The sequence below is a fragment of the Gardnerella sp. DNF00109 genome (genome assembly GCF_049262845.1).
GTDB lineage: Bacteria > Actinomycetota > Actinomycetes > Actinomycetales > Bifidobacteriaceae > Bifidobacterium > Bifidobacterium vaginale.
Map to the genome: position 1 here is coordinate 288,358 of NZ_CP058406.1, position 115,343 is coordinate 403,700.

General features: G+C 41.5%; 85 protein-coding genes, 3 tRNA genes and 1 pseudogene (2 of these 89 only partly in view). 62 read left to right on the forward strand and 27 right to left on the reverse strand.

Annotated elements, in window-relative coordinates; all coding sequences use genetic code 11:
* The 5 genes from HXT20_RS01065 to rplA all read left to right on the forward strand — a co-directional run.
* Window positions 1-805: the 3' portion of an NCS2 family permease gene (locus HXT20_RS01065; RefSeq protein ID WP_004118365.1), read on the forward strand. The gene continues 590 nt to the left of window position 1, outside the view; the window shows 805 of its 1,395 coding nt (coding positions 591-1,395); its start codon lies beyond the left edge, outside the window; it ends in the stop codon at window positions 803-805.
* 451 nt (window positions 806-1,256) lie between these two features.
* Window positions 1,257-1,778: a 50S ribosomal protein L10 gene (gene rplJ, locus HXT20_RS01070; protein ID WP_004112001.1), complete on the forward strand. Its 522-nt coding sequence runs from the start codon at window positions 1,257-1,259 to the stop codon at window positions 1,776-1,778.
* 95 nt (window positions 1,779-1,873) lie between these two features.
* Window positions 1,874-2,257, forward strand: a complete 384-nt coding sequence (gene rplL, locus HXT20_RS01075) for a 50S ribosomal protein L7/L12 (protein WP_004112006.1) — start codon at window positions 1,874-1,876, stop codon at window positions 2,255-2,257.
* A gap of 495 nt (window positions 2,258-2,752) precedes the next feature.
* Complete coding sequence (gene rplK, locus HXT20_RS01080) at window positions 2,753-3,184, forward strand: 50S ribosomal protein L11 (protein WP_004112010.1); 432 nt, start codon at window positions 2,753-2,755, stop codon at window positions 3,182-3,184.
* Between the two features lie 15 nt (window positions 3,185-3,199).
* A complete protein-coding gene (gene rplA / locus HXT20_RS01085; RefSeq protein WP_004118314.1) occupies window positions 3,200-3,895 on the forward strand; it encodes a 50S ribosomal protein L1 in 696 nt (231 codons plus the stop codon).
* A gap of 87 nt (window positions 3,896-3,982) precedes the next feature.
* On the opposite strand, the gene HXT20_RS01090 is transcribed toward rplA, so the two are convergent.
* Both HXT20_RS01090 and HXT20_RS01095 read right to left on the reverse strand, forming a co-directional pair.
* Complete coding sequence (locus HXT20_RS01090; protein WP_009993943.1) at window positions 3,983-5,272, reverse strand: helix-turn-helix domain-containing protein; 1,290 nt, start codon at window positions 5,270-5,272, stop codon at window positions 3,983-3,985.
* The gene (locus tag HXT20_RS01095; RefSeq protein ID WP_422114393.1) at window positions 5,269-7,416 is read right to left on the reverse strand and encodes a DUF6020 family protein; all 2,148 of its coding nucleotides are present in this window, start codon (window positions 7,414-7,416) and stop codon (window positions 5,269-5,271) included. Before HXT20_RS01095 ends, HXT20_RS01090 begins: the two co-directional genes overlap by 4 nt.
* A 109-nt stretch (window positions 7,417-7,525) precedes the next feature.
* Between HXT20_RS01095 and HXT20_RS01100 the strand changes: the two genes are divergently transcribed.
* Window positions 7,526-8,530, forward strand: coding sequence for a biotin--[acetyl-CoA-carboxylase] ligase (locus HXT20_RS01100; protein ID WP_004115891.1), 1,005 nt, complete (start codon window positions 7,526-7,528; stop codon window positions 8,528-8,530).
* 668 nt (window positions 8,531-9,198) lie between these two features.
* The gene (locus HXT20_RS01105; RefSeq protein ID WP_422114394.1) at window positions 9,199-10,431 is read left to right on the forward strand and encodes a hypothetical protein; all 1,233 of its coding nucleotides are present in this window, start codon (window positions 9,199-9,201) and stop codon (window positions 10,429-10,431) included.
* Between the two features lie 343 nt (window positions 10,432-10,774).
* Here HXT20_RS01105 and HXT20_RS01110 read toward each other — a convergent pair whose 3' ends face one another.
* A complete protein-coding gene (locus HXT20_RS01110; RefSeq protein WP_004574962.1) occupies window positions 10,775-11,614 on the reverse strand; it encodes an ATP-binding cassette domain-containing protein in 840 nt (279 codons plus the stop codon).
* 55 nt (window positions 11,615-11,669) lie between these two features.
* On the reverse strand, window positions 11,670-12,818 hold the full coding sequence (locus tag HXT20_RS01115; RefSeq protein WP_422114395.1) for an ROK family protein: 1,149 nt from the start codon (window positions 12,816-12,818) through the stop codon (window positions 11,670-11,672).
* Between the two features lie 301 nt (window positions 12,819-13,119).
* Between HXT20_RS01115 and HXT20_RS01120 the strand changes: the two genes are divergently transcribed.
* From HXT20_RS01120 to HXT20_RS01155, 8 genes and pseudogenes are all read left to right on the forward strand, one after another.
* Window positions 13,120-14,274 carry a sugar-binding protein gene (locus HXT20_RS01120; protein ID WP_004574989.1) on the forward strand — a complete coding sequence of 385 codons (1,155 nt, stop codon included), beginning with the start codon at window positions 13,120-13,122 and terminating at the stop codon, window positions 14,272-14,274.
* 99 nt (window positions 14,275-14,373) lie between these two features.
* A pseudogene (locus HXT20_RS01125) lies at window positions 14,374-15,917 on the forward strand (ATP-binding cassette domain-containing protein).
* A gap of 7 nt (window positions 15,918-15,924) precedes the next feature.
* Window positions 15,925-17,145 carry a multiple monosaccharide ABC transporter permease gene (gene mmsB / locus HXT20_RS01130; protein ID WP_004112039.1) on the forward strand — a complete coding sequence of 407 codons (1,221 nt, stop codon included), beginning with the start codon at window positions 15,925-15,927 and terminating at the stop codon, window positions 17,143-17,145.
* Between the two features lie 136 nt (window positions 17,146-17,281).
* Window positions 17,282-17,512: a CDP-diacylglycerol--glycerol-3-phosphate 3-phosphatidyltransferase gene (locus tag HXT20_RS01135; RefSeq protein WP_004115879.1), complete on the forward strand. Its 231-nt coding sequence runs from the start codon at window positions 17,282-17,284 to the stop codon at window positions 17,510-17,512.
* A 73-nt stretch (window positions 17,513-17,585) separates the two neighbouring features.
* Window positions 17,586-19,199 (forward strand): xylulokinase, encoded by a 1,614-nt coding sequence (locus HXT20_RS01140; RefSeq protein WP_422114396.1) that lies wholly within the window; start codon window positions 17,586-17,588, stop codon window positions 19,197-19,199.
* A gap of 90 nt (window positions 19,200-19,289) precedes the next feature.
* Complete coding sequence (locus tag HXT20_RS01145) at window positions 19,290-19,982, forward strand: L-ribulose-5-phosphate 4-epimerase (RefSeq protein ID WP_422114397.1); 693 nt, start codon at window positions 19,290-19,292, stop codon at window positions 19,980-19,982.
* A gap of 51 nt (window positions 19,983-20,033) precedes the next feature.
* Window positions 20,034-21,548 carry an L-arabinose isomerase gene (gene araA, locus HXT20_RS01150; protein WP_004117004.1) on the forward strand — a complete coding sequence of 505 codons (1,515 nt, stop codon included), beginning with the start codon at window positions 20,034-20,036 and terminating at the stop codon, window positions 21,546-21,548.
* Window positions 21,549-21,641: 93 nt separating this feature from the next.
* Window positions 21,642-22,502, forward strand: coding sequence for an aldo/keto reductase (locus HXT20_RS01155; RefSeq protein WP_422114398.1), 861 nt, complete (start codon window positions 21,642-21,644; stop codon window positions 22,500-22,502).
* Window positions 22,503-22,776: 274 nt separating this feature from the next.
* Here the strand turns inward: HXT20_RS01155 and HXT20_RS01160 are convergent, their stop codons facing one another.
* The 3 genes from HXT20_RS01160 to HXT20_RS01170 all read right to left on the reverse strand — a co-directional run bounded on the left by HXT20_RS01160 (window position 22,777) and on the right by HXT20_RS01170 (window position 25,517).
* Complete coding sequence (locus tag HXT20_RS01160) at window positions 22,777-23,601, reverse strand: amino acid ABC transporter ATP-binding protein (protein WP_415685894.1); 825 nt, start codon at window positions 23,599-23,601, stop codon at window positions 22,777-22,779.
* Window positions 23,601-24,494 (reverse strand): amino acid ABC transporter permease, encoded by an 894-nt coding sequence (locus HXT20_RS01165; protein WP_004112052.1) that lies wholly within the window; start codon window positions 24,492-24,494, stop codon window positions 23,601-23,603. The genes HXT20_RS01160 and HXT20_RS01165 overlap by 1 nt, the downstream gene beginning before the upstream one ends.
* A gap of 153 nt (window positions 24,495-24,647) precedes the next feature.
* On the reverse strand, window positions 24,648-25,517 hold the full coding sequence (locus HXT20_RS01170; RefSeq protein ID WP_004116998.1) for an ABC transporter substrate-binding protein: 870 nt from the start codon (window positions 25,515-25,517) through the stop codon (window positions 24,648-24,650).
* A gap of 266 nt (window positions 25,518-25,783) precedes the next feature.
* Here HXT20_RS01170 and HXT20_RS01175 point away from each other — a divergent pair, with 266 nt between their 5' ends.
* Window positions 25,784-26,674, forward strand: a complete 891-nt coding sequence (locus tag HXT20_RS01175) for a 5'-methylthioadenosine/S-adenosylhomocysteine nucleosidase (protein WP_004112055.1) — start codon at window positions 25,784-25,786, stop codon at window positions 26,672-26,674.
* 12 nt (window positions 26,675-26,686) lie between these two features.
* On the opposite strand, the gene HXT20_RS01180 is transcribed toward HXT20_RS01175, so the two are convergent.
* The 4 genes from HXT20_RS01180 to radA all read right to left on the reverse strand — a co-directional run bounded on the left by HXT20_RS01180 (window position 26,687) and on the right by radA (window position 31,820).
* The gene (locus HXT20_RS01180; protein ID WP_422114399.1) at window positions 26,687-27,235 is read right to left on the reverse strand and encodes a cupin domain-containing protein; all 549 of its coding nucleotides are present in this window, start codon (window positions 27,233-27,235) and stop codon (window positions 26,687-26,689) included.
* 77 nt (window positions 27,236-27,312) lie between these two features.
* Window positions 27,313-28,734: an amidohydrolase family protein gene (locus HXT20_RS01185; RefSeq protein WP_422114400.1), complete on the reverse strand. Its 1,422-nt coding sequence runs from the start codon at window positions 28,732-28,734 to the stop codon at window positions 27,313-27,315.
* Between the two features lie 91 nt (window positions 28,735-28,825).
* Entirely contained in the window at window positions 28,826-30,340 is a 1,515-nt protein-coding gene (locus HXT20_RS01190; RefSeq protein ID WP_422114401.1) for an adenosylhomocysteinase, read from the reverse strand.
* Between the two features lie 34 nt (window positions 30,341-30,374).
* On the reverse strand, window positions 30,375-31,820 hold the full coding sequence (gene radA / locus HXT20_RS01195; RefSeq protein ID WP_422114402.1) for a DNA repair protein RadA: 1,446 nt from the start codon (window positions 31,818-31,820) through the stop codon (window positions 30,375-30,377).
* A 93-nt stretch (window positions 31,821-31,913) separates the two neighbouring features.
* Here radA and HXT20_RS01200 point away from each other — a divergent pair, with 93 nt between their 5' ends.
* Both HXT20_RS01200 and HXT20_RS01205 read left to right on the forward strand, forming a co-directional pair.
* A complete protein-coding gene (locus HXT20_RS01200) occupies window positions 31,914-32,543 on the forward strand; it encodes a hypothetical protein (protein WP_004112066.1) in 630 nt (209 codons plus the stop codon).
* Between the two features lie 126 nt (window positions 32,544-32,669).
* Window positions 32,670-32,759 carry a 30S ribosomal protein bS22 gene (locus tag HXT20_RS01205; RefSeq protein WP_004268639.1) on the forward strand — a complete coding sequence of 30 codons (90 nt, stop codon included), beginning with the start codon at window positions 32,670-32,672 and terminating at the stop codon, window positions 32,757-32,759.
* Window positions 32,760-32,953: 194 nt separating this feature from the next.
* Here the strand turns inward: HXT20_RS01205 and rpiA are convergent, their stop codons facing one another.
* The 4 genes from rpiA to HXT20_RS01225 form a co-directional block, all read right to left on the reverse strand.
* On the reverse strand, window positions 32,954-33,652 hold the full coding sequence (gene rpiA, locus HXT20_RS01210) for a ribose-5-phosphate isomerase RpiA (protein WP_004112071.1): 699 nt from the start codon (window positions 33,650-33,652) through the stop codon (window positions 32,954-32,956).
* A gap of 116 nt (window positions 33,653-33,768) precedes the next feature.
* Window positions 33,769-34,830, reverse strand: coding sequence for a ribonuclease H family protein (locus HXT20_RS01215; protein ID WP_004112073.1), 1,062 nt, complete (start codon window positions 34,828-34,830; stop codon window positions 33,769-33,771).
* A gap of 34 nt (window positions 34,831-34,864) precedes the next feature.
* Window positions 34,865-36,538 (reverse strand): phosphoglucomutase (alpha-D-glucose-1,6-bisphosphate-dependent), encoded by a 1,674-nt coding sequence (pgm, locus tag HXT20_RS01220; RefSeq protein WP_004112076.1) that lies wholly within the window; start codon window positions 36,536-36,538, stop codon window positions 34,865-34,867.
* 30 nt (window positions 36,539-36,568) lie between these two features.
* Window positions 36,569-37,702 (reverse strand): diacylglycerol/lipid kinase family protein, encoded by a 1,134-nt coding sequence (locus tag HXT20_RS01225; protein ID WP_004112079.1) that lies wholly within the window; start codon window positions 37,700-37,702, stop codon window positions 36,569-36,571.
* Window positions 37,703-37,959: 257 nt separating this feature from the next.
* On the opposite strand from HXT20_RS01225, the gene HXT20_RS01230 reads away from it, so the two are divergent.
* From HXT20_RS01230 to HXT20_RS01250, 5 genes are all read left to right on the forward strand, one after another.
* Window positions 37,960-39,549 (forward strand): L,D-transpeptidase, encoded by a 1,590-nt coding sequence (locus HXT20_RS01230; protein WP_410309983.1) that lies wholly within the window; start codon window positions 37,960-37,962, stop codon window positions 39,547-39,549.
* A gap of 64 nt (window positions 39,550-39,613) precedes the next feature.
* A complete protein-coding gene (locus HXT20_RS01235) occupies window positions 39,614-40,933 on the forward strand; it encodes an App1 family protein (RefSeq protein ID WP_004115839.1) in 1,320 nt (439 codons plus the stop codon).
* A gap of 68 nt (window positions 40,934-41,001) precedes the next feature.
* A complete protein-coding gene (locus HXT20_RS01240; protein WP_422114403.1) occupies window positions 41,002-43,503 on the forward strand; it encodes a S9 family peptidase in 2,502 nt (833 codons plus the stop codon).
* 30 nt (window positions 43,504-43,533) lie between these two features.
* A complete protein-coding gene (locus tag HXT20_RS01245; protein WP_004112109.1) occupies window positions 43,534-44,253 on the forward strand; it encodes a Crp/Fnr family transcriptional regulator in 720 nt (239 codons plus the stop codon).
* A 52-nt stretch (window positions 44,254-44,305) separates the two neighbouring features.
* On the forward strand, window positions 44,306-46,696 hold the full coding sequence (locus tag HXT20_RS01250; RefSeq protein ID WP_422114404.1) for a transglycosylase domain-containing protein: 2,391 nt from the start codon (window positions 44,306-44,308) through the stop codon (window positions 46,694-46,696).
* 120 nt (window positions 46,697-46,816) lie between these two features.
* Here the strand turns inward: HXT20_RS01250 and HXT20_RS01255 are convergent, their stop codons facing one another.
* The gene (locus HXT20_RS01255) at window positions 46,817-47,971 is read right to left on the reverse strand and encodes a quinone-dependent dihydroorotate dehydrogenase (RefSeq protein WP_004112115.1); all 1,155 of its coding nucleotides are present in this window, start codon (window positions 47,969-47,971) and stop codon (window positions 46,817-46,819) included.
* 209 nt (window positions 47,972-48,180) lie between these two features.
* Between HXT20_RS01255 and HXT20_RS01260 the strand changes: the two genes are divergently transcribed.
* From HXT20_RS01260 to HXT20_RS01270, 3 genes are all read left to right on the forward strand, one after another.
* Window positions 48,181-50,214: an ABC-F family ATP-binding cassette domain-containing protein gene (locus HXT20_RS01260; RefSeq protein ID WP_065189693.1), complete on the forward strand. Its 2,034-nt coding sequence runs from the start codon at window positions 48,181-48,183 to the stop codon at window positions 50,212-50,214.
* A gap of 86 nt (window positions 50,215-50,300) precedes the next feature.
* A complete protein-coding gene (gene rph, locus HXT20_RS01265) occupies window positions 50,301-51,065 on the forward strand; it encodes a ribonuclease PH (RefSeq protein WP_065189694.1) in 765 nt (254 codons plus the stop codon).
* 54 nt (window positions 51,066-51,119) lie between these two features.
* Complete coding sequence (locus HXT20_RS01270) at window positions 51,120-51,812, forward strand: non-canonical purine NTP pyrophosphatase (RefSeq protein WP_065189489.1); 693 nt, start codon at window positions 51,120-51,122, stop codon at window positions 51,810-51,812.
* 57 nt (window positions 51,813-51,869) lie between these two features.
* On the opposite strand, the gene rfbA is transcribed toward HXT20_RS01270, so the two are convergent.
* From rfbA to HXT20_RS01295, 5 genes are all read right to left on the reverse strand, one after another.
* The gene (gene rfbA / locus HXT20_RS01275) at window positions 51,870-52,769 is read right to left on the reverse strand and encodes a glucose-1-phosphate thymidylyltransferase RfbA (protein WP_004112125.1); all 900 of its coding nucleotides are present in this window, start codon (window positions 52,767-52,769) and stop codon (window positions 51,870-51,872) included.
* A 14-nt stretch (window positions 52,770-52,783) separates the two neighbouring features.
* Window positions 52,784-54,226, reverse strand: coding sequence for a sugar nucleotide-binding protein (locus tag HXT20_RS01280; RefSeq protein WP_065189490.1), 1,443 nt, complete (start codon window positions 54,224-54,226; stop codon window positions 52,784-52,786).
* A gap of 98 nt (window positions 54,227-54,324) precedes the next feature.
* The gene (gene rfbB, locus HXT20_RS01285) at window positions 54,325-55,359 is read right to left on the reverse strand and encodes a dTDP-glucose 4,6-dehydratase (RefSeq protein WP_004112128.1); all 1,035 of its coding nucleotides are present in this window, start codon (window positions 55,357-55,359) and stop codon (window positions 54,325-54,327) included.
* 57 nt (window positions 55,360-55,416) lie between these two features.
* Window positions 55,417-56,088 carry an ABC transporter ATP-binding protein gene (locus HXT20_RS01290; protein ID WP_373271522.1) on the reverse strand — a complete coding sequence of 224 codons (672 nt, stop codon included), beginning with the start codon at window positions 56,086-56,088 and terminating at the stop codon, window positions 55,417-55,419.
* A 152-nt stretch (window positions 56,089-56,240) separates the two neighbouring features.
* The gene (locus HXT20_RS01295; protein ID WP_004112141.1) at window positions 56,241-57,104 is read right to left on the reverse strand and encodes an ABC transporter permease; all 864 of its coding nucleotides are present in this window, start codon (window positions 57,102-57,104) and stop codon (window positions 56,241-56,243) included.
* A 326-nt stretch (window positions 57,105-57,430) separates the two neighbouring features.
* On the opposite strand from HXT20_RS01295, the gene HXT20_RS01300 reads away from it, so the two are divergent.
* Both HXT20_RS01300 and HXT20_RS01305 read left to right on the forward strand, forming a co-directional pair.
* Complete coding sequence (locus HXT20_RS01300; RefSeq protein WP_004112142.1) at window positions 57,431-58,273, forward strand: NAD-dependent epimerase/dehydratase family protein; 843 nt, start codon at window positions 57,431-57,433, stop codon at window positions 58,271-58,273.
* A gap of 65 nt (window positions 58,274-58,338) precedes the next feature.
* Window positions 58,339-59,310 carry a glycosyltransferase family 2 protein gene (locus tag HXT20_RS01305; RefSeq protein WP_004112145.1) on the forward strand — a complete coding sequence of 324 codons (972 nt, stop codon included), beginning with the start codon at window positions 58,339-58,341 and terminating at the stop codon, window positions 59,308-59,310.
* A gap of 39 nt (window positions 59,311-59,349) precedes the next feature.
* Here the strand turns inward: HXT20_RS01305 and HXT20_RS01310 are convergent, their stop codons facing one another.
* Window positions 59,350-61,044, reverse strand: coding sequence for a glucosyltransferase domain-containing protein (locus tag HXT20_RS01310; protein WP_422114405.1), 1,695 nt, complete (start codon window positions 61,042-61,044; stop codon window positions 59,350-59,352).
* A 163-nt stretch (window positions 61,045-61,207) separates the two neighbouring features.
* Here HXT20_RS01310 and HXT20_RS01315 point away from each other — a divergent pair, with 163 nt between their 5' ends.
* The 6 genes from HXT20_RS01315 (at window position 61,208) to glf (ending at window position 68,890) form a co-directional block, all read left to right on the forward strand.
* Window positions 61,208-62,494, forward strand: a complete 1,287-nt coding sequence (locus HXT20_RS01315) for a glycosyltransferase family 2 protein (protein WP_116773081.1) — start codon at window positions 61,208-61,210, stop codon at window positions 62,492-62,494.
* 88 nt (window positions 62,495-62,582) lie between these two features.
* Window positions 62,583-64,496, forward strand: coding sequence for a rhamnan synthesis F family protein (locus tag HXT20_RS01320; RefSeq protein ID WP_004575058.1), 1,914 nt, complete (start codon window positions 62,583-62,585; stop codon window positions 64,494-64,496).
* The gene (locus HXT20_RS01325; protein ID WP_004575007.1) at window positions 64,489-65,586 is read left to right on the forward strand and encodes an acyltransferase family protein; all 1,098 of its coding nucleotides are present in this window, start codon (window positions 64,489-64,491) and stop codon (window positions 65,584-65,586) included. Before HXT20_RS01320 ends, HXT20_RS01325 begins: the two co-directional genes overlap by 8 nt.
* Window position 65,587: 1 nt before the next feature.
* Window positions 65,588-66,469, forward strand: coding sequence for a glycosyltransferase (locus HXT20_RS01330; protein WP_004116962.1), 882 nt, complete (start codon window positions 65,588-65,590; stop codon window positions 66,467-66,469).
* Window positions 66,470-66,479: 10 nt separating this feature from the next.
* Window positions 66,480-67,607: a glycosyltransferase family 2 protein gene (locus HXT20_RS01335; protein WP_004575069.1), complete on the forward strand. Its 1,128-nt coding sequence runs from the start codon at window positions 66,480-66,482 to the stop codon at window positions 67,605-67,607.
* A 56-nt stretch (window positions 67,608-67,663) separates the two neighbouring features.
* On the forward strand, window positions 67,664-68,890 hold the full coding sequence (gene glf, locus HXT20_RS01340; protein WP_004574973.1) for a UDP-galactopyranose mutase: 1,227 nt from the start codon (window positions 67,664-67,666) through the stop codon (window positions 68,888-68,890).
* Window positions 68,891-69,105: 215 nt separating this feature from the next.
* Here glf and serS read toward each other — a convergent pair whose 3' ends face one another.
* Entirely contained in the window at window positions 69,106-70,392 is a 1,287-nt protein-coding gene (serS, locus tag HXT20_RS01345; RefSeq protein WP_065189515.1) for a serine--tRNA ligase, read from the reverse strand.
* A 78-nt stretch (window positions 70,393-70,470) separates the two neighbouring features.
* Here serS and trxA point away from each other — a divergent pair, with 78 nt between their 5' ends.
* The 5 genes from trxA to HXT20_RS01370 all read left to right on the forward strand — a co-directional run bounded on the left by trxA (window position 70,471) and on the right by HXT20_RS01370 (window position 77,529).
* Window positions 70,471-70,857: a thioredoxin gene (gene trxA, locus HXT20_RS01350; protein ID WP_004112182.1), complete on the forward strand. Its 387-nt coding sequence runs from the start codon at window positions 70,471-70,473 to the stop codon at window positions 70,855-70,857.
* 133 nt (window positions 70,858-70,990) lie between these two features.
* Window positions 70,991-71,995 (forward strand): G5 domain-containing protein, encoded by a 1,005-nt coding sequence (locus HXT20_RS01355; RefSeq protein WP_004137936.1) that lies wholly within the window; start codon window positions 70,991-70,993, stop codon window positions 71,993-71,995.
* 201 nt (window positions 71,996-72,196) lie between these two features.
* Window positions 72,197-73,855 carry an MDR family MFS transporter gene (locus HXT20_RS01360; RefSeq protein WP_004116956.1) on the forward strand — a complete coding sequence of 553 codons (1,659 nt, stop codon included), beginning with the start codon at window positions 72,197-72,199 and terminating at the stop codon, window positions 73,853-73,855.
* Window positions 73,856-74,650: 795 nt separating this feature from the next.
* Window positions 74,651-75,451, forward strand: coding sequence for a DeoR/GlpR family DNA-binding transcription regulator (locus HXT20_RS01365; protein ID WP_004112186.1), 801 nt, complete (start codon window positions 74,651-74,653; stop codon window positions 75,449-75,451).
* 269 nt (window positions 75,452-75,720) lie between these two features.
* Window positions 75,721-77,529: a DEAD/DEAH box helicase gene (locus HXT20_RS01370; protein WP_421786152.1), complete on the forward strand. Its 1,809-nt coding sequence runs from the start codon at window positions 75,721-75,723 to the stop codon at window positions 77,527-77,529.
* 580 nt (window positions 77,530-78,109) lie between these two features.
* Here HXT20_RS01370 and HXT20_RS01375 read toward each other — a convergent pair.
* Complete coding sequence (locus HXT20_RS01375; RefSeq protein ID WP_004112197.1) at window positions 78,110-78,532, reverse strand: DUF3052 domain-containing protein; 423 nt, start codon at window positions 78,530-78,532, stop codon at window positions 78,110-78,112.
* 283 nt (window positions 78,533-78,815) lie between these two features.
* Here HXT20_RS01375 and nrdD point away from each other — a divergent pair, with 283 nt between their 5' ends.
* From nrdD to HXT20_RS01425, 10 genes are all read left to right on the forward strand, one after another.
* Complete coding sequence (gene nrdD / locus HXT20_RS01380; RefSeq protein ID WP_004112200.1) at window positions 78,816-81,269, forward strand: anaerobic ribonucleoside-triphosphate reductase; 2,454 nt, start codon at window positions 78,816-78,818, stop codon at window positions 81,267-81,269.
* A gap of 216 nt (window positions 81,270-81,485) precedes the next feature.
* On the forward strand, window positions 81,486-82,193 hold the full coding sequence (gene nrdG, locus HXT20_RS01385) for an anaerobic ribonucleoside-triphosphate reductase activating protein (protein WP_004574378.1): 708 nt from the start codon (window positions 81,486-81,488) through the stop codon (window positions 82,191-82,193).
* Window positions 82,194-83,043: 850 nt separating this feature from the next.
* Window positions 83,044-84,894 carry an ABC transporter ATP-binding protein gene (locus HXT20_RS01390; protein WP_422114406.1) on the forward strand — a complete coding sequence of 617 codons (1,851 nt, stop codon included), beginning with the start codon at window positions 83,044-83,046 and terminating at the stop codon, window positions 84,892-84,894.
* 2 nt (window positions 84,895-84,896) lie between these two features.
* The gene (locus HXT20_RS01395) at window positions 84,897-86,948 is read left to right on the forward strand and encodes an ABC transporter ATP-binding protein (RefSeq protein ID WP_004112211.1); all 2,052 of its coding nucleotides are present in this window, start codon (window positions 84,897-84,899) and stop codon (window positions 86,946-86,948) included.
* Between the two features lie 102 nt (window positions 86,949-87,050).
* Window positions 87,051-87,124, forward strand: a tRNA-Asp gene (locus HXT20_RS01400).
* A 43-nt stretch (window positions 87,125-87,167) separates the two neighbouring features.
* A tRNA-Phe gene (locus HXT20_RS01405) sits at window positions 87,168-87,240 on the forward strand.
* A gap of 166 nt (window positions 87,241-87,406) precedes the next feature.
* Entirely contained in the window at window positions 87,407-88,306 is a 900-nt protein-coding gene (trmB, locus tag HXT20_RS01410) for a tRNA (guanosine(46)-N7)-methyltransferase TrmB (protein WP_004112214.1), read from the forward strand.
* 74 nt (window positions 88,307-88,380) lie between these two features.
* Window positions 88,381-88,452, forward strand: a tRNA-Glu gene (locus HXT20_RS01415).
* A gap of 270 nt (window positions 88,453-88,722) precedes the next feature.
* The gene (gene glmM / locus HXT20_RS01420) at window positions 88,723-90,135 is read left to right on the forward strand and encodes a phosphoglucosamine mutase (protein WP_004112216.1); all 1,413 of its coding nucleotides are present in this window, start codon (window positions 88,723-88,725) and stop codon (window positions 90,133-90,135) included.
* A gap of 325 nt (window positions 90,136-90,460) precedes the next feature.
* Window positions 90,461-91,114, forward strand: coding sequence for a peptide deformylase (locus HXT20_RS01425; protein WP_004115770.1), 654 nt, complete (start codon window positions 90,461-90,463; stop codon window positions 91,112-91,114).
* 69 nt (window positions 91,115-91,183) lie between these two features.
* On the opposite strand, the gene glnA is transcribed toward HXT20_RS01425, so the two are convergent.
* Window positions 91,184-92,620, reverse strand: a complete 1,437-nt coding sequence (gene glnA / locus HXT20_RS01430; RefSeq protein WP_004112221.1) for a type I glutamate--ammonia ligase — start codon at window positions 92,618-92,620, stop codon at window positions 91,184-91,186.
* Between the two features lie 173 nt (window positions 92,621-92,793).
* On the opposite strand from glnA, the gene HXT20_RS01435 reads away from it, so the two are divergent.
* Together HXT20_RS01435 and HXT20_RS01440 are read left to right on the forward strand one after the other, a co-directional pair.
* A complete protein-coding gene (locus HXT20_RS01435; protein ID WP_422114407.1) occupies window positions 92,794-94,386 on the forward strand; it encodes an AI-2E family transporter in 1,593 nt (530 codons plus the stop codon).
* A complete protein-coding gene (locus HXT20_RS01440) occupies window positions 94,383-95,609 on the forward strand; it encodes a glycosyltransferase family 2 protein (protein ID WP_422114408.1) in 1,227 nt (408 codons plus the stop codon). Before HXT20_RS01435 ends, HXT20_RS01440 begins: the two co-directional genes overlap by 4 nt.
* Window positions 95,610-95,960: 351 nt before the next feature.
* On the opposite strand, the gene HXT20_RS01445 is transcribed toward HXT20_RS01440, so the two are convergent.
* Window positions 95,961-96,149, reverse strand: coding sequence for a hypothetical protein (locus HXT20_RS01445; protein ID WP_032837316.1), 189 nt, complete (start codon window positions 96,147-96,149; stop codon window positions 95,961-95,963).
* 97 nt (window positions 96,150-96,246) lie between these two features.
* Here HXT20_RS01445 and HXT20_RS01450 point away from each other — a divergent pair, with 97 nt between their 5' ends.
* The 3 genes from HXT20_RS01450 (at window position 96,247) to HXT20_RS01460 (ending at window position 100,724) form a co-directional block, all read left to right on the forward strand.
* Entirely contained in the window at window positions 96,247-97,125 is an 879-nt protein-coding gene (locus tag HXT20_RS01450; protein WP_004115766.1) for an ABC transporter ATP-binding protein, read from the forward strand.
* 15 nt (window positions 97,126-97,140) lie between these two features.
* Window positions 97,141-98,793 carry a hypothetical protein gene (locus tag HXT20_RS01455; RefSeq protein WP_004574925.1) on the forward strand — a complete coding sequence of 551 codons (1,653 nt, stop codon included), beginning with the start codon at window positions 97,141-97,143 and terminating at the stop codon, window positions 98,791-98,793.
* 146 nt (window positions 98,794-98,939) lie between these two features.
* Window positions 98,940-100,724 (forward strand): D-alanyl-D-alanine carboxypeptidase/D-alanyl-D-alanine-endopeptidase, encoded by a 1,785-nt coding sequence (locus HXT20_RS01460; protein WP_004112229.1) that lies wholly within the window; start codon window positions 98,940-98,942, stop codon window positions 100,722-100,724.
* 180 nt (window positions 100,725-100,904) lie between these two features.
* Here HXT20_RS01460 and tilS read toward each other — a convergent pair whose 3' ends face one another.
* On the reverse strand, window positions 100,905-101,996 hold the full coding sequence (gene tilS / locus HXT20_RS01465; RefSeq protein WP_004112231.1) for a tRNA lysidine(34) synthetase TilS: 1,092 nt from the start codon (window positions 101,994-101,996) through the stop codon (window positions 100,905-100,907).
* Window positions 101,997-102,065: 69 nt separating this feature from the next.
* Between tilS and hpt the strand changes: the two genes are divergently transcribed.
* From hpt to HXT20_RS01505, 8 genes are all read left to right on the forward strand, one after another.
* A complete protein-coding gene (gene hpt / locus HXT20_RS01470) occupies window positions 102,066-102,620 on the forward strand; it encodes a hypoxanthine phosphoribosyltransferase (RefSeq protein ID WP_004112234.1) in 555 nt (184 codons plus the stop codon).
* A gap of 193 nt (window positions 102,621-102,813) precedes the next feature.
* Window positions 102,814-105,069: an ATP-dependent zinc metalloprotease FtsH gene (ftsH, locus tag HXT20_RS01475; RefSeq protein ID WP_004575067.1), complete on the forward strand. Its 2,256-nt coding sequence runs from the start codon at window positions 102,814-102,816 to the stop codon at window positions 105,067-105,069.
* Window positions 105,070-105,166: 97 nt separating this feature from the next.
* Window positions 105,167-106,228 (forward strand): dihydroneopterin aldolase, encoded by a 1,062-nt coding sequence (locus HXT20_RS01480; protein ID WP_004137903.1) that lies wholly within the window; start codon window positions 105,167-105,169, stop codon window positions 106,226-106,228.
* Window positions 106,228-106,737: a DUF3180 domain-containing protein gene (locus HXT20_RS01485; RefSeq protein ID WP_004112239.1), complete on the forward strand. Its 510-nt coding sequence runs from the start codon at window positions 106,228-106,230 to the stop codon at window positions 106,735-106,737. Before HXT20_RS01480 ends, HXT20_RS01485 begins: the two co-directional genes overlap by 1 nt.
* Before the next feature lie 142 nt (window positions 106,738-106,879).
* On the forward strand, window positions 106,880-108,556 hold the full coding sequence (gene ettA / locus HXT20_RS01490) for an energy-dependent translational throttle protein EttA (protein ID WP_004122991.1): 1,677 nt from the start codon (window positions 106,880-106,882) through the stop codon (window positions 108,554-108,556).
* A gap of 70 nt (window positions 108,557-108,626) precedes the next feature.
* Window positions 108,627-109,625, forward strand: a complete 999-nt coding sequence (locus HXT20_RS01495) for a lipid II:glycine glycyltransferase FemX (RefSeq protein ID WP_004112243.1) — start codon at window positions 108,627-108,629, stop codon at window positions 109,623-109,625.
* A gap of 557 nt (window positions 109,626-110,182) precedes the next feature.
* Window positions 110,183-111,010, forward strand: a complete 828-nt coding sequence (locus HXT20_RS01500) for a hypothetical protein (RefSeq protein ID WP_422114409.1) — start codon at window positions 110,183-110,185, stop codon at window positions 111,008-111,010.
* A 3-nt stretch (window positions 111,011-111,013) separates the two neighbouring features.
* Window positions 111,014-115,343: the 5' portion of a sugar-binding protein gene (locus HXT20_RS01505; RefSeq protein ID WP_422114410.1), read on the forward strand. Its footprint extends 1,103 nt past the window's final position; the window shows 4,330 of its 5,433 coding nt (coding positions 1-4,330); its start codon is at window positions 111,014-111,016; the stop codon falls past the right edge of the window.

Consider the following 115,343-nt stretch of genomic DNA (forward strand, 5'->3'; position numbering starts at 1 on the left):
TGTTCTTAAGGTTCGCGCAAGCTTGCTTATTACGATTATTGCAACCTCTTTGATTGGTATTCCGCTTAGCTTGACTTCGTTAAATAACGCTGTTTCTGTTACAGATGCTTTTGCTCAGCTTCCAACCACCTTTGGTGCTATTTTTGGTCCGCAAGGTTTCCCTGCTCTCTTCTCTAATCCAGCACGCATTCCGCTTGTTTTGGTGACTATTTTCGCCTTCTCTATGTCGGATACTTTCGACACTCTTGGCACGTTTATTGGTACTGGCCGCAGAACTGGCATTTTCTCTGAGGCGGATGAGAAGGCTTTGGAAAACGGATCTGGCTTTAGCTCCAAGATGGATCGCGCGCTGTTTGCTGATTCGATTGCAACTTCGGTTGGCGCAATTTGCGGTACTTCTAACACCACTACTTACGTTGAGTCTGCTGCTGGTATTGGTGCTGGTGGTCGCACTGGTTTGACTTCTGTAGTTGTTTCTGTGTGCTTTGCACTTTCGATTGTGCTTGCGCCTTTGGCTAGCGCTGTTCCTGCTGCTGCTACGGCTGGCGTGCTTGTAGTTGTAGGTTGCATGATGGCAAGCTCGCTGAAGGAGATTGCTTGGGATGATATTTCTGAAGCTATTCCTGCGTTCTTCGCCGCTGTGTTTATGGCGTTCTCTTACTCGATTTCTTACGGCATTGCCGCTGGATTTATCATGTACTGCTTAGTTATGACTTGCAAGAAGCGTGCTAAAGACGTTCATCCAATGCTTTGGATTGTTTCGCTTTTGTTCATTCTTGATTTTGTTGCTAACGCAGTTTTGTAAATCTGTTAGTTTGTATTAGTTAAGTTAGATATTAGTTAGATATTAATTTAATTAATTATTTTAAGAGCGTATTTGGTGCGTACGGTTGCTTTCGACTTTTCCGCGTTAGTTTGGGATAAGTCGCCAGCAACCGCGCGTGTTGAGTACGCTCTTAAATAATCTTAAATAAATAATCTCAAATAAAAATAAACTATAAAGTTTGCGAAAAAATATTGACATTGTCGCAAGTAGGTATTAAACTTGCCCAACGTAAACCACAGACCGTTGGTGGAGTCGAAAGATTCCTGAAAATGATGTGTCATGCCAGCACAGGTTGAGCAGTGATTGTTGCGATTTATTTGCGATTTTTCACAAACTTTTTAACACTATGTGTTTTTTGGATGCTCTGCCGTGCGCAGGGCTTTTTTGATATGTTATTTCCATTCCGACGGCCAATTTAGGAAGGAACGCCATGAAGAGGCCCGAAAAGGAAGCGGTAGTTGCAGAGCTTACGGATTTGTTCCGTAACGCCGACGCTGTCTACCTTACCGAGTACCGCGGGCTTACAGTTCCGCAGATTTCTTCTCTGCGCGAAAAGCTAGGCCGCGATACTTCCTACTCTGTGGCTAAGAATACGCTTGCTCGCATTGCCGCTAAGGAAGCGGGCATTGAAGGTCTTGATGAGCTTCTTGCTGGCCCAACTGCAATCACCTTTGTAAAGGGCGATTTCATTGAGGCTGCTAAGACCTTGCGTGATTTTGCCAAAGAGAATAAGACCCTCGTCATCAAGGGCGGTTTCGCAGATGGAACCGTTTACGATGCCGAAGGCGCCAAGCAGCTGGCAGACCTCAAGTCTCGCCCAGAATTGCTTTCCGAGATGGCTGGCGCGCTCAAGGGCACCATGTCCAAGGCCGCCTACCTGTTCAACGCTTTGCCAACCAAGGCAGTGCGTACTATCGACGCTTTGCGCGAGAAGCAGGAAAAGGCCGCTTGATTCCCTTGCAGCTTGCTGCATGAGACCAAAAATAATAAAAATGTTATGGCTCTAAGGCACAAGGTGTGTCTGGCCAAGTAAGAAAGGAAGCCATTATGGCTAAGCTCACTAGCGAAGAGCTTCTTGAAGCTTTCGGTGAAATGACCCTCGTCGAGCTTTCTGAGTTCGTCAAGGCCTTTGAAGAGAAGTTCGATGTTGAGGCTGCTGCTCCTGTAGCTGCTGTTGCTGCTGCTCCAGCCGCTGCCGCTGGCGCTGCTGAGGAAGAGAAGGACGAGTTTGACGTTGTCCTCGCTTCTGCAGGTGCTCAGAAGGTTGCCGTCATCAAGGCTGTTAAGGCTTTGACTGGCCTCGGCTTGAAGGAAGCTAAGGACATTGTTGACAATGCTCCAAAGCCAGTCCTCGAGAAGGCTAAGAAGGAAGATGCCGACAAGGCTAAGGCTGCTCTCGAAGAAGCCGGCGCAACTGTTGAACTTAAGTAGTTCTAGGCTCTTTTGTTAACGCATTCGGCTGGTTGCTAGTGCATTAGTCGCGGATGCGTTTTGAATGCGGCAAGGTTTTCGTGGTTTTACGGATTCCTTGCCGCTTTTGCGTTCCGACCTGCCTGAGCGCTTAGAGCGTAGCGCGCGAACGACATGATCTGTTTTCCCGAAAATGTTGCTCAAAACGCTGTTTAGAGCTACAAAGTGCGTCAAGTTTTTCCGCACTTTGTAGTCGAATGCGATGATCAGAGCAACAAAGTGCGTAATCATGTAGTGCGTTTATATTGCAACACGCCGTAAATCAGGTACAATCGCACTGCATCTTGTGTCACAAAATCGTCGCGGCAAAGTGGCATAATAGGAAAGCTTGTGACTGGAGGAGTAATCCGCTAGCACAGCACAGCAATATAAGTTGCGGGAGGATCCTTAAAACTGCTTAATATCAACGTTTTAGGGCGCCGAATGAACCGCTTCAAAAGAAAGAAGAACCATATTATGGCTCCAAAAAAGAAAGTCTCTGCGCTTATTAAGCTCGAGATTCAGGCTGGTAAAGCAAATCCAGCCCCACCACTGGGTCCTGCTTTAGGCTCCCACGGCGTAAACATCATGGACTTCTGCAAGGCCTATAACGACCAGACGAAGGACAAGATGGGTCAGATTGTCCCAGTAGAGATTACTGTTTACGAAGATCGTTCCTTTACATTTATTCTTAAGACTCCACCAGCTGCTGCTTTGTTGCTTAAGGCTGCTGGCATTCCTAAGGGCACCGAGAACCCATTGACCCACAAGGTTGGCTCTGTGACTAAGGCTCAGGTGCGCGAAATCGCCGAAATCAAGATGCCAGATCTTTCTGCACGAGATGTTGAAGCTGGTATGAAGATTATCGCGGGCACTGCTCGCTCGATGGGTATTACCGTTACCGACTGAAAGTGAGTGGAAAAAATGGTGAAGCGTTCTAAGAAGTATCGTGAAGCGGCTGAGAAGATTGACCGCAACAACCTTTACACCCCAGCTGAAGCTATTGCTTTGCTTAAGAGCATGCCAAAGCACGCTTTCGACGAGTCTGCTGAGGCTGTTATGCGCCTTAATGTGGATCCTCGCAAGGCGGATCAGTTGGTTCGTGGCGTTGTAAACTTGCCTAATGGCACTGGTAAAACCGCTAAGGTTTTGGTGTTTGCTCGTGGTCCAAAGGCTACTGAGGCTCAAGAAGCTGGCGCAGACATTGTTGGTGATGACGAGCTTATCGAGAAGGTTGCCGGCGGCTTCCTTGACTTCGATGCCGTTGTTGCAACCCCAGACATGATGGGCAAGGTTGGTCGCCTTGGTCGTGTGCTTGGTCCTCGTAGCTTGATGCCAAATCCTAAGACTGGCACCGTTACAATGGATGTTGCAAAGGCTGTTGCCGATATTAAGGGTGGTAAGATTGAGTTCCGCGTTGATCGTCAGGGCAATCTTTCCTTCCTCTTTGGCAAGCTTTCCTTCGACGATAAGGCTCTTGAAGAGAACTTCAAGGCTGTTGCCGATGAGATTCGCCGCTTGAAGCCTACTACCATCAAGGGTCGTTACATCACTAAGGTAACGATTACCTCTACGATGGCTCCTGGTGTTCCAGTGGATATTGCAAGCATTGCTGCGTGATTTTAGCCAAGCATAGCTGAGTAATTTTATTAGCGCTGAAAATAGTGTGTTCTTTTATAGAATGCGTTGTTTTCGGCGCTTTTTGCTTTAGCGCGCAGAATCGCGGATGCGCCCAATCGTAATAGCAGTTTGTAAAACGTATGCTTCTCTAGGGTCGGTGGCGTCCCAGCCTGTTGTTTGTGCAACTTTGCGCAGTCGATATCGTATTGTGTTTGGGTGCACATTAAGGTTGTGTGAAGTTTGGTCTAGTGCGCCGCCAAATCGCAAGAAAGCATCTACAGTTTGCAAAGTCGGGTCGTCTGGGTTGTATGGTGCCAAGCTCTGATACACCTTAGTATATAAGGTTTCTACGGCAGTTTCGTCGCCTATAAGCGCGCGCTCTGGCAGCACGTCGTCGCAGCGTATTATTTGTGGCAAATGTGTTACAGATGGCGCAACAGCAAGCGCTGCTAGAGTTGCTGTGATTTCTTCGCATATTTCTTGTGCGCCGACTGCAATTTCGCTTATGCAAATTGGCTTACCTGATTTTGTAAATACTTCGCAAAGTTTGTTTAGCGCGTCTTGGCTTGGGTTTTCTTTTAAAGCTAGGATGATTATGTGTGACGGGGCAGGAAATTCATCGTTTTCTTTTGCTTGAGGTTTTGCGGCTATTTTCCATGTTTTTGTTCTAGATGTAATTGCGTCTTTTTGAACGCGGTCTACTATCGCATCGTATGCTCCACATGCGCCAAGTTGCGTCCATATGGTTCGTCGTAAAGTGTCTGTGTTGTTTTGCGGCGCGTGAGTTGTTGTTTTGCGTGTTGGACTGTCTTCGTTTATGTCGAGTGTTTCGTATGTACCAGCTATTGCCAGGAGCCGCGTATTTTCTTGCCATTGCAAGAGGTGCATTAGTGCGCTTACGCGGCTGTCTGCAATGCCATTCATCAGGCACGCTCCAATTATTGTATGTAGTCGCAAGCGTGTTGCTGAGTCGAAGATTTTTCCGTCTCGATTGTCAAATATTCCACTTGTGTCTTCGTTTTTTGGCGCGCATGGCAGTGGCGTAAATTGTGGTGTTGTGCTAGTAGCTTTTTCTGTAGTTTCGTTTGATTGTTTTCTGCGCCATAAAAGATGATGTTTTTTATGTGTTTCTGTTTGGTTTTGGTCTTGAGCTTCTTCGGCTTTTTCATCGCTGGTTGCTTGCGATTTTTCCTTAGCTTCGTTTGAGTTCCTATTATAAATATTGTTTCCGTTTGGCAATATTCCTGTAAGAATTGTTAGAAAATCAACATCTTCTGTGATGTTGCTAGTAGTACTATAGTCTACGTCATAAAGCTTGCTGGTTGTGTCAGCAGTAGAGTCGCCAGCAACCGCGCTATCGTAAAGTTCGTTGTTCATTTGTCACCTCCAATCGTTTCTATATTTAATTTTGGCAATTTTGGCAACTGTGAAGTATTTTCTATTTTTGTATTTGACGTTATATCTATAATATTATCTCTGCCAAGCAATTTAGACTCTCTTAAAAATGTTAGAGCCGTAAAGAAGAATACGAACGTAATAGGGAGCATATGTCGTTCAAAATTGTTTGCAGGAGCCAGCACCATTACTCCCATTAACAGCGCAAGAGGAATATGCAAAACGAGTGTTTTCCAACGTTTAAGAACGATTTCTGCAACTCCGATAAGCAGTGTGCCAACAACATACAGGTTTCCGTGAATCAGCCAACCTAAAATCGGCGTATTACTCCACGATTCAACAGTATTTGAAACACCTGCACGCCATTCTGGTAGCCAGTAGCGTATCCACTCTGAGTTTTTTATGTTGTCAGTATTTATGTAGTATTCTGGTCCGACATAAGGGATGTCTAGAATGTCAAAATAACCGTAGGATTTTGCTAAGAATGCGTCCGTTGCAACGATTGGACTGTGTTTAACCATAAGCCACCATGCGTGGTTAAACTTTTTCATGTCGTCTTTTGTAATGTAACGCCAACGGTAGCTCACTTTTTTAGACTGTAAGCCAGAAGATTTTACAGGATCTGCGTCTTGAGGTGTGTATGCTTCAGCGGTTTGGTTGAGATTAAAAATTGGCGCAATTTCTCGTGCTGCTTTATGCGGTATGCTTTTTGGATCTAGTTTTGCGATTCTGGCTATTTGCTGAAGTTGTACTCCGCGGCTTTCAATAGGATCTCCATTTATTATGGCTCCGCTAGATATGGCTATTATTATGGCTCCGTGTATAAGAATTGTTGGGAGCAGAATGCATAAAACCCATATTTTCCAACGTTTTATGCTGTAAAACATTAGAAGTACAAATTGGATAACAAGAATATACCACGCATATTTTGCTGCGATTAGCATAATGCATACGCTTATTATCAGTTCAAGAATCGTGTGTTTGCGTGAGATTTTTGCGTTTTGTATTGTGCAGTGTAGTTCGTAAGATATTCCAAACCACCATACGAATGCAAATGCGAATAATGGTGATTTTGTTAGTGCGATTGTTGAAAAAACTACAAGTGGGCTGAATAAAAATGTGATTATTACGGCTGCGCGGAAGAAGATTGGTGTTGGTAAGGCAGTTTGAGTTTCGCTTGTTTTAGATTTAACCCATGGTGTGTTTAGGAATCGGTTTGCTGTGGCGGCGCAACACCATGCTGCAAGAATGAATTGCATAATTGCAAGTAGTATGATTCCAGCATCGTTTGATTCGGTAAAATATCGCGATACTGCTGCTACGGCACCGTAAATTAATGTTAAAACAATGTTGTGTTGGTCGCTTAAATACGTAGGTTTTGCCGGCCAAAGATAGTGTGCTGTTGGGTAGATGTCTGCTGGAACAAAGCTGAAGAATCCAATGTATGGTTGTTTTATGCCAGTTATTTGGTTCCATGTCCAGCTGTATTCTCGGATTTGTGAGCAAATGTCTGCTCCGTAAGCTGCTAGAAGTGTTACTGGTGCCCACAGCCAGCCGATAATCAGTGTTAGGAAAATGTTTCGTTTTCTACAAGTTGAATGGTAAAAACACCATTTTAGAGTACGTTTTATTGAAAAAATTATCTTAGGCTTTTTAGCGGCGATGCTCTTAAATGGGTGAAAAAGTGGTTTTGTGATTTTATAAGTTGTGATTTTTAGTATTTTTAGTATTTTGTCGTTTTTGTCGTTTTTGTCGTTTTTTCCAAAATGAATAATGTATCTTAAAATTGCGTAATAAACGCAGAATACTGCTGCAAAAATAAGTGCATTAACCCAATTAAAATCGGTTAAAGATCCTTGATTACGGTAAATCACGCCTAAGCTCGTGCAAAAAGCAAGCCATATGCAAGTAAATAGTATTAGTGCTTGAGTCGCAATCTGACTTACGAGATTAAATACTGATGTTTTTGTCAAGCTTGTTTTTGATGTGCTTGTTTTTGGATCGATTTTCATTTCAGATTTTGTATCTGTTTTTATATCGTTTTTTGTATCTGGTTTTGCATTGCACGTATCAGTAGGTTCTGCGACTGTTTTTGCGCTCGCATAGTCATTTTTAATGAATTTCATAGTGACCCACTGATTTTTAATCCTATAAATAATGTGTGTAAAGTACTGTTGTAAATTATACCTGTTGCACAATCTTTTTAAATTATATTAAAATTTCTATAATTTCTGTATGAGTAATTTTTTTGAACGCACTAAAAATGTTGCAGACGGTTTTGTTTATTTTGACGTTATTGATTCAACGCAGAATTATGCGCGCAAAATTCTCGCTGATGGGTGCGCTGATGGGTGCGCTGATGATTGCAGCAATATCTGTTTTGTAAAAAGACAAGACGAATTGCCTTCGATTTATGTTGTTGCTGCTTGCCATCAGACAGCTGGCAAAGGAAGATTGTGTAGAAAATGGGTTAGTAAGCCATTTGAAAGTTTACTAGCTTCTTTTGCCACGATTTTGCCAAGTAGCATTGTTAAGAATCCAAGTTACAATGGCTGGCTGCCTATAATTGCTGGTCTTGCTGCGCGAGATTCGATTATTGGCGCGCTAAAAGAGTTTGGTGCTACGCAGATTGAAAATGGGGAATTGCCAGATTATAGCGAGATCAGTCTTAAATGGCCTAATGATATTTTTATTGGTGACTGTAAAGAAGGTGGAGTTTTAACGGAGATTGTTTTGACTCCAAAAACGGTTGCTGGAGATATTGCCGATCCTAATGTTGGAGTTATTTTCGGGATTGGTTTAAATCTTTTTATGGATAAGCAGTCGCTTCCAATCGAGGAAGCAACTTCGCTTAAAATGCATTACGATAATCTGCCAGATTTTGCTGAGCTTGGGGATAATATAGCTGCGCGATTGGTGGAAAATCTTAGGATTAGGTTGGGGAAGTTTGTAAAGAATACGAATGAATACTCTTTGGATCTGCTTAAAGAAGCGAGTGAAGCATGTTGGACGTTGGGGCGCAAGGTGATTGTTCGCGCGCCGAATGATGACGGTTTGGGGATTGATGCTGGAGTTGACGATTCTAATCACGCTGATGCTTATGATGTTGGTGCAAAAAGTTTTACTAGTGTAGAAGGAGTTGCTCAAAATCTTATGCGTGATGCTTCTATTCAAGTGCGTAAGGATTCTGGGCAGATAATAACTGTTCGCACTGGCGATGTTTGTGCTGTGCGAATCTAGGTGCATTCGCGCGCTTAGACTGCGCGAAGGACATTTGCGCTTTTTGTAGTTTGACACGCCGTGAATCAGCTACAAACTCGGGAAAACTTTCCGCATTTTGTTGTTGATTTTGTGGTTTTAAGCAACATTTTCGGGAAAATCTTCCCGACTTTGTAGTTCGACACGTCATTTTGAGCAACATTCTCGGGAAAATGATTTTGCGTTTGTTTTCAAAATTGCCAAATACGTAAACAATCTCGGGATAAGAGATAGGCAGAGTGAAGAGTGGTGTGGTGTCGGCGTGTTGCGTGTGTGGGTTGTGTGGAATGTTGATTTTTCAATGGTTTTATAGTGTTAGTGTTCTTGTCTGAGTAGTTTTCTGAGAAAAGTCTGGGAAAATTCTTTAAAAACCTTGAAATAATGTGTTTTTACGGTTTTATTAGTGTTAATCCGCAAATATTATGGTGAAAATAGTTTTTATTGTGGATTAGTTTGTGTGTAACATTATTTTTTTCTGTTTGTTTTGTGTGGTTGCCTCTTGACTTTTTTAAACGGGGGGGGGGTATGTTAATAACAGCTGCTAGCTAGATGCTCTAGATGGTGGTTATCCACAATGTTTTGAATGTTGTTGGATGTTTAAGATTTTTCTTCGTGTACCTGCACGGAGGAGAAGAAGAAAGGAAATTAAAATGATGAATAAGAAGGCTATCGCCGCTTTCGCTGCTGGCGCTACTTTGCTTGCCGGCTTCGCAATGGCAACCCCAGCAATGGCTGCTGATGGTGGTGCAAATACTCAGTCTCAGGAAGCTAAGAAGTCTAAGGCTGATTTGAAGAAAGAATTAGACGCCGCTCGTACTGCATATGAGGCTGCTGTTGCAGCTGAGAAGGCTGCTGATGAAGCTGCCACTAAGGCTGCTGCTGCTTTGAAGAAACTTGGTGGAGATACTGCACCAACTGATTCTAAGAATGTTGTATCTGTTGTTGATGATACTGAGCATCCTGGTCATAAGATGGTCAAGTATACAAAAGAAGCGGATGCTACCTACGATGCCAAGAAAGCTGCTACTGATTATGTAGCTGCTTACAACGCTGATGTTGATGCTAAGGCTGCTAAGACTGCTGCTGAGCAGGATAAGAATGTTAAGGCTGCTGCTTATCTTGCTGCCGAGCAGGCTTATTCTAAGGCTCCAGAACCAAAGGCTGCTCCATCTGATGATCAGAAGAAGGCTGAGGCTGTTGAGGCTGTGAAGACTGCTAAGTTGCATCTTGATGATGCTTTTGCTGCTTATACTAAGGATTATGCTGAGTATGAGAAGGCTAAGGCTACTTTGGCTGGTAAGGTAGCTGCTCAGGAAGCTGCTGAGAAGGCTTTGAAGGCTGCTCAGGATGCTTTGGAAGCTTACAATGTTTCTGCTAAGAATGATTCTGCTTTGGCTCAGCGTCTTGCTGATGCTGTAGATCGTGCTCAGGCTAAGGTTGTTTTTGCTGTTGCTGAGACTGCTAAGGCTAATAAGGATTATGCTGAGGCTAAGGCTAAGGCTGTTGCTTCTACTGATAAGTATAATAAGGCTTTGGCTAAGTATAAGGCTGCTTATAATGATGCAGTTCGTTTGGGTGTGAATCCTGCTGCTCTTCCTCCTGTTGTGACTTCTGATCCTTTGGCTCCTAATTTTGAGGATGTTCCAGGTGCTACTAAGGCTATGAAGGATGCTGCTAGTGGCAAGCTTGGTAAGGCTGCTCAGCAGGCTGCTGCTAAGAATGCTCCAGCTGCTGCTAAGGGTGAGCTTGCTGCTAAGGGTGCTAAGGGTCATGGTAAGTCTGGCGAGAAGCTTGGTAATGCTGGTGTTGGTGTTGCTTTGACTGCTTTGGCTGCTTCTATGCTTGCTGGTATGGGTGCTGCTGTTCGCAAGATGCGTCACTAAGCATTATTTACCACCTTATTTAAGGTTTGCGCTCAACGACTAGTGTGGTGTTTTGTAGGGAAGCATCACACTGGTTTATTCCCGATTCTCTTTGGTTTTATTGTTTTAACATTGGTTTGCTATTGTTTTTCTTTTCTTCCCAGTGTTGATTCGTTTAGCTTTTTGGGTTTTGGGTGTTGAGTGTTGTTGCTTTCGGTTTTGTTTGCTACTAGGGGCTTGCAAAACCGAAAGCATTTTTTTGTTTTTGTTTATTCTCGCTCGTGTTTGTGCGTGTTTTGTAGTCAGATTTGGTGTTTTGGTAAACAAACGCGGGAATAGGCTCTTATGTTTTGACCTTGATAGCTTATTTTGCACTTCTACTAATAAGCGCATTTCTTTTATGACTTAGTTTTTGATTCTCATTTATGTTGTCTATTATTGATGAAGATATTGTATCGTCTTCCTCATCCTCTATTCCAGTCATTTCTCTGATTATTTGGACATAATTTGTTTCACTAACATCATGATTTCCAACAATTTTTCCTTGTCTTAGTACAACTATCCTAGTTGCCACTGCAAATACGTCTGGAAGATTATGGCATACCAATATAATTGTGCGACCCTGTGATCGTAGGCGTTTCATATAAGATAGGGTTTCAGCTGTTTGTGTTAAAGATAATGAAGCTGTAGGTTCGTCTAATAGTATGAGTTTTGGATCCGATAGTAGCATTCGTGCCAATGCGACAGTTTGACGTTGTCCACTTGATAGTAATCGTATTGGAGTATGTATTCTTATGGCACATGTTAGTTCTTGTAATGCCTTTCGGGCTTCACACGCCATTGCATCTTTATTGAGTGTATGACATGATTTATTTCGCATCTCTTTGCCTAAGAATAGATTTGATGCAACGTCCAAATTATCGCAAAATTCTTGTCCTTGAAAAACTGTTGCTATTCCAAGATCATTTGCTTCTCGTATGGAGTGCAAATTCACTTCTTTATCTTCAAAGATCATTCTTCCTTTTGTTGGTTGGATCAAACCAGATATTGTTTTAATAAGAGTGGATTTTCCGACGCCATTGTCTCCAACAATTGCCACTATTTCTTTGCTATAAATATCGAGTGTTATTGATTTAAGCGCTTCGGTAAAGCCAAAGTTTACGCTAATATCTTTTAGCTGTAGGAGTGGATTTTGTCCGTACATTACGTCTCCTTGTTGATATTGCTAATCATATTGCAATCGATATTACAACCTATTTCTATAGGTGTTGAGATGTTTTGTGATGTATTTTTTCTGCAGCATCAATTCCTTCTAGTGCTGCTCCTAGTGCAGAACAATTAGTAAGATTTGATGCAACCACAACTTGTATAGGAGTTAAAACATCAGGGAATAGTAAGCGGTGCAATGACTCTCTAAAAGCATCGACGAAAACTGATCCACTTTGCACTAGGAGTCCTCCTATAACTACAATTTCAGGGTCTACTGATGTGCATAGTTCTGCTGCTACTGTTCCTATTCGTATTGCAGTATCAGCTATGATACGTCTGCATCCTGGGTCTCCTTCATTTGCTAAACGTACAAGATCTTCTACAGTTAGATCTCCATGGGTAACTCTTAATAACGATGTGATTCGTTCTTCATTTATAAAAGTATTAAGGCATCCACGGTTTCCGCATGCGCAAATGCTTCCGAGTGGATCAACTTGAATATGCCCTATTTCGCCTGCCATTCCAGTTACGCCGCGCCATATTTTCCCATCTGCCATTATGGAGGCACCAGCTCCGTCATCGGTATTTATGTATATGAAATCTGTGGTTTTTGTAACAGATCCTGCTCTTGATTCCCATACTGCGCAACAGTTTGCATCGTTATCTAAAGTAACTGGAATATTAAAAATTGATTGTAAATACGAAATAATGTCGAAATTGTTCCAATGTGGCATAATGCCAGGTATTGCTATTGTTTTTGTACGTTTATCTATTGGTGCTGTTATAGATACGCCTATTGCTATTAGTTCTTTTGCAGATGCGTTTATGTTGGATAAAGTTTCATTTATGAGTAATGTTGCTCGCTCGAGAGTTACATCTGGAATATGTTGTTTTGGTAATAGTAATGTTCGTTCCGCGATTATGTTAAGTTCGTAGTCAATAAAAATTAGATCTAGAGAGTGTCTACTAATTTTTAGTCCTGCGCTTATTCCTTTTCTACGAGCTAAAGCTACGAGTGTTGCTCTTCTTCCGTTATGTATTGTGTTTTCTGTGTACAACCGCCCTTCTTTTACAAGTTGTCTTACAAGAGTTGATACGGTTGCAGTTGATAATCCTGTCGCTTCAGCAAGCTCTATTTGCGTAATTGCACCAAATCTGCGTATGTAAGAAAGTAATGCAGATCGATTAGCTTCTCGCAATGAAGTTTGGGATCCGAATAAATGCTACATAATATAAGCATATCTGTATTTTAAAGAATTGTCATTCGTTGATTTGATACTTTTGTTCTTTATTGGTTAAATTAACTGAATTTATATTAAATAATTGGTACAAGTAGTTGATTCATGTACGTTAAGAATTGTGTTAAATTTATATATTAAACAAAAAAATAGAAAAATTTGATTTATGTGTTTGACAACTTAACACAATAGTTTATAATAAAAAACTAGATAGCGTTGTAGCTGTCTATATCAAATAACCTTTTGATGCAAAGGAGCGTCGATGAACATAGGTAAAAAAGCAATCGCTTTATTTGTAGGTATTGCTGTAGTTGCTGGTTTATCAGCCTGTTCAGGTTCAAGAGGTGGTGCATCCAAAAACGTAAGTCAAGGAATTGAAAAAGGTGCCACCATCGGTGTCTCTATGCCAACAAAGTCGGAGGAACGTTGGAATAAAGACGGTAATAACCTAAAGAAGAAGCTAGAAGATGCTGGATATAAAGTTATATTGAACTTTGCAGACGATAAACCAGCTCAGCAAAATGCAGATATTGAAAATATGATTAACAACGGCGCTAAGGTTGTTGTTGTTGCTGCAAAGGATGGTAGTGCTGTAGGACCTGCAGTAGAGAAGGCTCATGATGCTGGAGCTAAAGTAATTGCCTACGATCGATTGATTATGAATACAAAGGCTGTTGACTATTATGCAACATTCCAGCTTGAGCAGACTGGTATTCTTGAAGCAAATTATATTATTGATAAGTTGGGTCTTAAGGATGGTGCAAAGGGGCCATTCAATATTGAGCTTTTCACTGGTTCTCCAGATGATAACAATGCTAAGTACTTCTTTAAGGGTGCATGGGATTTGCTGCAACCATACTTTAAATCTGGTGCATTAGTTTCCCCATCTAATCATGGTGGTGGCGTTAATAAAGACTTTAAGGTTCAAGATTGGCAGAAGATTTCTGTTCAAGGGTGGAAAGCTGAACAGGCTCAAAAGGATATGGAATCAATTATTGATTCTGCATATGCTAAAGGTCAGCCACTACATGCAATATTAAGCCCTTATGATGGTATCTCGACTGGTGTTATTAACGCAATTGAATCTAAGCGTCCAGATTTAAAGCCAGGTACAGATAATTGGCCAATTATAACTGGACAGGATGCTATGGAGTCAGCTGTATCTTCAATTGCACGTGGAAAGCAGAGTCAGACAGTATTTAAGAATGTCAATAAGCTTGCTGAAGCCGTTTATCAGATGGTATTGGAAATTGCTAAAGGCAAGAAGGTGTCTGGTATTAACGGAAAGTTCAATAACAACAAGATAGACGTTCCTTCTAAATTGCTAAATCCACAAAATATTACTAAGGATAATCTTACTGACTTAGTGAAAGATGGCTATATAACACAAGAACGCTTTGATAAGTTAGTACATTAAAAATTAACTATCAATTTGAACTAATATGGGGGCACGATTAGTGCCATAGTTGTGCCCCCATTAGTTGAAACTGTGCGTTGTAATGATTGGAAGTAGATGATGTCGCATAAAGACACAATATTGAGTATGCAGCACATCACAAAAACGTTTGGTTCACTAAAAGCTCTTACTGATGTTAATCTTTCGGTTGATCGCGGTGAAATTCATGCAATTTGCGGCGAAAATGGTGCTGGTAAATCTACGTTAATGAATGTGCTATCAGGTGTTTATCCTTATGGATCTTACACGGGAAAGATTATATTTAACGGAAAAGAGTGTAAATATAGTAATATTAAAAATTCAGAACGTGATGGAATTGTTATTATTCATCAGGAGCTGACTTTAAATCCATTTCTTTCAATTTCCGAAAATATTTTCATGGGAAATGAATGCTCAAAAAATGGAGTAATTGATTGGAGCGAAACTCGCGCTAAAGCTGCAGAACTTCTTGAACGCGTTGGTTTGCCAGAAGATCCAGATACAAAGATTATGGATATTGGTGTTGGTAAACAGCAGCTTGTAGAGATTGCTAAGGCTTTGTCTAAAAATGTAAAGTTGCTGATTCTTGATGAACCAACTGCAGCATTAAATGATGAGGACTCTGCGCATTTACTACAGCTTGTTCGTCAATTAAGAGATGAACATGGCGTTACAAGCATTATAATTACGCACAAGCTTAATGAAGTTGCTGTAATAGCAGATAACGTTACTATCATTCGTGACGGATCGACAGTTGGTGAAATGTATATTACACCAGAAACGCCATTAGATTACGATGAATTAATTCGTAAAATGGTAGGTAGAGAATTAACCAATCTGTATCCTAAGCACGAAACAAATCAATCTGGTGAAGAATATCTTCGTATAACCAATTGGACAGTTCATCATCCAATGGATAATAGCCGAATAATAGTCGATAATGCTAATTTGTATGTTCGTTCTGGCGAAATTATTGGATTGGCTGGATTGATGGGTGCTGGAAGAACCGAATTGGCCATGAGTGTTTTTGGACGCTCATATGGCTCCAATATAACTGGTGATCTTTATATTAAAGGTAAAAAAGTCGAATTGCGCAATGTGCAAGAAGCAATTAATGCTGGTTTGGCTTATGCTACAGAAGATCGTAAAGGTTATGGTTTAAATCTTTTGCAGAATATTCGCGAAAATTCATCTATTGCTTCATTGTCAAAAATGAGCAAATTAGGTGTTGTTGATGGAAACATTGAGCGAAAAGAAGTTGATGCATATCGAGAGAACTTTAATATAAAATGTCAAACATTGATGTGCAAGTTTCTACGCTTTCTGGCGGAAATCAGCAAAAGGTTGTATTGGCAAAATGGGTTCTTTCTGATCCAGACATACTCATTCTCGATGAGCCAACTCGTGGTATAGATGTTGGTGCAAAGTATGAAATTTATGAAATCATCGATAAGCTTGCCGATCAAGGTAAAGCTGTTGTAGTTATTTCTTCTGAACTACCAGAATTAATTGGTATATGCGATCGTATTTATACCGTAAGTCAAGGCATTATTACTGATGATGTTAATAAGAATGGGTTTACCCAAGAATATCTGATGAAATGCATGACTAAGGAAAGGAATTAGCGTTATCATGAGCAAAAACAGATTAGCCCAAGATACGAAGGGTGAACAAAAATCAAGTATTCTTTCGACAATTACCGATAATGCAAGACAATATGGAATCGTTGGAGCTTTAATCGTTATTGTCGTTGTGTTCCAAATACTTACAAAAGGTGTTCTTTTAACTCCTAACAGTTTTGTTTCTTTAATTCAGCAGAATGCATATGTGATTATCTTGGCAATAGGCATGGTGATGGTGATTATTGCTACACACATTGATCTTTCTGTAGGATCTTTAGTTGCATTTATTGGTGGTGTTTGTGCACTGTTGATGGAACGTTATGGTGTTAATTGGGTATTAGCGATTGCTATATCAATTGTTGTTGGTTTACTTATTGGTTGCTGGCACGGTTTCTGGGTGGCTCGAATGGAGATTCCTGGATTCATCACCACTCTTGCAGGTATGCTGATCTTCCGCGGTTTATCTACGGTTATAGTTGGCGAATCTGTGCCTATCACTTCAGACGCGTTCCGTGGAATTGCTCGTAACTATCTTCCTAATATTCTCGGTTGGTGGGGTCCGTTTGATGGTCTTACGATTGTTCTTGGTCTTATGTGCATCGCTTTGTTTGCTTGGAGCCAAATTAATAAGCGTAAGCATGTAGAAAAAGTTGGATTAGTCCCAGAACCACTATCGATTACTGTATGCAAGATCGTATTTGCTGCTCTTGCAATCATATTTGTAACATATTTGTTAGCATCCTCTGGCAATTCCGAGATGGGTGGAACTCCAATTATGTTGGTGATTGTTGCGATTTTGGTAGTTGCATACAACTTTATTCTTACAAAGACAGTTTTTGGACGTCACATATATGCTGTTGGAGGTAACCGTAAAGCTGCAATACTTTCTGGTATTGATGTTAAGCGTGTAGATTTCTGCTTGTTTGTTCATATGGGATTCTTGTCTGCTATTGCTGCTGTGGCTATGCTTTCTCGTCTGGCGTCTGCTACTGCACAAGCTGGTATGGAATTTGAAATGGATGCAATTGCATCCTGCTTCATCGGTGGCACTGCTGTAACTGGTGGTGTTGGAACTATACCTGGAGCCGTTGTTGGTGCTTTTGTTATGGGAGTAATCAATCAAGGCTTGTCTATCATGGGCGTTGACACTGCAATTGTGAAGACAATTAAGGGTCTTGTGTTACTCGCTGCAGTGGCTGTTGACATAATGAGCAAGCGTCGTAAGCGCTAAAAATGCCGTATATATTGGGCGTGCGCTTCAGATATTACACAAGCGTTGTGAACGAAAAGTGTACGCCCAGTTTTGTTAGTTATTAATAGATATTAACAGGTGTTAATCAGAATAAAAGAACAATAAGGAGGAATATATGCCAAAAAAATATATTCAAAAGACTAGAATGTACGCTCTAACTACCTTTTTTATGTCGATTTGGTTATTCCAGTCTTTATATGGTTCTTATAAATCTGGTGATTTATTCGCTTGGTACACTCTTATTTTTTCATTGTGCTTATTAATTGTAATCGGCTATTGCGGTTACAACGCTTTTAAAGGATTCAGTCAAGAGCGTAAAGATAAGAGCGAGGATTCTAAAAAGTAATAAATGATTGGGTATTCAAGATTTTCTACATATTTGAATAAATGAATCTTATAAAAGCATGCAAAGGAGCATCATGTGTGATATTTCGAGCGTATCATCTAATAAAAAAGATATTATTAATGCAAACACATATCTTGGTATTGAGTTGGGTTCAACTAGAATTAAAGGTGCTTTAATTAATGGACAATATCAAGTTATTGCAGAAGGATCTTATAAGTGGGAAAACAAACTAGAAAATGGTTTGTGGACCTATGATCTATCTGATGCTTGGCATGGAATACAATCTGTTTTTTCTCAGATAAGTAATCAAATTAATAAAGATTACCAATTGCGTTTAAATAATATTGGCGGCATTGGTATTTCAGCAATGATGCATGGTTATTTAGCCTTTGATAATAGAAATAAGTTGCTTGTGCCATTTAGGACTTGGAGAAATACCAATACGCATGATGCTCACAGAATTCTTTCTAACGAATTAAGTCTTAATATACCAGAACGCTGGTCGATAGCTCACTTGTATCAATGTGCGCTTGACAAAGAAGAGCACGTACATAATGTAGCATTCTTTACTACGCTATCTGGCTATATTCATTGGAAGCTTACTGGCAAAAAAGTATTAGGATTGTCGGATGCTTCTGGAATGTTTCCTATAGATTCAAACAGTTTAAGCTGGGATGAGAATGCGCTAAATAAAATTGAGAATCTTCCTGAAATATCTAATCAGCCTTGGAATTTGAAGGATATTTTACCTACACCTCTTTCCGCTGGAGAATTTGCTGGTCGATTGACAGTTGATGGTGCTTCTCTTCTTGACCCTAGTGGCATTTTGAATCCAGGAATACCATTTGTTCCTCCTGAAGGAGATGCGGCAACCGGTATGGTTGCAACCAATACATTAAAGCCTGGTACTGGTAATGTTTCGGCTGGGACATCTATTTTTGCAACTGTTGTTTTAAAGCGCCCTTTGTCAAAAGCTCATAAAGAGTTAGATATAGTTATGACTCCAGATGGTCATTTATCTGCAATGAGTCATGCTAATAATTTCACTACAGATTTAAATGCTTGGGTTAATTTATTTGCTCAATTTGCAGATGCAATAAGAAAACCAATATCAATGGATTTGTTATATACAAGCCTGTTTAATTCTGCTGTTGATAGTGGAACTGAATTTGATGCTGGAGGAAATATTAACTACTGTTTTTCTTCTGGAGAGTTTCAAGCAGGTTTGGAAGAAGGACGATTTGTATTTGCTCGCGGTCCGCAAGCAAAACTTTCACTCGGAAACTTTATGCGTGCTCAACTATATGGAGCATTTTGTCCAGTGACTATTGGAATGAATGTTTTAACAAAAGAAGAGCATGTTGAAATTGATTCATTGCTTGGTCATGGTGGTATTTTTGCCACTCCTGAAGTTTCTCAGCGTATTGCTTCGGCGGCGTTTGGTGTTCCAGTAACCACTATGCCTACGGCTTCTGAAGGCGGATCGTGGGGAATGGCGATTTTAGCATCATATATTAGGCGAAAAAATATAACATTAATAGACTTTTTGCAAAATGAAGTATTTGCCCATGTGAATTCAGTTACCGTTTTCCCTCGTAAGGATGACGTGGAAGGATTCCAGAGATATTTTGAGCAATTTATGAGGTCATTGCCAATAGAACATGCAGCAATAACTACGATGCCGTAAAAATATTGTGCAAAAGATTGCTTAAGCAAGACTAAAAATAGTGTTTTCTCATCATATTTTTAAAAAATTTATTAGAAAGAAATAGTAATTATGAAAACTTTAAAAGATTATTCAAAAGAAACTCAATCTGAGGTAAAACAGGTACGCGAATTAGTATCCAATTTGCATAATCAACTTATTAAATGGAATTTAGTTGTGTGGACTGCGGGAAATGTTTCTCAACGTTTGCATACTGCTGATTTAATGGTTATTAAGCCTTCTGGAGTACGATACGAAAGACTAACTCCTGAATCAATGATTGTTTGTGATCTAGATGGGAATGTTGTTGATGGATCCTATTCTCCAAGTTCTGACACAGCTTCGCATGCTTATATTTATAGAAATATGCCTGAAGTATTTGGAGTAGTACACACTCATTCGACTTATGCTACTGCTTGGGCTGCTATTGGAGAAAATATACCGTGTGGATTAACAATGATGGGAGATGAGTTTGGCGGTCCTGTTCCAGTTGGACCATTCAGGTTGATTGGCAGTGAGGCCATTGGGCAAGGCGTTGTTGAAACATTACGCAAATATCCTAAGTCGCCAGCGGTTTTGATGCAAAATCACGGTCCTTTCGTAATTGGAAAAGATGCAGAAAGTGCTGTGAAAGCTGCTGCTATGACAGAAGAAGTAGCCAAAACAATGTGGGCTGCTAGGCAAATAGGGAAAATAATCGATATAAAGAAAGAAGATATCAATTCTCTTAATAAACGATATCAAAATGTTTATGGACAAAACTAATAAAAAATAATCTAAAAACAATTACATATATAAGTCTTATAGGAGTAAATAATGGCTATGGAAAATCCTTTTGAGAACAAAGAAGTGTGGTTTGCTGTAGGTTCGCAAGAACTATATGGTCCAGAAACACTAGAACAAGTGGCAAAACAAGCTGGCGAAATCGTAGATTATTTAAATAATCAACATTCGATACCTGTGAAAATTGTTTTGAAACCAACATTAAAATCATCTGACGCTGTGCGTAATTTTATGGTTGATGCGTCTTCAAAAGAATCTTGTATCGGTGTTATTGCTTGGATGCACACGTTCTCGCCAGCAAAAATGTGGATTCGCGGATTAGAACTGTTGCGTAAACCTTTGCTTCAGTTGAATACCCAGTATCATCGTGAAATACCTTGGGAAAGTATTGATATGGATTTTATGAATTTAAATCAAGCTGCTCATGGAGATAGAGAATTCGGTTATATTGTTTCTAGACTTGGTATTAGAAGAAAAATAGTTGTTGGTCATTATACGAATCCAGAAGTTTCGGATCGCATAAATACTTGGGTTCGTGCGTGTTTAGGCTGGTGGGCGTCTAACAATATGAACGTTATGCGTTGGGGAGACAATATGCGTAACGTTGCTGTTACTGAAGGAGATAAAACTGAAGCTGAGAAAATCTTTGGTGCATCTATTAATACTTGGTCTGTAAACGAATTAAATTCATATGTTAATCGTGCTACAGATAAGCAAGCTAAAGATTTGATAGAAGATTATAAAAATAAATACAATATTGATCCAGAATTATTAAATCAAAAATATGATTCTCTGTTAATTGCAGCTAAGCAGGAAGTTGGAATGGTATCCATGATGTGTGATTATGATGCTACTGCTGCAGTAGATAATTTTGAAGATCTTGGTGGTCTTTCCCAACTTCCAGGAGTTGCTGCTCAACGTTTTCCTTCCGAATATGGATGGGGTTTCTCGGCAGAAGGGGATTGGAAAACCGCAATATTGGTTCGTTTGGGATTAGTTATGGGGTATGGTCTTGAAGGTGGAGCTTCTCTTATGGAAGATTACTCGTATCATTTTGAGCCAGATAACGAAATGATATTAGGATCACATATGTTAGAAGTTTCGCCTTCTATTGGAAGTATTCAAAAACCTCGTCTTGCTATATATCCATTGGGTATTGGAGGAAAATCAGATCCTGTTAGACTCGTGTTTACTGCTGCTCCTAAAAAGGATGCTGTTGTGGTTTCTCTTGCGGATATGTGCAGTAGATTTAGACTTTTAATGAATATTGTCGATGTTGTAGAGCCGTCTGGAAGCCTAAAGAATTTGCCTTGCGCTCGCGCCATGTGGAAACCGCAGCCAAGTCTATCTTTGTCTGCGCAATGCTGGTTATTAGCTGGTGGATCCCATCATACTTGTATGACAACGTCAATTGGTAGAGAAGTTTGGGAAGATTTTGCGCGTATCTCTGGTGTCGAACTAGCTGTGATTGATAAAAACACTAATACCCAAGATTTTGAGCGCAATCTACAGATTTCTCAAATGTATTACAAGCTTAATGTTAAGTAATATTGGCATTATTACGTCTCTAGTGATGAGTGTTTGTTGTGTTATTATTTCCTTTGAAAATAATGGTCAATTTTATAGCGAAGGGGTGCTTTAATGAATGAAAATATGCACATTGTGCCTAACATTTTATTATCGGATGGCAATTCTATACCACAAGTTGGTTTAGGTGTACTTCGAGTTGATAAAGTAAGTATGCATGATGTTGTAGAAAGCGCTCTTTCGTTAGGATACAGACATATTGATGCTGCAGCTGGATATAACAATGAGAATGAGCTAGGTGAAGTATTGCGCGAAACTGGTTTTAATACTGGCGAATTGCGAGAAAACCTATGGGTGACTACAAAAGTTAGAGATTCACAGCAGGGGTATGACAGTACTTTGAAGGCTTTTGATTCTCAACTTGCGGATCTTTGCTTGAACTATGTGGATATGTATATGATTCATTGGCCTACACCATTTGATTGGCGTTCTACAGAAATATGGAAAGCATTTGTTAAGTTGAAAGAGGAAGGTAGGGTACGTTCGCTTGGTGTGTGTAACTTTATGCCTTCTGATTTGCAGCGTTTATATGATGAAGTTGGTCAGTGGCCTCAAGTGAATCAGATTGAATTGCATCCGAGCTGGCAGCAGTCTAATGTAGTTGATTTTTGCAAGAAGCATAATATTGCTATTGAAGCGTATTCTCCATTGGCGCGCGGACGTGATTTGAATATCGGCGATGGTGTTTTGGAAACTATTGCTAAGAATCATGATGTTACTTGTGCGCAGGTGATTTTGCGCTGGCATATTGAGCATGGATACATTATCATACCTAAATCTGTTTCAGAAAATAGGCAACGTGAAAATATTAATGTTTTTGGATTTAGTCTTGAGGATGATGAAATACGTGCAATAGATGATTTGAACACTAATGAGCGAATGGGTCATGACCCTGCAACGTTTAGTTATGCATGATTGTGTGGCGTTTGTTTTATTTGTATTTGTGAAGGGGTTATATATGTGACTTATTGATTCCTTGTCATCGAGGCTACGAGTGATTAATGGTGGACAGTATAAGTGAACAAAAAATTTTCGTAGCTTTCTCCTATAGAGCGGCATGAAGTTTGTGTTTTACATGAGCTTCATGCCGCTTTGCCCGTGTTTGTAGTCAGATTTGCCCAAAAAGGGAACAAATGCGGGAATGGGGTTACGCTTATGTGAGCGCAATTACTGCGTAGTTCCCAAAAAATCAATGTCGGAAAGACTTAAAGAAGTTTTGCGTTTCTGGGTCTGTGCAAGCGTCCATAACTTCGTATGGTGTGCCATTTTCTGCAACAACGCCGTTTCGTAGCAAAACCACTCTGTCGGCAGCTTCGTGAGCAAAATGCATCTCGTGAGTGGCCATTAAAATCGTGGTTCCTTGCTCTTTTAGTTCCGCAACCATGTCTAGAACTTCGCCAACAAGCATTGGGTCTAGTGCGGAAGTAATCTCGTCTAAAAGCAAAAGTTGTGGGCTTGTCATAAGCGCGCGTGCAATCGCCACTCTCTGTTGCTGTCCGCCCGAAAGCTGATCTGGATAAGACTTTGCTTTATTTTCTAGCTTAATCCTAGATAGAAGCTCCATTGCGCGGCTTTCTGCACGGTCTTTGCTCCAATGATGAACTTTTCGCGCAGCAAGAGTCACATTATCTAAAACGCTCATATGCGTAAAAAGATTGAATTGCTGGAACACAACTCCGATTTGAGACCTAATTTGATCCTGATTTATACGAGGATCTGTAATATCTGTGTTTCCAAGCCAAACTTGGCCGTCGTCTACTCGCTCAAGCAGATTAATGCACTTCATAAGAGTGGATTTTCCGCTTCCAGAAGGTCCTAAAAGAGCCACCACTTCGTGAGGTGCAATATCAAAAGAAATGCCTTTAAGAACAGGTGTTGAGTTATACGATTTTCGAATATTGCTTAAGCGCAAAACTGGGGTTGAATCCGTGTAATCACTTGCATTTGTTTGATTGTTTGCGTTTATTTGCTCGCTCATTTGCTGACTTACCTTCTGGTTTGTTAAGTTATTCATCACACGGTTCCTCCGTTTAGCTCGCGTTTGCGCAGTCTTGCCGTATACCAATCGTTTAGAACAATAAACGGAATGCTCAGCGCTATAAATACAACGCTTGCTACAACGTATGGAGTGAAGTTATAAGAAGTTGCAACAGATATTTGCGCGGCTCGAACAGCGTCTACAGCGCCCAAAACCGATATGAGTCCTGCATCTTTTTGCATTGATATAAAGTCGTTCATTAAGGCAGGAGCCACTTTTCTTAAGCCAAGAGGAATTACCACTAATCGCACAGTTTGACCAGATGTTAAGCCAAGTGATCTTGCGGACGCTCGCATAGACGGATGCACGTCTTCAAATCCTGCGCGCAATACCTCTCCAACGTATGCGGAGTAGCTCATAACAATGGCAATTGTACCGAGTATTGCTGGTGGGATTCGCCCAAAAAGCTGTAATCCTGGTATGCCAAAGCCGATTAAGTAAAGCACAACAAGCATTGGTATGCCGCGCATAATAGTTGTGTAGAATTGCGCTATAGCTCGCAAAGGGAAAAGCATTGGGCTTACGCTTGTACGGATAACTGCGATTAAAGTTCCAAGTATTGCTACTCCAATAACAGCGAAAACAAGCACCTGCAGATTAAGCATTAAGCCTTGCAAAACGGATGGCAAAGATAACATAAAGTACTTGCCAGAAAAGAACGTTTCGCGCACTCTTGGCCAACCAGGGCTCATTGCAAGTGCCGCAACGCACACGCCAAGTAATACTAAAGTGCTTATTATGCTTGTTAAAACTGATTTAAGATTTTGCTTTTTGCGGATTGACCTACGCTCAAGCTCGATATTGCTTAAAGCGTATTCTCCAGCGTTGTTTGATTCACTGTTTAATGCATTGCCGTTAAGTACTGTCATTGGCGGCACTCAAGCCTTTCGACATAATGAATGATACGCACTATTGTAAGCACTTTTATGTGACGATTGGGTTACAAGTTGCTTACAATAATGCGTATTGGTAATGACGTTAGTACGATTTTTATTTATTTTTATTTATTTTTGGTTTAGTTTTTACTTAAGAACTGGCAGATTAGTCGTGTACTCTGCAAGCCACTTTTCTTGGAGCTTCTTCAAAGTACCATCTTTTTCTAGCGCATTCACAGCCTTAGTGACGTCTGCAGTAAGCTTAGAGCCTTTTGGAAGTACCAATCCAGTTCCTTCCTTATCTTCCGATCCTGCAATCTGTCCAAGAACAACACCTTCTTTAACCTGCTTGCTGCGCACAATGTTTACGGAAGATGGAGTATCTATAACAAGTGCGTCAATCTGCTTAGAATCAAGAGCCTGAACCAAAGCGTCATTATCGTTAAAGGTTTGAATATCGCTCTTAATCTTGTCTTTAGCAAAGCTGTAGCTTGTTGTTCCAACCATTGCGCCAATTGTAGCGGTTTTAAGGTCTGCTAAGGTCTTTGCGTTAGCAAACTTGCTATCTTTTTTGACCACAACACCCTGAGTTGCGTTGTAGTAACTTGGCGAAAAGTCTACTGCCTTCTTGCGTTCCTCCGTAATAGAGAACTGCTGAAGGTTAAAATCAAAGTCTTTTGGTCCTGGGGTTACTGCGGAGTCGAAGGTTGTGCGAACCCACTTTACTTTGTCTTTATCGTATCCGAGTTTCTTTGCAACAGCGTATGCTACTGCAGATTCGTAACCCTTGCCGTTTTCTGGCTTGTTATCGTACATCCAAGGTGTGTAAGTTGGCTGAGCTGTGCCGATTGTCAAAACGCCTGGAGTAATCGTCTTTTGGTTTGTATCTTGTGCGTTTTGGCTGCCGCATGCTGCTGTGCTAACCATTGCTGCCATTGCTAATGCTGCTGCTGCAATTTTTGCAGCAGCGATTGCTACGCGGTTGGTGTGCAAGTTGTTGTGTACGAAAATAGCCATTTTTTCTCCTTGTTTTTGCTAAAACCTTAAGATTTTTCGCTTATTCGTTTTTTAAGCGATTTAAGTAGGTTTTGCGGCCGTACATTTGATAGTTTATAAGACGATAGACGCATTTAAGGCTTAATTGTTACAGAATTGTTATCGCGATTGTTTATAACGCGCTATATTTTGTTGATTTAATACGTAGTTTTGTGGTGATTAGACTTAAGTCGTAGTATGTTAAGTGTCAGTTACATACGGTGTGTTGATTTTTTGAGGAGTATTTCATGTTAAATAATTTTGAACATAGCGCGGCTGACGATTTTTCTGAAAGTTCTAAAGATTTTAGTCATCTTTCAAAACTTGCTGTTATAGTTGCACTTCAAAAAGAAGCTCAGCCTATTCTTCAAGCATTTTGTGGGGATTATAAAACTTGGGATTCGTATGGGGTTACTTTTATTCAGGGCAAAATCGCTTCTAATAGCAAAGGCGAAAATCCTACTCTTACAATATGTGTTGCTGGAATGGGAAAGTGCGCTGCCGCAGCTGCAGCTCAAGCGTTGATAATCGAATCCAATCCACAAGTGTTGATTTTTAGCGGAATCGCAGGTGCTTTAAATCCGCGTCTTAGTGTTGGAGATATTGTTATAGGCAAGAAACTTCACTATTTAGAAACAAATACGCAAATTATTGCAGAGTGTGCTCCGTACAAATCTGTTTTTGAATCAGATTCAAAATTATGCGATTTAGCTGTTAAAGAGGCGCAATTATTAGGATTTAGGCTTGAGAAGTCTTTGGAGGAATCCTCTTCGGTTGCTGGCGACTTATCCTCGGACTTTAAGCAAAGCGCGTCTAATGAAAATAGCGTGTCTAACGAAAATTCAAACAACGTTGCTTATTTGTGTGGAAACATAGCAACAAGCGACCAATTTAACACAGATCCTAATATTTTAGACGCTGTGCGAGCAACGGTTTTTGGCGATTGCGAAGAGATGGAAGGCGCGGCTGCTGCACATATTGCGGCTAAAAACGGTGTTCCATTCCTTGCGATTCGCTCAATGAGCAACCGTTGTGGAGAATCATACGAATCTGTGGACTCGCATAAGGATGATTTGGTTCTTGCAGCTAATCAAGCTGGGTCGTTAACTTTGCGTGTTTTGAAGGCGCTTGTTAAATAACTGCAGACTAGTTTACTTATTTGAATCGTTTTGTTCTGCTAAATCAAAGCCGCTGAAAGTAAAGCCAGGGCTTACTACGCAAGAAACAAGAACATCGCCATCGCTTGGTATTGTTCTCTGCCATGTTCCAGCAGGAATTACAAGATGTCCGCGCGTGGATAAGCCATTGCAATCTTTAGAGTTTCCAAGAGTAAAACGCTGCAAATCTGCCTCATTACAAGGGGTTTGACCACATCCACCAAGCTCAATCGTAAGATTTGACGGTCCATGCCATAGCCAAATCTCGTCTGCATCAACTTTATGCCATGCGCTTGAATCGCCAGAAGGCAAAAGGAAGTAAATAAGAGAGGCCAATGGTCTTGGTGCGTCTGCGCCAGCGTTTTCGTCAATTTTCGTATCGTTTGTGCTCGCGTTTGAAGTATTTTCATTGTTGGTTGCGCTATATAGTTGCGCTGCTTGCCAGTCGCGGGTGTACCATCCGCCTTCTGGATGGGCTTCTAGCTGTAATTCTTTAACAAGATTTTTGGCGTAATCACTCATATTTTCTAAACTGACACTCATAGTGCATGCTCCTTTTATTTTTCATATTTGCGTTAAATATTTGCGTTAAATGTGTTCTTATCTGTGCTTGCATCAGATTATTGAGCAAAAGCACCATTATTGTATACAAGATTTCCAGAAATAACTGTTGCTTTTGCACTACCTGCACCGTGACGCACAAAATTGTGCAAAGTCTCTTCAACTCCTTGTGGCGAGCTTGTGTCTGTTGGAATATCAAAGAATGCAAGGTCGGCTGTTGCTCCAGCATTAATTTGACCAATTCTGTGCGGTCCTACGTGTAAGCCCATAACACTTGCGCCGCCTAAAGTAAGCATGCGAATAATTCGATGTGTTAAATCATCTTTTCTATACCCTTGCGCTGTTGCTAAATCATAGACTTTTGCAGCGTCGTCTAAAACGTCTAAAGATGGGGAAGAAGATAGTGAATCCGTACCAATCGCAAGCAAGTTTCCTTCTTCCATGTAGTCGCGAATTGGCGCGTCTCTTTCCGTAACAGTAATGCGGTTGGATCTTGGGCACAATGCCACTCCCACTCCGCGTTGACGCAAAATTCTGCGGTCTTCGCCATCTGCCCAAACTCCGTGCGCAATATGTACGTCTGGTCCAAGGGAGCCGAGCTGATCCAAAAACTGAATTGCGGAAGCTGTCATTCCATGTGCTTTAAGTTCGCTGTAGCTCGCCCAAACGTTAGCATTCCAATCTGGTGCGGAATACGTGGTGAGTGTATCGGCGTGATTTCCAGCCTCCATAGGTGTTTCTGCTAAGTGTATGTGCAAGCGCATGTTTAGCTGTCTTGCAATGTCTGGCAAATCCACAAAAGGTTCGGTTTCTAGACTGTAAGGTGCGTGTGGGCTAATTCCTATACTCGGCACTCTGCCGCTGTCCATCATGTGCCCAAGCATCTCGAGCAGCTTAGCGTAGCCTTCTTCTTTCCAGTCAACGTTTTTCCAGCCCATTACCTCCCAATAGGCTATCCCGTGCATGCCTTGGCTTGCAAGCGCTCCAACTGCTTCGATATCAGTTACAATGTCGGCAGCTGCAGTAGTGCCAGCTTCCACCATCATTCTTGCGCCTTCGTATGCAGAAGTTTTCCAAGTCATCAATGATGGGTTATGCTGTTTTTCTTCTTGTAATTTGTCATAAACAACATTGAATCCTTCTTCCCAGTCTCTAAAATTGCGGTATTCGCCGCGGCCTACGCTTGCCATATTAGTGTATTGCAAATGCGTGTGTGCGTTTATAAGACCTGGTGTCATAAGGCCTTGCCAATGTTTCTCATTTCTAAACATTTGCATATAAGAATCGCTTGGCATCTCGTCTTTTAGAATATTAAGCACCCATTGGCGTGTTCCAACGTGAACAACGCGTCCGTTAGATACAGCAACGGCACCTTCGGGGATTATTGGCCCCGTTACTGGAATAACCATTGATGCACTGTATAGTGTGACTTCGCTAAGTGGTGTTGGGTGTGCAAGTTTGCGTATTGGGTCTGTAAGCATTGTGTTCCTTAAGGAATTACGTTGTACTACTTTTTGCTTTATTTATTCTATTATTGCTTAGATTTATTATGATTTGGTTAATTGATTTATGCTAACTATTTGCTTCTTCCGCAAATCGCGTTAAATCCCACTTGTAGCCGTTGTTTTTATTGGCTTCGCTTGCGCTATATCCGCGTTTTGCTAGTGCGATTCTTGCTATTTGATTATCGGAGCTTTCTGGAAGTTGGTAGATTCCAGAATTAAGAGGATTCTTGTCGCTATTTTTCTTGTTTTTCCCATTGTGCTCTAGCAAATACGCTACGGCGCTCACTTGAACAGCAAAACTAAAGTCCATAATCTCAATAGGATTTCCGCCACCTGTAGTGTAATTTGTTCCGTCTCCTTCACTTATTAGCGTGATTTGCGGACCATTTGGAATCTGTATTTTTCTTTGTGGAGTTCCAACAACTGGCTTAAAATCAGGGATTTCGTCTAGTGCAATCTCGTTTGCGATTCCGCCAATTACAGCCAAAATCGCGTTTTCTTGCATGCTTTGCATATGCTGCAATGTAATCGTGTGTCGAACGCCTGTTGCAGAAACAATCATATCGCTTGTATCAACAGTGCATTCAAGATTTTTAGCTTCAAAACCGTCGAAAACTGCGCGCAAGGACTGTACAGGATTTGTGTCGCAAATCGTAACTTTTGCACCCAATGCGCGTATTCTTAAAGCAAATCCACGACCCACTGGTCCATATCCAACAACAGTTACTTTAGCGTTTTCAAAGCATTCACTCCCAAGAATTTGTTGCATCGTAGTAACACATGTTTCGCCAGTTCCATGTCTATTGTCGAAATCGGTTTTTAGAGCGCTGTTATTTACTGCGATTACAGGGTAGTGCAAGTGTCCAGCTTTTTGCATTGCTTCAAAAGCGCGCACTCCGCTAGTTGTCTCTTCTGCAACTCCTATTAGATTAGCTGCGATTTGCGGACGTTCAAGGCTTGCTAGGCGCGCAAAACTAGCTCCATCGTCGATTATTATGTCTGGCTGTATTTCGTCTAAGAGTTTTAGCGCACCTTCATGAGTTTGTTCAGGTGTCCAATCTCGGTTTGCTTGTACTAAAATGCCTTCTTTTTTAAGCTGATCTGCTACTCTCTGGTCAGTTTCGTCTGGACCACAAAAAACGCCAACAATCGCTCCGTGCGCGTGCAATTCTCTAAGCAATACAGCTGTTTTTGGTTCCAACACAAGACAAACAGCTATTCTAACGCCTTCTAAATTAAGACCACTTTCTTGTAAATTGTTAAGTAGCGTGCGCATTACTGGCATATGTTTTTGCGCGTAATCTATTGCGTCTTTTCCGCTTAAATTAGGCGCATTAACCATAGTGTTTTCTATATTTTCGTAAGATTTAGTGGCATCAAAATCTGCGTATTGTTTACAAGTCGTAGGAATTATTCCCCAAGATTGCGCGCTCTGTAAGAATTTTTCCACATCACTATTTTGGTCACTATTTTTAGCATTCTCATTTTGAATATTGTTATCTCCAATAAACACGCGTGCCCCAGCAAGAGATTGGTTAGTTCTCTGCGAAGTAATAGCAACCCATTCGCTAAAATCAATCATATTAAACTCCTAAAAGCTCTTATATTTATTATCCCTATAATCCAAGTGCGTTCAAAGCTTCTTTTAAATTCTCTGCTTCGATTATGTCAATACCGGGAATGCTAATTTTCTTTCGCATATTACACACGATCGCACGCTTATAGCCGATCCTAGCTGCTTCTCTAATTCTAGGTTCCATTCTAGAAGCTGGACGAATTTGACCAGTAAGACTAATCTCACCAATTGCGCAAGTTAAAGGTAAGACTGCCTTATTTTTGGCTGCGCTCGCCAAACTTGCCACTATTGCTAAATCGCAAGCAGGTTCTTTCGCCTTAGCTCCAGCAATCGTAGAAACGTAAATGTCTTTAGATAAAAGATTTAATCCACCATGTCTATATAAAACAGCGGTAAGCATGGCAATTCTGTTTGTGTCTACTCCAGAAACTGCGCGTCTAGGGGCTGGCAGAACCGAATCTGTAACAAGAGCTTGAATTTCAATAGGTATGCTTCTGTGTCCTTCTAAAGTAAAAGTTACGCACGTTCCTTCGTTTTTACAATCTCCATTAGAAGACAGGAACAGTCCAGAAGGATCTGGAACCTCTTCAATACCATCGCCACTCATGTCGAAGCAGCCAACTTCGTCTGTAGGTCCAAAACGATTTTTAACAGCGCGAAGCATGCGTAATGCGGTTTGACTATCTCCTTCAAATTGGCAAACAGTGTCTACAAGATGTTCAAGCGTGCGAGGACCTGCAATCGATCCGTCTTTTGTAACGTGTCCAACAAGAAGAATTGGAATATCGCAAGTTTTAGCAACGTCTATAAGCGCGCTAGCTACTTCTCGAACTTGAGTGGAGCCTCCTGTAATTCCTTCAACATCGCTAGAAACAATAGTTTGAGCCGAATCTACAATTGCAAGAGTTGGCTTATATTTTTCGATTAGCGCTAAAGCTGTGTTTAAGTCTGTTGTAGACGCAAGAAGAAGATTTTGACTTATGGCATTTATGCGTGATGCGCGCAATTTTACTTGCGACTTTGATTCTTCGCCAGAAATATACAGGACTAAATTTTTTGTGTATTCGGCAGTGTTTTTCGCAGATCCGTTGCAATTCTTGGCAATTTTTCCTGCTGTTTCTAAAAGTAGAGTAGATTTTCCGATTCCTGGTTCGCCTGCTATAAGCGTGACTGATCCTGGAACAAGCCCTCCTCCTAAAACGCGGTCAAATTCGCTAAATCCTGTGTGGATTCGCATGCCATTATCTGCTGTAATTTCACTGATTGGCTGAGCATCTACGCTAGAATCAAGATTTGTTATTGTAGAAATGTTATTTTTTGCATTTCTAGATCTTGTGGAGGCTCGTGAAACTCCGCTTGTAGCTTTAGACTCGTGAAACTCGTTTAATGTTCCCCATTCGCCGCATTCTGGACAGCGACCATACCATTTTGAACCACTCCAACCGCATTCGGAGCATAAGTAGTAAGTAGTAGATTTTGCAGCCATGATTTGACGCTAGCTGCATTTGTAGACATTTTACCGTCATACTTTTGTGAGATAATCCAAGTATGTTGAACAGTGTTATGTGGGGTAAAAAATATGAATTCTTATGCGAATAATCCTTCTAACTCGACTTCATCTGTATCTGCGTCTCATAACAACTTACGAAAAGTTCTTATAGTTGCCGTAATAGTGGTCGTTTTAGCTATAGTTTCCGCATTCATATGGCCTGGCTGGGCGTTAAATCGCCAGCAACCGCAGTCTGCTAAAACTCAGGTGTCTTCTGCAAAAACTCCGTCAATTAAGTCTAAAGATTTGCCTAGTACATCTACTGCACTGTTAAGATCTATGCCAGATAGTGTTCTTGATTTTGCGCGTGTTGATGCTTCTCCTAGTGCTAAATGGTCTTCCGCATCTCCTTTGGAAGAATACACTGTTAGATATTCTACGGGAGAATCTGGCAGTGATGTTTCAGTCGTTGTTGCTCAATGGAGTAGTCGTGATTTAGCAAATAAACAATATGAGCTTTTGACTGATGCATTAGCTGGAAGTGATATTGCTTCTGGAAAGATTCAGGTTGCTGGTAAGGCTACTGGAAGCTATGTTTTGAAGGCAGATGATAATAGTAAGACTAAAGCTAGTGCAATCTGGCAAAATGACACTGTTGTATTTGAAGTGACTGGTTTAAAACAGTCTGTTGAAAGATTCTATAAGCAATTCCCAATGTAACTTTCGTAGTGATATAGGCTGTTTTGTACGTGTTTTTGTAAAATTTTGTTTTAAAATTTTCCAAAGTCGTCAAAACGGTGTAACATTAGGCAAGTTGCACACTTTACATATGAATGGAGGCTTCAGATGGGTTCTGTCATCAAGAAGCGCCGCAAGCGGATGAGCAAGAAGAAGCACCGCAAACTGCTGCGTAAGACTCGTCATCAGCGTAAGTAGTAGCTGTTTGGCGCGCCTGCCCGTTTGGGCACGTAACACTTTTGAAAGCGTTGGATTTTTCCAGCGCTTTTTTTTTTATTGCGATTGAAGACTGCAATGATTGAAGAATGTAAAAAATTTCCCGAAAATGTACGTAAAACAGTGGATTTTACGTACATTTTCGGGAAATGATTGGTTAAATTTAGATATGCAGTTTACTTATTTGGGTTTGTAAGAGTGCGCGGACCGTTTGGATCACCAACAATCACAGTGTCAACCATATTCAAGAACAATCCGTGTTCTACAACGCCAACAGTCTCAATCAAATCCTTAGCAAGCTCTTGCGGGTGCTCAATGCGCTCCAAGTGCAAGTCAACAACAAAGTTATTTTCGTCTGTACGCACTTCCTTGCCATCTGCATCAAGACGCAAAACTGGCTTGTATCCGCGCTTTTCAAACTTGCGAATCACTTGTGCAGATCCGAATGGAATTACCTCAACAGGAAGTGGGAACTTGCCGATTGTATCAACTACCTTGCTGGCGTCCACAATCCACACAATGCGGTCGGAGTTAATTGCAACAATCTTCTCCCAGAGCAATGCTGCACCGCCGCCCTTAATACCGTTAAAGTTCTTATCGACTTCATCTGAACCATCAATAGTAACGTCAATATGGTCAACATCGTTAATGTCAAGAATCTTAATGCCGTAGCCCTCTGCCTGCTCTTGCGTGCGTCGAGAAGTTGTGACACCAGTGAAGCTCAAGCCTTCTTCTTTTACTCTGCGACCGAGTTCGTCTACAAGAAAACGAACAGTAGAGCCGGTTCCAAGTCCAACCATCATGCCATTTTGTACAATCTTTGCGGCCTCAATGCCAGCTGCCTTCTTAAGAGCATCTTGCTGTGCTTTATCCATTTGTGCCTACTTTCTTATCTTTCTTGTTGGCGTGGCTAAAATAACAGCGCGTTTATAGCGTTTTTACCAACCGCCACTTATTTCATACATACTACATATTAGTCTGCGTTCAGATTTTATTCTGTTTGGTTTGCAGCTTTTGTTTGAATATAAAACTCGGTTGGATCTAGTTTAAGAGTGCCGTCTGGCTGAACATATCCGCTTACTTGTATGTTTCCTAATACGTATCGTGGTTGACCATTAAAGCTTTGGCTCGTATTTGGAGCAGGTGTGAATTGTAATGTTCCAGATACACATAATCCTGGCACTACTTGATATTTTTGTTCTGATTTATTTTGAGATTGTTTATTTTTACGCGACTCGTCGGATGCTTTCGATTCATCCTGTGTATTACTGTTACGCGTAGTTGAATCGTTAGCAACGCTGTTATCGGCGTATTTAATGGCATCATCATCGGATGTTTCACGTTTTGTTTCACGATGAAAATCGCCTTTAAAATCAGGATTAATATCCTTACCAACGCATCTTCCTATGTGATATTCTGCATTAGAAATCTTGCCGTCTAACAGCATTTTTGCGTCTTCTGGTACATCAACACCGTCTGCATATGTAGAAGAAATCAACGATTTCCATCCTTCTAGTGGCAGGTATCCATCCTTCAATCTGCTGCGGCAATCTTCAGCATAAGTTCTAGCCAGCTCATCAACTTTTTCGTTTCCAGCGTTTCCAGCGTGTCCCTTAACCCAGACGAACTTAACGGAGCCTTCGCGTTTAGTAATCTCCGAATCGATTGCGCGAATCAAATCTGCGTTTTTTACAGGCTCTTTTTTGGAGTTCTTCCAACCGTTCTTCTTCCACCCGTGAATCCACGTGGTTGAGCAGTTTATAGCGTATTGCGAATCAGTTTCGATTGTAAGATCCTCGCTTCCAGGGTGTGCTCTCAACGCTTCTAGTACTGCGCATAACTCACCAATTTGATTCGTGCCATTTGTGGCTCCGCCTGCATCCGCGTTTCCTGCATGTTGATGCTCGTGCGTGCTTCCTGCTTCATCAGTGTGGTCTGCCCAAGCCCAACCCATTGATCCATTTGGATTTCCAAGTGCTGAACCATCGGTAGAAACAACAATCATCACAAAACCTTTCAAAAATGCGCCGGTTGCAGATTGCAACCAGCGCAATTAGTAGATTCTTTACTTACGAAAGATTATTACGTTACGCTAAAGCCTTGTCTACTACAGCAGTAGCTTCCTCAAGCACCTTGTCAAGTGCCTCTGGAGAAACGAAGGACTCAGCATAAACCTTGTAAATGTTCTCGGTACCAGATGGGCGAGCAGCGAACCAATTGTTCTTGGTCGTAACCTTCAAGCCGCCAATCTTTGCGCCGTTTCCAGGAGCTTCCGTAAGCTTTGCGGTAATATCTTCGCCAGCGAGCTTAGTTGCTTCAACATCGTTGCCACTTAGAGCAGCAAACTTCTGCTTCTGTTCAAGAGTTGTTGGAGTATCTACGCGCTTGTACCAGCTTTCTCCAAAGCGAGCAACCTGATCTTGGTGAAGCTGAGCAGGGTTCTTACCAGTCTTTGCAGTAATTTCTGCAGCGAGCAAATCAGGAATCAAACCATCCTTATCGGTGGTCCACACGCGTCCGTCTTTGCGCAAGAAGCTCATGCCAGAGCTTTCCTCACCGCCGAAAGCAACTTCGCCGCTAAAGAGTGGGTCAACGAACCACTTGAAGCCAACAGGAACTTCCACAAGCTTAGCGTTAATCGAAGCAGCTACGCGGTCAATCAAGGAAGAAGACACAAGCGTCTTGCCGATAGCAGTATTCTTTGGCCAATCCGGACGAGCGCCGCCGAACAAGTACTCCACGCACACTGCAATGTAGTGGTTCGGGTTCATAACGCCCCAATTCGGGCACACGATACCATGGCGATCGGCATCTGGATCAGTGCCTCCAACCAAATCGTACTTATCCCAAGCGCCAGCGTTAAGCTGATCAACTAAGCCCTTCATTGCGTAAGGGGAGCTTGGATCCATACGAATCTTGCCATCGTGGTCAATAGTCATGAATCGCCAAGTTGGGTCAACTTCTGGACGCACAACGCCAATGTTTAAACCGTACTTTTCGTTCATAAGTGGCCAGTAGTTTACGCTTGCGCCGCCGAGTGGGTCAATTCCCAAACGCACGCCGCTAGAGCGAATCACATCGAAATCGATTACGTTAGCCAAATCGCTAACGTAGTGCTCGCGGTAATCGAAGCCTTCAACCAAATCAGACTTGATTGCTTCCTCGAAAGGCACGCGCTTAACGGACTTGTAGTTGTCGAGCAATTCGTTTGCGCGAGCTGCAATTGCGTTAGTCACTTCTGCAGGTGCAGGACCGCCTGTTACAGGGTCGTACTTAAAACCTCCGTCGGTTGGAGGATTGTGCGAAGGAGTGACGACAATGCCATCTGCCAAGCCGTCTCCGCTAAAGCGTTGAGTGCCGTCTGCTGCGCGATTATGCGTCAAAATAGCCTGAGAAACAACAGGAGTTGGCACGAAATCGCCGCGAGAATCCACGCGAACGTGAACTCCGTTAGCAACCAAAACCTCGATAGCGGTTTTTTGAGCAGGCTCAGAAAGAGCATGCGTATCGCGACCAATATAAAGAGGACCAGTTACGCCAGCCTTCTTGCGATATTCAGCAATAGCTTGAGTAATAGCCACAATATGAGCTTCGTTAAACGAAGTTTTTAAAGCAGAACCACGGTGACCGGACGTACCGAAAATCACGCGCTGTTCTGGAATATTGGAATTTGGAACTTCATCATAGTAAGCGCCAACCAAAGCGTCGACATCTACTAGATCTTCTGGGGTGGCGGGCATTCCCGCATTTTTTGCTACCATAATTTTTTATTTTGCCACGGCGACGGTATTTTAACGTAAGTTAGCATTATTTTGAGTCAAAGAAGATTGTAAACTCTCTGGTATGCGCACGCATAAAGCCTGTTTGTCAACGCTAAAACGCAAGTGTTTTGTGTAGCCTAAAATATCTCCATCAACTTGCACAGGAGCAGGTCGTTCTATCTTGACTTCTGCTTCAACACCTTGCGATTGGTCGATTTTAGAGTTTGTAGAAAGCGGACTTTGCTTTGCTTTTCCTGTAACGGTTTGGTGTACAACGTCTCCAAATAGGTTAGCCCATCCAATTAATCCGCCAGATGTGTCAATAATTTCGAAGTCTAATATGCCATCATCGTAAACGGCTTCTGGCATTAAAGAAAGCATTGGTATTTGTCCACAATTACCAGCCATAAGTGTGCGGAATGATATTCCTCTTGCTGTGTGATTTGTACCGTTTTCTCTAATAAAAGTAACGTCTCCGCGATATTTTGGCGCAAATAAGTGTTTAACGCCAGCAACAAAGTATGCAAGCCAGCTTATGTTCTTTTTAAGCGCAGGATTAGTGTCGTCTATCATAAGAGCGTCGAATCCAATTCCTGCAATAATCAAAAATGCGTGACCATGGTCTTCATACGGCTTGTCGAGTATAAAAACACGCCCAACGTCAACTTTTTTAGATCCGTGGCTTGTTGCAACTCTTAGTGCTGCTTGAACATCATCTACTGGAATGCCCATGTTGCGCGCAAACAAGTTCCCTGTGCCAATTGGAATTATTCCCATCGCGTGGTTCGTGCCAGAAACCGCGCTTGCAACCGTTCTAACAGTGCCATCTCCACCAACTGCCACAACAACATTTGCCCCGTTTTCTAAGGCTTCGAGTGCGCATTCTCGCCCGTCTTTATTTAATTGAGTGTCTATTATTTCGTATGTGAAATTGTGTGATTTGCAATATTCTTTAATGTCAAGTCTATATTGTTCTGCTTGAGGTTTAGACGGGTTTAGTATGAAAGCGTAATGTACACTATCTCCGTGTCGCTCTGCGAGTTTTTCTGCTAAATGATGCTTTTTCAAGGCGCGCGTAACTATCATAATGATGAATGGCGCAAGTACTAGCGCAAAAACAATCACCATTAACGCAATCGTCGCTTGAATTGGCATATCTGGCATATTTATTATTCTTGCACATATCTTTAATATATGGTGATTATTTTTAGAATATTTGCGAATATTTGATTACTTTTCACATTTTCATCACGTATTGAGCATATTTTTTATTTTTGGCTCGCATTTCTATTATTTATTTCTATTATTTCTATTATTTCTATTTATATGTTTTACATTCCTTATGTGAGTTATATGCTAAGCAAGTGCTAAACTTGCCACATGCGATTTTTGTGCCATTAATCGAGCAGGGGTTTAAGAGTATGTCCGAGTTAGAACATAATAATCCAGACGCTTTTGAGTCTGAAAATATTGATAATATTGCTAATAATATAGACGTAAACAGTGTAGATAATTACAATATTGACAATAACGATATAAATCAGACTGCTGTTTTAAAGAATCGCCATAAGTCGAACAAGTCTGCACTGGTTCTTTTATATTCTTTGGTCATATTCGTTATACTCTTAGTCTGCGCTTTTCTTGGCACACAAGCGTATTTCCATGATCGTGTTGCCCCTGGTGTACATTTTGCTGGAAGTAGTCAAATTGTTGGCGCTCAGTTGGCAGCGGTTTCTAAAAATGTAGATAATGCTGTTGATAGCACCAAAATAGAAATTAAAGATGATCGTGGTAAAACAATCAACGCGAATTTTGAAGACTTGTACGTCAAAGTAGATAAGAGCGCAACGGTTAAAAATATAATGCGATCTAAGCATGATAACGCGTTTACAATGCTTATGCCTTGGGTTCAGAAGACTGTCGCTTTGCAAGCAACTCGAAACGACATGGATATGGATGCGTATATCATCAAGAAATTTGTTAACGATAAAGATCGTGCAATGCCTTATACGGCAAAATACGATTCTGGTTCTGAATCTTATGTGGTGGAAGATGGTGTTCCAGGTCGTACAGTAATAACATTGCCTGTTCGTGAGGCTGTTAAAAAATCGCTTGAAAATCCTGGTAAAACAGTAAAAGTTACTATTGAGTCTCGTAGGATTGAAGCACCGATTAAGCGTGATGTTGCTAAGAAAACTGTGGATCAGCTTAATAATATTCTTACTAAGAAAATCACTTTAAGTAATGGCGATTCAAAAGATTTTACGATACCTAAATCTGCAATCGCTTCTTGGATTAAGGTTAATGCTGATGAACAGAGAAAGCAGATTTCGTTTACTGTAGATAGGGAAGCAGTAAATACTTGGCTTTCAAAAGAGCTTGCTAAGAATCTGAACCAGCAGAAAATAGATCAGGAAGACACTTATAGTAAGAAGGGTCAGTTCATAATGACCACTCTTAAAGGTGTTAATGGCGTAGAGGTTCGCTATTCAAAGGATGTAGCAAACAAGGTTGTGGATACTATCGAAAAGGGTACAGACGCAAAGATTACGGTTCCAACAAATGTAGTAAAGTTTGCTGTTGAAAAGAAGATTGTTGAAATGCGTATTGTGGTTGATAAAACCACGCAGACAGTAAGCGTTTACAAAGATGATCAATTAATACGAACAATGCCAGTTTGCACGGGCTCCAATGGATATTACGAGACGCCAAATGGAACATTCCACATTTACTTACGTTATGACGTTCAAGCTATGCAAGGATTTAATAGAGACGGTTCTAGATACTATTTGCCTGGAATTACTTGGGTTAGCTACTTTAACGGTGGAATTTCATTCCATACAGCAAGGTGGAATGATGTTGGTATAGCACAAGGATACCCAGCAAAGCATGGTTCTCACGGCTGCATTAATATGTACGAGCAGGATTCTAAGTGGGTGTACGACAATTGCCCGCGTGGAACAATCGTACAAGTGGTTGGCGAGCAGCCAGATGGTCCAGTTCGTCAATAATTCATTGTAATAGTGAGTTATAGGCTTTATAAAAGTTATAAAATTCATAAAAGCGAGTAACAATTTGGCTAAATTGGATGACAATAACGCTGCAAAAGGCGGCGAACAAGCCAAGCAAGAATGTGATTCTCCAGCTGTAGCTAGAAGAATAAGCAGTACGCCTATTCAAGTGCGAGTTACAGCCACGCTTTTTGATGCTCCTTCGGATGAAGAGCGTATAGATAAAAAGCCGCCTTTTATTCGATTGGTCAGAAAACTTGTTACATCAAGCGTTGGATTTTGGATGCGTGTAAGCGGTAAGATTATGCGCCGTTTGGGTTGGTTCCCAAGCGTTGAGCCTTATATTGGTTATGGAACTGATAATTATGCTCGTCTGATTTGCCGTACGGTTCTTGCTCCTAAAGCTGGGCATCATTCTGTTTTGAAGCGCGGAATATATGCGATGCTTGTTGTTCCTGCTGTTAGGATTCGTGTTTCTTTAAGCATTGATGGTGTTCCTGTTGAATCTGCGCAAGTTGGTGATTCGTCTGTGTACGATAAGCCAGATGCTAGTTTCAACAGTGGTGCTGAATATTGTGTTTCAGACTGTTCTGGTTATCTTGATTTGATTACTGAAAGATCACTTAATGTTGGTGAACATAAAGTGTCTTACAAAGTAGATAATCGTGAGCCTGTTGATGCAAGCATGTTTGTTATTTCTGAAAAATCTACTTTGGGAATAATTTCCGACGTTGATGACACTATTATGGTCACTCAGGCTCCTTCTCCGCTAAGAGCAGCTTACAATCTGCTTATTATGAATCCAGAGCACAGGCATGCTGTTAAGGGTATGAATCATTTCTTTAATAAGATTCGTGATTTTGTTCCTAACGCCCCGTTTTTCTATCTTTCAACTTCTCCTTGGAATGTGGAAGCTTCTATACGACACTTCATTTCGCGTGAAGGTTTTCCATCTGGACCACTTCTTCTTAGAGATTTAGATCCTAGACCTAAGACTTTTGTGCCGACTGGTCCTCAGCATAAGCTTGAGTTTGCTCAGCAGCTTATGGATGATTTTCCAGGTATGAGATTTGTGCTTATTGGTGATGATGGTCAGAAGGATCCAGCTACTTATGCGAGTATTATAAAAAAATTCCCTAATCGAGTTTTAGCGGTAGGCATAAGACAGCTTAAGGTCAATTCAACTATGACCGATTTTAGGAGAGCAATGTCTAAGGATTTTGGGGTTACTCTTGCGTCTTCTAGAATTGCAAGCGTTGGTGATGGTAATTTTGTTAATGCTAAAGGTGCTGCTGGAACTTTTGAAGGTGTCCCATTTTTTGCAGCTCCAGATGGTGAATCTTTGAAAGATATTATGATTCCATTTATTATGGATGCTGTTTAATGTTGTGTAGTTGATATTGTGTAATTGTGCAGAATTTTTATGTTTTCTATGTGTTGTAAAGGTTATAAATGCAAGATAGTTCGCTAAAAGTCGGTGAGTTTGATTCTTTAAATAAGGCTGCTGGTTGTAAGCCTATGCCTGCTACAAAAGTTGATTATGTTCGTGAGTTTCACAATGATGTGTTTGTAGATGAATATGCTTGGATGAAAGACAAAGAGAGCAAAAGACTTCGTGAATATATTGATTCTCAAAACAAGTACACTGAACAACGCGTTTCTAGGTTAGATTCTTTACGTAAACAACTGTTTAATGAGATGAAATCGCGTATTCAAGAAACGGATATGTCTGTTCCAACAAGAATGGACGGATATTGGTATTATGTGCGTACCGTAGAAGGTAAACAGTACGGGATTCAATGCCGAATGCCTGTTAAAAACGAGAATGATTGGGATCCGCCAGTTATAGATGAACGCGCAAATCCTGGAGAAACAGAAGGCGAAGAAATTATTTTTGACGCCAACAAAGAGGCATCGGAATTTGGTGGAGATTTCTTCCAACTCGGAGGAATGGATATTAGTTTAGACGGCACGAGAATGTTGTTTGGTGTCGATACTAAGGGTGATGAAAGATTCGATTTTTATATTCGTGATTTTTGCAAAAGTAGCAATGATTTTATAACGCTTCGAGATTGCATAAAAGGCATATCTTCTGCGCTTTTAACACCAGACGGGAAATGGGTTTTTTATGTGACTTTAGACAGCGCATGGCGACCATACCAGGTGTTTAGACATAAAATTGGAACTTCTGTAGAAGATGATGTAAAAGTTTTTGAAGAATTGGATGCGAGATTTTTTGTTAGCGTTTACGAAAGTTTCGACGAACGTAGCGTTATGATAAACAGCAGCTCAAAAACAACTTCGCGCGTATTAATGCTTCCATTAAGCACTCCAGAAGCAGATTTTAAGATGGTGTTAAAGCCTATAAGAAACGTGGAATACGATGTTTCTTTCGCATGCTTTGAAAATGCTGGAGATGATGGTAAAGATATTCCACTCATGTTTGTAAGCCACAATCTTAAAAATCCTAATTTTCAGATTGACGTTATAGATTTGCGAAAGCGATCTATGGAATCAATGCCATTTAACATTGGCGAAGGCGATTGTGTTGTTCAGGGATCTCCTTACGGCTGCAAAAATGGTGATTTATTAGAACCAGGAGCCAGCAAAAAAGCAGTTAGTGAACCGTATTACAACAGCAAAAATCCTAAGATTTTACAGGGAACTTGCGGATTGAGCATTGATGGTTTAAGCGTTTATAAGAATTATGTGGCTCTTTCTTTCCGAGCGAATGGCTTGCCTCAGCTTGCTGTTATGCCTAAAAGCAATGCTGTTGAAGATTTTAATGCTGGACGACCTTGGCGTTTTATTAGGGTTGGGGCAGAAGGTTTTATAAAGGAAACAGCGGAAGAGTGGCAACCAACCGATGTTGTAAAAGATAATTTGTCTGATTTGTCTAATTTATCTATCCAAAATCAAAATCAAAACACCGTTCGAATTGAACTATCTAAAATAACCAATGAACAAGCTAAAAATAGTCGTGTTTACCTTATTGGAGCAACTGGTAATCCTTCTTACGAAGCTCCAAGAATGCGTTATTCTTGTTCAAGCTATGCGACACTAGGGTCTTTGCGTGAAATAGATCCTATTACAGGCAAAGACGTTTTGCTTAAGCGTGGGAAAATTCTAGGCGATTTTAACGAAAATGACTACGCAGAAAAACGAGTGTGGATTACTGTCCGAGATGGAGAGCGCGTACCCGTATCCCTAGTGTGGCGTAAAAAAACTGTGGCTAAATCACAAGCAATGTTCATCACCGCTTACGGAGCTTATGAAATAAGCAGCGATCCGTATTTTTCTGTGGCGCGCCTAAGCATGCTGGATAGAGGAGTGCTGTTCGTACAAGTGCATGTGCGAGGCGGCGGAGAAATGGGTCGTGCGTGGTATGAGAATGGTAGGCGTCGCAACAAAAAACACACGTTTGAAGATTTTGTAGACGTTACGCGCGCTTTGCAACAAGCGGGTTATGCTTCGGCAAATCAGACTGTTGCAAATGGCGGTTCTGCAGGCGGTCTTCTTATGGGAGCTGTAGCAAATATGGCTCCGCAATGCTACGCAGGAATCGAAGCTGATGTTCCGTTTGTTGACGCGCTTACGTCTATGCTAGACGACTCGCTGCCGCTGACTGTTACAGAGTGGGACGAATGGGGAGACCCATTGCATAATGCGCAAGATTACGCGTATCTAAAGTCGTACACGCCTTACGAGAATGTGTCTGAACATGTTGAGCCAGGTGAGTTTCCAAAGATTCTTATAACTTCTTCGATTAACGACACTCGCGTTCTTGTTACGGAGCCTCTTAAGTGGCTTGCTCGCTTGCAGGCTGCAGGCGCGGACGCGATTGCGCGCATTGAAACAGATGGCGGTCACGGTGGAAGCTCTGGCAGGTATAAAAAGTGGGAGGAAGTTTGCTATGAAAACGCATGGTGTTTAGATGCCATGGGTATTTCGTAGAATATTTTTAAAACACATTGGAGGCTGATTGTGGTAAGAATTAAGCCAGATAAGCCCTACACGGAAGACCTTCCTTTAACGCATACAGCGTTATTTAAGCAAGTGCCACTCGATCAAGCGAGGGAGCTTCTCGAGCATTTGCATGAGTCGGTTTTTTCTAAGGGGCAGGCGATTTTTAACGAAGGAGATACTGATCGCCGCATGTATCTGCTTGAGCGTGGACGGGTTAAGCTTGTACGCCATTCAAGGGATAATCGTGTGCAATTGCTTAGTATCCACACGCACGGTGAGATTCTTGGAGAGATTCCTGTTTTTGACCCGTTCGGCGGTCCGCGTACAGCTTCTGCAATAGCAATTACAGATAGAACTCGCGTATTATGGCTAGAAAACGAAGTTCTTTTTAAGTGGCTTGGCCATCATCCTAGGGTTGCTGTAGACATGCTTCAGGTTTTAGCTGCACGTTTAAGAGCAAATAATGAACATATTTCTGATCTTGTTTTTATGGACGTTCCAGCTAGATTGGCTAAAACGCTTTTAAACCTTGCTTCTAGGTTTGGAGAACCTGTTAGGGAAGGTGTGCTTGTTCCTCACGATTTAACACAAGAAGAACTTGCTCAACTTGTTGGGTCTTCTAGAGAAACAGTTAATAAAGCGTTGATGGATTTTGCTCAGAGGGGTTGGATTAAAAGGCACGGTAGGTCAATTATTATTTACCAACCTGGAATGTTGATTCGCAGAGCAGAAAGATAAATCGCGATTTTTGCGTGCCGCAACGTAGAGGCAAACCTCTAGAATAGTTCGCATGCCTAAGAAGAAATCCCTCACAACTCGTCGCGTGTTAGCACTGTTCCTTACGTACATCACATTGTGTGTTGCAGGTGGTGTAGTATCAAGTATTTTATTTGTGCCAGGAGTGATGAGCGTAAACAGCGTGGTCAAGTCTGTTGTGCCTTCTCTTAGAGTTGATGGCATTGATTTTGACGTTACGGCTTTACCTCAAAAGTCGCGTTTATACGCTTCTGATGGCAAAACAGTTATAGCAACATTTTATGCTCAAAATCGCACTGTTGTGCCATTAAGACGCATATCGCAATACATGCAGCAGGCAATGGTTGCGCGTGAGGATCGTAGGTTCTTTGAACATTCAGGCGTTGATGTGCAAGGCGTTATGCGTGCGTTTGTGCAAACGTTTATTAAAAAGTCTGATATGCAAGGTGGATCGTCTTTAACACAGCAATACGTTAAGAATGTTCTTATGATCAAAGCTAGAGAAGACAATGATCCTATTTCGGAATATCATGCTGCAGAAAGTACTGTTGCTAGAAAATTGCGAGAAATGTTAATCGCAATCCAAATGGAGAAAAAATACTCTAAGCTAGAGATTTTACAGGGATATTTAAACGTTGCACAGTTTGGTAGTAATAATCTTTACGGTGTAGAAACTGCTGCAAAACGCTATTTTAATACCACTGCAGCCAATCTTAATCTTGTTCAAGCTGCGACTATTGCATCAATCACAAAGAATCCTTCTAGGTACGATCCTTCTATTGAAGAAAATCAGCCTGAATCGCAGAAGCAAAGAAATATAGTTCTTGATTTAATGCTTCGACAAAACTTTATAAGTCAAAAAGAACATGATGATGCGGTTACAACACCAATTAAAAGCACTCTTAATATTCAGCATGAAGTTGCTAACGTCGGTTGCCAGGCTGCTGGAGATGCAGCATTCTTCTGTGATTATGTTACTAAGAAAATCTTGAATTCTAGAGAATTTGGCAAAACAACTGTAGCAAGGCAGAAGCTGCTTAATGAAGGTGGCTTGGATATTTACACTACAATGGATATAACAGCTAACACAACCGCCATGAATACAGCTAGGGCCACTATCCCTGTTAATGATCCTAGTGGTTTTGAAGTCTCTATAGCTGCTATAAAGCCTGGTACTGGTGAAGTTCTTGGTTTTGGAAGCAATCGTATTTATGATGCGACCGATGCGGCGAGGTCTGACCCTACTCACACAGCTATTAACTACGCTGTAGATGAACAAGACGGTGGTGGCTTAGGCTGGCAGATTGGTTCTACTTGGAAGCCAATCAATCTTGTTGCATGGATGCTTGCTGGAAAATCAATTAATCAGCCTGTACGAACAAACACGTTCTATAACAATACTGAATTTTCGTGCGCAAGATATAAAGGTATAGGGCGTTGGTCTGTGAGAAATTCAGATGGTGGAACTGTTAATCCAGAAACACCGTTAATGGGTTTGGTGCATTCTCACAACACGATTCAGGCTGCTATGGGTGCTCAGCTTAAGCTGTGTGCAGTGGCAGAGGCTGCGAAAACACTTGGATATCACAATTCTCCAATAGGCCAGGAAGACGTATTTTCTAAGAATTCTCTAAATCCTCCTATGGTGATTGGTGCAGTTCAGGCTTCTCCACTAACAATGGCAAATATTTACGCAACATTGGGTGCTAATGGTGTTCAATGTGACCCTATTGCAATCAAGCGTGTTATTGATAAAAACGGTAGACGTTTGCGAGTACCAAGCGCTAATTGTCATCAGGCTATACCGAAAAAAATTGCTCAAACTGTAGCCTATGCTATAAATCAGGGTGTTGCTCAACCTAGTGGTGTTGCGCATGCTGCTCAATTAGCTGGTGGTCGTAAAACTTTTGCAAAAACTGGTACTAACGAACAGTATTACATGACTACTGCAGGATTTGTGCCAAATAAGATTAGTGCTTTTGTTGCAATTGGAAACGCTGAAGTGCAAAAGAGCTTCAACAACATGAGAATTAATGGTGTTTATCGAAGCGCTTGGTACGGTGTTTACATTGCAACTCCAGCTTGGAAAAAGTTTATGGACGATTATCTAAAAGCGGCAAACGTTCCTATCGACAATGAATATGGTAAGCCAGATCCAAAGTATATGGCTGGTGGAAAGATGCCGTCATTAACTCCGCAAATGCGTCAGGAAGATTATGCAGAGCAACAGCGTAAGCGCGATGAGGATGCTCGTAGACAGGCGGCTCAAGATCAGGCTCAGGCTCAGGCAAATCAGGGTGCGGCTTCGACAGATCCTGCGACTGGTGGATCGTCGGTTACTGGCGATGGAAGAACGAGTACATCTTCTGGTTCTACGTACGGTAATACGGATGGAACAGGAGACACATCTTCTGACGGTAATTAAGCTTCATCTGGTTAGTTGAAAATATTATTAAAAAATCAGCTGGCATTGAGGTATTGTGCGAATACTTCGATACCAGCTGATTTATTGTAATTTATTGTTATCTATTCTGGTTTTTTTTTTTTAATCTACATCAGCTGAAACTGCATCTTTAACTGTTTCAAACCCATCTTTTCTGAGTAAATCAGCAAGTCCGCGCTTTAGAACAGTTATTTGCTGAGGACCTCTATACATAAGAGAAGAAACGAACATAACTAGGTCAGCTCCACTTCTAATCTTTTCATAAGCTTGTTTTGCAGTAAATACGCCACCTATTCCAGCAATAGCAAACCTGTTGCCAAACTCTTTACGAGTATTTTTAATAAGATCATTACTCGCGGCGAATGTAGGCGCACCAGAAATTCCACCCTTCCAATCTTCTGGAATATTCAATCCTTCGCGGTTCTTTCGCAGATTTGCAATGCTCACGCCATCAACCTTATGTGCGCTTAAAACGTCTAACAAAGACTTAAATTGAGGCCATCCGCCTTCTAGATTCAAAGGCATTTTTACAAGAGTTGGCTGAGGATGATCAACTTTATCTAAAACATTAAAAAGCTTATCTAAAGCTTCTGGCTTGCTAAAAGGCTCGCCAGCCATAGTGTTTGGACAAGAAATGTTAACCTCAATCATGGAGCTTTTGCCACTTGCTCGCTCCATAGATATGCGATAATCTTCAATACCTTCGTCTAAGTCACCAACAAGATTATCATTGGTGCGCGCAATGCTCACAGAAACGCGCATGCTTTTAGCATTAGTCCACGCTTTTTCCACTCTAGGAATCACAAACTCGCTGCCATCGTTAGCAAGACCCGCATGAACAAGAAGAGAATCATATTGCGGAAGCCTATGATACCAAGGTTTAGCGTTTCCTTCGCATGGGCGGGCAGTTGTGGAGCCAACTGTTTCAAAACCAAAGCCAGCGTTGTCTAGAACTGTGCACAAATCGCAGTTTTTATCGAGTCCTGCGCTTAATCCAAATGGATTCGCAAAATCCACTCCCATAACTCGCGTTTCTAAAACTGGATCCGTGTAATTGAGCATTTGCCGCAAAAGCCACATTAATCCAGGAATGCGCTCACTCGTCTTGCAGAAAGCAATCATGCGATCGTGAGCTTCGTCTGGTGGAATGTTAAACACTAAGTGCGGCTTAATTACATGCTTATAGCTAAAGGTGAATAAGTCTGTTGCAGCTTTGTTCACAGCATTGTGTAAAGAATTTTCAGATACATAACCCATAACTCAATATTATACGACATTCAATATTATGCGACTTTCCGCTTTTTGTTGTTGATTTTGGTGTGTTGAGCTACAAAATGCGGAGTTGTTTTTCCGAGTTTGTACCAAATTTGATCTAAATCACGTACAATCTCGGGCAGGTCCTGTCGTTCGCGCGGTCTAAGCGCTTTACCGCGCGTAGTATAGTAGCACAGCTATATTTGTGAGTTATGCCTACTTATGATTTGGGACTAGAACGCGTATCGCTTGAATTTGCAACAAAAACTATTTTTAGAAATGTGACTCAAGGCGTTTTTGAGGGAGACCGTATAGGAATTGTTGGAAAAAACGGAGACGGAAAATCCACGCTTCTTAAGCTTCTTGAGGGTAGTATGGACCCAGATTCTGGCAGAGTTACGCGTAGAAGCGGATTGACATTTGGCATTTTAAGCCAGCGAGATCCACTGGACGATAATGTTACAGTTCGCCAAGCTGCATTGGAGAATCGCCAGGATTATGAGTGGGCTGCTGATTCAAAGTCTCGCGAAATTGTTGAGGCTCTTCTTGGCGGAATCAATCTTGAAGCTAAAGTTGGTACGCTTTCTGGAGGTCAGCGTAGGCGTGCGGATTTGGCTAGGTTGCTGTTGCATGATTGGGATATTTTGGCTTTGGATGAGCCTACGAATCATCTTGATGTGCTTACAATTCATTGGCTCGCAGAGCATCTTTTGCACAGGTGGCAAGACGGGCAGGGCGCGCTTTTGCTCGTTACGCACGACAGGTGGTTTTTAGACGAAGTTTGCTCTTCTATGTGGGAAGTTCACGATGGAGCAATCGACCCGTTTGAAGGCGGATACAGTGCGTACATGATGCAGCGTGTTGAGCGCGAACGTCAGGCGGATGTTCGCGAGGAGCGCAGGCGGAATTTGGCTCGCAAGGAACTTGCGTGGCTTTCTAGGGGTGCTCGCGCTCGTTCTACAAAGCAAAAATTCCACGTTAAGCAGGCTCGCGAGCTTATAGCAGACGTTCCGCCAATGCGAGATACTCTTGAGTTGAAGAGAATGGCAACTTCTCGACTCGGCAAGCAAGTTGTTGATTTGATTGACGTTACGCAAATTTTTGAAGATTCGTCAAATCCTGCTGGAGCCGATGCAGATATTGTAAAATCGCCATTTTCCCAGCCTACACATGATGGTAGCGTTACGATTTCTGTAGACGAATCGCAAGCAGCCGCACAGTCGCAAGAATCGCAACTATCGCAAGAAGAATCGTCATTAAAAGAAACGTGTGCAGCATTACAAAAAACGATTAGCGGCCGCATGATTTTAGACAATCAAACGTGGCTAATAGGACCTGGAGACCGATTCGGCATAGTAGGAGCTAATGGCGCTGGAAAATCAACACTTTTAAGCATAATCGACGGCTCTTTGCGTCCAACTAAAGGGCACGTAAACATTGGTAAAACTGTAAAATTTGCTGTGCTTTCTCAACGATTAGAAGAGCTGGAAAAGCTTGGAAAATATAAAGTCAAAGAGGTTTTGAGTAGATATAAGCCAAGTTACATAATCGACGGCAAAGAAGTAACTCCTGGTCAACTTATGGAGAGGCTTGGTTTTAAGCCAGAGCAGCTTATGACACCAATTGCAGATCTTTCAGGCGGCCAGAAACGCCGCATGCAATTGCTTTTGATTCTTCTAAACGAGCCAAATGTGTTGATAATGGACGAGCCTGGAAACGATCTAGACACCGACATGCTTGCAGTTATGGAAGATTTACTAGACACATGGCCAGGCACTTTGATTGTTGTATCTCACGACAGATACTTGCTTGAGCGAGTGACTGATCAGCAATTTGCATTGATTGACGGCAAGATTCGCCATCTTCCAGGCGGAGTTGACGAGTATTTAAAGATTATGGAAGACTATGAGCGCGCAAATATGCAAGAATCTAAGGCAGATTTTGAGGCGAGTTCTAGGGCGGTTGCTGGCGATTCGTCAGATGCGGATTCTGCGGAAAAATCCAATCAAAAATATGAAGCAAAATTAAGCGGAAAAGCTTACTACGATGCTACTAGAAGAGTTTCAGCAATAGAGCGAAAACTAGAAAAGCTTGAGGAAGAAAAAAGCGAGATTGAGCAAAAAATGGCTAGCCATGATCCTAGCGATTTTGTTGGCTTGCAAGAGCTTAACGAGAAGTTACAGGCGAATCAAAGTGAGTCGAGCGCGTTAGAAGAAGAGTGGCTTGCGCTTAGTGAGCAAATTTGATGCAAAAGTCTACAGTTTTTGCATTGCGATTTTGCTCAAGATTAATGCTGCATGCTAGTTAATGCCGCGTGCTAGATTGTTGAATTATGGCTCAAATTAAGGATATGTTGGAATCTGTAAAAACTATTCGCTTTGATGGCAGAGATGTAGACGAGTTGCGACCAGTAAAAATCACGCGCAATTTTACAAACGTGCCAGAAGGCTCCGTTTTAATCGAGTGTGGTAACACGCGCGTTATGTGCACTGCCACTTTTACTATTGGAGTTCCGCGTTGGAGACGAGACACTGGTTTAGGTTGGGTTACAGCCGAATACTCAATGCTTCCAAGAGCCACTGACGAGCGCACTGATCGCGAGTCTGTTAAGGGCAAAATCGGCGGCCGCACGCACGAGATTAGTCGCCTTATTGGTCGCTGCCTTAGAGGTGTTATAGATATGAAGGCAATGGGCGAGTGTTTGATTCAAATTGATTGCGATGTTCTTCAAGCAGATGGCGGCACGCGTACAGCTTCGATTACGGGCGCATATGTTGCTCTTGTAGATGCGCTAAATTGGGCAGAAAAGCACAAGCATATTCGTAGTGCTAAAAACGTTCTTAAAGACTCTGTTTCTGCTGTTTCTGTAGGCGTGATTAATGGCACTCCAATGCTTGATTTGCCGTATGTAGAAGATAGTCAAGCAATGACAGATATGAATGTTGCTATGACTGGTTCTGGCAATTTTATTGAGATTCAAGGCACTGCGGAACATCGCCCGTTTAATCGCGATGAGCTTAATGTTTTGCTTGATTTGGCAGCTAAAGGTAATCGTGAGCTTCAGGCTGCTCAGCGCGCTGCTTTAAGTCAAAATTAAATAAAGTTTATATCTATATCTGTTTATTCGATAAATTACTAAGGAGTGGCGAGCGTGAAACTTGTTGTGGCAACGCATAATGAGGGTAAACTCGTTGAAATTAAGCGGATTCTTAACGAAGAGTTTGTGGAAATGTCGGAGCATATTGAGCTTGTTACTGCTGGCTCTTTGGGGCTTCCAGATCCAGTAGAAACAGGCGTGACTTTTGAGCAAAATGCGTTAATCAAAGCTAGAGATGTTTCTCTAAGAACTGGTTTGCCTGCAATAGCAGATGATTCAGGTTTGATTGTAGATGTTCTCGGAGCTGCCCCAGGAATATTGTCTGCGCGTTGGAGCGGTGTTCATGGAGATGATAAGGCGAATAATGAGCTTTTGCTTAAACAGCTTGAAGACATTCCAGATCAGTGTAGAACAGCACGATTCCGCTGTGCTGCAGCTTTATCTATTCCTAAGGGTTGTGGTGAAACAGAACTTGAAAACAGTATGTGGAAAACAAATGGTTTTGAAACTGTTCGCGTTGGAGAAATGGTTGGTAGACTGATTAGAGTTTCACGCGGAGAGAATGGTTTTGGTTACGATCCGCTTTTTGTACCAGATAATCAGCCTGTTAGAAATGGCATTCAAATGCAGGATTTGACAAGTGCTCAGCTTAGTCAAGAAGAGAAGAACGCCATTTCACACAGGGGCAGTGCGTTACGAGCGCTTTTGCCAGAGTTAAAAGCTATGTTCCTTGGGCAAACTAAGTAAATAAACTAAGCAAACCAGAAGTAAACTAGTTGATTTGTAAAATTGGATTTGCGATTTTTAATCCGTGAACAAATCTTTAGATATGATAATGCGATTTTCAGCAACCTGCTTTAAGTGCTTGCCATAATTGCTTTTACCATATTTTTCTGCCGACTCAAGCAAACGCTCGCGACTAATCCACTGGTTTTCGTACGCAATCTCCTCAAGAACTGCGATTGGCAGCCCTTGCGCTCGCTCTATTGTGCGCACAAATTCGCCAGCTTCGTAAAGCGAGTCCATTGTGCCAGTGTCTAGCCACGCGTATCCGCGACCAAGAGTCATAACGTTTAGTGAGCCATTTTCTAAGTACATTTTGTTAAGGTCCGTAATCTCAAGCTCGCCGCGTGCGCTCGGCTTAACTTGTTTTGCAAACTCTGTAACTCTGGAATCGTAGAAGTATAATCCTGTAACAGCATAGTTCGATGCTGGGTGTTCTGGTTTTTCTACTATGCTAACGGCTTTGTGATTTTCATCAAATTCCACAACGCCGTATCTTTCTGGGTCGTCTACGTAGTAGCCGAATACTGTAGCACCGTGTTCTACGCGTGCAGCGTGCTTTAAAATAGCTCCCAGGCCATTTCCGTAGAATATATTGTCTCCAAGCACGAGCGCGCAAGAATCGCCATTTATAAACTCTTCTCCGAGTATAAATGCTTGAGCAAGACCGTCTGGCGATGGCTGAACTTTGTAAGATAAGTTGATTCCAAATTGTTCTCCGCTTCCAAGTAGCCTTTCAAAATTCGGCAAGTCTTGAGGAGTAGAAATCACAAGAATATCTCGGATTCCAGCCATCATAAGCACGCTAAGAGGGTAATACACCATTGGCTTATCGTAAACTGGCAAAAGCTGCTTAGACGTTACTGTAGTAAGTGGGTATAGGCGTGTGCCAGAACCGCCAGCAAGAATAATGCCTTTCATCTTTGAAACATCCTTTACTTGTTGTTTTGTTCAATTCTATTTACGTAAGATTCAAGCAAATCTTCCCAATCGCATGGCGTAAATCCAGCGGATTCGATTTTTTGTAAGTCAAGTGCGCACTTGTGTGGTCTAGGAGAGCCATTAGATATGCGCGTGTAATCGTCTACGCGATTTGCTTCGATTTTGCTTGTGTCTACATTAAGTTGTGTAAACACTTTTTGAGCAATATCGTGCCAAGACGCGATTTTTCCTGAACCTGTAAGATTGTATGTTCCGTATTGTGCTTGAGTGTTTAGAAGATGGAACATGCCTTTTACTAAGTCGCTTGCAAAAGTGAGTCTGCCAGTTTGATCTATTGGTGCTTGAACACTAACAGATTCGCCATTTTTTAAACGGTTTGCAAAGTCAATCATGCGCGTTACAAAGTTTCGTCCTTCTCCGACAATCCAGCTTGAGCGAATAATATAATGCTGTGGAACGTTGGCTACTAGAGAATCTGCTGCAGCTTTTGTTTCGCCGTACACGCCTAGTGGTGCAAAGTCTTCGTTTTCTTTGTGATTTTCTTGAGTACCGTCAAAAACATAGTCGCTTGAGATGTGCACAAGAGTAATGTGGTGTTCTTGCGCTATTTTTGCAAGATTTGCTACTCCTTTAACGTTGCTATTCCACGCGGCTCTTCGCCCTTGTGGCGTTTGCGCGCCATCTACAGACGTGTATGCTGCTGTGTTAATAATCGTTCCGTACAAATCCCAGTCGTAGCGGCTGTAATCGTCTTTATTTGCTATATCGAAGCTATCTAAGTCTACGTACTCAAATCCTTCTAAATTATTCTCTTTAGCATAATTTTGTATTGCGCGACCAAGTTGACCGTTGCATCCAGTTACAAGAGTGCGTTTTGGTGCCATTGGCTTTGCGTTTTTTAGCATTGGGTGGTGTAAGTCAGCTTCGCTGCGCTCGGATTCTTCTAAAGGTATTGGCCAATTAATGTGTAAATCTGGGTCTGCAAGGTTTACAAAAGTGTATGTTTTCTTTTGCTCTAGTGACCAATGTGCGTTTACTAAATAAGTGTATGCCGTGCCATCTTGCAAAGCTTGGAAGCTGTTTCCTACGCCTCTAGGAACGTAGATTGCTTTGCTAGGGTTTAGTGTGGTTGTGTACACTTGACCGAAGCTTTTACCTGGTCTTAAATCCACCCATGCGCCAAATACTTCGCCAGTAGCAATGCTTATGTATTTATCCCATGGTTCTGCGTGGATGCCTCTGGTTACTCCGCGTTTTTCGTTGAACGAAATGTTGTTTTGTACAGGCCCAAAGTCGGGGAGACCTAGAGCCGTCATTTTGGCACGCTGCCAGTTTTCTTTGAACCATCCGCGGTTATCTCCGTGTACTGGAAGATCAAACACGATTAAACCTGGAATATTGGTTTTTGTAACGCTTAGTTCTTTTTCAAATTCCATAGCATCCTACAAATTCTTTATTTTTGATTATATTTATGACTATTTTTGGCTAGATTTGCATACAATTTGTATACAAGCAGACTTGACTTTCAGGCGATTCACTGCCCTTGAGCTTTGTACTTTGCTTCGGTTGCGCTTTTAGCGCCTTCCCACCATGCTCGATTTTCCGTGTACCATTTGATTGTTTGCTCTAAGCCTGTTGTAAAGTCTGTGTGCTTTGGCTTCCATCCAAGTTGCGTTTGTAGCTTTGTGCTGTCGATTGCGTAGCGGCGGTCGTGGCCTGGGCGATCTTTTACAAGGTCAAAGTCGTCTGCATCTTTGCCCATCATTTCAAGAATCATGCGCAGAACTGTTATATTGTTTTTCTCGCCATTTGCACCAATCAAGTAGGTGTTTCCAAGCTCTCCCTTTGTGAGGATTGTCCAAACAGCACTGCTGTGGTCTTCTGTGTGAATCCAATCTCGAACGTTTAAGCCTTGACCATACAACTTTGGCTTAATGCCTTCTAAAATATTTGTGATTTGGCGCGGAATAAACTTTTCAACATGCTGATATGGTCCATAGTTGTTTGAGCAATTGCTGATTGTTGTGTGCAAACCATATGTGCGAGTCCATGCGCGTACCAACATATCGCTTGCCGCTTTTGTGGAGCTGTATGGGCTGGATGGGTGGTATGGCGTTTCTTCCGTGAATTTAGCTGGGTCGTCTAATGCCAAATCTCCGTACACTTCATCGGTAGAGATGTGGTGGTATCGGATCCCGTATTTTCTAACTGCTTCGAGTAGTCTAAAAGTTCCTTCAACATTGGTTTTAAGGAATGGTTCTGGGTTTGCAATGCTGTTGTCGTTGTGTGATTCTGCAGCGTAGTGCACAATTGCGTCGTGCCCTGGAACGAGCTTATCTAAAAGCTCTGCATCGCAAATATTGCCGTGAACAAAGTCAACTCTATCTTCTGGCAATCCTGCAATGTTTTCAATATTTCCGGCGTACGTTAACGCGTCTAGTACCGTTACGTGCGTTTCTGGGTGATTGTTCACTACGTAGTGCACAAAATTAGACCCAATAAAGCCGCATCCGCCAGTTACAATTATGTTTTTTGGCTCAAAGTTTGTTGTGTTACTCATGTTTTCCATAATATCCTCTTATATGCCTTTTGCTTTTTAGTTTTGATTATTGTTTAAGATTGTTGTTTATGCTTTATTGTTTAAGCTTTCTCGCATTGCGTTAAATGCTGGCTCGGCTTGACCGTCGTAAATCATGTGTGAATGAGACAGCACTATGCAGCGAGAACAAAGTTGCTTAATTTGATCTTCGCTGTGCGAAACAATTACCATTGTTTGCCCTCGTTTTTGCTGCTCTTTAAGCCTAGTAATGCACTTGTGTTGGAAAGCTTCATCTCCAACTGCAAGAATTTCGTCGATTAAGAATATGTCTGGATCGCTGTGCGCTGCTACAGAAAACGCCAATCGTAAGAACATTCCAGAAGAGTAGAACTTAACTTCTGTATCCATAAAAGGCTCTATTTCGCTAAAGTCTACTATTGATTGGTATTTATCGTCTATTTCTTCTTTTGTCATTCCAAGAATTGCGCCGTTAAGATACACGTTTTCGCGACCAGTTAAGTCGGCAGCAAATCCTGCTCCAACTTCGATTAGTCCTGCGATTCTTCCGCGCGCACAAACTTCGCCTTCGTCTGGTTGCATAACTCCAGAAAGCATTTTAAGCATAGTAGATTTTCCAGATCCATTCATGCCTATTAGTCCAACAGTTTCGCCGCGTTTAATAGTAAAACTAACATTGCTTAAAGCTGTAAAGTTTTGTGTCTCGTGCTTTTTAGACGGCGGTGTTAGCAAGTTTACAATCGACTCTTTAATCGAATGATTTGCTCGCAGCGAGAATCGTTTAGTAACGTTGGAAATGCTTAACACAACGTCTTCTGGAAGTGTGTTATAAGGCTTATTCATATATAACTCCTGCTGCTCTTAAAAGTAAAATCCACAAAATCTTAGTAAGCTTAAATTTCTTGAGCAAACTTGCCTTCAAGATGTCTAAATGTAACTTCGCCAATAAGTAGTACAGCAAATGCGACTACAAGGCTTTCGCAAAGTCTTAAAGACCAAGCTCCTGCAAATTGGAAAGTGCGATCTGTGGCATTTAGCCAGAATCCGCGGTGGAATGCTTCAACGCTTATTGCAATAGGATTTGCATAATACATCTCTAAAACCCATCGTGGTGCGTGGGCTGCAACCATTTGCCATGTGTAGAAGCACGGCGCAAGCCATACGGCAACCATTGCTACTAAGTCTGTAATATTTTCTGCATCTCTGTAAAAAACGTTTATTGCTCCAAAGAATAATCCAAGACCAAACGCAAACGTACACACGCTAATAAATCCGATTATTGCCACTATTACGCCTGCAAAATCTGGAATCCACCCCATGCATAAAGCTCCGATTATAAGCACGATTACTTGTGGGAAAAAGTGCACAAAAGCAACTCGTAGCGATGCAAGTGGGAATAGTTCTCTAGGAAGATAGATTTTTTGTATTAAGCCAGCATTAGAAAGTATTGATCTTGTGCAATTAGAGAATGCTTCTACAAAAAAGTTTGTTACTATAATTCCACTAAAAAGGTACAGTGGGTAGGCTTGAATTCCGCCTCCGCGGCCAAGTCCTAAGAAAATTCCCATTGCAACGTAGAACACTACAAATTGCGTTATTGGCTTTACGTACGTCCAAGCCATACCGAGCCACGAACCGCGATATCTTATTCGTACTTCTTTTTTTACAAGTAAGTCAAGCAAATAAAGGTACCTTGGAATGTCTATCAAACCTTTGCTTCTACCAGGGTGATAGATGGCGTCAGACTTTGTTGTCATCGCTGCCTTTCTTGCAAAATTTGCAGTGTGTATGCATATATAACTTTGTTAAGTTTACATTTATAACTTTGTTAAGTTTACATTTGGGGATTGATTTGATTCAATATTTGGCTAAATATTTGGTTAAATTATGCGCAGTATTGTGAGCAGTATTATGCGAGATATTATGTTCATCATTATATGTAATAATTTTAGCTTTTAGATTAGTTGTTAATGTGATTATTTTGTGATTATTTTGTGATTTTAATGTGATTATGTTGTGATTATTTTGTTCTATTTATTTTGGCATGTTTGAAAGTTTTTATACGCTGCTAAACTGAAAAATTATGAGTAAGCGAATTCTTGTTACTGGTGCTGGTGGGTATATTGGTCGTCACGTTGTTAAAGCTCTTTTAGATGCAGGTGCTAGCGTAATTGCTTCCGACTTGCGTTTAGATGGTGTTGATGAGCGCGCAACGCGTATTGAAGCGAATATTTTTAGCGATGATGCTGATTTGTTTGCAAAGCTTGGGTCTCCAGACGTTTGCTTGCACATGGCTTGGCGCAACGGTTTTAAGCATGCTGCAGACACGCATATGGAAGATTTATCGAACCATTACCGCTTTATTCGTATTATGCTTCAAGGTGGCTTAAAGCAGATTGCTGTTATGGGTTCTATGCACGAAGTTGGCTACTGGGAGGGCGCTATTGACGAGAACACGCCTTGCAAGCCAGCTTCAATGTATGGCATTTCTAAGAATGCTTTGCGTGAAGCTACTTTGCTTTTGGGTAAAGAGTATGATGCAACTGTTCAATGGATTCGCGCATACTACATTGTTGGCGACGACGCTCGTGGAAACTCTATTTTCTCTAAGCTTCTTCAAGCTGCTCAAGAAGGAAAGAAGACTTTTCCGTTTACTACTGGCAAAAACAAATACGACTTTATTAATGTAGACGTGTTAGCTAAGCAAATTGCTGCAACCGTTTTACAAGATAAAGTAAATGGCGTAATTAATTGCTGCACGGGGGAGCCTGTTTCGCTTGCAGACCGCGTTGAACGTTACATTCGCGAGAATAATCTTGATATTTCGCTTGAGTATGGCGCATTCCCAGATAGGCCTTACGATTCTCCAGCAGTTTGGGGAGATAATAGCAAAATCCAAAAGATTATGAGTGATTTTCTAAAATAGTTATTGCAAATCGTAACTTTTCTGGATTTTTAATGCTAAATTATGGTTTTTAGAAAGGATTAACATTGCGTGAAACATTGCAAAACAGCAAGTGCCCATGCATATATTTTGTTCTTCCTTGCTACAACGAGGAGCCTGTTCTTTCGCAGACTTCTAGTATTATTTTAAGCAAAGTTACTTTTCTTATTGAAAATAAGATTATTTCGGATTATAGCCGTATTCTTTTTGTGGATGATGGTTCTAGAGATTCGACTTGGAATATTATTTGCGATTTGCACCAGTCGAATCCTTCGCTTTTTGGCGGTGTAAAGCTTGCGCATAATCGTGGTCATCAAAATGCTTTGCTTGCTGGCTTAACTACAGCATATAAATCGGGTTGCGATGCTGCAATTTCCATGGACGCCGATTTGCAAGACGATGTTGATGTTGTTGATCAATTTATTGCAAAATATGTGGAAGGCTACGAGGTTGTGTATGGCGTTCGCTCGTCTAGAGAAACAGACACGTGGTTTAAGCGCAACACTGCATTAGCTTTTTACAGTGTTTTCAGATGGATGGGCGCAGAAACAGTTCCGAATCATGCCGATTATAGACTTATGGGCAAGAATGCGTTGAAGGCTCTTTTGGAATATAAAGAAGTTAATCTTTTCTTGCGTGGTATAGTGCCATCTATTGGCTTTAAGTCAACAAAAGTTGAGTATGTGCGTGGTAAGCGCAAAGCTGGTGTGTCTAAGTATCCGCTTAAAAAGATGATTTCGTTTGCTATAGATGGCATTACATCTTTTTCTACTAAGCCTTTGAGTTTTGTAACATTTGCAGGATTCGCGTCTATTTTAGTTTCACTATGCGTATTTGTTTATGTAATAGCTTCTGTTGTGCAAGGAAAAGCAGTTGCTGGCTGGGGTTCTGTTATGTTCTCAATGTGGTTTATTGGCGGATTGATTATGCTTTCAATCGGCATTGTGGGCGAATATATTGGAAAGATTTACATGGAATCTAAGCATCGCCCACGTTACGAGATTGAAACTACTATTTAGATATTTATATATTTAGGTATCTAAATTCTTAACTACTATTTAGTGCTTATTTTGCATTGGTTCAGAGAATTTTACGACTATATACTTGTTATCTAAAACAGTAGTGCATTTATCCGAAGGCCAAGAAGGCAGATTTTGTGCGGCCTTTTCTGCGTTTATATAAACGGATTCTAATACAGGATTTTTCATTTTAAATCCAGTAGTTGAGCGTATGAAACCAGTTTTTACCCATGTGCCGTGAAGAGTTGAGAATCCAATCTCAAACATTGATCGTCCAATAAGTTCAAGCTGATTTGACTTAAATTCACTAGGATTGTAGTCTGCTATGTGATTGCCAACGAATATTACTTTAAGAGGATTTTTATGATTTGCTTGTAGTACTTCTATTCTTCTAGCAACATCTTGAGCAATGTAATAGTCTTGGTTATAAGTCATGTATTCCGTGTAATACAAGCGATTTACTGTAAACGACTGACTTAATCCAATAATTGCAAGAAGAATGCATGCAATAATCGTTGTTAAAGTCTTTTTGCTAAATTGCATAATGTAATGCAACAAATACATGCATGAAAAAGCGCCAGCAAGCGGGTATGTTAGTTCCGTTCTAGCCGTGCCTGCTGTGCCGAGTATTACGCTCATCATCATAGGGCTTGCAACTATAGCAATAGCAAAAATAATAGTAAAAGCGTTAAGCTCTTTACGAATCACTTGAACAATAGTTAATAACACTAAAGCGATTAATGCAATTGTTATAAATACGCTATGGAATATTGTTCTTCCTAGATACATGTTTTTTGCATGCAAAAATATAGTATGAATGATTTTTGCTATAGGGTCTTTACCCCAACGCATTTGTTCTTTAATGTACGGATCTGTGAAGGTGTGGTTGGTAGCGATAACAATTTTATTCAAAATCACATAGCATGCATAGCTTGCTATAAACACGCAAATATACGTAAAAACGTAGCTTACTATGTTCTTGAATTTGCATGCATAGTCGCCCTTAATTATTAGTGCAATCATGGCTGTTCCAGCAATAAAAACAGTAGTCATTGCTAAGTAGAGAGTAAAACCAAAAATCGCAAAAATAAGTGCCATTAATGCGTATGCTAAAAGAGTTTTAAGTTCTTTACGATTTTGGTACGCGTTATGCGCACACATAAGCGACATGCTAACAAACATTAGCGCACAAGCTACGTCATCTCCCATAAGCAAGAATCCAAGCATTTCTGCAAGAATAGGAGCGCTTATAAAAGGAATCATAAATAAAGCTGGGTGGAATTTTGCGCCCAAATTGTGCGCTTTGCTAAACAAGTATGCCCATGTTGTTGCGGAAGCAAAAAGCGCAAGAATCATTAAGATTCCAGCTAATGAATTGTTATACCAGTATCTTCCTGTAACGTACTTAAAAGCCAGCAAGCCGAAGCGTTCTAGGCGAATCCAAGAATTGTAAAGAGCCTTAGATCTAGAGATCATTTCTTCTGTGTCTATAGAAAAAGTGTTAGAAAAAGCTTTTTGACCGTATGCAATAATCAAAAAAATCGCGCTTATTGCAAGTTCTGCAACATTAGATTTGCAAAAATCAATGAAGTCTTTAAAGGAATACGTTTTTTCTATAATTGCTCTAGTTGTGCTAGTTGAGTTGCTTTTTTTGCCGCATTTTGCAAGTGTAGCTGAATCTTGTAGTTGATTAGTGTTTAATTCTTTAATACAACTAGAGTCTGCTTGATTCATACTACAACCCTTCTATGTGTTTGACATGCATGTGCTACTTGTCACTAAAAAATATACTATAAGATTTTAATGCGTGACAACAATCTAAAAACTGATTGTGTTTAGTAGTACAATAGATATGATTTGTGCTATTTTACCGATTAGTGTGCAATGGAGACGATTTATGAATCCTGCAATTTCCGTGGTGGTTCCTGCGTACAACAAGGAGCCGTATATTAAGCAGTGCATGGATTCACTTGTTAATCAAACTTTTAAAAACATTGAGATTATTGTTGTTGACGACGCTAGTACAGATAATACTTTGCAAATTTTGCGCGATTATGAGCATAAAGATTCTAGAGTAAAAATTATTGCTAAAGATCATAATTGCGGTAGGCATGTTGCGCGTAAAACTGGTGTTCAGTCGACTAGCGGTGATTACGTTCTTTTTGTTGACGCAGATGATGAGATTGATCTTAAAGCTTGCGAAGTTCTCTACTCATACGTTACTAATAATCCTGCAGATATATTGCATTTTGGTGTTTCTATTCACCCAGAAGGCAAATCAGATGAAGATTTTGCATACAGCTACGATCAAATGTATGCGCAAAATAATGGTGATCAAACTGGCGATAATATTATTAAATCAACGTTTTCTAGTGATTTTCCGCATTGGACACCTTGGAATGTTATAACAGCGCTTTTTAAAGGTGACTTAGTTCGAGATGCGTTTAAAAAAACAGTTTCAACACGACTTTCTAAAGCAGAAGATGCTTACGAATATTTCGCTATTGCAGCCTTTGCTCAAACTTTAAAAGACTTAACAGCGTTTCGCGCGCTTAAATACCATATTGGCAGAGGAATTTCTGGAAGATCTAAGATAAGCGTTGAAAAATTTACTGTAGAACAACGAAGTGTTAAAGATGTTGTAAGCACTGTTTACGATTTTGCTAATGATTTTACTAAAGAGCCTTCGATGAAAAGTCGCAAGCAAACCATTGAAGAGGCCTCACGCTGGTTTGATAATCGTGGATTAAAAATAGTAAAAGATGAATTCTTTACACGCCTAAAAGTCGAGGATTTTCAAGAAGCCATAAACGCTGTTATTGAAACATGGGGATTAGAGCGCGCGTGCTCAATTGTGCTAGAAAAGCTTGTAGACCTTATGAATCAAGTTGTAGAAAGCGATTGCATAATAAAACACGGTTCAGTGTGTGATGTTCTTCTTAACGTTTATAGAAATATTAAACCAGATAGTTTTAAAGACAAACAAAACACAACTTACGATAAGCAAGTAGACTTAATGTCTTTGCATATTATGCAGGTTCATCAGCAAAAATATGAAGAAGAACAGAAACGTTTGCAAATTGAAGCGCAAAAACGTTACGATGCAATGCCAGTGTATAAGCGTTTTGCAAAAAAGATAAAAAATATGGTTAAAAACTTAACTAAATCAAAGAATGATAAATAAAGTCTAAAAAATAAATTTGAGATTAAACAAAATACAAAATTACACAATAGAATAATCAAGGATAATTAAGGGTAAATCAGGAGATAACATGATTTTGGAAAATCCAAAGCGCTTGGGCATTTTCTTCTTCTACGATGCGCAAGGTCACGCAGACCATTATGTGTCTACGCTGCTTGACGGATTCAAACCATTCTTTAACGAGCTTGCGATTGTAGTTAATGGCAAAATCGACGAGTCAAGCAAAGCGATGCTTAAAGGTTACGCGAACAAGTTTATTTTGCGCGAAAACAAGGGTTTTGACGTGTGGGCGTACAAAACTGCAATGGACTCTTACGGTTGGGCAGAGTTGGAAAAGTTTGACGAAGTAGTGCTATTTAACGCTACGATTATGGGTCCAGTTTATCCGTTTAGCGAAATGTTTAACGCTATGAACGCAAAAGACCTTGATTTTTGGGGCATAACAAAGTTCCATAAAGTTAATGGAGATCCGTTTGGATACAGTCCGTACGGATATTTGCCAGAGCATATTCAATCGCATTTTCACGCATACAGGAAAAGCTTTGTTCAATCCAAAGATTTTCAGGATTATTGGAACAATCTTCCACCAATCAACAGCTACTTTGAGTCTGTTGGATTGCATGAATCAGTATTTACAAAGCGATTTGCAGATAAGGGATACAAGTGGTCTGTATACGTTGATACGAGTGATTTAGAAGGCTATTCTTATGGCCCAATAACGTATGCTGCAAGGCAGATTGTGGAATACAAACGATGCCCGATTTTTAAGCGCAGGTCTTTCTTCCACGACTACTCCGACGTTTCTACGCAATCTGTTGGAAACCAAGCATTAGACTTATACGAGTATTTGAAAGACCACACAGATTACAACACGGATTTGATTTGGGAAAATGCTTTGCGAAGCATGAATATGGCAGATTTGATGAAGAATCTTCATTTGCGATACATTTTGCCGCAAAATCATGTTGTAGAAAACTCATCAACAGCTACATCAGCATCTACGGCTAAGCCAAAAGTCGCGTTGTGTATGCACTTGTATTACATGGATTTGCTAGATAAAAGTTTGCACTATATTCAGTCTATGCCGCAAGGATGTGACGTTATTTTAACTGTAGGATCGAAAGAAAACCAGCAAATTGTGAAACAGCGTGTGGAACATCTTCCATATGACGTAGACGTGCGGTTAATTGAAAATCGCGGTAGAGACGTGAGCGCATTCTTAGTGGGCGGCGGCGCAGATCTTATGAAGTACGATTACGTATGCTTTGCTCACGATAAAAAAGTCACGCAATTATCGCCTCGAAGCATAGGCGACGGATTTGCTTACAAGTGTTTTGAAAATATTCTTGCAAGTAAAGAGTATGTGCAAAACGTTATAAATCTGTTTGAAACGCATCCGCGACTTGGAATGGCAATGCCAACGCCGCCAAATCATGCGGACTATTTCCCAGGATTTACATACACTTGGGGTCCAAACTTTGAAGGCACAAAGAAATTCCTAGAAAAAACGTTAGGAATTAGCGTTCCGTTAGACGAAAACAAAGACGCTATAGCTCCGCTTGGCACAATGTTTTGGTTCCGTACAAAAGCTATGCGTGGGCTATTGGATAGAAAGTGGACTTACGAAGATTTTCCAGCAGAACCGCTAAAAATAGACGGAACGTTGTTGCACTTTATAGAGCGAGCATACGGGTATGTGCCGCAATCCAACGGATATTATGACGCATACATATTCTCGGATCACTTTGCGCGAATAGAAATGACTAACCTAGAATTCGATGTTCGAGAACTATCAAAATCTGTGAGCACGCCATGGATTAAACGCAATTTGGAAGAAACTTGTAGAGAAGTAATGCGCGGAAAGCGATTCCGTTACGCTGCTTTAAGAGTATTAAAGAGTATTGCAAAGCGAGTTTTCTATAAAACACTGTACATAGGTCAAAGAATTGTGCACATTGGTCGTAAAGGTAAAGAAGATGAGTGATATAAGCGTAAATACAGCTGCGACAAAACTTACGCGCGCAAAAAAACCGCGACTTTTCTACTTGGATTGGATTCGCGCAATAGCTGCGATTTTGATTGTTGTAACTCATTTTAACAATCCATATTTGGAGCCAATGCGGTTCTTCGTAAATAGACCGTTTGGAATCTACATTGGTGGATTAGGAGTATCGCTATTTTTGATTATTTCTGGCGCTGCTCTTATGTACAACTATGGCGATAGAGAAAGCCTGGATTTGCGCACATTCTACACAAAGCGCGCAAAAACACTATACCCAATGTTTTGGGTAGCATTCATAGTGGCGAATATTTTATTGTTTATTCGCAATAATGGATATATTTTTGTACCAAGGCATAAAATAACAGCAATTTTTTCGCTTTTTGGAATGGATGGTTATGCTTCTGCATTCGGCGTAGGTACTTTTTATGTTCTAGGCGAATGGTTCTTAGGGTTCATAATACTGTTTTACATAGTGTTTCCACTTTTAAGAGTTGGCGTAAATAAAATGCCAATAACAACTGTGTGCGTTGTGTTGGCTCTATACGCTGCAACAGTTGTGTTCTTTACTTTTTACCAGATTCCGCGAGTACCGTCTGATATTCTTTTAACAACAAGATTGCCAGAATTAGTATTTGGCATGATTTTTGTAAAGTTTATTAAAAAAGTGCCTTGTTGGCTTGCTGCAGTATCTTTTGTGATTCTTGCATTGCAACAATTAACGCATGTTTTACAAGGAAATATTGCCGTTACGATTGTAGGAATATTAGCATTTTTGCTGCTTTCTTATATTGGTGAACTTGTTAAAAGTTTTAAGCCATTAAGCGCGTGTACAAAATTTATATCCGCATATTCGTACCCGATTTTTTTGGTACACCATGTGTTAATAATGCAAGTGTTTACAGTAATATATCCAGTGTGGCTTAATCGCTGGCAAGCATACGGATTGCTAATCGCAGAGTTTGCGGTGATTCTTGTGCTTTCTGTAATACTCAAGCGTTTTACAAACTTGATTGTTGGTTTTGTGAGCAAATGTTGGGTGAAAATCGGCAGCAAGAATCGCAGTTTGGACTAACATGCGTATTTGTTCTGGAATAATCACCTATAATCCAACTTTAACAGACGTAAGCACGTGTTTAGAAGCGCTATGCAATCAAGTAGAGCGTGTAATAATCGTAGACAATGCGTCTAAAAATGTTAAAAGTTTGCAAGAAGTTGTAAGCAAATACGCAAACGTGACTTTAGTTAAAAACAGTCAAAATATTGGTTTTGCAAAAGCATTAACGCAAGTGTTTGAATGGGCAAAATCGCAAGGTTTCAACTGGGTTCTAACGCTTAACGACGATTCTGTTGTGCCAAGCAACATGATTAGCGAATACAAGAAAATCCTGGAAAATCAGGGAAGTCTTGTAAATCAAAAAAATTCAAAAAATTCCAAAATCGCAATTGTATGCTCTTTGCTAAAAAACCGTTTAGACGGCACGATTTTACACAGCAAATGCCACGAAGACGAATGCATAACGTCTGGAAGCTTAACAAGCGTAGAAGCGTGGCAGAAAATCGGCGGATTTGACGAATGGTTGGAAATTGACGGAGTAGACTTCGACTTTTCAAGGCGACTTGCGCGCGATGGCTGGCAAATCGTAGAGTGCCAAAACGTTATAATGGAACACCAAATCGGCAAAGCGCGCTCAATAAACTTGATTATAAAACACCCAATCGTGTGGAATCACAACGCAAATCGCAAGTACTATATAGCGCGAAATATGCAAGTAGTGGATTACAAAATGGGAACATACTCGTATGCTAAGTCGTTGCGTGCAGTTGTGCGAGATATGATTTTCGTTGCGCTGTGGGAAAAGAATAAATTTGCGAAAATTCGCGCGATGATACGCGGATTTAAGGATGGGCAGCAAAAGATTCGTCAAATGCGCAAAGCAGAACAGAACGCGGTTTGAAAGGATAGCAATGGAAAATTACGCTAAAAACGAAAATCCGCTAGTTTCTATAATCGTGCCAGTCTACAATTCTGCAAAATATTTGAGCGGATGCGTGAACTCGATTCTTGCGCAAACGTACAAAAACATAGAGCTGATTTTGGTAGACGATGGATCAAAAGACGACTCGGGTAAAATTTGCGATTCGTATGCATCAAAAGATTCGCGAGTTAAAGTAATACACCAACAAAACGGCGGAATATCGCGTGCGCAGAACGCAGGGCTTGATGCAGTGAGTGGGGAATTTATAGCGTTTGCAGACAATGACGATATTCTAGATTGCAAAAATATTGAGATTTTACTAAACGCTATTTTGCAAAGCGGAGCTAGTATGAGCAAAGCAAAATGGCGTCAATTTGGGCTAAGTAGCTTAGAGCAGATTAAAAAAGAAGCTGGTTTGGGTGCGCGCGGATTGGGTACGGAAAAATCGCAAGTAACCGCGCGTTTAGAGAACGCGACTCAAATAAAAATCGTAAAAAATCCTCTAAAAGCGTATCAAACTGTATTTTGCAAAATATTTAGAATAATCGGAAATAAGCTGGGCAAAAACAGCGAAGCGCGCTACTTTAACGAAGCGAATTGGTGCAGGCTTTACAAGCGAGAAATCTGGCAGGGAGTGCGATTCCCCGAAGGAAAGTTTGCGCAAGACACGGCGATGGCAAGCGTGCTGTACTCGCGCATGAATTGCGTGGCACATGTGGATGAAGTGCTGTATTACTGGCTGCAACGCGAGGATTCCGTAACGCATAAAATGCGAGACGCGGGCTTTTATCACGATCATATAGATGCAGTTCGAGCAAATTGGGATTTGTGCTTAAAGCACAATGTTGTGCCAGCAAGAAGCTACTACACAATGGTTGGAAACTTAAGGTATGAGCGATGCACGCTGAAAAGCGGAGAAAATAAGCTTAATGGCGGAAAAAGTAGCGACGCAGAAATCCAAAAAATATACGAAAAAAATTATGTTAAAGACGTAGAATTTGCTAAATCAGCTGTTAAAAAGCTTACGATTTTGCAGCGCGCGCAATGTTTTACTATGGCGTGTGTGAGAAATCTTGAAAAAATAATCTACGATTACAAAATCAAAAATATGAAGTAATGCAATTAAAAATCGAAGAGTAAGTGCAAATCAGAAAGCAAGAAATGAGTGGGAAAATGAGCGAATACCCAGATTTAGTAGTTGTTGGAGCAGGATTGTTTGGCTTAACTGTAGCTCAGCAGGCTGCAGAACGCGCTGGCGCAAGCGTTGAAATTATTGACGTGCGTAGTCACATTGGCGGAAATGCTTACTCGTATTTTGACGAGCGAACGGGAATTGAAATTCACAAGTATGGCGCACATCTTTTTCACACAAGCAACAAGCACGTGTGGGATTACGTGAACCGCTTTACAACGTTTACTAACTACGTGCATCGCGTTTACGCAACTCACGACGGCGAAGTGTATTCGTTGCCAATCAACTTAGGTACAATTAACCAATTCTTCCACGCGCATTATACGCCAGAAGAAGCTAAGGCTTTGATTGCAAGCCAAGCGGGGGAGTTTGCTGGCAAAGATCCGCAGAATTTGAACGATAAAGGCATTAGTTTAATCGGGCGCCCGCTTTATGAAGCGTTTATTAAGAATTACACGGCAAAGCAGTGGCAAACGGATCCTTCTAAGCTGCCTGCTGGAATTATCAAGCGCTTGCCTGTGCGATTTAACTACAATAATCGCTACTTTAAAGACACTTGGGAAGGATTGCCAACGGACGGCTACACAGCTTGGATGCAGCGCATGATTGACGATCCGCGTATTCACATTTCGCTTGGCGTGGACTTTTTCGACGAATCGCAGCCGTTTAATAAGCACGCGTTGGCGGAGGCTGGAGTGCCGGTTGTTTATACCGGTCCGGTTGATAGGTATTTTGACTATGCGCTCGGCGAGTTGAAGTGGCGCACTGTGGACTTTAAGGAAGTGCGTTACCAGGAGAGCGACCACTTTGGCTGCCCAGTTATGAACTATTCGGATGCAGATGTCCCGTTTACGCGCGCAATTGAGTTTAAGAACTTTAATCCAGAGCGCGAGGAGGTTGAGGGCGTTGCTAGTGGTGAAGCTGGCGATTGCGCAACTTTCATGCCAGGCAAAAGCGTTAAAGCTGGGGAGACTGTGGTTTGGCAGGAGTATTCTCGCGCTGCAACTCGCGAAGATGAGCCTTACTATCCAGTGAATACGGAGGAAGATAAAGCATTGTATGCGCGCTATGCAGAGCTTGCTGAGGCGCAGCCTAACACTGTTTTCGGTGGGCGTTTGGGCACTTACAGCTATTACGATATGCACAACGTGATTGATATGGCTTTGCGCGCTTACGAATCGCAAGTAGCGCCACTTATTGCTCACTAAATGCAAAATATAAATTAATAAAAATAAATAAAAATAAAGAGCTATACATCAAAAAGTGTATGAAACTAAACTGACTAAATTCTATTTCAAGAACATACATCAGAACAGTTTTATACACTTTTTGACATATAACCCAAAAGGAGAAGATTATTTGATACTAAACTAAATGATCTCGCGTGTCAAGATACAAAATTTAGACTCAAACTATAGTAAAGTCACGCTTCCCACTTAGTAGGCTCAATAACTTCTTTGCCACCCATATAAGCCTGCATAGCCTTTGGAATATCAATCGAACCATCTTCATGCTGATGATTTTCCAAAATAGCCACAAGCCAGCGAGTAGTAGCCAAAGTGCCATTAAGCGTGCTAACTGGGCGAGTTCCGCCATCTTCCATGCGTTCGCGAACATTCAAGCGGCGAGCCTGATACTCAGTGCAGTTAGAAGTAGAAGTAAGCTCACGGTAACGACCCTGAGTTGGAACCCAAGCTTCGCAATCAAACTTACGAGCGGCAGAAGAACCAAGGTCACCAGCAGCAGTATCAATAATGCGGTAAGGCACTTCCACCTTAGCAAGCATTTCCTGCTCCATACCAAGTAACTTCTGATGCTCAGCGCGAGAATCTTCCTGCTTGCAATAAACGAACATTTCTACCTTATCGAACTGATGCACGCGAATGATACCAGAAGTATCCTTTCCAGCAGCACCAGCTTCACGACGGTAGCAGCTCGACCAACCGCAATAACGCAAAGCACCATTGCTTAAGTCAAGAATCTCATCCTCGTGCATACCAGCGAGCGCAACCTCGGATGTGCCAACCAAATACTGATCATCTGGCTCACGAAGGCGATAAATCTCGTCCGCGTGAGAATTCAAGAAGCCAGTTCCGCGCATTACTTCTGGACGCACAAGCGTTGGCGTAATTGCAAGCGTAAAACCGTGCTCTTCGGCTTGGTCTACAGCCATAGTAAGCATTGCGATTTGCAATCTAGCCACAGCACCGCGCAAGAAGTAGAAGCGAGAGCCTGCAACCTTTACGCCTCTGCGCATATCAATTCCAGCAACGCCAGTTCCAAGAGTCAAATGATCCTTTGGTTCAAAGCCTTCTGCAGTAAAGTCGCGAGGTGTGCCAACTTTCTTAACTACAACATAGTCGTCTTCTCCGCCTTCTGGCGCTTCATCTTCAACGATGTTAGAAAGCTTCCACATTGCTGTAGTGTAGTCGGCAGTAGCCTGCTCAGATTCAGCTTTGTATTCTGCAACCTTTTGAGCAAGTTCTTTAGTCTGAGCAATAAGTGTGGCTTTCTCGCTATCTTGAGCAGCTGCAACCTTTTTTCCTATTGCTTTCTGCTCTGCTCTGGCTGCTTCAAAAGCCTTTAAACTGTTGCGGCGCAAGTCGTCTGCACGAAGCACCTCATCGACGAGCTCAACGGACTCGCCACGCTTGCGCTGCGATTCCTTAACTACGTCGGCATGTTCACGAATAAATTGGATATCAAGCATGTTTTCTAGCCTAGTGCCGCAAGGCGACAGATACATATATAATGGCATGAATAAGTGATTGCACTAAAAGGGGTAAAAATGGCGGTTATTCATGCTACGCAAGATAATTTTGAGAAAATTGCTGGTACTAATGAAATAGTTGTTGTTGATTTTTGGGCAACTTGGTGCGGACCATGCCGAGCTTTTGGTCCTATTTTTGAACAAGTTAGCGAAAAGTTTGACGATGTTCCATTCGTTAAGGTAGACATAGACCAGTCTCCTGATTTGGCAAGTGCTGCGGCGATTAAAGCGGTTCCAACGGTTATGGTTATCAAACGTGGAGATGTTATTTATCGTCAGGCTGGTGCTTTGTTGCCAGCCGATTTAGAAGATTTAGTCAATCAAGCTAAGGCTTACGATCCTAGTAAAGATGATGAAGGTAATTCTGTAAGCGAATCAAGTGAATCTGAAAATGATGGGGAATAGTAGTAAGAACCTTGATTTTAAGCCATTCTCTTTGCATGAGTCTACAATTATATATACTTTGTGCAAAAAGCTGTATGAGGATTATTTATTTTTAGATTTACGCTTTGTGCATTAACTTCTACCAAGGAGAGTTATGACAAGTCACCGAAGGAAAACTGTTACACTTACCTCATTGAGTGTTCGTCAGTGGGCAAGAATTGTAGCGATTTTTGTTGGTTTTGTGTCTGTAGTAACTCTTGGTATTGCGTCTAGGAACTTTTATTCGGCATCAAAGAATCATTCTGCGAAGCCTTACATAACTGCTTATTCTGCTACAGATTCCGCTAATCAGGTTTCGCGTGGTACGTATCGTAATTCGCTTAAAAGTGTTAAAAAAGGCGCTACTTCTTACATAACTGTGAATATCAATGGGAGTCATCGTACTGTTCTTGGCACGGATTTTACAAACGTTAAGTCTGTTTTAGAAGCTGGAGATATTACTCTTGGGCCTAATGATGTTGTAGAGCCTGCACTTGATTCCAAGGTAACTGAATCGACAGTTATCAACATTAAGCGTGCAGGCGCAAAGCTTGAAACTTCTGATGAACCGATTGCTTTTAACACGGTTAAGAAGGAAACTGCAGCTCTTCCAAAGGGCACGGAAAAGGTTAAGGATCAGGGTGCTCCTGGCGTGATGGAAACAAGTAAGATTGTTACTCGCGCAGGTGATAAAGTTGTTTCGTCTAACGTTTTTGTATCGTTTGTTAAGCAGGCTCCAAAAGATAAGGTCATTCTTGTTGGCACAGGTGGAGCTAGCGTAGATTCAGATTTTGCATCTTCTATTGGTACTACAGTTCCTGCTGGTGAAATGCAGGAGTGGGCGCATTCTTGGCTTCTTTCTAACGGTTACAGTGAAGCTGATTTTACTGCTACAGTGTTTATTATTTCACATGAATCAGGTTGGCGTGTAAACGCTATGAATCCTTCTGGTGCATACGGTTTGCCTCAGGCTCTGCCTGGAAGAAAGATGTCTTCTATGGGTGCTGACTGGGCGACTAATTATCAGACTCAGCTTCGTTGGTTCTGGAATTATTGCAATGGTCGTTACGGTTCCATTCAGGGTGCCTACAGGCATTGGTTGTCTCATAGAAGCTACTGATTTGTATTATACTTGCTACTATTATGAATTTTGCGGCAATTGTAAGTTTGTGAGGATTATAGATTTATAGACGCACAGACTCATAGTGTGTACTTATAGATTTGTTTTAAGGCGATTATCGTAGAGTCAAGTATGTTTCTTGCTTTTACGATAATCGCTGATTATTTTATGCGTGTTGTGTGAATATGGAAGGAAATTTAAGTGACAATATTGCCTAGAAAATCATGGTTTAATAAGGGTGATGAATTTGCTAGTGAGCATGCTAGCTGCAAGTCTTTCGTGAACTTGTCTAAACTTAGTCATGCTCTTGTTGGTGAAGAAGCGTATAAAAACAATCGTCTTACGCGTGCAGCCTTGGTTTCTCTGGCGATTCTAACTTTTATAACTTTTATTGGCAATTTTGCGCAATTGCAGCTCACTGCTGCATTACCTACTATTGTGCGTGAGTTTAACATAAGTGTTACTACGGGACAGTGGCTTACGTCTATTTTTCAGCTGATTATGGCTATTATGGTGCCGCTAACAGCATTTTTGACTAGACGATTTTCTACTCGTCAAATTGTTATTACTTCCATGATTCTTTTTACTCTAGGCTCAGTTATGGCATGGCTGAGTAATGATTTTATTATGGCGTTAGCTGGGCGAACTCTAGAGGCTATTGGCACTGGAGTTATGTGGCCTGTTCTACAGATTACTGTGTTTTCTGTATACCCAGTTACTCGTAGAGGAATGGCTATGGGTAGCGTTGGTATGGCAATGAGCATTGCTCCAGCAATTGGACCAACAGTTGGTGGTATGCAAACTGATTTTAATGGTTGGCGTTCTATATTCTTATCTCTTACAATTATCGGCGTAATTTCTATTATTCTTTCCATACTTTTCTTACATAATTTCGGTGAACATGATCGCTCTGCTAAGGCGGATTTTTTCTCCGTTGGACTTTCAATTGTTGGCTTTGGTGGAGTTATGTTTGGTTTCACAAACATTGAGTCTTATGGCATTTCAAATCCGCTTTCGTGGTCACCTATGGTTGTTGGAGCATGTGGAATAACGTGGTTTGTGATTAGACAATTGCGTGCGCGAGTTAAAGGAAAGCAGCCGTTGCTTGGAATAAGCGTGTTGAAGAATCGCTATTTTACGATTGGCACCGCTTGCGCATGTTTAACATTCTTTGCGTTTAGCTCAATTATGGTGGTTATTCCGCTGTATATTCAATCAGATCGTGGTTTTTCAGCTACTATGAGTGGTCTGGTATTGTTGCCTGGCGCGTTTGGAATGGCAATTTCGCAATATTTTGGTGGGCGTATGCTCGATCGTTTTGGTGTGCGACCTGTAGCAATGGCAGGCTCTCTTATTTTGCTTTTTGGCACAGTTATGATGAGCCTTATCGATAAAGACACATGGATTTGGTGGATTTCAATCTGGCAGTTTACGCGACAAATCGGCATGGGATTTTTGCTTATGCCTGTTACAACATGGTCTTTAAATTGCTTGCAACCTAGTGAGTTGGGCGATGGTTCTGCAGTCACTAATACAATGAGACAGCTTTGGGGTGCTATTGGTGCTCCAGTACTTGTTGTTACTATGGCTACTTTTACTCAGTGGTATCATATGCTTACTGGAGTTGGTTCTGCAGATAATTTGGCAGCCAGCATTTTTGGTGTTCAATGGACTTTGAGAATTAGTGCGATTATTACGGCTGTTATGGCTTTAATTGTGATTTTTGGGGTTAAAGGTGATGGGGCTGGTTCTGCTCATCAGCTTGCGCGTAAGGCGATTGATCGTATGCGCGTTTTGCATATTCCTCATGCGTCGGAGCATAAAGACGTTATGCACGATCACACGCATCATCAATACTGATATATTGCACGCTCTCTGACGTGTTTGCTGTTGCGCGCTTTCTTGTTTGGTATTGTGCATCTTCCTTGTTTGTTGTTGTAGGAGGGCTGGGTGTTTCTTGTCTCACAACGCTCTGCCTCTTACGTGTTATCTTGTGTTGCGGTTGTTCCGATTTGGCTTTGATTTTGTTTTTTGGTTGATGTTTGTTTGTAGTGGTTGATCATTTGGATTATTTGGTATCGGCTGCCGCTCTTATATTGTTCGACCAAGAATCACCCAGCCCTCTTACGTACTAGAACAATTGCGTATATCTTAATCACCGAGATTCTCGATTTTTCTTGCTACTTCAGCGAATCACCATTTCATGCTGCGAATCGACTTGCATGAGCGCTTTGACTGAGCTTGAAATTGCATAACGCATTTCAAGCTCCTTCAAAGCGTGATTTGGCTTAATGCATAAAGTCCAGTGGACTTTATGCGCCAAATCAGCCGAACGGCTACTAATAGCCGTGAGGAATAGCGTAGCGCGCGAATGCACTTCGATTCGCTGAGCTTGCTCAAAGTTGAAAGCACAGTGTGCTTTCAACGCAAGCGAAGACGTGAGCGCGCTGTAACGCGCGAGCGATACATCTCATTCAGTGCGAAAAATCAAGAATCTCTACCTAACTTGGTATTGGTAAATTTTGCATAATCATTTGTTCGTTTTGTTGAATTTTGCAAAATTTTCTTATGAATTTTGTTAACTACCTAACGTTTTTCACATAGAAACGCTCATTTGAGTTTGTTTTTTGCGTTTAGTTGTGCGATAATGTTCACATGATTTCTTCTCAGCGTCAGCAGTTGATTTTAAGCCGTCTTCGCACCAGAGGGGCTGTGCGTATTACTGCTCTTTCTAAAGAGCTAAGTGTTTCGGCAATGACTATTCGTAGGGATATCGCCGAGCTTTCAGACAAAGGTCTTTTAAAAAGAGTTCATGGTGGTGCTGTTACAACTAACACTCTTCTTTCTGAGCCTCTGTTTTCGGTAAAGTCGCAGATGGATATGGGCTTAAAGGACGCAATCGCCAGCAAAGCTGTGGATTATGTTCAGCCTGGAGATGTTATAGCTATTGGTGGTGGCACCACTGCTTATGTATTTGCTCAGCATCTACTTGAGTCTCGCAGAGCTTCTGGTATTACGATTTTAACCAATTCGATTCCTGTTGCAGAGCTTGTTCAGGCGCTTGAGTCTAAAGATATTGAGGTTATTGTTACTGGCGGAGTTATTACTAGATCTAATTCTCTGGTTGGTCCTATTGCGGATAAGGTTGTTTCGTCTTTGCGCGTAAACACCGTGTTTTTGGGCACTCATTCCGTGAGCCTACCTCGTGGATTCCTAATGCCTAATTCTCTTGAAGCTGCTACAGATATGGCTTTGATGGATATTGCGGATCGTACGATTATTTTAACAGATCACACTAAATGGACTTGCACATCGCTTTCACTGTTTGCTCGCTTCGACCAAGTGGATACTGTTATTACAGATGATTGTCTGGATGCGGATTCTCAGCTTCGCACGCGTGAGCTTGTTAAAAATTTGGTTCTTGCTCCTACAATAGATTCTTTGGAAGAAGAGTAGCTTGTAGATCAGTATTGCATTACTTATTGCGTATTGTGTGGGGCTTGTGTTAGGCTCAGTTAGTTCATGACTTTGTAGTGATTACACATTAAAGTTGCGCGGCTTATGCTTGCGATTCACGGTTTGCTTGTTTTGCGCACTTTTGCTGCTTTGCAGTCTGTAGATTAATTTTGTGCAATTACATTTGTAATTGCGCCTTTGAATGTTCGTAATTACGCATTGTCAACATTATATGTCAACTATGTTGAAGTAATTTACGAAAGGCTATTGTGCCACATACTCATTATGCTGCGTCTGCTAAAACGCAAGGTGCTAAGAAATCTGCTGGTAAAAAATCTGCTGTAAGTCAGGGAGCTAATAAGAATTTTTCTAAAAAAGGCTATAAGTCTAATAGAAACCCATTTGAATATCAGGGAAATCGTAAGAATAACGAATTTAATGCGCGTAAAGCACGTAATCGCAAGGCAGACAAAGCTAGAAGTCGTGCTCGTGAAAAGGCTTTGCAATATGAAGAGATTGCAATTCAAGAAGCTGAACAAGATTTTGGCAAACGCGATTTAAAAAAGCGCGATTTTGATTTTGACAATCGCAATATGAAGAAGAGTAGAGATAGTCGCCACAATAGACACCAGACAAGTCGCCAGCAACCGACGACTATTGATACTGAGTCTTCAATAAAGAAAAATCTAGAAATTACAAAAAATTCCATAATGATTCCAGATACAGCTGTGGAATCTCGAGAAAACTATAGTGATGATGTTACTTTTGCACAGCTTGGTGTTCCAGAACCATTGGTTAACGTTTTGCGTGCAGACGGTAAAAACACGGCTTTCCCAATTCAGCAGGCCACTCTGCCAGACTCTTTACAGGGTGCAAACATACTTGGTAGAGGGCGTACAGGAAGTGGTAAAACTTTAGCATTCTCGATTCCTCTTGTAGCAAGATTAGCTGAAAACTTTGTTGATTTAATAAATTCTGGTCGTACTTCTAGAAAAAACAAAAATCGCGAAGATAGTAATATTCCAGCACCTCATGCGATGATTTTGGCTCCTACGCGAGAACTTGTGCATCAGATTGATGAGGTGATTGCTCCTCTTGCAGCAGCATATGGGATGCATACTGTTACTATTTACGGCGGAGTAAGATATCAGAGACAAATTGCTCCATTAAAGCAAGGTGCTCAGATTATAGTAGCGTGCCCAGGGCGATTAGAAGATTTACTAAAACAAGGCGCATTAACGCTTGAAAACATAGAAGTCAGTGTTTTAGATGAGGCTGACGAAATGGCTGATATGGGGTTCTTGCCAGCTGTAACAAGGCTTTTAGAGCAGACAAATCCTAATGGTCAAAGAATGCTGTTTTCTGCAACTTTGGATAAGCAAGTTGCTGCTATAGTAAATCGCTTCTTGCCGAATGCTGTTGTGCACGCTGTGGATGATGCGGATTCTCAGGTAGATACAATGACTCATCATGTGTTTGGAGTGTCTGCAGGAGATAAGTATGAGGTTCTACGTAAATTAGCGTCTGGTAAAAAACGCTCTATATTCTTTACTCGCACAAAATACCAAGCTAAGAACATGGCTAAAAAGTTCATTAGTCAGGGTATTCCAGCCGTCGATTTGCAAGGAAATTTGTCTCAGAATCAGAGAGATAGGCACTTGGCTGTGTTTTCTGATGGGCTAGTGCGCGTTCTAGTTGCTACAGATGTTGCGGCTCGAGGCATTGATATTAGCGATGTGGCGCTTGTGGTGCAAACCGAGCCTCCAGAGGATCCAAAATCGTTCTTGCATAGATCTGGGCGTACTGCGCGCGCTGGGGAGTCTGGCGATGTCGTAACTCTTGTGTTGCCGAATCAAAAGCGCATGGCGAACACTATGCTTCGACGCGCTGGAATTCATGCTAAGGCAGAAGACATTAAGCCAGATTCGCCTGTTTTGCAAGAAATTGTTGGGGATTTGGCGGATTTGCAAGAGGGCTGGAGTATGCCAGAGCCAGAGCAGCCAAAGCGCAGAGGCAGAGGAAGAAGCCGCAGGCGCGACGACCTACCTTCGCGCTTTAAGCGTAGCGCGCGAAGGTAATTCGGAGCGCTGAGCTTGCTCAAAGTTGAAAGCACGGTGTGCTTTCAACGCAAGCGAAGACGTGAGCGCGCTGTAACGCGCGAGCGGTTTTCTTTGTTTACTGTTGCGCGAGGGCTGGGTGATTCTTGTCTCACAACGCTCCGCCTATTACGTGTTGTCTTGTGTTGCGGTTGTTCCGATTTGGCTTTGATTTTGTTTTTTGTGTTGATGTTTGTTTGTAGTGGTTGATCATTTGGATTATTTGGTATCGGCTGCCGCTCTTATACTGTTCGACCAAGAATCACCCAGCCCTCTTACGAGTCTGAACAATTGCGTAGCTTTCATCTCTGAGATTCTCGATTTTTCTTCTTCATTCGACGAATCACCATTTCATGCTGAGGTTCATCTCATTCAGTGCGAAAAATCTCGAATCTCTACTTCATTTGGTGTATTCCTGTAGTGCGTTTGTACCTGATTTACGGCGTGTCGCTATACAATCGCACTACATAAATATTAAGTCAATAATGTGCTATGAATCGCTGAAGCGCTGAAGCACTACAAAAAGCGCGTAGGCTAACTAACTAAGCGACGACTATTTGCGCTATTTGCTCTGACCCTTGCCGAATGCGCGCAAGCGGATTCCGTTCCAATCTTCGCTTACGGTTAAAGGAGTTGCAGCATTCATGCCAGCTGTTTTAGCAGCGGATTGCACTGTGCTGGAGCTTGGAGAGCCTTCGCGACCAGGCTTAGGTGTTAGAACCCACATTGGAGCTTCGTCGTCTAACATGTTTGTGGCATCCATAATCGTGTCTGCCAACTCATCCTCATCGTCGCCATCGCGCCACCAAATAATGACGCCGTCAACAGATGAGTCGTAATCTTCATCTACCAGATCTTCTCCAGTAAGATTTTCGATATTGTCGCAGATTGCATCGTCAACGTCATCGTCCCACAGCCACTGCTGTACGATATCTCCAGGTTGGAAGCCAAATTCTTCTGCATGTTGAAAAGCTGTCTGTTCCACGTGACTCAATATATCAAAGTGCCACGAATTTGTGCGATTTTTAAGTTTAGTGCGTGTTTCTTGATAACGGAATGCATATATATTCCGGTTGCATCGAGACACGCCTCAAAAATCGCGAAAATATCCAAAATCACTATATATAGTTTGTTTTTTGAATAAAGTTCCCTAGATATTGTGCAGAGGTTGGGTTATAGTTGAGCAAGTTGTTTTGAATAATGGTCATTATTCAAAACAGGATGGATAACAGGATAAATAAACTGTAGATGTAAGAAAGGTCTGTAGGATGCAGGTCTCTGGTACGACTTTAGAAGACATGACTTTAGAATCGCAGCTAAGCGATGTTGATGTAGAAATGGCTGATTCTATCTCGGATAGTGATTCTTCTAAGAAGTCTCGTGTGCAGGTCGAAAAGCGTGATGGTCGCGTTGTCGATTTTGATCAAATGAACATTATTATGGCAATTAAAGCCGCTTTTAAGGACTTGCGCAAAGAAGTCGGTCCTCAAGAAGAGCAGATGATTCGCGATATTACGGACCATATAGAAGCTGAAATTCAGGATCGTTACAATGGACCTGCAAAGATTGAAGATATTCAGACTCTTGTCGAGCATGGTCTTATTGAAAATCACCTTTACGAAGTTGCGCGTTGCTACACAAGCTATCGTCTAAACCGAGATATTGACCGCGCTAAGGCAACCGATATTAACGAAGCAGTAAATCGTCTTGTAAACCGAGATGAGTCGCTTGTTCGCGAAAACGCCAACAAGGATTCCAATGTTTACGCCACTCAGCGCGATCTTCTTGCAGGCGCTGTTTCCAAGGCTTCCGCGTTTTCTATGCTTCCTCATGCAGTTTCTAACGCGCATATGAAGGGTGATATTCACTTCCATGATGCTGATTATTCGCCATTTACTTGCATGAGCAACTGCTCGCTCCCAGATTTTGGTGATATGCTCGCTAAGGGATTTGCTCTTGGTAACGCAATGATGGATAGCCCAAAGTCTATTGGCACTGCTGCAACTCAGGTTACGCAGATTATTAAGGATATTGCAGGCGCACAGTACGGCGGTCAAACAGTTAATCGTGCAGACGAGATGCTTGAGCCTTATGCTAAGTGCGATTATGATAAGAATCTTGCTATGGCTCATGCCATGATTCCTGATTCTACGCCGATCGAAGTTGCCAAAGATATGATTGACGGTTTGAAAGCTCAGGAGCCTAAGAATCTTCATTGTTCGGATAGGGATCCGCTTCCTGCTGATACTCCTTTTGATGAAAACTTGAGTGAGCTTGATCAGATTCGTGAAATTTACGCAAAGATTATGACGCGCAAGGCGATTTACGATGCTATGCAAACAATGGAATATCAGATTAATTCCAACCGCGTTTCTAACGGTCAGACTCCGTTCGTAACTGTTGGATTTGGTTTGGGTACTTCTTGGTTTGCTCGCGAAATTCAGCGCGCTATCTTACTTAACCGTATTCGTGGACTCGGCAAAGATCGTCATACTGCAATCTTCCCTAAGCTTGTGTTTACTATTAAGCATGGTGTAAACGCAGATGCTGGCGATCCGAACTACGATTTGAAGCAGCTTGCGCTTGAGTGCTCTACTAAGCGCATGTATCCAGATGTTGTGTTCTACGAGAATATTATTAAGATTACTGGCTCCTTTAAGGCTCCTATGGGCTGCCGATCCTTCCTTCAGGGTTGGATTGATCCAAAGACTGGCAAAGACGTGGAAGACGGTCGTATGAATCTTGGCGTTGTGACAGTTAACGTGCCGCGTATTGCGCTGGAGTCTCATGGAGACGTGAACCGATTCTGGAAGCTTTTTAACGAGCGTATGGAAGTGGCTCATCAGGCTCTGCGATTCCGCATTATGCGTTGCAAGCAGGCAACCCCTGTGAATGCTCCAACGCTGTTCCGCTACGGTGCTTTTGGTCGTTTGGAAGCTAACGAAAGCGTGGATCAGCTGTTCCGCAATGAGCGCGCAACTGTGTCTTTGGGCTACATTGGCTTGTATGAGGCTACATCCGTTTTCTTTGGCAAGGATTGGATGCAAGATCACAGTTGGAATGAGGATGGCAAGCAATTTGCGCTTTCTATGGTTCGCCGAATGAATCAGCTTTGCCAGCAGTGGTCAAAGGCTGAAGGCTACCATTATTCCGTTTACTCAACACCTGCTGAGTCTTTGACGGATCGCTTTAACCGCATGGATCGTCAGAAGTTTGGTCGCATTGAAGGCGTTACTGATCACGACTTCTACACTAATTCCTTCCATTACCCAGTGTGGTTGCAGCCAACTCCTATGGAGAAGCTTCGCTACGAGGTTGACTTCCCGTATCTTGCTTCTGGCGGATTTATCAACTACTGTGAGTTCCCGTGCTTGCAGGCAAATCCTAAGGCTTTGGAAGCTGTGTGGGATTATGCTTATAAGATTGGCATTGGCTACTTGGGCACGAATACTCCAATCGACCATTGCTTCGTTTGCGGATTCCAAGGCGATTTTGAGCCGACTAAAGAAGGCTTCCGCTGCCCAGAGTGCGGAAACAGTGACCCAGATAAGTGCAATGTGACTAAGCGCACTTGCGGATACTTGGGCAATCCTGTTCAGCGCCCAATGGTTCATGGACGCCACGAGGAGATTGCTCATCGCGTAAAGCACATGTCGGGCGAAACTGGCCATGTTGTTCTTAATAATGGCGAGTCGCGCGAGTGGTACGAGGAAACCAAGTAGTAGCGTAGAATCGCTTGAAATAACGTTTTAGTTTGTGTTTATTATTTGGTGATATGCAATATATCTAGCCGTTAGAAAATGTTAATAGCATTTTTTGACGGCTGGATTTTATTTTATTTAACAAAAGTGAATACAATCTAACAAAAGTTACTATAATTCAACAAAAGTTTATTTAAGATTATTTAATAAAATATTTAAAGCTAGAGGAGGTGGACTATGGCTCGCATAAGTTTACATGATTTTGCTCCATCAGACGTTAACCGTGGACCGTGGATTCCAACCTCTCTTTCTAACAATCCTCGCGCAGGTCAATGGTCTAGTGAGCGCATGAGCAAGGGGATGGTGGCAGATTATAAGCGATTTCTTATGACAGATGGCGAAGGAATCCGCTGCTCGCTTTACGTTTCTGGCTGCCCATTCCACTGCGTTGAATGCTATAACGAGTCGATTTGGGATTTTCGCGCTGGTCACCCTTATACTCAAAAGCTCGAAGATCAAATTATGGAAGATTTATCGCAGCCTTATGTACAAGGATTGACGCTTCTTGGCGGTGAGCCGCTGCTTAACACTGGTATATTGATTCCACTATGTGAGCGTATTCGAAGCGAATTCGGTAATACAAAAGATATTTGGAGTTGGACTGGTTACACCTGGGAAGAGCTTATGCGACCAGGTGAGACGCCTGACAAACTTGAGTTATTGCGATACATTGACATTCTTGTTGACGGGCGATATATGAAGAATCTTCACGATTCGCTATTGCAATTCCGCGGCTCTAGTAATCAGCGAATTATCGACGTGCCAAAGTCGCTGGAAAATCCACAAAATCCGCCTGTAATCTGGGAAAAGCTTCACGATCAAGAGCGTTTTATTCCATCAATCTACGGCAAGGATCGAGCGCAAGGCGAAGGTGACGCTTCGTAATCCTATTGAATGCGCCACTCATACGATATATTTAACAATGTTTGCGGACGATTATAAGAATGCATACATATACACATGTTAAGCTAAATATAATTAACCTAGTAACATCTGTATTGCAAACTGTCAAAAGAATTATGCTAACTATGCTCATAAATACTGTAACTAAACGATATACAGTTGGGTATGTTTTTTCTTTGCATAAATATAAAAGATAGATTAGTAATATTAATAGGACGAATGCTTGAATGGTGAGACTAACAGTATTAATACAAGTGTTATCGTCTTTTAAGTCCTTTAATTGTTTAAAGAAATAAATAGCTGACGAAATATAACAAAGCAGCGTTATTGGCAGTAGAACTACGTGTTTGCTGTTCATATTGTTCCTCACATAATTGTTGATATTAATTGGAAATTCTCACTGCAAGTCGACACGAATGCCTTTCTGCTGTGCTACAGCGCCAACTATCTTTGTGTTACTCATAAGTTTCTTCTTGGGTGTTGGCTTGAACTTGCAATGGTAGTAAAAAAGACATGGATAATGCTACTGAGCAAGTAAGTATTCTATTAATAGATTTTTATATTCATGACAGTACCTCTTTATACATGCGAATATACATTCTTTCATTATATAATTTTTTATAAGATGAAATCAATCGTTGTTTATAATTTGAATGTGTAGAAGCACTTTTTCGTATGTGATTTGTCTGTATACTACTATGTCAAAGATTCATCTATTTATGCATTTGGTAATGAAGTAACTCAATACGGAAATGCGCCATGCGCAATAGTTAAAATTTGAGAAGTGATATTATTAAACCTACACATTACGTTATATATGGGGAGGAGCACAATGGCGGGGAATTTGAAGGACAATTCGCGAAAAATTAAAAATAATCCTCCTTGTGCATTGCGTACGATTCTATCATCTTTAAAAAAGTACCGTTTTCTTGGCGTTTTAACAGCTGTTACTATTCTCGTTGAAGCTGCTATGCAAATTGAGATCCCTACAGTAATGTCAAATCTTATTGATTTTGGTATTATGTCACGTTCTCAAGAAGCTGTGCAATATTATGGTTTGCAATTGCTTATTTTTGCTGCAATTGCAATGATTGCAGGCGTTGTTTCTGGTATTTGTTGCGCTCATTCTAGTGCTGGTTTTGGTAAAAATTTACGTCACAACATGTTTTCACGCTTACAAAGTTTAAGTTTTTCTGATTTAGATAAGTTTTCTAGCGGTACTGTTGTTACGCGTATGACTAGTGATGTGTCAAATGTGCAATTTGCTTACCAAATGATTATTCGCTCTGGTATTCGCAGCGTTATGATTATCATCACTGCTTGGTGGTTTACTTTTTCAATTAGCCCTGCTATCTCGTGGGTTTTTCTTTCATTTGTGCCTATTATTGCTGCAATTGGCGCTGTTGGAGCTAGTATAGTTGCTCCAGCATTTTCTCGAATTTATCGAATGATTGACGAGATGAATAATAGAGTTGGCGAGAATTTGCATAATATTCGCGTCGTAAAGTCTTATGTGCGTTCTGATTATGAAATAAGTCGTTTTACGCGTATTTCACATAAAATCTATGATTATTTTATTAAAGCTGAGTATGTGTTAAATTGTAGTATTCCTTTGTTTAACTTATGTTTTTATTCTGGCATGCTACTTATTGCGTGGTTGGCTTCGCACGAAATTGTGGCTTCAGGAAATAATCCTGCTTTTGGTTTAACAACGGGAAATCTTGCTGCATTAGTAGTGTATGCTTTGCAAATTTTGTTTGCTTTAGCGAATTTAGTTGCAGTGTTTGTAATGTCGTTAACAGCTCGAGCTTCGATGCATCGTATTTCACATGTTTTGCAATCTCGAAATACTGAAGTTGTTTCCAAGCATCCACTTACAAAGCTTTCTGACGCTTCTGTGCGTTTTGAAAATGTTTCGTTACGCTATCCTCAATCAGATAATACAGATGAATCCACTCCAGCAGAACAGGAAATTTTACATGATATAAATATATCTATTCCTTCTGGAGCAACTGTTGGAGTTGTTGGTGCAACGGGATCTGGAAAATCAAGTTTAGTGCAATTAATTGCAAGACTTTATGACGTAACTTCTGGTGCTCTTTTTGTAGGCGGAAAAGATATTCGCGATTATGATTCTTCTAGTTTGCGTGAAGAAGTTGGTGTTGTTCTACAAAAAAATATTTTGTTTAGTGGCACAATTGCAGAAAATCTTCGCTGGGGTAGGGCGGAAGCAAGCGATAATGATTTGCGTCAAGCTTGCGAAATTGCTTGTGCTGATGAGTTTATTAAAGATTTACCAGACGGCTACAATACGCATATTGACCAGGGTGGTAAGAATGTTTCCGGTGGTCAGCGACAGCGTTTGTGCATTGCGCGCGCACTTTTGAGGAAGCCGAAAATTTTAATCCTCGACGACTCGATGAGTGCGGTTGATATGAAAACGGATAGTAAAATTCGCGATGGCTTGAAAAAGTTTATGCCTGATTCTACGCAAATTATCGTTGCTCAGCGCATATCTTCAATCGAACATGCGGATATTATTGTTGTTCTTAAAGATGGTCGTGTTGTTGCTAACGGTTCGCATGATGAATTATTTAAATCTTGTGAAATTTACAGAAATATGGTGGTTTCTCAAGAAAAAAGTCGAATAACTAGCGCAACTAAAGAAGAAGGAGCTAAATAACAATGGCTAATAATAAAACGGCTCACTCTTCTAAAAATGATTCAGCTATTAGTTGGAAAACTCTTAGCAGACTTGCCTCTTATGTGCTTGTGTATCGAGTTAAAATTTGCGTAATTATTGCATCAATAATAGTTAGTGCAATCGTGCAAGCTGCAAGTGCAATGTTTTTGCAATCTCTTGTTGACTCGTATATTCTTCCGCTTGTCGGTAAGCATAATCAGGATTGGACGCCTCTTGTTCGCATGATTATTCTGATGGCAAGTGTTTACGCTGTTGGTGTGTTTTGTTCTTGGCTTTGGAGCAGGCTTGTTGCGAATATATCTGAAAGTGTTATGCGTGATTTGCGAGATTCTATGTTTAAGCATCAGCAGAAGCTTTCATTGCGTTACTTAGATTCTCAAGGTTACGGCGATATTATGAGCCGTTACACAAACGATACTGAGGTTCTTCGTGAGGCAATTTCGTGGGCATTTCCGGACTCTTTTTCTGCACTAATGTCGATTTTGGCAGCGTTTATATCTATTATGTGCCTATCGCTTCCGGTTGCAGTTTTTGTAGCTATATTTACTGCAATGTTGCTTTATTTAGTGCGTTTTATGCTAAAGAAATCTGGCAGTTTATTTGAGCAATTCCAGCATGCATTAGGCGAGTTAAATGAGTTTGTTGAAGAATCTGCAACAGGCAGCAAAGTGATTAAAATTTTTAATCATGAGACAGATTCTATTGAAAAATTAGATAATTGCATAGAAAAAGTGCAAAAAATTTCTGCAAGTGCCAATTCTTATGCGAATAATGTAATGCCTGTTATTAGTAATGCAAGCTATTTGCTTTATGTATTAATTGCTTTACTTGGTGCGTGGGCTGCTTCAGCTGGTTTGCCAACGCTGGGATTATCTGGATCTAGTACTCTTACATTAGGTACGCTTATATCTTTGCTGGCACTTTCGCGCGCATTTATTAACCCTATTGGCGAAATTACAATGCAAGCTAACGCACTTATGATGGCTCTTGCAGGAGCTTCTCGTATTTTTGAGTTACTTGATGAAAAGCCAGAACTTGATTCTGGCAGTGTGCAATTAGTTAAAGTGCGTGTACTTCAGTCTGCTGAAGATCTTGGAGAAAAATCAGAATTTGATGTGCTTGAAGAAGTAGACGAACAATCTGAAGGAAACAATATTTATTGGGCTTGGAAAAGGTCAAAGCAAGATAATGGCACTAAAGCTAAAAAGTGCGCTCAAAACTTAAGTGAAATGGCTCAAGAGATTGTGTGCCATGCAAAGCGAGATGCTCGCACTTCTAAGGATGGCCGCTATACTTTGCTTCGAGGCGACGTGCGTTTTACGGATGTTGTGTTTGGCTACAAAGAAGATCATCCAGTTTTGCACGATATTACGTGGTTTGCAAAACCTGGTCAAAAAGTTGCTCTTGTTGGAGCTACAGGTGCTGGAAAAACTACTATTGCTAACCTTCTTACGCGTTTTTACGACATTGATGATGGGCAAATTTTGTATGATGGCATTGACGTGCGCGATATTTGCAAAACGGATTTGCGTCACGCTATTGGCACTGTTTTGCAAGATGTGAATTTATTTACTGGCACAATAATGGACAATATTCGTTATGGAAATCTTGATGCTAGCGACGAAGATTGTATTCAAGCTGCAAAATTGGCTCATGCTGACGCGTTTATTTCTCATCTTCCTGACGGATACAATACGCAGCTTAACAATGGCGGTGAAGGGCTTTCTCAAGGTCAGAAGCAGCTTATTTCTATTGCTCGTGCTGCAGTAGAAAATCCGCCTGTGTTGATTCTCGATGAAGCAACTTCATCGATTGACACGCATACTGAAGAATTAGTTCAGCGTGGAATGGATTCTTTGATGGAAGGGCGCACTGTATTTGTAATCGCTCACAGACTGTCCACAGTGCGCAATTCTGATGTGATTATGGTGCTGGATCACGGTCGCATTATTGAACGCGGTTCGCATGAGGAATTATTGGCAAAACGTGGGGAGTATTATCAGCTTTGCACTGGAGCTGCTGAGCTTGAATAATAGCTTGATTTTGTGCTGCAACACGCCGAACACGCGCGGCACTTGCATTTTGCTAAGGATTCTGTAAGATAGTGACTCGGCTGTTCGAGAGAACAAAGCCACGGCCCCGTAGCTCAGTTGGTTAGAGCGCCGCCCTGTCACGGCGGAGGTCACCGGTTCAAGTCCGGCCGGGGTCGCGATTAATAGAATACCCGGTTCGCCGGGTTTTTTATTCATCATGGCTCTGTAGCTCAGTTGGTAGAGCGAACGACTGAAAATCGTTAGGTCAGCGGATCGATCCCGCTCGGAGCCACTGTCAGAATAAGCGTTAGAAGTGTTTGATTGCTTCTAGCGCTTTTTGTTTTTGCGTCTTACCTACATTATCCATCCTCACCCTGTTTTGCTGCTTTGATACCATACGATGAGTTGATATTATGAGTCGTAGTTTAACAATTTTATGTGAATAGAAGTGGAATAAAGTGGAAGAATCTCAAATAGTAAATTTGCAATCTGACGAATTAGAATCCAATATTTTGGAATCTGATGAATTGAATTGTATGAATAAGCATAAAAACAATAAAGATGATAAAGACAATGGTTCTGCTAGAGTAATTCTTTCTTTTGTAAGAAGGTCTGCTCGTTTGGATGCGCGTCTTGAGCGAGCAAAAGAGCGATATTCAAGCCAATATTTATTAAATGTTGAAGATAGTTTAGGGTCTTTACGTGTAAAAAGCGATTTGCTGGTAGACTCCAACTGGGTTGCTAAAAATTGGGGTAATTCGAATCCTCTTATTGTAGAAATAGGATCTGGTCAGGGCGAAAATATTGTAGCTGCAGCCGAATCAAATCCAAATATTAATTTTCTTGCACTAGAAGTTTATGATCCAGGAGTGGCACACACAATGCTATTAGCTGGAAAACAGGGTGTAGAAAATCTTAGAATAGCGCAAGTTAATGCACCTGATTTTCTAGCTTCATGCTCTAATGGTGTTTTGAAAGAAGTTTGGACTTTCTTCCCAGATCCATGGCCTAAAATGAGACATCACAAGCGTAGGATTGTGCAGCCGTCTTTGGCAGATGCGGTGCATAACGCACTTATTGATAAAGGCATTTGGAGAATTGCTACGGATATTGAGGATTATGCACTACATGTTCATGAAGTTATGGATGAACGAGAAGATTTTGAAAATACTGGAAAGTTACAAGTAAGTTTGCCGATTGAGCATGTTGGTAAGGGCAATGCTCAAGATGCTAAAGATTTACCTCATGCTGATTTCGCGGAATCTGTAAGATTTGAAGGTAGGGTTTTGACGAATTTTGAGCGTAAAGGATTAGAAGCAGGTAGAAAAATTCATGATTTGACTTATGTTGCTAAATGAGTGACAAAATGATTCAACACGCCGTAATTTGCTATGTGAGTTTATGAGTGTTAATATCATATGGTTTGGTTAAAGCCCCCTTCGTCTAACGGTTAGGACACCAGACTTTCAATCTGACAACAAGAGTTCGACTCTCTTAGGGGGTACAAATTCTAAGCCACTTAGTTTGCTAAGTGGCTTTTTGATTATCAATGTATTGTTGCAAGTAGTGATTTCAGGGTAGCGATTACCCCGATTACCCGTAATTCAACCAAAGTTAATTGCAAATAAGAAATAAGATTATGTCAGTGGTCAGTGGCGCGTTTAGTGGCATGCAGGGTAAAATAATGAACAGCGTGTGTTTACAAGATTATTTGTAGATAATATACAAAATGTGTAAATAGCAATGACTATTAGTTAGACGAAAGAGGCTGGTTATGCCAAATATGTTCGGAACAGATGGTGTTAGGGGATTAGCCAATCGAGATTTAACCGCGCAGCTTGCGTTGGATTTAGGAGATGCTGCAGTACGTGTTTTAGGTGAAGCAACGCATAGTAGCGAGTCGCATAACGAAGATGCAGGGAAGAAAATGCATGCTCGACGCAGAGCGTTGGTTGGGCGAGATACTAGAGTTTCTGGAGACTTTTTAGCATCGGCTTTGGCTGCTGGAATGAGTGCAGGTGGTTTTGATGTGATCGATGCTGGCATAATACCAACTCCTGGCGTGGCTTTTCTAACTTCTGTGCTCAATGTAGAAATGGGAGCTGTGATCTCTGCTTCGCATAACCCAATGCCAGATAACGGCATTAAGTTCTTTGCACGTGGAGGCTTTAAACTTCCAGATAGCAAAGAAGACGAGATTGAGGCTGTTTTAGGAAAAGAATGGCAGCGCCCTACAGGCAGCGGCGTTGGACGAATCAGCCACGATACTATTACCGCAACAAACCTTTACATCGATCACCTCGTTTCTTCTGTTGCTCCATTAAACAGCGAAACATCAACACGTCCAAAACCTCTTTCGGGATTAAGAGTTGTGGCAGACTGCGCAAATGGTGCAACGTCTGTAGTAGCACCAGAAGCATTGCGCAGAGCAGGCGCAGAAGTAATAGTAATTAACGCTTCTCCAGATGGATACAATATTAACGATCACGCAGGTTCCACACATCCAGAACAATTGCAAGCTATGGTTAAGGCGTCTAACGCCGATTTAGGAGTAGCTTTCGATGGTGATGCAGACCGTTGCCTAGCTGTAGACGAAAAAGGAAACATGGTTAATGGCGACCAAATTATGGGCATTCTTGCGCGTTCTAAGAAAGCCGAAGGCAAGTTGAATCATAATACTCTTGTTGTTACAGTAATGAGCAATCTTGGATTAAAGCTTGCGCTAAAAGACATGGGTATTTCCACTGTTCAAACAAGCGTCGGAGACCGCTACGTTCTAGAAGAGATGCTTAGAGGCGATTATTCTCTTGGCGGTGAACAGTCGGGTCATGTGATTAATCGCGAGTTTGCAACCACGGGAGATGGCACACTTACAGCACTTACGCTGTGTCGCGAGGTTGTGCGCGAAGGCAAGAAGCTTTCGCAAATGGCTGCCGACTTCCCTCAGCTTCCGCAATGCTTAGTCAATGTGCCGAATGTAGATAAGATGGCAGCTAAAACTAATGCTGCTGTTCTTAAAGCGGTAGAAAAAGAAAGCGCGCTTTTGGGAGATACGGGGCGCGTTCTTCTTCGACCAAGCGGAACAGAACCACTTGTGCGCGTTATGTGTGAAGCTGCAACGCAAGAGCAAGCAGATGAGGTTTGTGCACGACTTGCGCAAGTTGTAACTGATAATCTTAAGCTGTAGCGCTCGCGCGACGACCTACCTTTTCGCTTAGAGCGTAGCGCGAAAAGGTAATTCGGAGCGCTGAGCTTGCTTAAGGTTGAAAGCACGGTGTGCTTTCAACGCAAGCGAAGACGTTCGCGCGGCTAATCCGCGCGAACGACATGATTAACTTTTCAGCTTTTTGTAGCTCGACACGCTGATCATGACTACAAAAAACAGATAACCTTGATATACTAATCCTTTTGGTATTGTTGTTTGAGCGTATGTGATTTAGCAACAATAATCAAAGTTGGCTTTGTAAATTACTTTAGAAGTTTTGTAGAATTAGCCTTGGTAAAGGAGCCCTATGTTTACGCATCACGCAAGTGTTGATACTAAGCTTAGCCGCGCGGTGGAGCGCCTTTTAGATTCCGCTACAGACGATGGCGTGCTATCTATAGTTCAAGCAGGAGAGCCTGTGTTAAGACAACGAACAGTGGCTTACGATGGTCAGCTAACGCGTGCTACTCTTAATAAGCTTATTTCGCTTATGCACAGCACTATGTTAGATGCACCAGGAGTTGGCTTAGCTGCTCCGCAAATTGGTTTAGGTCTTGCAATTGCTGTTGTAGAAGACCATGTTCGAGACGATGCAGATGATCCTAGGGATATTGCAGAATTGCCATTTAGGGCGATCATAAATCCCCACTATGAACCAATTGGAACACAAACACGCAGTTTTTACGAAGGATGCTTGAGTGTTGCAGGATATCAGGCGGTTCGTCAGCGTTGGTTAGATATTCAAGCTACATGGCAAGATGAAGATGGTAAGCAGCATTCTGAACGTTTACATGGTTGGCCAGCGCGAATCTTCCAGCATGAAACAGATCATTTACGCGGAGAGCTTTATATTGATCGTGCTGAGATGCGCTCGCTTTCTACAGATGAAAATCTTGAGGATTATTGGTCTGATGAGGCTGTTCCTGTAACTGCTGCTAGAACACTCGGTTTTGCGATTTAAAATAAAAGACGAATGCAAAATAAAATCCCCCACAAGTTTTCTTGCGGGGGATTTTATTAATCACAAATATCAGATATGGAAGTAAAGCTCATACTCGAGTGGCGTTGGAGCCAAACGAGCCATATCCATCTCTTCATGCTTTAGATTAAGCCAAGTTTCAATCAAGTCGCTAGTAAACACATCTCCTTGCATAAGGAAGTCGTGATCTTCTTCCAAAGCTTGCAAAGCCTCACCAAGCGAAGAAGGAACTTGCTTAATGCCGTCATGCTCTTCTGGAGGAAGCTCGTAGAGATCTTTATCAACAGGAGCAGGAGGCTCAATGTGGTTCATAATGCCGTCTAAGCCAGCCATAAGCTGAGCAGAGAACGCTAAGAATGGATTGCAGGAAGGATCCGGAGCGCGGAACTCAATACGCTTAGCAGAAGGAGCCTCACCAGCAAGAGGAATACGAATAGCTGCAGAACGGTTACGAGCAGAGTAAACCAAGTTGACTGGGGCTTCGTATCCTGGAACAAGGCGGTGGTAAGAGTTAAGTGAAGGATTTGTAAAAGCGAGCACAGAAGACGCGTGCTTAATTAAGCCGCCAATGTACCAACGCGCAATATCGGAAAGCTGAGCATAACCAGTTTCCGCATAGAACAATGGCTTACCATCCTTCCAAAGCGACTGATGGCAGTGCATGCCAGTGCCGTTATCTCCAGCAATTGGCTTTGGCATAAATGTTGCAGCCTTACCAGCCAAAGCAGCAGTCTCGTGAACAACGTACTTGTATTTCATTAAGTCGTCGCCAGCATGAACAAGCGTATTGTAACGGTAGTTGATTTCCTGCTGACCTGCGCCGCCAACCTCATGGTGAGAACGCTCAAGAATCAAGCCAACCTTTTGAAGGTTGTAAACCATGTCGTCGCGCAAGTCTTGATTATGATCAACAGGTGGAACAGGGAAGTAGCCGTGCTTTACGCGATTCTTAAAACCAATGTTGTTGCTGCCATCATCTTCAGTATCAATGCCAGAATTCCATGGAGCTTCGTTGGAATCCACCTCGTAGAAGGAGCGTTGCATGTCGTTTGCAAAACGCACCTTGTCAAAAATGAAGAACTCGGCTTCTGGAGCAAAGCTTGCGGTATCGGCAATGCCAGTTGCCTTTAAGTAGGCTTCGGCTTTAATTGCCACTTGGCGAGGGTCCCTAGAATAAGGCTCGTCTGTTACAGGATCCACAATCGAAAAAGCAACATTCAAAGTCTTATGCTTGCGGAATGGGTCAATGTATGCGGTGTCTACGTCTGGAATCAGCTTCATATCGGACTCGTTAATAGCTTGGAATCCTTGCATAGAAGAGCCGTCGAAAGCCATCCCATCTGTAAAAGCGCTGTTTAAGAACTCGCTTGCAGGCACAGTAAAATGCTGCTGAACGCCAATCAAATCGGTAAATCGAACTGATACGTATTCAATGCCTTCTTGCTTAATCAAAGCTTCGGCATCTTCTTTAGTTTGTAAAGTGGTCATGCACAATCCTTTCGTAAAAATCTCAGTAAATAGTTTAGATTGTTGCATAAGATTTTGGATTTCAGCGACTCGACTATCTGGTTACGATTGTGTTACACGCTACTTATTTGTGTTTATATGCACAAAACATGCAAGCGGCTCGTGCTCCCACGTTATAAAGTACAATGTATTTTATGAATACTAAAGAACAACATGAAGGCAGTATAGATAATCACAGCACAAGTGCAAAGCTTGATTTATCCGCGATTTTCCCAGCCAAAGGGGATGATAGGCGCCCGCCAGATTGGCTTAGCCGCGCGCTTATGTATGCTGTTATTGCAGCGTTCGTAGCGATTTTTGTATGGTTTGCTTGGGGAAATATCGCCTTTATAGTCTTCGATGTTGTAGTATCCATTTTTATAGCGTTGGCAATTGAACCTCTTGTTGTGCGGCTCATAAAACACGGGTGGAGTAGAGCTTTTGCATCTTTGGCAAGCTTGTTTGGGCTGCTTGTAATAGTTATTTTGCTTCTTGTGCTTTTTGGTAATCTTTTTGTGCAACAAGCAGTTTCCATGGTTTTAGGTCTACCTGATTTATACAACCAGTTTGCCCATTTTGTACTAAATTCCACTGGTTTCAAAATGCCAAACATTGAGCAACTCGGCATGGAAATTCTTAAACACGTTCAAACCTCTTGGGTTGTAGATTTCGCTGGACAAGCAATTAATACAACGTGGGGATTATTGGCGGTTTTGCTTGATTTACTCACTATTCTTATGGTGACCTATTACATTTCTGCAGCTGGTCCTTCTATGCGCAGAAGTGTGTGTAGGCTGTTGAATCCTAAATCTCAGAGGCGATTTTTATTTATCTGGTCCGTTGTACAGGAGCAGATATCAAGCTTCCTATTTTCGCGCACAATTTTGGCAGCTATTAACGCAACGGGTACTGCGATTTTCCTAATATTCATGAATGTTCCATATTGGCTTCCGCTTTCACTGTTTTGTGGAATCGTTTCGCAATTTGTTCCGACAATAGGAACATATTTAGGTGGAGCACTGCCAATTTTATTTGCGTGGGGATCTAATGGTTTTGGATCAGCTATAGCAGTTTTGATTTTTGTGACAATTTATCAACAGATTGAAAACATGGTGATTTCCCCTAAGATTTCCGAAAAAACCATGGACTTAAATCCTGCAGTAGCCTTTTTATCGGTGTTGATTATGGGTGCTGTGTTTGGTGCTCTCGGTGCATTCTTAGCACTTCCAGTAACCGCTAGTTTGCAGGCAATTCTCAAAGTTTGTACAAAACAATACAATCTAGTTTCTTCACCTTTAATGGACGATCCAAAGCCTAATCGTAAATCAATTATGGTTACGAGTGTTGAAACTATAAGAAACAGTTTTGTTAAACCTGTTAAAGATAGTGTGCTTAGAGTTATGAAAGGATCCTCATCTCGAGTATCTATTAACGAAGACATTATGTATTGGTATAAGCAAGCCTATAATTCTTCAGACGAAACTATTGAAAATGAAAATTCAGTTGACGATTCTGGGTATGTTGAAACTATGGCAATTTCACGCGATATTTTAGACGCTGTAAATAAGGATATTGCTAAAAAACGCGCAGAAAATTCAGATTCGGATAAGTCGCAAGCAACCGATCAAGATAAGGAAGAACTAAAGTCAAAAACAAATAAATCTGGTACAATTCCAAACGAAAATAAAAAAGAAAATAAAAAAGCAACAAACTCAAATAGTAATCCACGAAGTGGGTGGAATAAATGATTCTTTTGTCTATTTTCGACGTTTTAGTAATCATAATTGGCGTAAGTAGCGTTGTATATCAAGGTGTTTGCGCAGTCGCATCGCTTGTAGCAAAGCCTATTGTGTTTCCGAAAGCACCAATGGACAAGCATTACGCTGTTCTAATATCCGCGCGCAATGAGGAAGCTGTAATAGGGAACCTCATAAAATGCATACAATCCCAAACTTACGATCAAAAATTAATCGACATTTGGCTAGTCGCCGACAATTGCACCGACAGCACGGCGCAAGTTGGAAGAGAGTACGGGTGCAATGTTATAGAGCGATTCGACAAGCAGCATATTGGCAAAGGCTACGCTTTAAGCTACCTGCTGGATCACATAATGGAGCTTGGAAAAGACAAAGATTACGACGCGTACTTTGTTTTCGATGCCGATAATAAGCTGGATTTGCACTATTTTGAAGAGATGAACAAAGGATTCCATGCAGGATACCAGATTCTAACAAGCTACCGAAACTCAGTGAATTTATCGGATAATTGGGTGTCTTCTGGGTCGGCATTGTGGTTTATACGCGAATCGCGATTTACCAACAATTCGCGCATGCTTTTTGGGTCTAGCTGCCATGCAGGCGGAACAGGATTCATGTTTTCGCGCGAAATCATGCACAGAAATCGCGGGTGGAAATTCCATCTGCTTACAGAAGACCTTGAGTTTACAATGGACTCGATTTTGCACGGCGACAAAGTGGGTTATTGCGGATCGGCGGTTCTCTACGACGAGCAGCCAGTATCGTTTAGGCAAAGCTGGAGACAGAGGTTGCGCTGGAGTAAAGGCTTCTTGCAAGTGTTCCGCTATTACGGAGCAGCTCTTATACGTCACGGAATCCGCGAGCGCGATTTTTCGTCAGTTGACTTTACGCTTATGCTATGCCCGTTTATGGTGCTTGCGATTGTGCGACTCATACTCGGATTTATTTTTGCCGCGTTTGGATTCGTCACTTGGACAAGCCAGATTGACTCGACGCTTAACTTTATAACCACTACTGTCACAAGCGTTTTAGGTATGATGGTGTTTGTTTCGCTTACCATTCTTGTAGAACACGATAAGCTTGGAGCCACTAACAAAGAGCTTTTTGCGTACGCACTAAGCTTCCCTATTTTTATGCTTTCGTACGTGCCGATTGCGTTCCAAGCTGTGTTCTCTAAGAGCGAGTGGAAGCCGATTCATCACACGGGTCGGTAAATCGGAGCGAGCGCGCGAAATTCTCTGTTTGGTGTTGCGCTACTTCCTGTTTGGTGTGTAGGAGGGCTGGGTGTTTCTTGTCTCACAACGCTTCGCCTCTTACGTGTAGTTTGTTGTTGCGGTTGTTCCGATTTGGTTTTGATTTTGTTTTTTGGTTGAAGTTTGTTTGTAGTGGTTGATCATTTGGATTATTTGGTATCGGCTGCCGCTCTTATATTGTTCGACCAAGAATCACCCAGCCCTCCTACGTACTTGAACAATTGCGTATTGCTTAATCACTGAGATTCTCGATTTTTCTTGCTGCTTCAGCGAATCACCATCGGAGGACTGCGGATCGACTTGCATGAGCGCTTAAAGCGTAGCGCGCGAATGCACTTCGATTCGCTGAGCTTGCTCAAAGTTGAAAGCACAGTGTGCTTTCAACGCAAGCGAAGGCGTGAGCGCGGCTAATCCGCGCGAGCGATACGCTTCATCCGCTGCGAAAAATCTCGAATCTCTACCTAGCTCGGTGTAATTTATGCAATCTCGTAGTGCGTTCATACGCAATATATGAGATAATAGAAGCCTTGATGTAAACGTGCGATTGCGCAATAATGTGGCGCAATACGTGCGTTTATCTGTGTATTGCGAGGTTTTTATGGTAGATTCTGTTCCTTCTGCAAATGCGTCTGGCAGTGTTCCAGTTTTTGGCGTAAACGCTTACGACGCTACTAATGAAGAAGTTCCAGCGGTTTCTATTCGCGGATTTGTTAAGACTTTTGGAAAAAAAGTTGCTGTAGATAATCTTTCTTTAGACATTCCAGCAGGCTCTTTCTACGGATTGGTAGGTCCGAACGGTGCTGGCAAAACCACTACGATTAAAATGCTTACGGGCTTGCTTATGCCAGATGCTGGCTCGGCTTCGATTTTTGGCAACGACGTTTGGAGCGACGTAAATAGCGCTAAGCGCTCAATCGGTTTAATGCCACAAGCAGATGAGATTTTTAAGACGATTACTGGTCTTCAGCTTTTAACTTACGCTGGCATGCTTCGCGATATGAGTCGCGCGGAATCCGTAAAGCGTGCAAACGACTTGCTTTCTGCTTTCGATTTAACAGAAGCTGCAAATACTATTGTCTCTGACTATTCAACTGGTATGACTAAGAAGATTTGCCTTGCAACAGCTATGATTCACAGCCCGCGCGTGCTTGTGCTCGATGAGCCTTTTGAGGCAGTGGATCCTGTTTCTAGCGCAAATTTGAAGGATATTCTCGCCGAGTATGTTTCTACTGGCGGTACGGTTATTATTTCTTCGCACGTTATGGAATTGGTTGAAAAAATGTGCTCGCACGTGGCAATCATTAACGAAGGTCATGTTGCAGCTTCTGGCACTCTTGAAGAGGTGGCTCAGGGCAAAGATCTTGAAGATCGCTTTATGGAGCTTGTTGGCGGACGTCACGCTGCTGCACGCATCGACTGGCTTAATGGCGGTAAATCTGATAATGCTCCTGCATCTTCCACCGATCTCAACGCTTAAAAAAGGAGAGCCGTAATGTCTATGATTTTCACAATGGTTCGCCTTCGCTGGGCGCTTACTTTTTCTGTTATGCGAAAGTCAATGTGGCAAAAAATTGGCTTTGGTATAGTCATTGTTTTTGGGCTTGCGATTATATGCGCTCTTGGTTTTGCCGGCTGGCAAACTGGCAAGTACATTGATCCAGGAATGCTTGCAGACGCTAAAAATTGGCAGGAATTCCAACTTGCTCCAATAATGGTTATGTCGATTGTGTCAATTTTTACGCTGTTTATAAACCTGTTTATGTTAGGCAGCGACACAACACTAAAATCGCGCAGTTTTGCGCTTTATGGCATTCCTTACGTAAAGCAGCAAGCTGGCATGCTTCTTGGCTCTCTTTTTGGAGCATTTTCAATAAGCTGCACAATCGCGCTTGCTTTGTGGTCTTTAGCGTACAGAAGCTTTGGAATTGTGCCGGTTTTAGTCAGCGTAATTGCAGCTCCGCTTTACGTTGCAACAATCGTGTCTTTAAGCAAAATGCTTATTGAACTTTTGGATACTATTTTAATAAACAAGCATTCAAGAAACATTTTCTACTTTGCCATTTTTATAGCGTACATGATTTTTGTTGCCACTGTGAATATTGGTAACAAAAATCCAAGCGGAATTGTGCTCGGCTCAAGTTTCTGCGCTGCGTCTGCTTTTACGCCGTTAAGTGCGGCTATGGCTTTGCCTCTTGACGCCATTAATGGCAATTGGCTTGCGCTTGTTATTCGCTTCTTTATTTGCGTTGTAACGATTGCTGTTTGCTTTGCAATATCCGTATTTTGCGCAAAATTAGAGCCGAAGCTACTTCGCGGCGAGCAAAAAACAGTTGTTAAAACTAAAGGAATCGGCTTATTTGCATCAGTTCCAGACAACACAGTTGGTGCGATTATTGCGCGAATTATTAGCGTTATGAGAAGAGACATGCGTCAACTGTTTTTGCTTCTTACGCCGCTTTTTATGCTGATAGTTGCAGGAGGAGCTACTTTCAAAACTAAAGGATTTGCTTCTATGGCACAGGACTTAGGTGTTTCTTGCTGGCTTATCTATGCTGCTTCGCTTATGGGCATGGTTGTTGGAAACAATATTGCATACGATGGCACAGCTTTTACTATGCACGCGATTATTGGTGTAAAAGGCTTGCACGATCGCTTAGCGCACGCAATAGTTTGGTCCGCCATTTGCGCTGTGTATTTTGCGATTCTTGGAGTAGGAGTTTACGTTTTTCTTTTCTTCGTATTAAATGTTCATCAAAGTGTAAATGCAATTCTGTTCCAAACTCTTTCACCAATCGGAATAGCTTTTGCTACCATAGGAATCGGCTTAATCTCTTCGTGCATTGCAATGTACCCTGTATCATCAATCGAAAAGCCATTTTCTAGGCCGCAAGGCTCTGCTGGCGCTAGATCTTTTGCTCCAATAGGTTTTATGCTGCTATCTTTCGTATGCATGATTCCGTCTATTGCTTTGGCTATTGTGTTTGTGGCTATTAACATGAATCTTTTGTGGATTGCAAGCATACTGTTTGTAATAAACGGTGCAATCGTTCTGGTTGTTGGCGTTATTTTGGGCGGTAAAGTGATGGATAAGCGCATAATTCGCATTGTAGAAAACTTGCGCAGATTCGCATCGATTACTGCTTGAGTATTACTGCGCACGCCTTTAAAAATTATGCGCACAAACTTACTCTCGGCATATGCAAGTGTATAGTTTGTATAGTTGTAAAGAATTGCAATTAACTTAAGTACATACACATACAACTTAAGTACATACACATAGGCGGCGTGCGCATGCAAGACGATGAAGACCTTAAGAATCTAGATAACATAGTCGAGATTCCAGAAGATGCTTTCACGTCGAAAGAGGCTAGGGAAAAAGCTGGTTTTAAGTCCAGTTTGCAAACAGTATCGCAAAAAGTATCCTCGCCAACAGTATCGCAAAAAAAGCAAGCCGAAACATTGGATGAATCGCCAGCAACCGAACTTAGTGTAGAAAACCACGCCAATGGCTCTAGGCTAAAAAACCGTTTTCTAGTCTGCTTAATATCGGTAATTGGCGTAATTTCTTTAATGGGTGGCTATATTCTGTTTGATTGCCAAGATATTTTGCAAAATCGTTTTATTAATCAGTTTGAAATTGCTGCGCGTGATCATAAGATTTTTCAAAAGTTAACTAGCCCCAAACCTAAGAGATTAGCTAAATATGCTAGCTTGATTAAGCAGGTGGATAAGAATAAGCCTGTTGACAAGTCATCTGCGGAAAAGATTTTGAAGGAATTTTTTGAATATCCAGGTCTTGGTCCTAATGCTTCAGCTGTTATTGCTGATGCAAACGGAAAGATTATAGCTGCTAAAAATGAAAATCTTGCTTTGCAGCCGGCGTCTACTATGAAAACGCTTACGGCTCTAGCTGCCTCGCATGTTCTAGACATGGGATCGACTCTTTCTACAACAGTTTACGCAAACTATGTTGGAAGCTCTAGAAATGCTGATTCTGCTGTATCTGGAGTGAAAAATGGTTTTGCTAGGCTCGTTCTTCATGGCGGCGGCGATATGCTGATGGGTGCTGCAACCAATGATCCAAATCATGTAAATGGTAGAGCTGGTCTTGAAACCCTTGCTAGCAATACTGTGAATTCGCTTAAAAAACAAGGTGTAAAAGTTGTTGAGCTTGCTGTTGATGATTCCTTGTTTGGAGAGAAACGCTATCCTGATTTGATTCATGAAAATGATGAAGAAGGACGTTTTTATGCGCCAACATCGTCTTTAGCTGTTGATGAAGGCAGAGATCGTAATTTTGCAGCATGGGTGGCTGCTGGCAATGATGCTGATGACCCAGATGATTATCCACTTTTAGATCGGCATCCAGCTGTAAGTACGGGATTAATTTTTGCGAATCTACTCAAAAAATTTGGTATTGACGTGAGAACTTGGAGCACTGATTCTGCAAAAATTGGCAAAACTTCCAAGATTGATGGATTATCATCCATATATGTTAGCTCTAGAAAACCGATGATTTCCTCTGATTTTAAGCAAATAGCCCGCGTTTCTTCTGCTCCACTTAACGAAATTATGGCATATATGCTAAGGCATTCGGACAATTCTATTGCGGAAGAATTTGGTCGTCTTACTGCGCTCGCTATGCGTAAAAGTAATTCTCCAGAAGGTGCCACAGATGCTGTACGCGACGTTTTGCGCGATTTAGGCGTTGATATAAACGGATTACACATGTCTGATTGTTCTGGGCTTTCGCCTAAATCCGCTGTTCGTGCTGTGACTCTTGTGCAAGTTCAGGCTCAGAATCTTAAAATCGGTAAAGGTGCTGCAGCAGCAGAAGGCTTAGCTTTACCTGGTGTATGGTGCACTTCGGCACGCCATCGTTTGTCAGATCCTTCGGCAGCTGGCTTGCTGCGTGTTAAAACTGGTTTTCTGGGTGATGTGTCATCTATGGTTGGCAATGTTTCTAGAAAGTCGGGAGGCGCGCTAACCTTTGCGGTTGTTGTTAATCCTCCTGGAGATGTTAACTACACTTATGTTGGCATTAATAAGATGATGGCCGAGCTGACTAATCTTTAGTGCGCGACGACCTGCCTTTTCGCTTAGAGCGTAGCGCGAAAAGGTAATTCGGAGTGCTGAGCCGCTTAATGCAGAAGCACTGCTTCTGTGCGGCGAAGTCGTTCGCGCGCTGTAACGCGCGAACGACTTACCGAGAATGTTGTTCAAAATGGAAAAATCAGCAACAAAATCGGGAAATCGCTAGCGTTCGCAAATAGTTATAGTCTGTGATTTTCTGCTTGCCGCATATCCGCCAGGAAGCGCTACAGGTTTTTGACCGTGCCAGTTTGTAATTAGCTCGTCGATTGATTCTATATGATTTGACGAAAAACGTATTCCAGCGGCGGTTAAAGCGCGGGCGATTATTCTGCGTCTTATCGAAGTGTGTTGTTTTGTTAAAGGTGATATTGCTATTTTTACTTCGTGTGCGCAAGAATCATAATTTTGCTTTAAAATCGTCTCTCTTTCTATTATGTCAACTTGAGAATTAATGTAATCTAAATCGTCTTGTGCAAATTTGGCACCTTTGGCAAGTAGTAAAGTCATATCTGTAGCAAAAAACCGTGAAATATAAGGCATTAGAGTATGTCTTATTCTTGAGCGAAGAGGGTATGACTTTGGTAGTTCAACATCGCTTGGTGTTAAATCGCCGTTTGTTGGATCATCCCACCACTCAATGCCCAAATCTTTGCAAATATTGGTTGTTTCAAGCCTTCTAAGGTTAATTAGCGGTCTAGCAAAACGTATTCCACTTCGAACCGTAATATTTTTCATTCCAGCTACAGCCTCAAGACCTGCAGAGTCTCGTAAACCTATAATCACTGTTTCTGCTTGGTCGTCAGCCGTGTGCGCTAAAAGAACTGCGGATGCACCCAAATCCTTAGCCGCGTTAATAATAGCAGCGTATCTAGCGTCTCTTGCTGCAGATTCTTCTCCTTTTTCGCCATCTTTAACTTGCACGGACTCAACGAATATAAGTGATTTGTCTACTCCTAAACTTGCAACAGTATTAGCAGCGTTTTGTGCAACTTTTGCGGATCCTTCTTGCATGTTGTGGTTCACTATAATCGCTGCACATCGAATACCTCTGCTTGCGCACACTTTGACTGCCAGTGCTGTTAATGCTAGCGAATCGCGTCCTCCAGAGCATGCTACCAGCACGATTGGTGCGTTTGGTAAAGCCAAATGTTGCCCGTGCTGCAAGAATTGTGGACCTTGCACTTCTAGCCCAAGATTATCGAAGCAGCGTTTTACTTCGCCAATTCCTTTACGCCAACTAGGTGAGTAAACCATGCTTATAGTCTAAATCATAATGCGTAAGTTGTAACACGTCCGTCATTCGTTTATGCAATCATAGTTAGCATGCAGATTGCTGATATAAGAGATGATATTGATTACGAATTGATCAGTCACGAAGAACTTATGAAGCGTATTCGTGAGGTTGCGGCTCAAGTTAGTAAAGACTACGAGAACCGCGATATTTTGCTTGTTGCAGCGCTTAAGGGTGCTGTTAACACGCTTGCTGTTTTCTCGCAGGAGCTTAGTCTTAACGCGCCGATGGACTTTATGAGTCTTTCCAGTTATGGCAGTGGCACTAAAAGCAGTGGTCAGATTACGGTTCGCGAGGACTTAACTACAGATGTTCGCGGACGAAACGTGCTTATTGTTGAAGATATTGTTGATTCTGGCAAGACTTTGGATTGGCTCGTTAAAGAGCTTAAGAGCAGAGGCGCTGCGAGTGTGAAGGTGTTTGCGCTTCTAACTAAACCTGCTCGTCGCGAAGTTGAAGTTGATATTACTTACGTTGGATTCGAGATTCCAGATGCTTTTGTAGTTGGTTTTGGAATGGATTACGACGAAAAGTATAGGAATCTTGATTCTATCGCGGTTCTTAAGCCATCTGTGTATGAATCTTAAGTATTCTTTATTGATTTTGAGTAGTAATCTTAAGAAACTTTGGTTAGTCTTAAAAAATCTTGATTAATTTTAGGTAATCTTGAATAATTAAGTACTGGATAATAGAAACCAAATAGTAGGATTTAATCCTAGTTTTAAGCATATATTTCTATGTAAGGAGCCTTCAGAAGGATCCTGAAAGGAGCCTGATTATATGGGCGCTTCTCCAATGTCGCCTCGCGGACCTATGGGTGGACCTATGAAAAGTCCTTTGGGAGGTAACGGTAATAATCCGTTCCTTCCGCCTAATTTTGGAAAAAATCCAGATAGGAATAGTGGGAATAATAAGAACAATAAAAACAAGAACGGCAATAAGAATCAGAATGGTAATGATTCGCAGAATGATAATAATCCTGATTCTCGTCGTAAGTTCTTTAAATCTCCTTGGACTTGGATTGTTCTTCTTGTGATATTGTCTGTAGCAGGATTCCAGATGTTTGTGCATAACGGTACACAGACAATTGATACGCAAGATGGCTTGGAGTTGCTTCATAAGCGTAGTGCAAATTATGTGGAGGTTATTGACAACAAACAGCTTGTAAAGCTTACGCTTGACAAGAAGTATGTTAAGCTCGATAAGCGCGATAAGCAGAAGCACGATTATGGAAAAGACGTGCAATTCTACTATACGATTGCTCAGAGTAAGACTGTTGTTCAGGATATCGAAAAAGCTAAGCCAGTTAATGGTTGGACTGTTAGCATGCAGTCTTCTAGCATAATTTCTTATCTGATCACATCTATGCTGCCGATTTTGATTCTGCTTGGGCTTGTTTGGTTCATGTTTGGCAGAATGGCAAGCGCTGGCGGCGGAATGCTTGGAATGGGTGGCGGCCGTGGACGCGGAAAGCTTTTGGAAGGTCAAACACCTAAGACTAAGTTTGCGGATGTTGCAGGTGAACAGTCTGCTGTAGAAGAAGTTGAGGAAATTAAGGAATTCCTTAAGGATCCTTCTCGCTACAAGGCTTTGGGCGCGCGTATTCCGCGCGGTGTGCTGCTTTATGGCCCTCCAGGAACAGGTAAGACTCTTCTTGCGCGTGCTATTGCAGGCGAAGCTGGTGTGCCGTTCTATGCTATGGCTGGTTCGGACTTTGTTGAGATGTTTGTTGGTCTTGGTGCTTCTCGCGTGCGCGAGCTATTCGATGAGGCTAAGAAGAACGCTCCAGCAATCATCTTTATTGATGAGATTGATGCAGTTGGACGACGCCGCGGTAGCGGTATGACAGGCGGCCACGATGAGCGCGAGCAAACGCTTAATCAGCTGCTTGTGGAGATGGATGGCTTCGATAACGACACTAATTTGATTATTATCGCTGCTACGAACCGCCCAGATGTGCTTGATTCTGCGCTTTTGCGACCAGGACGATTTGATCGTCAGGTTGCTGTGGAAGCTCCAGATTTGGAAGGTCGCGAGGCGATTCTTAAGGTTCACGCTAAAGGCAAGCCTTTTGTTCCAGACGTTGATCTTCATATGGTTGCTGTTCGAACTCCTGGTTTTACGGGCGCGGATTTGGCTAATGTGCTTAATGAGGCGGCTTTGCTTTGCGCTCGTTCTGGCGCTCAGCTTATTGACAATCGCGCTATTGACGAGGCGATTGATCGCGTTCAGGCTGGTCCTAGAAAGAAGTCTAAAGGCATGGCTTTGGATGAGTTGCGTAACACTGCGTATCACGAAGGTGGTCACGCGCTCGTTGCTGCTGCCTTGCATCATACGGATCCTGTTACTAAGGTTACAATTTTGCCTCGTGGACGCGCTCTTGGATACACGGCTGTTATGCCAACTAGCGACCGCTATTCTCAGTCTCGAAATCAGTTGCTTGATCAAATGGCGTATGCTATGGGCGGCCGTACTGCGGAAGAGGTTGTGTTCCACGATCCAACTACTGGCGCTTCTAACGATATTGAAAAAGCTACAGCAATCGCTCGTAAGATGGTTGTTGAATATGGTTTCTCCTCTAAGCTTGGTGCCGTAAAGTGGATGGACGCTGATCAGGATTCTTCTGGTTCTTTGGATTCTTTGCAATCGCGTAAGTTCTCTAATAAAACTGCCGAAGTGATTGATGAAGAAGTTCACAAGTTGATTGAAACGGCTCACACTGAGGCGTGGGAGATTATTAATAATAATCGTGATGTTTTGGATGAGTTGGTTCGTCAGCTTCTTGTTAAGGAAACGCTTAACGAGAAAGAGCTTGAGCAAATCTTCTCTAAGATTCGTAAGGCTCCAGAGCGCGATTTGTGGCTTTCTAATTCGGATCGTCCAGATTCGCCTCTTCCTCCTGTAGAGATTCCAGAAAGCTTGAAGCGAAATATTGGTGTTATTAAGGATGATGCCTCTGAGGGTGATTCTTCTAAGGATAATACTGAGGATAAGTCGCCAGCTGATTCTACAGATGAAAATAAAAGTCTAAAATAATAATTTAATTTAAATAATAATTTAATTTAACAATTTTACGCGCGGTGTTTAGCGATTATGCAAAGCACCGCGCGTATAATATTTTTGGGAGGCGATTATGGACACAATTAAGTTAAGTGGTATTAAACCGAGTGATACTGATGCTTTTATTGGCTTATATACTCGCCTTAGTGTTGACGCTGTTTTGAGTTTAGATTTGAGGGCAGCGGTTGCTGGCGACTCTACCCAAACGGTTGATATTGCCCAGATTTCTAAAAGGCTTAGCCGCGTTTTGGACTCGTGTGTTCAAGATGATGATATTGCTAAGAATTCTTCGATCTGTTTGGAGCTTACGGCTGGAAGGCTACTGGATTCAGCTATGAAATCTTGGCTTGTTAAACAGGCAGAGATTACTGTTAATGCGCAGTTTAAAGCTGATTTTAACGATGCTTCTTATGATTTACCTAATGCAGATGGCGTGTCTATTACGATTCGTAGGGTTGCAGACGATGTGGAAACATCGCAGATTTTTGGATTGGCGAATCCTACAGATGCGTCGCCTTTTGCGGCTGAGCAGAAGGAAAAATTACAAGATGAGACTTCGAGAGATGAGTCTAAAGATAAGTCGCAAGCAACCAGCGATTCTAATTCTTCTTTAGATTCTGTCTATAGTCAATCTGGCTATAATCCAATTATCACGACTGCAGTAGTGTCAATGCAGGGAGAAAAATCAGAGTCAACAAAATTCGCCATGCTAGATGTAATCACGAGTTTGGAGCAATCGAAAGAACCTATTTCAACTCAATTAGACGGCGTTTCGGCGCTATATCAGGTAAGCTCTGATAAAGGCGAAGAATATTCTGCAATAATAGTGGTATCTAGTACAATGGTAGAAGATGATTTAGCGCTTAAGATCAAAGAAATGCAAATTTCTCAAGAACAAAATTTGCGATTGAGAATTTTAGGCACGAGGCAATACGGATCTGATAGTTCAAACACAAAGACTATGGATTCAGATAGGCTTGATTCACAGCTAAATGCTGCACAATTGGAGCCATGGATGCAAATTGAGCCAGATGCTTCAATTGACGGAGAACCACTTGCGTACAAACTTGCGTTTGCACCAGATGCAGCGCGAGTCGGTATTTATTCAGAACGTTGGATTATGGGAGAGTGTTGATGAAAGCTTACCGCACGCCTTGGTGGTACTTTGTACTCGGGGTGCTATTTGGATTTGTATTCGGCGCATTCCTGGTGTCTATTACGGAATCAAGCGCAATATCGCTTTCTGGTGCGCCGTGGGTTGTTCTTGCGTTTATGACAATTGGTGGAATAGTTACCTTTATTCTTACTTGGCAGACGCATCAGTATGTTACTGCAAAGCCAGAGGAGCATAAGCATTTAAATATGCAGCTTGCTGTTGCAGCTCTTATGCTTGCAAAAGCGCTTGGAATGGCTGGAGCGATTCTAACTGGCTGGTATGCTGGGCAACTATTCATGTGTTGGCCGCATGCAAATATTCCGCTCTATTCCAACATTATTCGTGAATGCATTATAGCTGGAATAGTATGTCTTGTAGACATGATTATTGGTATTGTGGGTGAGTGGATGTGCCAACTTCCTCCAGAAGATGGTGCGGATGCATCAAGTGGTACTTCCGACAGGGCACAGTCAGCTGCTGCGATTTAAAATTATTTAAAATATAAAATTTAAAAATATAAGTATAAAACCGAAATACAAAACATAAACACAAACCTAAAATTTAAAAATCTGCTGTAATAATTTAATTTTAATTCAATTTAAATTCAATTTTTAAGGATGGTATATTACTTTGGCTGAATTTATTTACCAAATGATTAAGGCACGCAAGTCTTACGGGGATCGCGTGATTCTAGACGACGTTACCTTAAGCTTCCTACCAGGCGCAAAGATTGGCGTTGTAGGGCCTAACGGCATGGGTAAATCAACGTTGCTGAAGATTATGGCTGGTTTGGAGAATGTATCAAACGGCGAGGCTTCGATTACGCCAGGTTATACCGTTGGAATTTTGCAGCAGGAGCCACCTCTAGATGAAACGAAGACGGTTGGCGAAAACATTAAGATGGCATTTGGTGAGATTGCGCAAAAAGTAGCGCGTTTTAACCAAATCGGCGAAGAGATGGCAAATCCAGATGCTGACTTTGATGCATTGATGGAAGAAATGGGTAAGTTGCAAACAGAGATTGATGCTGCAAATGGTTGGGATTTGGATTCTCAGCTTGAGCAGGCGATGGATGCTTTGCAATGCCCAGACCCAGATTCGCCTGTTTCTGTGTGCTCGGGTGGAGAAAGGCGTAGAGTGGCGCTGTGCAAGCTTCTTCTTGAAGCCCCAGATTTGTTGCTGCTGGACGAGCCTACAAACCATTTGGATGCTGAGTCTATTCTTTGGTTGGAACAGTTCTTACACAAGTATGAAGGCGCTGTTATTGCTGTAACCCACGATCGCTACTTTATGGATAACGTAGCAGAGTGGATTTGCGAGGTGGATCGTGGTCAGCTTTACCCATACAAGGGCAATTACACCACTTACTTGGAAACCAAGGCTAAGCGTATGGAAATCCAGGGCGCTAAGGATGCCAAGCTTGCTAAGCGCTTAAAGAATGAGCTTGATTGGGTGCGTAGCTCGCCGAAGGCTCGTCAGGCTAAGAACAAGGCTCGTTTGGAGCGTTATGACCAGATGGAGCAAGAGGCACGCAATTCCAAGAAGCTTGATTTTTCGGAGATTCAAATTCCTGCAGGTCCACGCTTGGGATCGCAAGTTTTGGAAGCGAAGCATATTCACAAGGCTTTTGGAGATCGCGTGTTAATCGACGATTTGTCGTTTACTTTGCCTCGTAACGGTATTGTTGGCGTGATTGGTCCGAACGGTGTTGGTAAGTCTACGCTTTTCAAGACGATTGTGGGCTTGGAGCCACTTTCTGGTGGAGAGCTTACAGTTGGAGATACTGTGAAGATTTCTTACGTGGATCAGAATCGTGCAGGATTGGATCCTAATAAGAACTTGTGGGAAGCTGTTTCAGGCGGACTTGATTTTATTGAAGTTGCAGGCGTTGAAATCCCTACTCGCGCATATGTTGCAAGCTTTGGATTTAAAGGTTCGGATCAGCAGAAGCTTACGGGCGTGCTTTCTGGCGGCGAGCGTAATCGCTTGAATTTGGCTTTAACTCTTAAGCAGGGCGGCAACTTGCTGCTGCTTGATGAGCCTACTAACGATTTAGATGTTGAGACTCTTGAAAGCCTAGAGAACGCTTTGCTTGACTTCCCAGGCTGCGCTGTAGTGGTGAGCCACGATCGTTGGTTCCTTGACCGCGTTGCCACGCATATTCTTGCGTGGGAAGGCGACGATGAGAATCCTGCAAAATGGTACTGGTTCGAAGGTAACTTCCAAGCTTACGAAGAAAATAAGATCGCACGCCTTGGTGAAGAAGCTGCTCGTCCTCATCGCTTGCATCGTAAGCTTACTCGCTAAATCGCGTATAACTCGTGCTATCAGAGTAAAACTGAATTAAAATCACGTATTGAGCTAAAAAGGAGAACAAATGCCGATACTTGATAAAAATGATTCTTCTAAAGTCCAAGAGTATGAGGAATTCATAAAACATTCGCCTTATGGAAACGCTATGCAAGATATGCGTTGGGCAGATGTGAAAAGCAACTGGATTAGTGAATACGTTTATCTAGAAGAAAACGGTAAGATTACAGCAGCAATGTCTGTTCTCGGCATAAAAGCTGTTGATGATAAAATGTTCCTCTATGCTCCTCATGGACCAGTAAGTGATTTTTATGATATAGAAACCACTAAGAAGCTGATTGAAGAAGCTAAGCCTCTTATTGAAAAGTACAATGCGTTTTTGCTGCGAATGGATCCTTGCGTTAAAAACGATCAAGATCTTGTTAAGAAGTATAGAGAGCAAGGTTTTACTTTTAGGAGCGATGGGGAAAAACTTCATTCTTTCTCCAATCCTCGATATGAGATGATGCTAGATCTTGAGGGTAAGTCTACGGATGATCTTCTTGCTGGGTTTAGTGCGATGACAAGAAGGCACATAAGGGCTTCTTTAAAAGCTGGCGTTACATCTAGGTGGAGTCGTTCTCAGGAAGATATTGACAAGTTCTATGAGCTTACTGAGATTATGGCAAAAAGACACGGTATTACATACAGACCTAAAGAGTATTTTGAGAGATTGCTTGCAGCTTATCCAGAAATGAGAATTTATAGCACGGACTATGAGGGTAAGACTATTGCGTGCATGATTGGTTTGCCTTATAACGGTGAATTATGGTACATGTATGGTGCTACTGCGACCATGCAGGGCAAGGTGAGCCCAGGGTATTTGTCTATATGGGATTTGATTCAGTGGGCGCATGAGCTTGGAATGAAGTACTTTAACATGGGTGGTGTGTTCTCACTTGATGTTAGCGATGGTCTTTATTTCTTTAAGTATGGTTTTTGCAAGGCTACTGATCCGTTTATTTGGATTGGTGAGCTTGATGTCGTTGCAGATGAGGATGCATACAGCAAGTTTGTTAATAGGTGATCTCCTGAAAATTTGCTATTTCTAGAGTGCTATAGTGCGCGAGTTGGGGTGAATCTGGTGCAAAGTACATCATGTCGTTCGCGCGCTACGCTTTAAGAGCTCATGCAGGTCGCGTCTCCCGTGTTTGTTTCTATTTTGCTCAAAAAGGGAACAAATGCGGGAATATTCTTACGTGATTTTGATTATCTTGTAGTGTTTTTCTTATCCCGCGTTAGTTTACTTGTATTCGAGTGTAACGGCATGTCGTGTATAGCTTATGCTTATCAATATCATTAATAAAAAATATATAGCGAAAATTTGTGTAAACCTTATTTTGTTAATGTTTAGTAAGGAAAATCAGTAATTTTTTAAAAAATAATATAAATCTGTGATTAAAATCACTCAACAAATTCTCTCAAAATTATTGAATTTTTCCACGGGGGGGGGGGTAGATTACTCTAATTGGCAATTTGCTATCTCTGTGCTTTGTTTTGTTAGTTATTCTACATTTTATGAACAAATATTTGCCTGTGATGCAAAAAGTCGAAAAGTATAGACGTCCTAAAAGGGTGAAGTATATGACGAGTAAACAAAATAGCGCGAAACACATATCCATATCTAAAAAGTGCACAAAATCTTCGTACCTAGATAATTCTGTTATCGATTCAATGGCGAAATCGATTACGTCTACAAACTTTGAGGCAACTTCTTCTAGAAGGGTCTCTGTACTTCCTAAAATTGCTTTAACAGCAGTGCTAGCAAGTTTGCTTGCATGTGGAGCAGGATTGCCATCTAACCATGCATGGGCTAATGGCGTGAATATGCCTGACGGCAGCTATAGGTATGCGAATCGTGATTCTTCTACAAAGGCGCAGAGGTATGTTGATATTAAAGCACTTCCTTGCGATAAGAATCAGGTAACTGATAAGAATAAGGCTGATAGAGAAACTTACGGACAGTATTACAAGGTCGAATACCAGTTTAATTCTCAGGGTGAATGGTGGGGTGGTCGACCATTCTGGTGGGCGAGCGTGCCTAAGGATGTTGACATTGTAGATAATAAAGTTACTTTGCATAAAGATGAACAGTTGACTGGTGATGGCGGTTCCAAACAAACAGGTGCAACATATGGAAAGGATGCTTGGAATCAGTCTGCAAGCCGTTTCTGGTTTAGTAAGAATACGGAGAAAACTGAGTTTGAGAATAACTGGAAGAGGATGACTGGTGAAGCCGGCGGTTATGACAACTCAGGTGATACTTACAATACTTCTACAGCATATATGAACGATACGAGTGCACTAATTATTAACTGGGAGAGTAGGGGCAATAGAAAATCTAAGATTAGCTTTGTTATCAAACTGAAAGATAAAACGGAGCCTTTAAAGTTTGCTGCAGGTGTGTACTAGGTGATGGGCAACTGGCATTACACTGTTGGCAAAGTTGAGATTGCTCCAACGTTACCAAAGTATGCTCAGGAGTTAGAGCTTAATTATCCAAATGATAAGGTAGAGGTTGATTCTGCGAAATATGGCAAGAGTCTTACGAAAGACGAAAAGGATAATGTTCTTACAAAGCTGTGGGATGCTAATAAGAGTAATACCGATGTGTTGAAAAAGCTTAAAGGTATGGAACAGACTCAAACTGAAGCGGCTTTCAAACAGGCTGTAAAAGTTAATAATGATGGTAGCGCGACTATTACGTACAAAGATGACTCTAAGGATACTATTTCTAAGGAGAATCTAACTAAGCGCTACGTGCCATTGTCAGAGCGCACAAAAATTACGTATCCAGCTTTGACTCCTGTGAAGAATGCGTCTTCTCTTGATTCAACAGAGAAGACGCAAGTTGAAAATGCTATTAAGAATGCTAATCAGAATAAAAATATCAAGAGTGTAACTGTTGATGGTAACGGTAAAGCGACTATCACGTTTGATGATAAAATTGGCACTCCTTCCACTAAGACAATTGAAGGCCAGTATCTTGTAAAGAAGCAGCGTTCACTTGCGGATAAGTTTACCCCTTACTATCCAGTGCCAATGGCAGTTGGAAATCCAAGTAATTTGTCCGCATCTGAACAAAAAACATTGTTAGAAAAAATCTATGAAATTAATCAATCTAACAAAGAATTCATGGATGCTATAGGAAATCCAAATACAGACGATGCTAAGAAAAAAGCTATTTCTGTTAGTAGTAATGGTGATGTAACTATCACTTATACTGATAAGTCTAATGATAAGCTCGATGGCAGCAAGATGGTGTATAAAAGTAAGCCACTCGCTGATTTGACGAATATTACACTTCCAGCTCGTACAGCAGTTGATAATGCTAAGAGTTTAAAAGAGGAAGAACAGAATAAAGTTAGAAAAGCTATATTAACAGCCAATAATGGTCTTAAAAGCAAGCTAAAAGGTAATAATGAAAATAGTGCTATCACATTTGATAATGATAAGCATATTATGACTGTTAAGTTTAGTGATGATTCAACTTCTACCTTCGACTATTCTGAGTTGGCGTATACCAATGGTAATCCAGAAAAGCCAAAAACTGAAACAAAAAATAATAATGGTTACAAGTACAACATCACTAAGATTGCTATTAACGATAAGGATAAGCCGCAGGTTGCTGATTGGAATAGTTTTGTCATAAAGTTCATTCAAGATAATTGGAAAGTTAAATCAGGAAATGCTGAAATAACTACAGATTTTATAACTAAGACTGATGGCTTACTGAATAAACTTACCACTACTGGTGACAGTATAGGTAATGGAATGCAACTTTACAGATATAGTGGACAGTGGATTGAAAAAAATGGATCTAATCTTAAATTGGTTAGAGGTGGATTTGGTGGTGAAGATGGAATTGTAACAATTTATTTAGGCGACTCCATTGAAGTTAGAAAATCTAGTAAATATGGTGGTTCTGATTTAGCATTCAGTCTTACTAAGAACGATTGCTTTGTATCTAATGCTGCCGCTCCTAAGCCTGAAGAACTTAAGAAAGAAGCTAATGATCTTATTGACAAGATTCTTAAGAAGAATGGCTTAAATGATGAAGAAATCAATAAGTTTAAGCAAGAACATCAAAGTGAAATCAACAAGATTGCTAAGCCAGACGATTTAGACAAGATTATTAAGTCTGCTGATAAGCATGGTCAAGATGAGAAGAAAAAGAAAGATGCTCAAAAGCAGATTGAGAATGCTCAGGATAATCTTGGTTTACCTGAAGATCAGAAGAAAGAACTCAAAAAGAAGATTGGTAATGAGACTGATCCTGAAAAGATCCGTGAGAAGATAAACGAGTTCCAAAAGGATCAGGATCAAAAGAAACAGGAAGAGCATAATAAGCAGCAGCAACAAGCTGATCAGCAGGCTGAGCAACAACAGAAACAGCAGCAGCAGAAAGATAATACGAAGGTTGATACTGATATACAAACTCAGAATCAACAGGAGCAGCAAGACACAGGCAAGGCTGAAGAAGCTAAGAAGAAAGCTGAGCTTGAGAAGCAAAAGCAGGCTGCTATTAATGAAATTAACGGGAATGATAAACTCAAGCCTGAGGACAAAGAGCAGTTTATTAAGAAAGTTAATGCGGCTCAGGATACTGATGGTGTAAACAAAGCCAAAAATGCTGCTACACTAAAGGGCGATCAGAATCAGACTGATGCTGATAACAGTAATAATAATGGTCTTGATACTGCTAAGCAAGCTGCTAAGGATACTATCGGTAAGCTTACTAATCTTAATGATACTGAAAAGCAGAAGTATCAGGGTGATATTGATAAAGCAAATAGTCTTGATAAAGTTGCAGAGATTCTCAACAAAGCTGAGTTTGAGGATGTTAAAGCTGCAGCTAAGAAGAAGATTGCTGATCTGAAGCAGAAAGGTGATCTTACTGATCAAGAAGCTACAGATCTAAATAATCGCATTGATAAAGCTAATGATTTGCGAGAAGTTGAGGGTATTCTTGAGGAAGCTGAGTTAAATAAAGCTAAGAGTGATGCTAAATCTGATGTAGATAAGCTCACGAATCTTAACAAAGCTCAAAAGGATGCTTTGAAGCAGAAAATTGATGATGTTGAAACTGATCCTACCAGCGATAATTTGAAGACTGTTGATCAGGCTAAGACTGCCATCACTGCTGTTGTTGCTAAGGCTAAAGAGCTTGACAAGAAGATGAGTGATCTTAAGACTCTTGTTGATTTGGTCAATAAACAGAAAGAAACTCTTAAGAAGTCTGATGGCTACAAGGATACATCTAAGAAGAATGCTTTTGACACTGCATTAACAAATGCATCTACTCTTGTTGATCTAACTAAGGGTACGAATGCTGATGGTGCCAAGGTTGATGAGACTAAGAACAAATTAGAAAATGCTGTTAAGGATCTCGGTGGTAATACTGTTGACAAGTCAAAGCTTCAGCGTGAAATTGAGATAGCTTATGAATTGCAAGGCAAGAATAAGCAGGGTCAGGATGATTCTTCTAAGAAGAAGAATCCAAAGTATGAGAATGCTTCTAAAGATAAGAAGAATGATTTTGATACTGCTCTGTCCAATGCAAAGAAAGTTTATGACCAAAAAGATGCTTCACAGGTGTCTATTAATGAGGCAGAATCTAAGTTAAGCAAAGCAATTGATGCTCTTGATGGTCATGATAAGACTGAGTTGAGCAAAGCTATTAAGAAAGCGAATTCAAAGCAATCTGAAATTGTTTACAATAACGCGTCGGAAGATAAGAAATCTGCTTTTGATAAAGCGTTAAAATATGCTGAGGAAATCGAAAAGAAGCTTGGCGCATCAGATGTTGAGATCAGTAAAGCAAAAGACGACTTGGATAATGCACTTAACGATCTTAATGGTAAGGTTAAAACTTCTGATTTGGAAGCTGCTGTAGAAAAAGCAAAGAAAATGAAGAAGTCAACAACTGATCCTAAATCTGATGGCGATCCTAAGTATGAGAATGCTTCTCAAGAAAAGAAGCAAGCTGTTGATACGGCTCTCAATCGCGCTGAGTCTGCTCTTGCTGACGCTAATAATGATAAGTCAAAGAACACTCCTGAGCAAAAGCAGAAAGCTATTGATGAAGCATTAAATAAACTTAATGATGCTATTAGTAATCTTGATGGTGTTGACAAGACTAAGTTGACAGGAAAGCTTACGGAGGCAAAAGGTAAGAAGGGTACTCCTGCTTATAAGAATGCTTCTAATACCAATAGTAAAGCGCTTGATGACGCTATAGCTTCTGCAGAAAATATCGTAAATAAAGCTGGTGCAACAGAGAAGGAAATTTCTGATGCTATCAATAAGCTTACCAAAGCTATCGATGGTTTGGATGGTCATGATATTTCTGATTTGCATAACGCTGTTGATAATGCCAATACTAAGAAGTCTAAAGTGTCTTACAAGAATGCCAATCAAGATAAGCGAGATAATTTTGATAAGGCTCTGAAAGCTGCTGAAGAAATCTTGAAGAACCCTAATGGTAAGACTGAGCAGGCAATAAAGACTGCTAAGGATAATCTTGAAATTGCATCGAACGAGCTGGATGGCGTTGTTGATACATCTAAGCTGCAGTCTGAAGTTACTAAGGATACTGATATAAAGGATAAGCCGCAGTATAAGAATGCTGATAAAGATAAGCAGACTACTTTTGATCAGGCTCTTATCGAAGCTCAGAATGCTTTGAGTGAAGCGAAGAACAATAAGTCTCAGTCTCCTGAGGATAAGCAGAGTGCTGTTGACA

Bases quoted from the DNA above. Each gene is read 5' to 3' on its own strand.
- HXT20_RS01450 (WP_004115766.1), top strand. From the start codon at position 96,247: ATGGTAGATTCTGTTCCTTCTGCAAATGCGTCTGGCAGTGTTCCAGTT.
- nrdG (WP_004574378.1), top strand. From the start codon at position 81,486: ATGGCTCGCATAAGTTTACATGATTTTGCTCCATCAGACGTTAACCGT.
- HXT20_RS01480 (WP_004137903.1), top strand. From the start codon at position 105,167: ATGGACACAATTAAGTTAAGTGGTATTAAACCGAGTGATACTGATGCT.
- ftsH (WP_004575067.1), top strand. From the start codon at position 102,814: ATGGGCGCTTCTCCAATGTCGCCTCGCGGACCTATGGGTGGACCTATG.
- HXT20_RS01335 (WP_004575069.1), top strand. From the start codon at position 66,480: ATGGAAAATTACGCTAAAAACGAAAATCCGCTAGTTTCTATAATCGTG.
- trxA (WP_004112182.1), top strand. From the start codon at position 70,471: ATGGCGGTTATTCATGCTACGCAAGATAATTTTGAGAAAATTGCTGGT.
- HXT20_RS01140 (WP_422114396.1), top strand. From the start codon at position 17,586: ATGTGTGATATTTCGAGCGTATCATCTAATAAAAAAGATATTATTAAT.
- pgm (WP_004112076.1), bottom strand. From the start codon at position 36,538: ATGGTAGCAAAAAATGCGGGAATGCCCGCCACCCCAGAAGATCTAGTA.
- rfbA (WP_004112125.1), bottom strand. From the start codon at position 52,769: ATGAAAGGCATTATTCTTGCTGGCGGTTCTGGCACACGCCTATACCCA.
- HXT20_RS01145 (WP_422114397.1), top strand. From the start codon at position 19,290: ATGAAAACTTTAAAAGATTATTCAAAAGAAACTCAATCTGAGGTAAAA.
- rplA (WP_004118314.1), top strand. From the start codon at position 3,200: ATGGTGAAGCGTTCTAAGAAGTATCGTGAAGCGGCTGAGAAGATTGAC.
- HXT20_RS01230 (WP_410309983.1), top strand. From the start codon at position 37,960: ATGTCCGAGTTAGAACATAATAATCCAGACGCTTTTGAGTCTGAAAAT.
- HXT20_RS01095 (WP_422114393.1), bottom strand. From the start codon at position 7,416: ATGAAATTCATTAAAAATGACTATGCGAGCGCAAAAACAGTCGCAGAA.
- HXT20_RS01330 (WP_004116962.1), top strand. From the start codon at position 65,588: ATGCGTATTTGTTCTGGAATAATCACCTATAATCCAACTTTAACAGAC.
- nrdD (WP_004112200.1), top strand. From the start codon at position 78,816: ATGCAGGTCTCTGGTACGACTTTAGAAGACATGACTTTAGAATCGCAG.
- HXT20_RS01440 (WP_422114408.1), top strand. From the start codon at position 94,383: ATGATTCTTTTGTCTATTTTCGACGTTTTAGTAATCATAATTGGCGTA.
- HXT20_RS01110 (WP_004574962.1), bottom strand. From the start codon at position 11,614: ATGTACGGACAAAATCCACTCCTACAGCTAAAAGATATTAGCGTAAAC.
- HXT20_RS01260 (WP_065189693.1), top strand. From the start codon at position 48,181: ATGCCTACTTATGATTTGGGACTAGAACGCGTATCGCTTGAATTTGCA.
- HXT20_RS01250 (WP_422114404.1), top strand. From the start codon at position 44,306: ATGCCTAAGAAGAAATCCCTCACAACTCGTCGCGTGTTAGCACTGTTC.
- glnA (WP_004112221.1), bottom strand. From the start codon at position 92,620: ATGACCACTTTACAAACTAAAGAAGATGCCGAAGCTTTGATTAAGCAA.
- serS (WP_065189515.1), bottom strand. From the start codon at position 70,392: ATGCTTGATATCCAATTTATTCGTGAACATGCCGACGTAGTTAAGGAA.
- HXT20_RS01165 (WP_004112052.1), bottom strand. From the start codon at position 24,494: ATGACAGTACTTAACGGCAATGCATTAAACAGTGAATCAAACAACGCT.
- HXT20_RS01365 (WP_004112186.1), top strand. From the start codon at position 74,651: ATGATTTCTTCTCAGCGTCAGCAGTTGATTTTAAGCCGTCTTCGCACC.
- HXT20_RS01445 (WP_032837316.1), bottom strand. From the start codon at position 96,149: ATGAACGCACTACGAGATTGCATAAATTACACCGAGCTAGGTAGAGAT.
- araA (WP_004117004.1), top strand. From the start codon at position 20,034: ATGGCTATGGAAAATCCTTTTGAGAACAAAGAAGTGTGGTTTGCTGTA.
- HXT20_RS01135 (WP_004115879.1), top strand. From the start codon at position 17,282: ATGCCAAAAAAATATATTCAAAAGACTAGAATGTACGCTCTAACTACC.
- HXT20_RS01460 (WP_004112229.1), top strand. From the start codon at position 98,940: ATGCAAGACGATGAAGACCTTAAGAATCTAGATAACATAGTCGAGATT.
- HXT20_RS01120 (WP_004574989.1), top strand. From the start codon at position 13,120: ATGAACATAGGTAAAAAAGCAATCGCTTTATTTGTAGGTATTGCTGTA.
- HXT20_RS01310 (WP_422114405.1), bottom strand. From the start codon at position 61,044: ATGAATCAAGCAGACTCTAGTTGTATTAAAGAATTAAACACTAATCAA.
- HXT20_RS01180 (WP_422114399.1), bottom strand. From the start codon at position 27,235: ATGAGTGTCAGTTTAGAAAATATGAGTGATTACGCCAAAAATCTTGTT.
- rfbB (WP_004112128.1), bottom strand. From the start codon at position 55,359: ATGGAAAACATGAGTAACACAACAAACTTTGAGCCAAAAAACATAATT.
- HXT20_RS01225 (WP_004112079.1), bottom strand. From the start codon at position 37,702: ATGCCAGATATGCCAATTCAAGCGACGATTGCGTTAATGGTGATTGTT.
- HXT20_RS01155 (WP_422114398.1), top strand. From the start codon at position 21,642: ATGAATGAAAATATGCACATTGTGCCTAACATTTTATTATCGGATGGC.
- HXT20_RS01200 (WP_004112066.1), top strand. From the start codon at position 31,914: ATGAATTCTTATGCGAATAATCCTTCTAACTCGACTTCATCTGTATCT.
- rplJ (WP_004112001.1), top strand. From the start codon at position 1,257: ATGAAGAGGCCCGAAAAGGAAGCGGTAGTTGCAGAGCTTACGGATTTG.
- HXT20_RS01495 (WP_004112243.1), top strand. From the start codon at position 108,627: ATGCCGATACTTGATAAAAATGATTCTTCTAAAGTCCAAGAGTATGAG.
- HXT20_RS01295 (WP_004112141.1), bottom strand. From the start codon at position 57,104: ATGACAACAAAGTCTGACGCCATCTATCACCCTGGTAGAAGCAAAGGT.
- HXT20_RS01105 (WP_422114394.1), top strand. From the start codon at position 9,199: ATGATGAATAAGAAGGCTATCGCCGCTTTCGCTGCTGGCGCTACTTTG.
- mmsB (WP_004112039.1), top strand. From the start codon at position 15,925: ATGAGCAAAAACAGATTAGCCCAAGATACGAAGGGTGAACAAAAATCA.
- HXT20_RS01255 (WP_004112115.1), bottom strand. From the start codon at position 47,971: ATGGGTTATGTATCTGAAAATTCTTTACACAATGCTGTGAACAAAGCT.
- HXT20_RS01320 (WP_004575058.1), top strand. From the start codon at position 62,583: ATGATTTTGGAAAATCCAAAGCGCTTGGGCATTTTCTTCTTCTACGAT.
- HXT20_RS01315 (WP_116773081.1), top strand. From the start codon at position 61,208: ATGAATCCTGCAATTTCCGTGGTGGTTCCTGCGTACAACAAGGAGCCG.
- HXT20_RS01300 (WP_004112142.1), top strand. From the start codon at position 57,431: ATGAGTAAGCGAATTCTTGTTACTGGTGCTGGTGGGTATATTGGTCGT.
- HXT20_RS01435 (WP_422114407.1), top strand. From the start codon at position 92,794: ATGAATACTAAAGAACAACATGAAGGCAGTATAGATAATCACAGCACA.
- HXT20_RS01280 (WP_065189490.1), bottom strand. From the start codon at position 54,226: ATGGAATTTGAAAAAGAACTAAGCGTTACAAAAACCAATATTCCAGGT.
- HXT20_RS01390 (WP_422114406.1), top strand. From the start codon at position 83,044: ATGGCGGGGAATTTGAAGGACAATTCGCGAAAAATTAAAAATAATCCT.
- glmM (WP_004112216.1), top strand. From the start codon at position 88,723: ATGCCAAATATGTTCGGAACAGATGGTGTTAGGGGATTAGCCAATCGA.
- rpiA (WP_004112071.1), bottom strand. From the start codon at position 33,652: ATGGATAAAGCACAGCAAGATGCTCTTAAGAAGGCAGCTGGCATTGAG.
- rplK (WP_004112010.1), top strand. From the start codon at position 2,753: ATGGCTCCAAAAAAGAAAGTCTCTGCGCTTATTAAGCTCGAGATTCAG.
- HXT20_RS01395 (WP_004112211.1), top strand. From the start codon at position 84,897: ATGGCTAATAATAAAACGGCTCACTCTTCTAAAAATGATTCAGCTATT.
- radA (WP_422114402.1), bottom strand. From the start codon at position 31,820: ATGGCTGCAAAATCTACTACTTACTACTTATGCTCCGAATGCGGTTGG.
- hpt (WP_004112234.1), top strand. From the start codon at position 102,066: ATGCAGATTGCTGATATAAGAGATGATATTGATTACGAATTGATCAGT.
- HXT20_RS01100 (WP_004115891.1), top strand. From the start codon at position 7,526: ATGAGTAATTTTTTTGAACGCACTAAAAATGTTGCAGACGGTTTTGTT.
- rplL (WP_004112006.1), top strand. From the start codon at position 1,874: ATGGCTAAGCTCACTAGCGAAGAGCTTCTTGAAGCTTTCGGTGAAATG.
- HXT20_RS01170 (WP_004116998.1), bottom strand. From the start codon at position 25,517: ATGGCTATTTTCGTACACAACAACTTGCACACCAACCGCGTAGCAATC.
- HXT20_RS01205 (WP_004268639.1), top strand. From the start codon at position 32,670: ATGGGTTCTGTCATCAAGAAGCGCCGCAAGCGGATGAGCAAGAAGAAG.
- HXT20_RS01325 (WP_004575007.1), top strand. From the start codon at position 64,489: ATGAGTGATATAAGCGTAAATACAGCTGCGACAAAACTTACGCGCGCA.
- HXT20_RS01175 (WP_004112055.1), top strand. From the start codon at position 25,784: ATGTTAAATAATTTTGAACATAGCGCGGCTGACGATTTTTCTGAAAGT.
- tilS (WP_004112231.1), bottom strand. From the start codon at position 101,996: ATGGTTTACTCACCTAGTTGGCGTAAAGGAATTGGCGAAGTAAAACGC.
- HXT20_RS01425 (WP_004115770.1), top strand. From the start codon at position 90,461: ATGTTTACGCATCACGCAAGTGTTGATACTAAGCTTAGCCGCGCGGTG.
- HXT20_RS01355 (WP_004137936.1), top strand. From the start codon at position 70,991: ATGACAAGTCACCGAAGGAAAACTGTTACACTTACCTCATTGAGTGTT.
- HXT20_RS01500 (WP_422114409.1), top strand. From the start codon at position 110,183: ATGACGAGTAAACAAAATAGCGCGAAACACATATCCATATCTAAAAAG.
- HXT20_RS01090 (WP_009993943.1), bottom strand. From the start codon at position 5,272: ATGAACAACGAACTTTACGATAGCGCGGTTGCTGGCGACTCTACTGCT.
- HXT20_RS01190 (WP_422114401.1), bottom strand. From the start codon at position 30,340: ATGATTGATTTTAGCGAATGGGTTGCTATTACTTCGCAGAGAACTAAC.
- HXT20_RS01240 (WP_422114403.1), top strand. From the start codon at position 41,002: ATGCAAGATAGTTCGCTAAAAGTCGGTGAGTTTGATTCTTTAAATAAG.
- rph (WP_065189694.1), top strand. From the start codon at position 50,301: ATGGCTCAAATTAAGGATATGTTGGAATCTGTAAAAACTATTCGCTTT.
- HXT20_RS01185 (WP_422114400.1), bottom strand. From the start codon at position 28,734: ATGCTTACAGACCCAATACGCAAACTTGCACACCCAACACCACTTAGC.
- HXT20_RS01455 (WP_004574925.1), top strand. From the start codon at position 97,141: ATGTCTATGATTTTCACAATGGTTCGCCTTCGCTGGGCGCTTACTTTT.
- HXT20_RS01485 (WP_004112239.1), top strand. From the start codon at position 106,228: ATGAAAGCTTACCGCACGCCTTGGTGGTACTTTGTACTCGGGGTGCTA.
- HXT20_RS01160 (WP_415685894.1), bottom strand. From the start codon at position 23,601: ATGAATAACTTAACAAACCAGAAGGTAAGTCAGCAAATGAGCGAGCAA.
- glf (WP_004574973.1), top strand. From the start codon at position 67,664: ATGAGCGAATACCCAGATTTAGTAGTTGTTGGAGCAGGATTGTTTGGC.